Annotated in this window: 107 protein-coding genes, 4 pseudogenes and 2 riboswitches (1 of these 113 only partly in view); of the genes and pseudogenes, 58 read left to right on the top strand and 53 right to left on the bottom strand. The window is 71.6% G+C overall.

The window, feature by feature from the left end:
- Positions 1-33: 33 nt before the first annotated feature.
- Positions 34-257, top strand: a riboswitch (cobalamin riboswitch).
- A 163-nt stretch (positions 258-420) separates the two neighbouring features.
- The gene (gene metE / locus ACFZDJ_RS12765; RefSeq protein ID WP_391058347.1) at positions 421-2,739 is read left to right on the top strand and encodes a 5-methyltetrahydropteroyltriglutamate--homocysteine S-methyltransferase; all 2,319 of its coding nucleotides are present in this window, start codon (positions 421-423) and stop codon (positions 2,737-2,739) included.
- Between the two features lie 95 nt (positions 2,740-2,834).
- On the opposite strand, the gene ACFZDJ_RS12760 is transcribed toward metE, so the two are convergent.
- Entirely contained in the window at positions 2,835-3,341 is a 507-nt protein-coding gene (locus ACFZDJ_RS12760; protein WP_384907592.1) for a GNAT family N-acetyltransferase, read from the bottom strand.
- A gap of 26 nt (positions 3,342-3,367) precedes the next feature.
- Between ACFZDJ_RS12760 and ACFZDJ_RS12755 the strand changes: the two genes are divergently transcribed.
- On the top strand, positions 3,368-3,886 hold the full coding sequence (locus tag ACFZDJ_RS12755; RefSeq protein WP_391058344.1) for a CGNR zinc finger domain-containing protein: 519 nt from the start codon (positions 3,368-3,370) through the stop codon (positions 3,884-3,886).
- Between the two features lie 112 nt (positions 3,887-3,998).
- Entirely contained in the window at positions 3,999-4,724 is a 726-nt protein-coding gene (locus ACFZDJ_RS12750) for a 1-acyl-sn-glycerol-3-phosphate acyltransferase (protein ID WP_168489798.1), read from the top strand.
- A 61-nt stretch (positions 4,725-4,785) separates the two neighbouring features.
- On the opposite strand, the gene ACFZDJ_RS12745 is transcribed toward ACFZDJ_RS12750, so the two are convergent.
- From ACFZDJ_RS12745 to ACFZDJ_RS12710, 8 genes are all read right to left on the bottom strand, one after another.
- A complete protein-coding gene (locus ACFZDJ_RS12745) occupies positions 4,786-6,384 on the bottom strand; it encodes an alpha/beta fold hydrolase (RefSeq protein WP_391058341.1) in 1,599 nt (532 codons plus the stop codon).
- Positions 6,385-6,525: 141 nt separating this feature from the next.
- Positions 6,526-7,287 carry an urease accessory protein UreD gene (locus tag ACFZDJ_RS12740; protein WP_390937298.1) on the bottom strand — a complete coding sequence of 254 codons (762 nt, stop codon included), beginning with the start codon at positions 7,285-7,287 and terminating at the stop codon, positions 6,526-6,528.
- Entirely contained in the window at positions 7,284-7,967 is a 684-nt protein-coding gene (ureG, locus tag ACFZDJ_RS12735; RefSeq protein WP_168506694.1) for an urease accessory protein UreG, read from the bottom strand. The genes ACFZDJ_RS12740 and ureG overlap by 4 nt, the downstream gene beginning before the upstream one ends.
- A gap of 138 nt (positions 7,968-8,105) precedes the next feature.
- On the bottom strand, positions 8,106-8,780 hold the full coding sequence (locus ACFZDJ_RS12730; RefSeq protein ID WP_390937294.1) for an urease accessory UreF family protein: 675 nt from the start codon (positions 8,778-8,780) through the stop codon (positions 8,106-8,108).
- A complete protein-coding gene (locus tag ACFZDJ_RS12725) occupies positions 8,780-10,501 on the bottom strand; it encodes an urease subunit alpha (RefSeq protein ID WP_384907604.1) in 1,722 nt (573 codons plus the stop codon). Before ACFZDJ_RS12725 ends, ACFZDJ_RS12730 begins: the two co-directional genes overlap by 1 nt.
- A complete protein-coding gene (locus ACFZDJ_RS12720) occupies positions 10,494-10,805 on the bottom strand; it encodes an urease subunit beta (protein WP_384907606.1) in 312 nt (103 codons plus the stop codon). The genes ACFZDJ_RS12725 and ACFZDJ_RS12720 overlap by 8 nt, the downstream gene beginning before the upstream one ends.
- Positions 10,806-10,821: 16 nt before the next feature.
- Positions 10,822-11,124 carry an urease subunit gamma gene (locus ACFZDJ_RS12715; RefSeq protein ID WP_168506700.1) on the bottom strand — a complete coding sequence of 101 codons (303 nt, stop codon included), beginning with the start codon at positions 11,122-11,124 and terminating at the stop codon, positions 10,822-10,824.
- Between the two features lie 258 nt (positions 11,125-11,382).
- Positions 11,383-11,661, bottom strand: coding sequence for a type II toxin-antitoxin system Phd/YefM family antitoxin (locus ACFZDJ_RS12710; RefSeq protein WP_384907608.1), 279 nt, complete (start codon positions 11,659-11,661; stop codon positions 11,383-11,385).
- A 201-nt stretch (positions 11,662-11,862) separates the two neighbouring features.
- Between ACFZDJ_RS12710 and ACFZDJ_RS12705 the strand changes: the two genes are divergently transcribed.
- The 4 genes from ACFZDJ_RS12705 to ACFZDJ_RS12690 all read left to right on the top strand — a co-directional run bounded on the left by ACFZDJ_RS12705 (position 11,863) and on the right by ACFZDJ_RS12690 (position 14,452).
- Positions 11,863-12,519, top strand: a complete 657-nt coding sequence (locus ACFZDJ_RS12705) for an ATP-dependent Clp protease proteolytic subunit (RefSeq protein WP_384907610.1) — start codon at positions 11,863-11,865, stop codon at positions 12,517-12,519.
- A 7-nt stretch (positions 12,520-12,526) separates the two neighbouring features.
- Positions 12,527-12,832 carry a hypothetical protein gene (locus tag ACFZDJ_RS12700; protein WP_101407848.1) on the top strand — a complete coding sequence of 102 codons (306 nt, stop codon included), beginning with the start codon at positions 12,527-12,529 and terminating at the stop codon, positions 12,830-12,832.
- 346 nt (positions 12,833-13,178) lie between these two features.
- A riboswitch (cyclic di-AMP (ydaO/yuaA leader) is annotated at positions 13,179-13,364 on the top strand.
- A 3-nt stretch (positions 13,365-13,367) separates the two neighbouring features.
- Positions 13,368-13,841: a C40 family peptidase gene (locus ACFZDJ_RS12695; protein ID WP_054228982.1), complete on the top strand. Its 474-nt coding sequence runs from the start codon at positions 13,368-13,370 to the stop codon at positions 13,839-13,841.
- A gap of 89 nt (positions 13,842-13,930) precedes the next feature.
- Positions 13,931-14,452 carry a DUF6328 family protein gene (locus ACFZDJ_RS12690; protein WP_384907613.1) on the top strand — a complete coding sequence of 174 codons (522 nt, stop codon included), beginning with the start codon at positions 13,931-13,933 and terminating at the stop codon, positions 14,450-14,452.
- Between the two features lie 40 nt (positions 14,453-14,492).
- On the opposite strand, the gene ACFZDJ_RS12685 is transcribed toward ACFZDJ_RS12690, so the two are convergent.
- Both ACFZDJ_RS12685 and ACFZDJ_RS12680 read right to left on the bottom strand, forming a co-directional pair.
- Positions 14,493-14,708, bottom strand: a complete 216-nt coding sequence (locus tag ACFZDJ_RS12685) for a hypothetical protein (RefSeq protein ID WP_391058338.1) — start codon at positions 14,706-14,708, stop codon at positions 14,493-14,495.
- A 17-nt stretch (positions 14,709-14,725) separates the two neighbouring features.
- On the bottom strand, positions 14,726-15,184 hold the full coding sequence (locus ACFZDJ_RS12680; protein WP_054228985.1) for an ATP-binding protein: 459 nt from the start codon (positions 15,182-15,184) through the stop codon (positions 14,726-14,728).
- A 212-nt stretch (positions 15,185-15,396) separates the two neighbouring features.
- Here ACFZDJ_RS12680 and ACFZDJ_RS12675 point away from each other — a divergent pair, with 212 nt between their 5' ends.
- The gene (locus tag ACFZDJ_RS12675; protein ID WP_390937284.1) at positions 15,397-16,254 is read left to right on the top strand and encodes a Scr1 family TA system antitoxin-like transcriptional regulator; all 858 of its coding nucleotides are present in this window, start codon (positions 15,397-15,399) and stop codon (positions 16,252-16,254) included.
- A 12-nt stretch (positions 16,255-16,266) separates the two neighbouring features.
- On the top strand, positions 16,267-16,491 hold the full coding sequence (locus ACFZDJ_RS12670; protein WP_099940115.1) for a DUF397 domain-containing protein: 225 nt from the start codon (positions 16,267-16,269) through the stop codon (positions 16,489-16,491).
- Here the strand turns inward: ACFZDJ_RS12670 and ACFZDJ_RS12665 are convergent.
- On the bottom strand, positions 16,448-17,608 hold the full coding sequence (locus ACFZDJ_RS12665) for an aminotransferase class I/II-fold pyridoxal phosphate-dependent enzyme (protein WP_391058335.1): 1,161 nt from the start codon (positions 17,606-17,608) through the stop codon (positions 16,448-16,450). The two genes, ACFZDJ_RS12670 and ACFZDJ_RS12665, sit on opposite strands and share 44 nt — an antisense overlap.
- A gap of 186 nt (positions 17,609-17,794) precedes the next feature.
- On the opposite strand from ACFZDJ_RS12665, the gene bioB reads away from it, so the two are divergent.
- Genes bioB through bioD form a run of 3 tightly spaced genes read left to right on the top strand, consistent with a single transcriptional unit; the run spans position 17,795 to position 21,018 of the window.
- Complete coding sequence (gene bioB, locus ACFZDJ_RS12660) at positions 17,795-19,000, top strand: biotin synthase BioB (protein WP_391058333.1); 1,206 nt, start codon at positions 17,795-17,797, stop codon at positions 18,998-19,000.
- Positions 18,993-20,291 (top strand): adenosylmethionine--8-amino-7-oxononanoate transaminase, encoded by a 1,299-nt coding sequence (locus ACFZDJ_RS12655; protein WP_391058330.1) that lies wholly within the window; start codon positions 18,993-18,995, stop codon positions 20,289-20,291. Before bioB ends, ACFZDJ_RS12655 begins: the two co-directional genes overlap by 8 nt.
- Before the next feature lies 1 nt (position 20,292).
- Complete coding sequence (gene bioD, locus ACFZDJ_RS12650; protein ID WP_391058327.1) at positions 20,293-21,018, top strand: dethiobiotin synthase; 726 nt, start codon at positions 20,293-20,295, stop codon at positions 21,016-21,018.
- A 91-nt stretch (positions 21,019-21,109) separates the two neighbouring features.
- Here the strand turns inward: bioD and ACFZDJ_RS12645 are convergent, their stop codons facing one another.
- Positions 21,110-23,278 (bottom strand): LuxR C-terminal-related transcriptional regulator, encoded by a 2,169-nt coding sequence (locus tag ACFZDJ_RS12645; RefSeq protein ID WP_391058325.1) that lies wholly within the window; start codon positions 23,276-23,278, stop codon positions 21,110-21,112.
- Between the two features lie 114 nt (positions 23,279-23,392).
- Between ACFZDJ_RS12645 and ACFZDJ_RS12640 the strand changes: the two genes are divergently transcribed.
- Positions 23,393-24,079, top strand: a complete 687-nt coding sequence (locus tag ACFZDJ_RS12640) for an alpha/beta fold hydrolase (protein ID WP_391058322.1) — start codon at positions 23,393-23,395, stop codon at positions 24,077-24,079.
- A 107-nt stretch (positions 24,080-24,186) separates the two neighbouring features.
- Complete coding sequence (locus ACFZDJ_RS12635) at positions 24,187-24,873, top strand: class I SAM-dependent methyltransferase (protein WP_384907627.1); 687 nt, start codon at positions 24,187-24,189, stop codon at positions 24,871-24,873.
- Here the strand turns inward: ACFZDJ_RS12635 and ACFZDJ_RS12630 are convergent, their stop codons facing one another.
- Both ACFZDJ_RS12630 and ACFZDJ_RS12625 read right to left on the bottom strand, forming a co-directional pair.
- Positions 24,874-25,248: a hypothetical protein gene (locus tag ACFZDJ_RS12630; protein ID WP_054228993.1), complete on the bottom strand. Its 375-nt coding sequence runs from the start codon at positions 25,246-25,248 to the stop codon at positions 24,874-24,876.
- Positions 25,249-25,252: 4 nt separating this feature from the next.
- A complete protein-coding gene (locus ACFZDJ_RS12625) occupies positions 25,253-25,516 on the bottom strand; it encodes a toxin-antitoxin system HicB family antitoxin (protein WP_101407860.1) in 264 nt (87 codons plus the stop codon).
- 146 nt (positions 25,517-25,662) lie between these two features.
- Here ACFZDJ_RS12625 and ACFZDJ_RS12620 point away from each other — a divergent pair, with 146 nt between their 5' ends.
- From ACFZDJ_RS12620 to mug, 14 genes are all read left to right on the top strand, one after another.
- Positions 25,663-26,538 (top strand): ATP-binding cassette domain-containing protein, encoded by an 876-nt coding sequence (locus tag ACFZDJ_RS12620; protein WP_390937268.1) that lies wholly within the window; start codon positions 25,663-25,665, stop codon positions 26,536-26,538.
- 10 nt (positions 26,539-26,548) lie between these two features.
- Positions 26,549-29,113: an FtsX-like permease family protein gene (locus tag ACFZDJ_RS12615; RefSeq protein WP_391058320.1), complete on the top strand. Its 2,565-nt coding sequence runs from the start codon at positions 26,549-26,551 to the stop codon at positions 29,111-29,113.
- Positions 29,114-29,179: 66 nt separating this feature from the next.
- On the top strand, positions 29,180-30,124 hold the full coding sequence (locus ACFZDJ_RS12610; RefSeq protein WP_390937264.1) for a TIGR03621 family F420-dependent LLM class oxidoreductase: 945 nt from the start codon (positions 29,180-29,182) through the stop codon (positions 30,122-30,124).
- Positions 30,125-30,181: 57 nt separating this feature from the next.
- Positions 30,182-30,607 (top strand): GNAT family N-acetyltransferase, encoded by a 426-nt coding sequence (locus tag ACFZDJ_RS12605; RefSeq protein ID WP_391058317.1) that lies wholly within the window; start codon positions 30,182-30,184, stop codon positions 30,605-30,607.
- A 186-nt stretch (positions 30,608-30,793) separates the two neighbouring features.
- A complete protein-coding gene (locus tag ACFZDJ_RS12600; protein ID WP_391058314.1) occupies positions 30,794-32,137 on the top strand; it encodes a CNNM domain-containing protein in 1,344 nt (447 codons plus the stop codon).
- Positions 32,134-33,147, top strand: a complete 1,014-nt coding sequence (locus ACFZDJ_RS12595) for a hemolysin family protein (protein WP_168506724.1) — start codon at positions 32,134-32,136, stop codon at positions 33,145-33,147. Before ACFZDJ_RS12600 ends, ACFZDJ_RS12595 begins: the two co-directional genes overlap by 4 nt.
- Positions 33,148-33,229: 82 nt before the next feature.
- Positions 33,230-34,012: a GDSL-type esterase/lipase family protein gene (locus tag ACFZDJ_RS12590; RefSeq protein ID WP_391058310.1), complete on the top strand. Its 783-nt coding sequence runs from the start codon at positions 33,230-33,232 to the stop codon at positions 34,010-34,012.
- 36 nt (positions 34,013-34,048) lie between these two features.
- Positions 34,049-34,387, top strand: a complete 339-nt coding sequence (locus ACFZDJ_RS12585; RefSeq protein ID WP_054229004.1) for a DUF4326 domain-containing protein — start codon at positions 34,049-34,051, stop codon at positions 34,385-34,387.
- Positions 34,388-34,521: 134 nt separating this feature from the next.
- Positions 34,522-35,136, top strand: a complete 615-nt coding sequence (locus tag ACFZDJ_RS12580; RefSeq protein WP_391058307.1) for a hypothetical protein — start codon at positions 34,522-34,524, stop codon at positions 35,134-35,136.
- A 64-nt stretch (positions 35,137-35,200) separates the two neighbouring features.
- Positions 35,201-35,434 carry a ferredoxin gene (locus ACFZDJ_RS12575; protein WP_385371026.1) on the top strand — a complete coding sequence of 78 codons (234 nt, stop codon included), beginning with the start codon at positions 35,201-35,203 and terminating at the stop codon, positions 35,432-35,434.
- On the top strand, positions 35,431-36,825 hold the full coding sequence (locus ACFZDJ_RS12570; RefSeq protein ID WP_168506744.1) for an NAD(P)/FAD-dependent oxidoreductase: 1,395 nt from the start codon (positions 35,431-35,433) through the stop codon (positions 36,823-36,825). The genes ACFZDJ_RS12575 and ACFZDJ_RS12570 overlap by 4 nt, the downstream gene beginning before the upstream one ends.
- 24 nt (positions 36,826-36,849) lie before the next feature.
- Positions 36,850-38,088 (top strand): cytochrome P450, encoded by a 1,239-nt coding sequence (locus tag ACFZDJ_RS12565; RefSeq protein ID WP_390937236.1) that lies wholly within the window; start codon positions 36,850-36,852, stop codon positions 38,086-38,088.
- A gap of 92 nt (positions 38,089-38,180) precedes the next feature.
- A complete protein-coding gene (gene purB / locus ACFZDJ_RS12560) occupies positions 38,181-39,623 on the top strand; it encodes an adenylosuccinate lyase (protein ID WP_391058304.1) in 1,443 nt (480 codons plus the stop codon).
- A complete protein-coding gene (gene mug / locus ACFZDJ_RS12555) occupies positions 39,620-40,168 on the top strand; it encodes a G/U mismatch-specific DNA glycosylase (protein WP_391059132.1) in 549 nt (182 codons plus the stop codon). Before purB ends, mug begins: the two co-directional genes overlap by 4 nt.
- Before the next feature lie 9 nt (positions 40,169-40,177).
- Here mug and ACFZDJ_RS12550 read toward each other — a convergent pair whose 3' ends face one another.
- The 3 genes from ACFZDJ_RS12550 to ACFZDJ_RS12540 are packed head-to-tail and all read right to left on the bottom strand — an operon-like array spanning position 40,178 to position 42,326.
- The gene (locus tag ACFZDJ_RS12550) at positions 40,178-40,621 is read right to left on the bottom strand and encodes a hypothetical protein (RefSeq protein ID WP_101407877.1); all 444 of its coding nucleotides are present in this window, start codon (positions 40,619-40,621) and stop codon (positions 40,178-40,180) included.
- Positions 40,622-40,662: 41 nt separating this feature from the next.
- Entirely contained in the window at positions 40,663-41,388 is a 726-nt protein-coding gene (locus ACFZDJ_RS12545; RefSeq protein WP_391058302.1) for an ABC transporter permease, read from the bottom strand.
- The gene (locus tag ACFZDJ_RS12540; protein ID WP_391058299.1) at positions 41,385-42,326 is read right to left on the bottom strand and encodes an ATP-binding cassette domain-containing protein; all 942 of its coding nucleotides are present in this window, start codon (positions 42,324-42,326) and stop codon (positions 41,385-41,387) included. Before ACFZDJ_RS12540 ends, ACFZDJ_RS12545 begins: the two co-directional genes overlap by 4 nt.
- A 107-nt stretch (positions 42,327-42,433) precedes the next feature.
- Here ACFZDJ_RS12540 and ACFZDJ_RS12535 point away from each other — a divergent pair, with 107 nt between their 5' ends.
- The 3 genes from ACFZDJ_RS12535 (at position 42,434) to ACFZDJ_RS12525 (ending at position 45,560) form a co-directional block, all read left to right on the top strand.
- On the top strand, positions 42,434-43,603 hold the full coding sequence (locus ACFZDJ_RS12535) for a histidine kinase (protein ID WP_391058296.1): 1,170 nt from the start codon (positions 42,434-42,436) through the stop codon (positions 43,601-43,603).
- Positions 43,604-43,617: 14 nt separating this feature from the next.
- Positions 43,618-44,280, top strand: coding sequence for a response regulator transcription factor (locus tag ACFZDJ_RS12530; protein ID WP_168506757.1), 663 nt, complete (start codon positions 43,618-43,620; stop codon positions 44,278-44,280).
- Between the two features lie 122 nt (positions 44,281-44,402).
- Entirely contained in the window at positions 44,403-45,560 is a 1,158-nt protein-coding gene (locus tag ACFZDJ_RS12525) for an ROK family transcriptional regulator (RefSeq protein WP_101407882.1), read from the top strand.
- Positions 45,561-45,692: 132 nt separating this feature from the next.
- On the opposite strand, the gene ACFZDJ_RS12520 is transcribed toward ACFZDJ_RS12525, so the two are convergent.
- Both ACFZDJ_RS12520 and ACFZDJ_RS12515 read right to left on the bottom strand, forming a co-directional pair.
- Entirely contained in the window at positions 45,693-46,454 is a 762-nt protein-coding gene (locus ACFZDJ_RS12520; protein ID WP_168506759.1) for a GntR family transcriptional regulator, read from the bottom strand.
- Positions 46,455-46,709: 255 nt separating this feature from the next.
- The gene (locus tag ACFZDJ_RS12515; protein WP_390937222.1) at positions 46,710-47,594 is read right to left on the bottom strand and encodes an RNA polymerase sigma-70 factor; all 885 of its coding nucleotides are present in this window, start codon (positions 47,592-47,594) and stop codon (positions 46,710-46,712) included.
- Positions 47,595-47,824: 230 nt separating this feature from the next.
- Here ACFZDJ_RS12515 and ACFZDJ_RS12510 point away from each other — a divergent pair, with 230 nt between their 5' ends.
- A complete protein-coding gene (locus ACFZDJ_RS12510; RefSeq protein ID WP_385371003.1) occupies positions 47,825-48,655 on the top strand; it encodes an alpha/beta fold hydrolase in 831 nt (276 codons plus the stop codon).
- A gap of 45 nt (positions 48,656-48,700) precedes the next feature.
- On the opposite strand, the pseudogene ACFZDJ_RS12505 reads toward ACFZDJ_RS12510, so the two are convergent.
- Positions 48,701-49,546, bottom strand: a pseudogene (locus ACFZDJ_RS12505) (DMT family transporter); the annotation flags it as partial.
- Between the two features lie 67 nt (positions 49,547-49,613).
- On the opposite strand from ACFZDJ_RS12505, the gene ACFZDJ_RS12500 reads away from it, so the two are divergent.
- The 3 genes from ACFZDJ_RS12500 (at position 49,614) to ACFZDJ_RS12490 (ending at position 54,447) form a co-directional block, all read left to right on the top strand.
- The gene (locus ACFZDJ_RS12500) at positions 49,614-51,014 is read left to right on the top strand and encodes an aminotransferase class I/II-fold pyridoxal phosphate-dependent enzyme (RefSeq protein ID WP_390937218.1); all 1,401 of its coding nucleotides are present in this window, start codon (positions 49,614-49,616) and stop codon (positions 51,012-51,014) included.
- 191 nt (positions 51,015-51,205) lie between these two features.
- The gene (locus ACFZDJ_RS12495; RefSeq protein ID WP_391058291.1) at positions 51,206-52,798 is read left to right on the top strand and encodes an alkaline phosphatase D family protein; all 1,593 of its coding nucleotides are present in this window, start codon (positions 51,206-51,208) and stop codon (positions 52,796-52,798) included.
- Positions 52,799-53,022: 224 nt separating this feature from the next.
- On the top strand, positions 53,023-54,447 hold the full coding sequence (locus ACFZDJ_RS12490) for a GNAT family N-acetyltransferase (protein WP_391058289.1): 1,425 nt from the start codon (positions 53,023-53,025) through the stop codon (positions 54,445-54,447).
- A gap of 48 nt (positions 54,448-54,495) precedes the next feature.
- On the opposite strand, the gene ACFZDJ_RS12485 is transcribed toward ACFZDJ_RS12490, so the two are convergent.
- On the bottom strand, positions 54,496-55,827 hold the full coding sequence (locus ACFZDJ_RS12485) for a PLP-dependent transferase (RefSeq protein ID WP_391058286.1): 1,332 nt from the start codon (positions 55,825-55,827) through the stop codon (positions 54,496-54,498).
- On the opposite strand from ACFZDJ_RS12485, the gene ACFZDJ_RS12480 reads away from it, so the two are divergent.
- A complete protein-coding gene (locus ACFZDJ_RS12480; protein WP_391058284.1) occupies positions 55,789-56,343 on the top strand; it encodes an AsnC family transcriptional regulator in 555 nt (184 codons plus the stop codon). The genes ACFZDJ_RS12485 and ACFZDJ_RS12480 overlap by 39 nt on opposite strands.
- A gap of 63 nt (positions 56,344-56,406) precedes the next feature.
- Entirely contained in the window at positions 56,407-58,098 is a 1,692-nt protein-coding gene (locus tag ACFZDJ_RS12475; RefSeq protein WP_390937208.1) for a DUF885 family protein, read from the top strand.
- A gap of 167 nt (positions 58,099-58,265) precedes the next feature.
- Here the strand turns inward: ACFZDJ_RS12475 and ACFZDJ_RS12470 are convergent, their stop codons facing one another.
- A complete protein-coding gene (locus ACFZDJ_RS12470; protein ID WP_391058281.1) occupies positions 58,266-59,171 on the bottom strand; it encodes an MBL fold metallo-hydrolase in 906 nt (301 codons plus the stop codon).
- Between the two features lie 148 nt (positions 59,172-59,319).
- Between ACFZDJ_RS12470 and ACFZDJ_RS12465 the strand changes: the two genes are divergently transcribed.
- Positions 59,320-60,189 carry a LysR substrate-binding domain-containing protein gene (locus tag ACFZDJ_RS12465; RefSeq protein ID WP_391058278.1) on the top strand — a complete coding sequence of 290 codons (870 nt, stop codon included), beginning with the start codon at positions 59,320-59,322 and terminating at the stop codon, positions 60,187-60,189.
- Between the two features lie 6 nt (positions 60,190-60,195).
- Here the strand turns inward: ACFZDJ_RS12465 and ACFZDJ_RS12460 are convergent, their stop codons facing one another.
- A complete protein-coding gene (locus ACFZDJ_RS12460) occupies positions 60,196-60,702 on the bottom strand; it encodes a rhodanese-like domain-containing protein (protein ID WP_390937202.1) in 507 nt (168 codons plus the stop codon).
- Positions 60,703-60,864: 162 nt separating this feature from the next.
- On the opposite strand from ACFZDJ_RS12460, the gene ACFZDJ_RS12455 reads away from it, so the two are divergent.
- On the top strand, positions 60,865-61,311 hold the full coding sequence (locus ACFZDJ_RS12455; RefSeq protein ID WP_101408485.1) for an Lrp/AsnC family transcriptional regulator: 447 nt from the start codon (positions 60,865-60,867) through the stop codon (positions 61,309-61,311).
- Positions 61,312-61,331: 20 nt separating this feature from the next.
- On the opposite strand, the gene ACFZDJ_RS12450 is transcribed toward ACFZDJ_RS12455, so the two are convergent.
- The 3 genes from ACFZDJ_RS12450 to ACFZDJ_RS12440 form a co-directional block, all read right to left on the bottom strand.
- Positions 61,332-64,334 carry an AAA family ATPase gene (locus ACFZDJ_RS12450; protein WP_391058276.1) on the bottom strand — a complete coding sequence of 1,001 codons (3,003 nt, stop codon included), beginning with the start codon at positions 64,332-64,334 and terminating at the stop codon, positions 61,332-61,334.
- A gap of 94 nt (positions 64,335-64,428) precedes the next feature.
- The gene (locus ACFZDJ_RS12445; RefSeq protein ID WP_390937197.1) at positions 64,429-65,592 is read right to left on the bottom strand and encodes an exonuclease SbcCD subunit D C-terminal domain-containing protein; all 1,164 of its coding nucleotides are present in this window, start codon (positions 65,590-65,592) and stop codon (positions 64,429-64,431) included.
- Between the two features lie 69 nt (positions 65,593-65,661).
- Positions 65,662-66,288: a YigZ family protein gene (locus ACFZDJ_RS12440; RefSeq protein WP_168506781.1), complete on the bottom strand. Its 627-nt coding sequence runs from the start codon at positions 66,286-66,288 to the stop codon at positions 65,662-65,664.
- A gap of 673 nt (positions 66,289-66,961) precedes the next feature.
- Between ACFZDJ_RS12440 and ACFZDJ_RS12435 the strand changes: the two genes are divergently transcribed.
- Entirely contained in the window at positions 66,962-68,953 is a 1,992-nt protein-coding gene (locus ACFZDJ_RS12435; protein WP_384907705.1) for an amino acid transporter, read from the top strand.
- A 44-nt stretch (positions 68,954-68,997) separates the two neighbouring features.
- On the opposite strand, the gene ACFZDJ_RS12430 is transcribed toward ACFZDJ_RS12435, so the two are convergent.
- The gene (locus tag ACFZDJ_RS12430; protein WP_168506783.1) at positions 68,998-69,543 is read right to left on the bottom strand and encodes a histidine phosphatase family protein; all 546 of its coding nucleotides are present in this window, start codon (positions 69,541-69,543) and stop codon (positions 68,998-69,000) included.
- The gene (locus tag ACFZDJ_RS12425; protein ID WP_168506785.1) at positions 69,540-70,220 is read right to left on the bottom strand and encodes a hypothetical protein; all 681 of its coding nucleotides are present in this window, start codon (positions 70,218-70,220) and stop codon (positions 69,540-69,542) included. Before ACFZDJ_RS12425 ends, ACFZDJ_RS12430 begins: the two co-directional genes overlap by 4 nt.
- Positions 70,221-70,483: 263 nt before the next feature.
- Between ACFZDJ_RS12425 and ACFZDJ_RS12420 the strand changes: the two genes are divergently transcribed.
- The 3 genes from ACFZDJ_RS12420 (at position 70,484) to ACFZDJ_RS12410 (ending at position 73,605) form a co-directional block, all read left to right on the top strand.
- Positions 70,484-71,164: a response regulator gene (locus ACFZDJ_RS12420; protein ID WP_391058273.1), complete on the top strand. Its 681-nt coding sequence runs from the start codon at positions 70,484-70,486 to the stop codon at positions 71,162-71,164.
- Positions 71,165-71,278: 114 nt separating this feature from the next.
- Positions 71,279-72,433, top strand: a complete 1,155-nt coding sequence (locus ACFZDJ_RS12415) for an acyl-CoA dehydrogenase family protein (RefSeq protein WP_391058271.1) — start codon at positions 71,279-71,281, stop codon at positions 72,431-72,433.
- 2 nt (positions 72,434-72,435) lie between these two features.
- Positions 72,436-73,605, top strand: a complete 1,170-nt coding sequence (locus ACFZDJ_RS12410) for an acyl-CoA dehydrogenase family protein (protein WP_391058267.1) — start codon at positions 72,436-72,438, stop codon at positions 73,603-73,605.
- Positions 73,606-73,719: 114 nt separating this feature from the next.
- Here ACFZDJ_RS12410 and ACFZDJ_RS12405 read toward each other — a convergent pair whose 3' ends face one another.
- The 3 genes from ACFZDJ_RS12405 to ACFZDJ_RS12395 form a co-directional block, all read right to left on the bottom strand.
- Positions 73,720-74,238 (bottom strand): MarR family transcriptional regulator, encoded by a 519-nt coding sequence (locus tag ACFZDJ_RS12405; RefSeq protein ID WP_391058264.1) that lies wholly within the window; start codon positions 74,236-74,238, stop codon positions 73,720-73,722.
- Between the two features lie 84 nt (positions 74,239-74,322).
- Complete coding sequence (locus tag ACFZDJ_RS12400) at positions 74,323-74,988, bottom strand: SDR family NAD(P)-dependent oxidoreductase (RefSeq protein ID WP_390937185.1); 666 nt, start codon at positions 74,986-74,988, stop codon at positions 74,323-74,325.
- A 75-nt stretch (positions 74,989-75,063) separates the two neighbouring features.
- Positions 75,064-76,041: an aldo/keto reductase gene (locus ACFZDJ_RS12395; protein ID WP_391058262.1), complete on the bottom strand. Its 978-nt coding sequence runs from the start codon at positions 76,039-76,041 to the stop codon at positions 75,064-75,066.
- A 275-nt stretch (positions 76,042-76,316) separates the two neighbouring features.
- Between ACFZDJ_RS12395 and ACFZDJ_RS12390 the strand changes: the two genes are divergently transcribed.
- Complete coding sequence (locus ACFZDJ_RS12390; RefSeq protein WP_390937181.1) at positions 76,317-76,724, top strand: CoA-binding protein; 408 nt, start codon at positions 76,317-76,319, stop codon at positions 76,722-76,724.
- A 75-nt stretch (positions 76,725-76,799) separates the two neighbouring features.
- The gene (locus ACFZDJ_RS12385; RefSeq protein WP_391058259.1) at positions 76,800-77,240 is read left to right on the top strand and encodes a GNAT family N-acetyltransferase; all 441 of its coding nucleotides are present in this window, start codon (positions 76,800-76,802) and stop codon (positions 77,238-77,240) included.
- A gap of 26 nt (positions 77,241-77,266) precedes the next feature.
- Here the strand turns inward: ACFZDJ_RS12385 and ACFZDJ_RS12380 are convergent, their stop codons facing one another.
- Together ACFZDJ_RS12380 and katG are read right to left on the bottom strand one after the other, a co-directional pair.
- Positions 77,267-78,115 carry an alpha/beta fold hydrolase gene (locus tag ACFZDJ_RS12380; protein WP_391058256.1) on the bottom strand — a complete coding sequence of 283 codons (849 nt, stop codon included), beginning with the start codon at positions 78,113-78,115 and terminating at the stop codon, positions 77,267-77,269.
- A 127-nt stretch (positions 78,116-78,242) separates the two neighbouring features.
- A complete protein-coding gene (gene katG / locus ACFZDJ_RS12375; RefSeq protein WP_390937175.1) occupies positions 78,243-80,459 on the bottom strand; it encodes a catalase/peroxidase HPI in 2,217 nt (738 codons plus the stop codon).
- A 477-nt stretch (positions 80,460-80,936) separates the two neighbouring features.
- Here katG and ACFZDJ_RS12370 point away from each other — a divergent pair, with 477 nt between their 5' ends.
- From ACFZDJ_RS12370 to ppk2, 4 genes are all read left to right on the top strand, one after another.
- Positions 80,937-81,353, top strand: a complete 417-nt coding sequence (locus ACFZDJ_RS12370; protein WP_391058253.1) for a transcriptional repressor — start codon at positions 80,937-80,939, stop codon at positions 81,351-81,353.
- Between the two features lie 163 nt (positions 81,354-81,516).
- Complete coding sequence (locus tag ACFZDJ_RS12365; RefSeq protein WP_391058250.1) at positions 81,517-82,671, top strand: inorganic phosphate transporter; 1,155 nt, start codon at positions 81,517-81,519, stop codon at positions 82,669-82,671.
- Positions 82,672-82,690: 19 nt separating this feature from the next.
- A complete protein-coding gene (locus ACFZDJ_RS12360; protein ID WP_390937169.1) occupies positions 82,691-82,927 on the top strand; it encodes a hypothetical protein in 237 nt (78 codons plus the stop codon).
- A 20-nt stretch (positions 82,928-82,947) separates the two neighbouring features.
- Positions 82,948-83,832: a polyphosphate kinase 2 gene (gene ppk2, locus ACFZDJ_RS12355; RefSeq protein WP_390937167.1), complete on the top strand. Its 885-nt coding sequence runs from the start codon at positions 82,948-82,950 to the stop codon at positions 83,830-83,832.
- A gap of 16 nt (positions 83,833-83,848) precedes the next feature.
- On the opposite strand, the gene ACFZDJ_RS12350 is transcribed toward ppk2, so the two are convergent.
- Entirely contained in the window at positions 83,849-84,208 is a 360-nt protein-coding gene (locus ACFZDJ_RS12350) for a metalloregulator ArsR/SmtB family transcription factor (protein ID WP_391058247.1), read from the bottom strand.
- A 170-nt stretch (positions 84,209-84,378) separates the two neighbouring features.
- On the opposite strand from ACFZDJ_RS12350, the gene ACFZDJ_RS12345 reads away from it, so the two are divergent.
- Positions 84,379-85,419, top strand: coding sequence for a cation diffusion facilitator family transporter (locus ACFZDJ_RS12345; RefSeq protein ID WP_391059129.1), 1,041 nt, complete (start codon positions 84,379-84,381; stop codon positions 85,417-85,419).
- 4 nt (positions 85,420-85,423) lie between these two features.
- Here ACFZDJ_RS12345 and ACFZDJ_RS12340 read toward each other — a convergent pair whose 3' ends face one another.
- A complete protein-coding gene (locus ACFZDJ_RS12340; protein ID WP_391058244.1) occupies positions 85,424-85,981 on the bottom strand; it encodes a YbaK/EbsC family protein in 558 nt (185 codons plus the stop codon).
- 43 nt (positions 85,982-86,024) lie between these two features.
- A complete protein-coding gene (locus ACFZDJ_RS12335) occupies positions 86,025-86,597 on the bottom strand; it encodes a helix-turn-helix domain-containing protein (protein WP_168489857.1) in 573 nt (190 codons plus the stop codon).
- 107 nt (positions 86,598-86,704) lie between these two features.
- On the opposite strand from ACFZDJ_RS12335, the gene ACFZDJ_RS12330 reads away from it, so the two are divergent.
- The gene (locus tag ACFZDJ_RS12330; RefSeq protein WP_391058241.1) at positions 86,705-87,562 is read left to right on the top strand and encodes an EamA family transporter; all 858 of its coding nucleotides are present in this window, start codon (positions 86,705-86,707) and stop codon (positions 87,560-87,562) included.
- Between the two features lie 16 nt (positions 87,563-87,578).
- Here ACFZDJ_RS12330 and ACFZDJ_RS12325 read toward each other — a convergent pair whose 3' ends face one another.
- Complete coding sequence (locus ACFZDJ_RS12325) at positions 87,579-88,346, bottom strand: DapH/DapD/GlmU-related protein (RefSeq protein ID WP_391058239.1); 768 nt, start codon at positions 88,344-88,346, stop codon at positions 87,579-87,581.
- Positions 88,347-88,473: 127 nt separating this feature from the next.
- Between ACFZDJ_RS12325 and ACFZDJ_RS12320 the strand changes: the two genes are divergently transcribed.
- Positions 88,474-89,004, top strand: coding sequence for a DapH/DapD/GlmU-related protein (locus tag ACFZDJ_RS12320; RefSeq protein ID WP_391058236.1), 531 nt, complete (start codon positions 88,474-88,476; stop codon positions 89,002-89,004).
- A 98-nt stretch (positions 89,005-89,102) separates the two neighbouring features.
- Here ACFZDJ_RS12320 and ACFZDJ_RS12315 read toward each other — a convergent pair whose 3' ends face one another.
- From ACFZDJ_RS12315 to ACFZDJ_RS12300, 4 genes are all read right to left on the bottom strand, one after another.
- A complete protein-coding gene (locus ACFZDJ_RS12315) occupies positions 89,103-89,753 on the bottom strand; it encodes a VTT domain-containing protein (RefSeq protein ID WP_390937158.1) in 651 nt (216 codons plus the stop codon).
- Positions 89,754-89,827: 74 nt separating this feature from the next.
- A complete protein-coding gene (locus ACFZDJ_RS12310; protein ID WP_391058233.1) occupies positions 89,828-91,447 on the bottom strand; it encodes a carboxylesterase family protein in 1,620 nt (539 codons plus the stop codon).
- Positions 91,444-93,903: a glycoside hydrolase family 3 C-terminal domain-containing protein gene (locus ACFZDJ_RS12305; protein WP_391058230.1), complete on the bottom strand. Its 2,460-nt coding sequence runs from the start codon at positions 93,901-93,903 to the stop codon at positions 91,444-91,446. Before ACFZDJ_RS12305 ends, ACFZDJ_RS12310 begins: the two co-directional genes overlap by 4 nt.
- Before the next feature lie 233 nt (positions 93,904-94,136).
- Entirely contained in the window at positions 94,137-95,981 is a 1,845-nt protein-coding gene (locus tag ACFZDJ_RS12300) for a TIGR03767 family metallophosphoesterase (protein WP_391058227.1), read from the bottom strand.
- 404 nt (positions 95,982-96,385) lie between these two features.
- Here ACFZDJ_RS12300 and ACFZDJ_RS12295 point away from each other — a divergent pair, with 404 nt between their 5' ends.
- Entirely contained in the window at positions 96,386-98,764 is a 2,379-nt protein-coding gene (locus ACFZDJ_RS12295; RefSeq protein WP_391058224.1) for a beta-galactosidase, read from the top strand.
- A gap of 91 nt (positions 98,765-98,855) precedes the next feature.
- Positions 98,856-99,941, top strand: a complete 1,086-nt coding sequence (locus tag ACFZDJ_RS12290; protein ID WP_384907753.1) for a LacI family DNA-binding transcriptional regulator — start codon at positions 98,856-98,858, stop codon at positions 99,939-99,941.
- A gap of 145 nt (positions 99,942-100,086) precedes the next feature.
- Here ACFZDJ_RS12290 and ACFZDJ_RS12285 read toward each other — a convergent pair whose 3' ends face one another.
- A complete protein-coding gene (locus tag ACFZDJ_RS12285; protein WP_385374301.1) occupies positions 100,087-100,524 on the bottom strand; it encodes a DUF4442 domain-containing protein in 438 nt (145 codons plus the stop codon).
- A gap of 181 nt (positions 100,525-100,705) precedes the next feature.
- Here ACFZDJ_RS12285 and ACFZDJ_RS12280 point away from each other — a divergent pair, with 181 nt between their 5' ends.
- Complete coding sequence (locus ACFZDJ_RS12280) at positions 100,706-101,743, top strand: hypothetical protein (protein WP_391058221.1); 1,038 nt, start codon at positions 100,706-100,708, stop codon at positions 101,741-101,743.
- Between the two features lie 159 nt (positions 101,744-101,902).
- Positions 101,903-102,356, top strand: a pseudogene (locus ACFZDJ_RS12275) (MFS transporter); the annotation flags it as partial.
- 95 nt (positions 102,357-102,451) lie between these two features.
- Here ACFZDJ_RS12275 and ACFZDJ_RS12270 read toward each other — a convergent pair.
- The 6 genes and pseudogenes from ACFZDJ_RS12270 to ACFZDJ_RS12245 all read right to left on the bottom strand — a co-directional run bounded on the left by ACFZDJ_RS12270 (position 102,452) and on the right by ACFZDJ_RS12245 (position 105,786).
- Positions 102,452-103,045 (bottom strand): DUF4291 family protein, encoded by a 594-nt coding sequence (locus ACFZDJ_RS12270; protein WP_390937144.1) that lies wholly within the window; start codon positions 103,043-103,045, stop codon positions 102,452-102,454.
- Between the two features lie 424 nt (positions 103,046-103,469).
- A complete protein-coding gene (locus ACFZDJ_RS12265; RefSeq protein ID WP_391058218.1) occupies positions 103,470-104,144 on the bottom strand; it encodes a contact-dependent growth inhibition system immunity protein in 675 nt (224 codons plus the stop codon).
- Positions 104,145-104,169: 25 nt separating this feature from the next.
- Entirely contained in the window at positions 104,170-104,469 is a 300-nt protein-coding gene (locus ACFZDJ_RS12260) for an RNase A-like domain-containing protein (RefSeq protein WP_075032352.1), read from the bottom strand.
- 41 nt (positions 104,470-104,510) lie between these two features.
- A complete protein-coding gene (locus ACFZDJ_RS12255; protein WP_391058215.1) occupies positions 104,511-104,996 on the bottom strand; it encodes a hypothetical protein in 486 nt (161 codons plus the stop codon).
- 22 nt (positions 104,997-105,018) lie between these two features.
- Positions 105,019-105,387 (bottom strand): annotated as a pseudogene (locus ACFZDJ_RS12250) (RNase A-like domain-containing protein); the annotation flags it as partial.
- Positions 105,388-105,405: 18 nt separating this feature from the next.
- A complete protein-coding gene (locus tag ACFZDJ_RS12245; RefSeq protein WP_391058212.1) occupies positions 105,406-105,786 on the bottom strand; it encodes a WXG100 family type VII secretion target in 381 nt (126 codons plus the stop codon).
- Between the two features lie 405 nt (positions 105,787-106,191).
- Between ACFZDJ_RS12245 and ACFZDJ_RS12240 the strand changes: the two are divergent.
- Positions 106,192-106,488: pseudogene (locus tag ACFZDJ_RS12240) on the top strand (MFS transporter); the annotation flags it as partial.
- On the opposite strand, the gene ACFZDJ_RS12235 reads toward ACFZDJ_RS12240, so the two are convergent.
- The 3 genes from ACFZDJ_RS12235 to ACFZDJ_RS12225 all read right to left on the bottom strand — a co-directional run bounded on the left by ACFZDJ_RS12235 (position 106,450) and on the right by ACFZDJ_RS12225 (position 109,724).
- Entirely contained in the window at positions 106,450-107,295 is an 846-nt protein-coding gene (locus ACFZDJ_RS12235; protein WP_390937133.1) for a fused MFS/spermidine synthase, read from the bottom strand. The pseudogene ACFZDJ_RS12240 and the gene ACFZDJ_RS12235 overlap by 39 nt on opposite strands.
- A 206-nt stretch (positions 107,296-107,501) precedes the next feature.
- On the bottom strand, positions 107,502-108,671 hold the full coding sequence (tuf, locus tag ACFZDJ_RS12230) for an elongation factor Tu (RefSeq protein ID WP_382117203.1): 1,170 nt from the start codon (positions 108,669-108,671) through the stop codon (positions 107,502-107,504).
- Positions 108,672-108,989: 318 nt separating this feature from the next.
- Positions 108,990-109,724, bottom strand: coding sequence for a DNA alkylation repair protein (locus ACFZDJ_RS12225; RefSeq protein ID WP_390937129.1), 735 nt, complete (start codon positions 109,722-109,724; stop codon positions 108,990-108,992).
- 49 nt (positions 109,725-109,773) lie between these two features.
- On the opposite strand from ACFZDJ_RS12225, the gene ACFZDJ_RS12220 reads away from it, so the two are divergent.
- Positions 109,774-110,553, top strand: coding sequence for a VTT domain-containing protein (locus tag ACFZDJ_RS12220; protein ID WP_360268322.1), 780 nt, complete (start codon positions 109,774-109,776; stop codon positions 110,551-110,553).
- 55 nt (positions 110,554-110,608) lie between these two features.
- On the opposite strand, the gene ACFZDJ_RS12215 is transcribed toward ACFZDJ_RS12220, so the two are convergent.
- Positions 110,609-111,552, bottom strand: the 3' portion of a protein-coding gene (locus ACFZDJ_RS12215; RefSeq protein WP_384907824.1) for a thiolase family protein. 226 nt of this gene lie beyond the right edge of the window; 944 of the gene's 1,170 nt are visible here — the last part of the coding sequence; its start codon lies off the right edge, out of view; the stop codon is at positions 110,609-110,611.

Genomic DNA, 111,552 nt, shown 5'->3' with positions numbered 1-111,552 from the left:
GACCTGATCCGCCGCGCCGGGTGAGCGCCCCATAGGCTGGTCTGTGCAACTGGTTCGCCCCGTCCGCCAGGCGGGATGCGTCGCAAGAGGGAACCCGGTGGGAATCCGGGACTGCCCCGCAGCGGTGAGTGGGAACGACCGCCGTCATACGCACTGGGTCCGGTGAACAGGACCTGGGAAGCGACGGCTATTAGGTGTCCTCCGTACGGAGGACGTGCCCGCGAGTCCGAAGACCTGCCCGTTGCCCGCGCCCGACCCCTCGTGCGCGGACATCCCGGTGACCTCGTGGGCGGGTCGGCGTACATATCGGGCGGACGACCGCGCTGTGCCGCGTGAGGTCGTTTCCGTCCGGTTCGTCACCCCTTCGCGCCCTCGTCCCGTCCCGGGATCCCAGGGAGATATCTCGCGAAGGAGATTTCCGTGACAGCGAAGTCCGCAGCCGCGGCAGCACGGGCCACCGTGTACGGCTACCCCCGCCAGGGACAGAACCGGGAGCTGAAGAAGGCGATCGAGGGCTACTGGAAGGGCCGCGTCGACGCCGATGCCCTCCGGGCCACCGCCACCGAACTGCGCCGCACCAACTGGCGGCAGCTGGCCGAGACCGGCATCCACGAGGTACCCACCGGCGACTTCTCGTACTACGACCACGTCCTGGACACCAGCGTCATGGTCGGCGCGATCCCCGAACGCCATCGCGCCGCCGTCGAGGCCGACGCGCTGGACGGCTACTTCGCGATGGCGCGCGGCACCCAGGACGCGGCACCGCTGGAGATGACGAAGTGGTTCGACACCAACTACCACTACCTGGTGCCCGAGTTGGGTCCGGACACCGTCTTCACGGCCGACTCCACCAAGCAGGTCGCCGAGTTGGGCCAGGCCCTCGCCCTCGGCCTCACCGCCCGCCCCGTTCTCGTCGGCCCCGTCACCTACCTGCTGCTCGCCAAGCCCGCGCCGGGCGTCGCCGCGGACTTCGACCCGCTGACGCTCCTCGACCGGCTGCTGCCCGTGTACGCCGAAGTCCTCGCCGACCTGCGCACGGCCGGCGCCGAGTGGGTGCAGCTCGACGAACCGGCCCTGGTCCAGGACCGTACGCCCGCCGAGCTGAACGCCGCCGCACGCGCCTACCGCGACCTGGGAGGGCTCGCCGAGCGACCGAAGCTGTTGGCCGCCTCGTACTTCGACCGGCTCGGTGACGCGCTGCCCGTGCTCGCCAAGGCTCCGGTGGAGGGTCTGGCGCTCGATTTCACCGAGGCCGCTGCCGCCAACCTGGACGCGCTCGCCGCCGTGGGCGGCCTGCCCGGCAAGCGCCTGGTCGCCGGTGTCGTCAACGGGCGCAACATCTGGGTCGACGACCTGGAGAAGTCCCTCACCACCCTCGGCACCCTGCTCGGACTCGCCGACCGGGTCGACGTGGCCGCCTCCTGCTCGCTGCTGCACGTCCCGCTCGACGCCACCGCCGAACGCGCCATCGAGCCGCAGATCCTGCGCTGGCTCGCGTTCGCCCGCCAGAAGACCGCCGAGATCGTCACCCTCGCCAAGGGCCTCGGGGGCGGCACCGACACCATCGCGGCCGAACTCGCCGCCAACCGGGCCGACCTGGCCTCCCGCGCCGGCTCGGCGCTCACCCACGACCCGGCGGTACGCGCCCGCACCACCGCCGTCACGGACACCGACGCCCGCCGCGCCCAGCCCTACCCCGAACGGGCCGCCGCCCAGCGCGCCCACCTGCGTCTGCCCCTGCTGCCGACCACCACCATCGGCTCCTTCCCCCAGACCACCGAACTGCGCACCGCGCGGGCCAACGTGCGCGCGGGACGGATCGACAGCGCCGGGTACGAGGAGCGCATCAGGGTCGAGATCGGCGAAGTGATCTCCTTCCAGGAGAAGACCGGCCTCGACGTCCTCGTGCACGGCGAGGCCGAACGCAACGACATGGTCCAGTACTTCGCCGAACAGCTCACCGGCTACCTCGCCACACAGCACGGCTGGGTCCAGTCCTACGGCACCCGTTACGTACGCCCGCCGATCCTGGCCGGCGACATCTCCCGCCCGGAACCGATGACCGTGCGCTGGACGACGTACGCCCAGTCCCTCACCAGCAAGCCGGTCAAGGGCATGCTCACCGGCCCTGTCACCATGCTCGCCTGGTCCTTCGTCCGCGATGACCAGCCCCTCGCCGACACCGCCCGACAGGTCGCCCTCGCCCTGCGCGACGAGGTGAACGACCTTGAGGCGGCCGGGACTTCGGTCATCCAGGTGGACGAACCCGCGCTGCGCGAGACCCTGCCACTGCGCGCCGGCGACCGTCCGGAGTATCTGGCGTGGGCCACCGAGGCGTTCCGCCTCACCACCGCGGGCGTACGGCCGGACACCCAGATCCACACCCACATGTGCTACGCCGAGTTCGGCGACATCGTCCAGGCCATCGACGATCTCGACGCCGACGTCATCAGCCTCGAGGCCGCCCGCTCCCACATGCAGGTCGCCCGCGAACTCGCCGAACACCGCTACCCGCGCGAGGCCGGACCCGGCGTGTACGACATCCACTCCCCACGCGTACCCGGCGCGGAGGAGGCGGCGGCGCTGCTGCGCAAGGGACTTGAGGCCATCCCCGCCGAGCGGCTGTGGGTCAACCCCGACTGCGGCCTGAAGACCCGCGCCTGGCCCGAGACCCGCGCCTCGCTGGAGAACCTGGTCACCGCGGCCCGGACGGTCCGCACGGAGCTGTCCGCGTCCTGAGCCCGTACGGCGGGCCGGGAGAGCGCGCCCAGCGCTTCCCGGCCCGCCGGTGACCCACCACACCACAAGCCCCGCGTCCCCATGGAGCCGTTGGCTCACGGCCGCCAGTACAGCGCGGGGTCGGGGTGGTCGGTGAAGCCGAGTTCGCGGTACAGCGGTTCGCCCTCGGCAGAGGCGTACAGGTCCACTCGGGCGACCTCTCGTTCCCCGAACCAGTCGAGCAGGCCCCGCATGATCGAGCGGCTGTGTCCGCGCCGCCGGTACGCAGGGTCGGTGACCACGCCGATCACATGCCCGATCCGGCCGTTGCGCAGGTGCGGACCGGGCAGCCGCTGCTCGATGGTGGCGATCCCACAAGCGGCCAGGCCACGATCCTCGGCGCCGTCGTCGCCGTCCACCACGAGGATCCGCACGGCATCCGCGGTCAGCTGTTCCTTCAGCACCACGGCCAGGGCGTCCAGCCAGCCGTCGTCCGCCGCCGCGGGGCTGAAGAAGTGACCGCCGAGGTTCTCGAACAGCAGGGCCCGCAGACGTACGAGCTCCACCAGGTCGTACTCCACGGCCTGTCGTACGGCCGGCCCGTTTCCCTTGCGTTGTCCCATGCCGACCAGACTGATGTAATGGCCTTATGCACCTCAACCCTTACGGCGAGGATGCCGTGAACCTGGCCGCCGATCTGGCCAACCGGCGCCCGGCCTGCGCCGAGGAGCTCGCGGACCGCTGCCGCGCCGCCGGGCTGGTGCTGGAGAACCCGGTCACCCCCCAAGATCTCGAACGCACCCAGGACGCGCTGGCGGCGTGGGAGAAGGTCGTCGATGCCACCGACGAACACGAGCGCGCCGAGCTGCTCAACCGGATGCTGGCGGCGGCCGCCGCCCACCCGCGGATGACCAACCACGCCGGCAGCGGCTGGCACCTGCACTTCCGCGACGACCGGCAGACACTCGGCTCCGTACTGTTCTCACTCATCGCCGTGGGTACCGCACTGCACCTGACCGGACGAGGCATGCACCGCCTCAGACGCTGCGCCGTGAGCGAGTGCACCACGATCTTCGCCGACACCTCCCGCACCGGACGCCGGCGGTACTGCTCCCCACGCTGCGCCAACCGCGACGCGGTACGCCGCCACCGGGCACGCGGCGTCTGACGTGCGTCACGACCGCCCCTATCCCCCGCGTGGTCAGTAGAGCATCCTCAGGGATGACCAAGTCTGGAAGAACCCGGCCCCAGAGCCGACCCGGTGGAGTTGGAGAGATACCGTGTTCTACTACGTGCTCAAGTATGTGCTTCTGGGTCCACTGTTGAGGCTGGTGTTCCGGCCCCGGATCGAGGGCCTTGAGCACATACCGGCGTCGGGCGCCGCCATCGTGGCCGGCAACCATCTCTCGTTCTCGGACCACTTCCTGATGCCCGCGATCCTGAAGCGGCGGATCACCTTCCTGGCGAAGGCCGAGTACTTCACGGGGCCCGGTATCAAGGGGCGGCTGACGGCCGCCTTCTTCCGCAGCGCCGGACAGATCCCGGTGGACCGCTCCGGCAAGGACGCGGGCCAGGCCGCGATCCGCGAGGGACTGGGCGTGCTGCGCAGGGACGAACTGCTCGGCATCTACCCGGAGGGGACGCGTTCGCACGACGGCCGCCTCTACAAGGGAAAGGTCGGCGTCGCGGTGATGGCGCTCAAGGCCGGGGTTCCGGTCATCCCCTGCGCCATGATCGGCACCTTCGAGGCACAGCCGCCGGGTCAGAAGATCCCGAGCCTCCACCCCGTGGTGATCCGCTTCGGGAAGCCCCTCGACTTCTCCCGCTACGCCGGGATGGAGAACGAGAAGGCCATCCTGCGCGCCGTCACCGACGAGATCATGTACGCCATCCTCACCCTCTCCGAGCAGGAGTACGTCGACCGGTACGCGGCCGTCGTCAAGGCGGAGGAGGCGGCCGAGGTCGCGGCACAGGCCCGCAAGTTCCCGCGGATGCCGCTGAGTTGAGAGACGCACGGCAGGCAGAAGGGGCGGCCGGGGATCCGGCCGCCCCTCTGTGCGTGGGGTGTTACGGGGTCGGCGTGGCGTGCGGGGTGCACGTCACATCGGCCGCGTCCGTCTTGCCGGTGAGCAAGTAGGAGTCCACCCGGGTGTTGATGCACGGGTTGACCAGGCCGGTCACACCGTGCGAGCCCGCACCGTTCTCGATGATCAGGCGGGAGCCCTTGAAGCGCTTGTGCAGTTCGACGGCGCCGGGGTACGGGGTGGCGGCGTCACGCGTGGACTGCACGATCAGGACGGCGGGCAGACCCTTGCCGGTCGTGACGTTCACCGGGGTCTGCTGCTTGACCGGCCAGGTCGCGCAGGGCAGGTTCATCCACGCGTTGGCCCACGTCATGAACGGGTAGCTCTTGTGAAGCTTCGTGTTGTCCTTGTCCCACTTCGACCAACTGGTGGGCCACTTGGCGTCGGCGCACTCGACGGCCGTGTAGACGGCGTTGCCGTTCTCCGAGGCGATGTTGCCCACGGTGTCGGACATGTCGGGGGCGGCGGCGGCGACGAGCGCCTGGGTGTCACCGGCGACGTACTTGCTGAACGCCGTCGCGACCGGCACCCACGACGAGTCGTAGTACGGGGCGCTCTGGAAGAAGGAGATCAGTTCGGCGGGGCCGACGACGCCACCGAGCGGGCTCTTCTTCGCGGCGGCCCGCAGCTTCAGCCACTGGTCCTGAACCTTGGCGCGGGTGTCGCCGAGGTGGAAGGCGGCGTCGTTCTTGGCGACCCAGTCCTCCCAGTCCTTCCAGCGGCCCTCGAAGGCGATGTCCTGCTCCAGGTTGGCCTGGTACCAGATGTTCTCCTTCGCCGGGTTGACGACACTGTCGACGACCATGCGGCGGACATGGCCCGGGAACAGGGTGCCGTAGACGGCGCCGAGGTAGGTGCCGTAGGAGACGCCCAGGTAGTTGAGCTTCTTCTCACCGAGTGCGGCCCGGATGACATCCAGGTCGCGGGCGGTGTTGGGCGTGGTCATCTGCGCCAGCATCGCCTTGCCGCTGCGCTTGGCGCAGCCGTCCGCGTACGCGGCGGCGAGCTTGCGCTGGACGCGCTTGTCGGCCTCGGAGTCCGGCACCGGGTCGGCCTTGGGCGCCTTCACGAACTCCTGAGGGTCAATGCAGGAGATCGGGGCCGAGTGGCCGACACCGCGCGGGTCGAAGCCCACGAAGTCGTACGCCTTCGAAGTGTTCACCCAGAGGGGGTTCTTGGTGGTGACGCGGCGCGGGAAGCGCATGCCCGAACCACCGGGGCCACCCGGGTTGTAGACGAGCGCGCCCTGGCGCTCCGCCTTGGTCCCGGTGTTCCCGATGCGGTCGACGGCGAGCTTGATCTGCTTGCCGTAGGGGTGGGCGTAGTCGAGCGGGACGGAGACCCAGCCGCACTGGATCGGCTTCTCGAAGCCCCAGTCCGCAGGGCAGTCCTGCCAGTTGATCCCGGCCTTCGAGGCTCGGGCGGCGGCGATCGCCGCGCCGCGGGCCTCACGGTTCTGACCGTGACGCGAGTCGGCGGTGGCCGACGGTGCCGCGACGGCTCCGGCTATCAGGGTCGCCGTGACGAGTGCTCCGGCCGAAGCGAACGCGGTCAGGCGTCTCGTCGGTCTCTTAGCCCTCAAGTGGGACCTCCCCGTACATCGTTGCGATTGGTACGGGGATCCTTTCGGCTGTGAGGTCCCTGGGAACAGGGGTGACCGGCCTTCTTTACCATTCCGATAACCGGAGCACCAAGTCCCGTTGAGCGGAGAGTACTTATCGACTTATCGGTCGAGTGCGCGCAAGGCCTCGTCCAGTACCCGCCGCAGCCGCAGCGCGTCCGGCGCCAGGGCGCTCACCAGAGCCGCGGGCCCGGCGAGCGGCATGAGGGCCGCGTACTCCCCCAACAGCCGCGCCTGCGGCGGCTCCCGCTCGAACTCCGGCCGTACGACGACGAGTTGACCCAGAGCCCGATGTCCCCCGAGTACCGCGGGGCCGTCCCAGCCGCCGAGCGCGCCGGGGCCGCACGACAGCTCCTGGTCCAGCAGCGGCCGTCCGTCGAGCCGCACGACAAGACGACTGGTGAGCCGTCCGGGTTGCTCGCCGACGCGCCCGAGCACCTGCTCCTCCCGGAAGACGAGCCGAGCGCCCGACCGGAGCTCGACGCGCGAGGACACATACAGATCACTCTCCTGGGCGGAGATCAACTGCTCGGGCAGCCAGCGCAGTTCACCCCCGCCGGACACGTCGAGCCGCACATCGTAACGGGCCTCGCCCTTGGCCTGTCCCGGCAGGGCGATGGTCGCGGCGGCCGATCCGACGTGCAGCCGGGCCCCCTCCCCCACCTCCGCCTCCACGGCGAAGCGGTCACCGCCGAGCGGCCCGCTCATCGCTCCGACGAGCATGACGCGTGCCTCGTCCCCGCTCGCCCGGGTGCGCCGCAGCGCGAGCGGCCCCTCTCCCTCCAGCACGGGCAGCGCGGTACCGCCGCGCCCGTCGGCCCGTGCCCCGATCCGTGCGGTGGCCCGCACTCCCGCTGTGGTCACGCCGTCCACGCGGTCAGCCGTTCCCGCACCCAGTCCGCGACGGCCGTCACCCCGGCCTCGGTCCGCAGCGACTGGAAGACGACGGGCAGCTCATCCCGCTGCGCCTTGGCGTCGGCGGCCATGCGTCCCAGGTCGGACCCCACGTACGGCGCGAGGTCGGTCTTGTTGACGACGAGCAGGTCGGCGGTGGTGACACCGGGCCCGCCCTTGCGCGGAATGTCGTCCCCGCCCGCCACGTCGATGACGAAGACCTGCGCGTCCACCAGTCCCCTGGAGAACGTCGCGGTGAGGTTGTCACCCCCGGACTCGACGAGGATGAGGTCCAGCGGCCCCACCTCGTCCTCCAGGTCCTCCACCGCTTCGAGGTTCGCGGAGATGTCGTCCCGGATCGCGGTGTGCGGGCACGCCCCCGTCTCCACGGCGGTGATCCGCTCCGGCGGCAGCACGGCCTCCCGCAGCAGGAACTCGGCGTCCTCCCGGGTGTAGATGTCGTTCGTGACGACCGCGAGCGACAGCTCGTCCCGCAGTGCCCGGCAGAGCGCGGCGACGGTCGCCGTCTTCCCGGAACCGACGGGCCCACCGAGCCCGATGCGCAGAGCGCGCCGCGAGCCGTCGGGCCGGCTGGCGTCGGCACTGACAGCCGAGGCCCCGTCGTGGGAGTGATCGTGGTCGAGATGCATGATTTCTTTCGGCTCCAAACTGTTCTTCGGCCCGGGCCGGCACCATCCAGCCCGTCCGGCGTTTGAGGACGAGGCCGTTCAGGCCGATACGGGGGTCTGGGGGCGGAGCCCCAGGGGAGGGAACGGGGGGCGATCCGCCTACGACGCGAAGAGCCGTACAGCCCAATCGGCATGCGCCTGCGCACTGATCTCCAGCAATGGCGCCGACGCCGAGGGCAAGACGTCGACCCCGCCGTCGGCCACGTTCCGCGCCGCGTCGGCCGCCGCACGCGCCACGACGTCCAGCTCCGGCGCGAGCCGGGCCAGCACCCCGGTGGCATCGAACGGATCTAGGCTCAGCAACCGCACCGTCGCGGTCGCCGGACCGCTGACGCTCTCGTACGCGGAGCAGTACGCGGCGTCCTCGGGCCCGAGCCCGGCGGCCCGCGCCACCAGCCCCAGTACGACCGGCTGATGCGCTCCCTTGGGAAAGGCCCGCGCCAGCGCGTCGAGTTCCCCGGACGGCCAGGTCGCCCGAGCCGCCCGCATCAACTGCCGCCCGAGCCGCCGCGCGGCGACCCGCAGGGCCGGCGACGGCGTCCGCGCGTCCGCGGCCGAGTCCAGCAGCGCCGGATCGACCCCGAGGGCGGCCGCCGCGGCCAGGGCGGCCGACACCAGCCCCGCCGTGTGCAGTCGTCCCCGGCAGAAGTCCTCCAGGCTCTCCGCCCCGCTGATCCGCCCGGCCTTGACAGCCGCCTCGGCCCCGCCGGAGTGGGCGTGCCCGCCGGCGGGGAAGCGGCCGTCGGCCAGGACGAGTAGTGCCGCGCGGGACATCAGAAGAGGAAGTAACGCTGGGCCATGGGCAGTTCTGAGGCCGGTGTGGCCTCGACCAGCTCCCCGTCGATGTGCACGGCGAAGCTGTCGGGATCGACCCGCACCCGCGGCCGGGCGTCGTTCTCCCGCATGTCGGCCTTGGTCACCCCACGCGTCGACTCGATCGCCACGAACCGCTTCCCCAGCGAGAGCCGCTCCGGCAGCCCGTCCTCGATGGCGAGCGGCGCCACGAAGTTGAACGAGTTCGAGGCCGGTGCCCGTCCGATCGCCCCGAACATCGGCCGGGGCAGGATCGGCTGCGGGGTCGGGATGGACGCGTTGGCGTCGCCCATCTGCGCGTACGCGATCTGCCCGCCCTTGATGACGAGCTGCGGCTTGACCCCGAAGAACGCGGGCTCCCACAGCACGAGGTCGGCGAGCTTGCCGGTCTCGACGGAGCCGATCTCGCGGGCGAGGCCCTGCGCGAGCGCCGGGTTGATCGTGTACTTGGCGACATAGCGACGTACGCGGTGGTTGTCCGCGCGCCCGTCACCGGGGAGGGCGCCGCGCCGCCGCTTCATCACATGGGCCGTCTGCCAGGTCCGCATGATGACCTCGCCGACCCGGCCCATCGCCTGGGCGTCGGAGGAGATGATCGAGATGGCGCCCAGGTCGTGCAGGATGTCCTCGGCCCCGATGGTGGAGGGCCGGATGCGGGACTCGGCGAAGGCCAGGTCCTCCGGGACGGCCGCGTTGAGGTGGTGGCAGACCATCAGCATGTCGAGGTGTTCCTCGGCGGTGTTGACGGTGTACGGCCGGGTCGGGTTGGTGGAGCTGGGCAGTATGTGCGGCTCGGAGACCACGGTCATGATGTCCGGCGCGTGCCCTCCGCCCGCGCCCTCGGTGTGGTAGGCGTGGATGCCGCGGCCGGCGATCGCGGCGAGCGTGTCGCCGACGAACCCGGCCTCGTTCAGGGTGTCCGTGTGGATGGCGACCTGGATGCCGGTGCGGTCGGCGACGGTCAGCGCGGCGTCGATGACGGCGGGCGTGGAGCCCCAGTCCTCGTGCAGCTTGAGACCGAGCGCCCCGCCCCGGATCTGCGACAGCATCGCGTCGCGCGAGACGGTGTTGCCCTTGCCGAGCAGACCGAAGTTGAGCGGGTACTGCTCCATCGCCTCCAGCATCCGGGCGAGGTGCCAGGGGCCGGGAGTGACCGTCGTCGCCTTCGAGCCCTCGGCGGGACCGGTGCCGCCGCCGACCAGCGTCGTGATGCCGGAGGCGAGCGCCTCGTCGGCGATCTGCGGACAGATCAGGTGGACGTGCGCGTCGATGGCGCCCGCGGTGACGATCCGTCCGTTGCCCGCGATGATCTCGGTCTCGGGGCCGATGACGAGGTCGGGGTGGACCCCGTCCATGGTGTCCGGATTGCCGGCCTTGCCGATGCCGGTGATCCGGCCGTCGCGGATGCCGACGTCGGCCTTGACGATCCCCCAGTGGTCGACGATCACGACACCCGTGATGACCGTGTCCGGAGTGCCGTCTGCGCGCGTAGCGCGCGCCTGGCCCATGGATTCGCGGATGACCTTGCCACCGCCGAAGACGGCCTCGTCACCGGCGAGCCCGGGGCCGCCGGAACGATCCTCTTCGATCTCGATCAGCAGGTCGGTGTCGGCGAGCCGGATGCGGTCGCCGGTGGTGGGGCCGAACAGGTCGGCATACGCGGCACGCGAGAGCTCAGGCATCGAGGGCACCTCCGGTCTCCCCGCGCAGGCCGGGCACGACACGGGCGCCGGTGAGCGGAACGAGTTCGACGTCGACGGGGATCCCGGGCTCGAAGCGCACGGCGGTGCCGGCCGCGACGTTGAGCCGCTTGCCGCGCGCGGCGGCGCGGTCGAAGTCCAGACCGGGGTTGGCCTCGGCGAAGTGGTAGTGGGAGCCGACCTGAATGGGTCGGTCGGCGGCGTTGAGGACGGTCAGCCGGGTGACCTCGCGTCCCTCGTTGAAGGCGACGGGTCCGTCGGCGAACAGGATCTCTCCGGGAATCACGGCTCTCGCTCCCCCGTCAGACGATCGGGTCGTGGACGGTGACGAGCTTGGTGCCGTCCGGGAAGGTCGCCTCGACCTGGACGTCGTGGATCATCTCGGGGATGCCGTCCATGACGTCGTCCCGGGTGAGGATCTTGCGCCCGGAGGACATCAGCTCGGCGACCGTACGGCCGTCGCGCGCGCCTTCGAGGATGTGCGACGTGATGAGGGCGACCGCCTCGGGGTGGTTCAGTTTGAGCCCGCGGGCCCGTCGCTTCTCGGCCACGTCGGCGGCCACATGGATCAGCAGCCTCTCTTGCTCGTGCGGGGTCAGTTGCACGGCGTCCCACCTCACAGTCCTCGCTCCGGACCGTGCGGGGTCCGGTGGCCGCAGCCACCAAAACCCCTGGTGGCATGGATGGGCACGCTAGTTGGCCGTCGTTTCAAGGACGTTAACCCGGCTGTGATCCACTCATGACCGACGTGGACGCTCCTGGGCCGTCGTCGGGGCCGCCGCCCGGGACGAGGCCGTGGCTGCGACCGTATACGGCGCGATGGTCGCCTGCCCTGCGGCACGGCCGTCGCCGTCGCCGGGGCCCTACGAGGCGCCGTGCCCCCGGTGCTCGGCCGCGATGCCGAAGCGCTGGCGCTCACGCGGGGCGGACGCGACCTCGCGGACGCTGGAGAGGGAACTGACCACCTGTTCCTCGGTGGACTCCGGGAGTTCCTCGAGCCGCTCCAGGTCGGCGGCGGAGACCAGGGCGACGAGGGGCTTGCCGTGTCGCGTCACGACGACGCGCTCACCTCCGTACACCACCCGGTTGATCAGATCGGCGAGCTCAGCCCTGGCTTGCGTCACCGGAATCTCGTAGGCCATGCCCACCAGCTTAGACCGGGCCCCCGGCACCCCCACAGAGCGGACGATCTCGTCCAGCTCCACCGAAAACGTTCCGTTCGCACGATCGAGCGCCCGTCTCCACCGGCGGCGCACGGGATTTTCGCTGTCAGCCGAGCCGCCTTCCCGGACTCTGTACGTCCTGTACATTTTTTACAGAACCCCTCAGAGGAGGCGCGTGCCATGAATGAACCGTCCGCCCGTCATGTCCTGCCCGAGTTCACCGAGCGGACGAGCATGGGGCACCGGACCCTGGATCCGTACTCGAAGTTGCTCGACGAGCGGATCGTGTTCCTGGGGACGCCGATCGACGACACCTCGGCGAACGACGTGATGGCGCAGTTCATGCACCTCGAATACCTGGCGCCGGACCAGGACATCGCGCTGTACATCAACTCTCCCGGCGGCTCGTTCAGCGCGATGACGGCGATCTACGACACGATGCAGTTCGTCAGCTGCGACGTGGAGACCACCTGCCTGGGGCAGGCCGCGTCGGCCGCCGCCGTGCTGCTGGCCGGCGGCGCGCCGGGCAAGCGGTTCGCGCTGCCGGGGGCCCGGGTGCTGATCCACCAGCCGTCACTTGCCGAGCCGGTACAGGGACAGGCGAGCGATCTGGCCCTCCAGGCCGAGGAGTTGATGCGCACTCGAAGGCTGCTGGAGGACATGCTCGTACGGCACACGGGGCAGAGTCCTGAACAGGTCGCCGCCGACATCGAGCGGGACAAGATCCTGGACGCTCAGGCCGCGTTGGCGTACGGACTGGTGGACGGGATCATCCCCAGCCGCAAGACCTCGCGCACCGCGCCCGGTGCGAGGAACGCCACACCCGACGCGAGGTGATCCGCCGATGGTGCCCGAACTGCCCCCGCTGCCCGCGCTGACGCGAGCCGAGGCCGAGTTGATCGACCGTTACCTCGACGTGGTCGACCTGCTCGGCCGCATCAACCCGGCCAGGCCCGGAGACACCTACCGCGGGCTGCGCGCCGCCCAGGCGCTGGTCGCCAAGGCCGGCGAGCTGCGGGACGCCCTCGCGCTGATGCACCAGCGCGGCGAGAGCGAGGTGCACGCGCCGACGCTGGCACAGGCCCTGCGCGTCCTCGACGGTGAGCGACGGGCGGCCCGCGTCACGCTGCCGCCCGACGCCGACAACTGACACCTCCACACCCGGGCCGCCGTGCGCGCCGAGTCGGCGAGGCGTCCGGCCCGGGGTTCAAACGGACCAGATGGAGTACCCCCTGATGGAGTACTCACACACCCCTTCGGGGAACCGAAAAAGTTGCGCAACGCGCGTGGCCCGGAGGCGGAATGAGATGCTCCGGTGCTGGTGGGCGCGTCGTCGATGTCCCCAACATCGCCCGAACAGGGGGTCGTCCACCCGAACGGGTGAGTGGTGAGTAACCCCACAAATCGCCGGTTCCGCTCGGATTTTCGGACCACCATGCGTGAAGATCCCTTCCGACGACAAGCCCCCGCCACACCGGCGGGGCGGTCCGGGCGGACGCCGAGTCCTGCCGCTGCCCGGATGACCGGTCGACAGAAGTGCATCGGCAGGAGTGGAGGACCCAGCAAGACGGGTCGCCGGAGAGATCCGGGCGGCCCTTGGGGTGAAGCCGCGCAAGCGGCCGGGCTACTTCGCCAGCCCGAATCCGACAGGTCATCCTTCACAGGCGGCTGACGAAGGGTTGCGCATGACTGCGCTCAATCGTGTCCCGTCGCTGTGGACCCGGGCCGGTACGGCCTCGGCGCTCACTCTCGCCGCCGTGGGCGGCAGCCTTGTGGTTCCCGGCGTCGCATCCGACGCCGAAGCGGCCACCTTGGCGACGAAGGCACTTCAGGTCGCGGCTTCCAAGAAGGGCTCCCCGTACCAGTACGGCGCCGCCGGGCCACGCCGCTTCGACTGCTCCGGGCTGACGCTCTACTCGTACAAGAAGGCGGGCAAGACGCTGCCTCGTACGGCCGCTGCGCAGTACAACAAGACGCACCACATCTCCGCGTCCCATCGCAAGGCCGGAGACCTGGTGTTCTTCCACTCGGGCCGGAACGTGTACCACGTCGGCATCTACGCCGGGAAGGGAAAGATCTGGCACTCCCCGAAGACCGGGGAGGTCGTGAAGCTGCAGAAGATCTGGACGAAGAGCGTCTGGTACGGCCGGGTCAGCTGACCTGCCCGAGGGGGTGCCGCCGGCCGGCACCCCCTCGGGGTCCCACCCCCCGGGGCGTGAAAAGTGGACGGACCGGTTACTCGTTCACCATGGCTGAACGACCTCCCCCCGAGGAGCGGAACGAGACGCCCCTCGAGCGTGCCGATCGCAACTTCGGCGAGCTGCTCCAGGAACTGCGCGTCACGCAGACCGGTGTGCAGATCCTCTTCGCGTTCCTGCTGACACTGGCGTTCACTCCGCGCTTCCCGTCCCTCGACACGGTGCAGCGCGCCACGTACGTCACCACGCTCCTGCTGGCCGTGGTGGCCGCCGCGCTCTTCACGGCGCCGGCCGCACTGCACAGGTCGCTGTTCCGGCAGGGCGCCAAGCCGACCATCGTGCGGGTCTCCTCGGTCCTGGCCACGATCGGGATGGGCGTGCTCATGCTGGCGCTGACGGGATCGGTGCTGCTCGTCGTGGACGTGGCACTGGGACGCGCCGCCGGGATCGCCTCGGGCGCGGGCACCCTGCTCGTCTGTGTGGCGCTGTGGGGCGTCCTGCCCCGCGTGGTGCAACGTACGGTCGTCAGCGCGGCAGCGGCTCCGAAAGAAGCACCGGACCGAGAACCGTGAGCGCGTGGCGTCCGGCGTCCGCCCGCTGTGGCAGGGTCCGTCAGCAACGCGCGCTCGACCCGAAGGCGCCGATCACCTTCCTCAGCCTGCTGGCGCGGTTCGTGCCCGCGGGCAGTCGGGCGATGAGCGCGGCCGCAGCGCCCTCGCGGGCGATTCGTCCCGGCTGCCGCCGACCGGACCGGCCGGACAGTGCGGTCGCACCGGAGACGGTGGCCAGGACGGCGGCACCTTCGGACGCGCCGCGCTGATCAGACACGACAACTGAGCCGCTCCTCAGGGCTCTTGTGGGCCGCCGGCCGTCACCGGCTGGGCCGGCACCGTCCAGGGCAGCTCGATGGCGACCGTCTTGCCGCCCTCGCGGGTGGGCCGGACGACGAGTCTGCCGCCGCATTCGGCGGTCAGCCAGCGGATGATCACCATGCCGCGCCCGTTGTCCTGCTGGACGGCGGCAGGCAGGCGTTTCGGAAAGCGCGGATGGCTGTCGGTGACGCCGATCCGCAGGTGTTCGTCTCGGTCGAGCCGGACGTCCACGGTGAAGGTGGGCGACTGCCCGAACGTGTGCTGGACGGCGTTGGTGGCTAGTTCTGACACGATCAGGCGTACGGTGTCCGCGACTTCCGCGTCGCACGGCAGGCCCCATTCGGCCAGCACATCGGCGACGAAATTCCGGGCCGCGGAGACCGAGGCGGGATCGCTCGGCAGAGTGACGGATGCTTCCTGGTGGTCTGCCATGGCGACGTCGTCCCTTTCCCACGGGACCGGAGTCCGACACGGAGCGGATGGTTCGAGTACGGTCCCGGACTGGTGCTTCGCGCCAGACTGCCATCACTGGGCCGGTCACGGGTGCGATCCACCGAGATATGCATATATCTGTCGCTCGATGCGGTGAACTCTGCGACGGCGGAGCGTATTTGGGCGGCCCGGAAGGAGTAAGGAGGACGGCCATGCAGCACGGTCCCGCGGTGCGCCGCCGCAAGCTCGGTGCCGAACTGCGCGCGCTGCGCGCCGGTGTGGGCCTCACCAGTGGGGAGGCGGCCCGTCTCGTCGGCTGGCACCAGTCGAAGGTGAGCCGGATCGAGACCGGTATCAGTGGGGTGAAACCGGCCGACGTGGAACGCCTGTTGGACGCCTACGCCGTCACGGAGTCCGAGTTACGGGAGCTCCTGGTCGGCCTCGCGGGCTCCGAGGGCAATGGGCGCCACCACTGGTGGCACGCCTACCGCGGGGTCCTGCCGCCCGCGTACCGCGACTTCATCAGTCTGGAGTCCCAGGCCAGCGACATGCGCACGCTGGAGACCTCGGTGGTACCCGGACTGCTCCAAACACCCGAGTACGCGCGGGAGGTGACCCGGGTCGCCGTCGGAGGCCTGGAGGACGACAAACTCGACGCGCTCGTCGAGGTGCGCCTCGCCCGGCAGGACGTCCTGCGTTCGGACCCGCCGCTGGAACTGACCGCGGTCCTGGACGAGGCCGTGTTAAAACGCGAGGTCGGCGGCCCGGAGGTGATGGCTCGGCAACTGGAGCGTCTGCGAGAGGCGGCCGTCCTGCCTCAAGTGCGGCTTCAGGTCCTGCCGTTCGCCGCCGGAGCCCATATCGGCGTCACCGGGCCTTTCGTTATCTTCTCATTTCCGAACACAACTGATCTGGATGTGGTTGTTCTCGACCACTTGACGAGTAGCCTCTATCTCGAACGGAAAGAAGACCTTCAGGCCTACACCGAGGCCTTCAACGCCCTTCAGTTCCACGCCCTTTCGCCCGAGGACTCGTTGGACTACATCGCCGGGATAGGTGACGGCGCGTAAGGAGGCACCCCCATGACTGCACTGCCTCGGTACGTACGTTCCAGTACTTCACTCCGCGACGTGCGATGGCTGCGCAGCAGCCGCAGTACGGGAATGAACAACTGCGTCGAGACGGCCCGACCCGGCCCAGGACCCTGGGCCGGACTGGTCGCGGTGCGCGATTCCAAGAACAAGGCCGGCCCCGCCCTGCTCTTCACTCCCGCGAGCTGGGAGGGCTTTGTCGCCGGACTGAGCTGATCACGCCGACGGCGTGCTCGATCTGCGCGTCGGTGAGGTCAGCGCGGGCGGTCAGCCGCAGCCGTGAGATGCCGTCCGGCACGGACGGGGGGCGGAAGCAGCCGACGGCGAGTCCCGCTTCCCGGCAGTCGGCGGCCCACCGCACGGCCTGTTCGGGGGACGGCGCGCGCACGGAGACCACGGCGGCGTCCGGTCGTACGGCTTCCAGGCCCTCGGCGGTCAGCCGGGTGTGCAGCGCCGTCGCCACCTCACGGGCCCGGGCGGCGCGCTCCGGCTCACGGCGCAGCAGCCTGAGCGCCGCGAGGGCCGCGCCCGCCGCCGCGGGCGCGAGACCGGTGTCGAAGATGAAGGTGCGCGCCGCGTTGACCAGGTGGTCGATGACCGCGGCGGGGCCGAGGACGGCGCCGCCCTGGCTGCCGAACGACTTGGAGAGCGTGACGGTCACGACCACGTCCGGGGCACCCGCGAGCCCCGCGGCCTGCGGGGCGCCCCGGCCGCCGTCACCCAGGACGCCCAGCCCGTGCGCGTCGTCGACGAGCAGCGCCGCGCCGTGCTCGCGGCAGGCGGTGGCGAGTTCGGCCAGCGGGGCCGCGTCGCCGTCCACCGAGAAGACCGTGTCGGACACGGCGACGGCGGGACCCTCGTGCGTGCCCAGCGCCTTGCGTACGGCTTCGGGGTCGGCGTGCGCCACGACCTGGGTCGCACCCCGGGCGAGCCGGCAGCCGTCGATGAGGGAGGCGTGGTTGCCCGCGTCCGAGACGACCAGCGAGCCGTGCGGCGCGAGCGTGGTCACGGCGGCGAGGTTGGCCGCGTAGCCGGAGGAGAGGACGAGCGCGGACTCGAAGCCGCAGAAGTCGGCGAGCTCGCGTTCGAGTTCGCCGTGAAGTTCGGTCGTGCCGGAGACGAGCCGCGAGCCGGTCGCGCCGGCGCCCCAGCGGCGGGCGGCCGCCGCGGCGGCCTCCGTGATCTCGGGGTGGCGGGCCATCCCGAGGTAGTCGTTGCTCGCCAGATCGAGAAGGGGTGAGTCGGCGGCGCGGGGGCGCAGGGTACGGACGAGTCCGGCCTGCCGGCGCTGGTACGCCTGCTCGTCGATCCACGCGAACGGCGATCCGGCCATGCTGGTGCCTCCGGGCCCTGAGAGTGGTCGTGAGGGGGTCATGAGGGTGGTCGTTTTGTAGGCAGTGCACAGACCCTAGCGGGACGACGCGGCGCCCATGATGTGGCAATACCCACACGTCGAACCGTCTCTGTTGTGCAAACTCTCCTTGGCCGCAGCGGCTCGCATACGTCAGGATCGGATCTCATGGACCTGCTGAACACGCTGGTGGACAAGGGGCTTCGGCGCGAGCTGCCGACCCGTGACGAGGCGCTGGCCGTGCTGGCCACGTCCGACGACGACGTGCTCGACGTGGTGGCCGCGGCCGGAAAAGTCCGCCGGCACTGGTTCGGCCGTCGAGTGAAACTCAACTATCTGGTCAATCTGAAGTCCGGTCTGTGCCCCGAGGACTGCTCGTACTGCTCGCAGCGCCTCGGCTCCAAGGCCGACATCCTCAAGTACACCTGGCTCAAGCCCGACCAGGCCTCGCAGGCCGCGGCGGCCGGGCTCGCCGGGGGCGCCAAGCGGGTCTGCCTGGTGGCCAGCGGCCGCGGTCCGACGGACCGTGACGTGGACCGGGTCTCCGACACCATCAAGGCGATCAAGGACCGACACGAGAACGTCGAGGTGTGCGCCTGCCTCGGCCTGCTCTCCGACGGCCAGGCCGAGCGGCTGCGCGAGGCGGGCGCGGACGCCTACAACCACAACCTGAACACGTCCGAGGGGACGTACGGGGACATCACGACCACGCACACGTACGCCGACCGGGTGGAAACAGTCCAAAAGGCGCACGCGGCCGGTCTGTCGGCCTGCTCGGGTCTGATCGCGGGCATGGGCGAGTCGGACGAGGACCTCGTCGACGTCGTCTACTCGCTGCGCGAGCTCGACCCGGACTCCGTTCCGGTGAACTTCCTGATCCCCTTCGAGGGCACCCCGCTCGCCAAGGAGTGGAACCTCACCCCGCAGCGGTGCCTGCGCATCCTGGCCATGGTCCGTTTCGTCTGTCCGGACGTGGAGGTCCGCATCGCGGGCGGCCGCGAGGTCCACCTCCGCACGATGCAGCCGCTCGCCCTCAACCTGGCCAACTCGATCTTCCTCGGCGACTACCTCACCAGCGAGGGCCAGGCGGGCAAGGCCGACCTGGAGATGATCGCGGACGCCGGGTTCGAGGTGGAGGGCGCGGGCGAGGTGACCCTGCCGGAGCACCGCGTGACGGCGGGCGCCGGCTGCGGTGCCCACGCCGAGGCCGGGTGCGGCTCGCACACGGACGCCGGGTGCGGCTCGCACGAGGGCGGCGGCGTCTGCGGTTCCGTGCAGGCGCAGGCCAAGGAGGAGCAGCCCTCCGAGGCGCGTACGGATCTCGTCGCCGTACGCCGCCGAGGTGCCGGGACGGACCTCGCCCCCAATGCCTGACCGGTCCGAGCCCTCCACGCTGCCCGTGCGCGACCTGCTGGAGCTGGACCGGCGGCACGTCTGGCATCCGTACGGCCCCATGCCCGGCCGCCAGGAGCCCCTCGTCGTGGAGTCGGCGAGCGGGGTACGCCTGCGGCTGGCGGACGGCTCGGGTGAACTGGTCGACGGCATGTCGTCCTGGTGGTCGGCCATCCACGGCTACAACCACCCGGTCCTCAACGACGCGGCGCGCGACCAGCTGGAGCGCATGAGCCATGTCATGTTCGGCGGGCTCACGCACGAGCCCGCCGTACGGCTGGCGAAGCGCCTGGTCGACATCACGCCCGAGGGCCTGGAGCACGTCTTTCTCGCCGACTCCGGCTCGGTGTCGGTCGAGGTCGCGGTCAAGATGTGCCTCCAGCACTGGCGCTCGCTCGGCCAGCCGGGCAAGCAGCGGCTGCTGACCTGGCGCGGCGGCTACCACGGGGACACCTGGCAGCCGATGTCGGTGTGCGACCCCGAGGGCGGGATGCACGAGCTGTGGCAGGGCGTGCTCCAGCGCCAGGTGTTCGCCGACACCCCTCCGGTCGAGTACGAGGAGTCGTACGCCGACCATCTGCGCGAGCTGATCGGGCGGCACGCCGACGAGCTCGCCGCGGTGATCGTGGAGCCGGTGGTACAGGGCGCGGGCGGGATGCGGTTTCACTCCCCGGCGTATCTGCGGGTGCTGCGGGAGGCGTGCGACGCGCACGACGTGCTGCTCGTCCTCGACGAGATCGCGACCGGCTTCGGCCGTACGGGCGCTCTGTTCGCCGCGGAGCACGCCGGCGTCACGCCGGACGTGATGTGCGTCGGCAAGGCGCTGACCGGCGGCTATATGACGATGGCGGCGACGCTCTGCACGGCACGGGTGGCCGAGGGCATCTCACGCGGTGAGGTCCCGGTCCTGGCTCACGGCCCGACCTTCATGGGCAATCCGCTGGCCGCCGCGGTGGCCTGCGCCTCGATCGACCTGCTGCTCGGACAGGACTGGCAGACCGAGGTCAAGCGGATCGAGGCGGGTCTGCGGGACGGGCTGGCGGCGGCGTCCTCGCTGCCGGGTGTCCGGGACGTACGTGTCCTGGGCGCGATCGGCGTCGTCCAGCTCGACCACGAGGTCGACATGTTGGCGGCCACGGCGGCGGCCGTGCGCGAGGGCGTGTGGCTGCGCCCGTTCCGCGACCTCGTCTACACGATGCCGCCGTACGTCACGGGTGACGCGGACCTGGCACGGATCGCGCGCGCGGTGTGCGCGGCGGCGCGGGAGGGATGACATGGCGGTTCTGGTGATCACGGGGACGGGCACCGAGGTCGGCAAGACGGTCACGACGGCCGCCGTCGCCGCCACGGCCGTCGCGGCCGGACGCTCCGTTGCCGTCCTCAAGCCGGCGCAGACGGGTGTACGCCCGGACGAGCGCGGGGACGCCGACGAGGTGGCCCGGCTCGCGGGCGCCGTGACGACGCTCGAACTCGCCCGCTATCCGGAGCCGCTGGCTCCCGCGACGGCCGCGCGGCGGGCCTCCCTGCCCCCCGTACGCCCGGTCGCGGTGGCGGAGGCGGCGGCCAAACTGGCCACCGAGCACGACCTCGTGCTGGTCGAGGGAGCGGGCGGTCTCCTCGTCCGCTTCGACGACGAGGGCGGCACGCTGGCGGACGCGGCGAGCCTGCTGGACGCGCCGGTGCTGGTGGTGGCATCAGCGGGCCTCGGCACCCTGAACACCACCGAGCTGACGGCTCGTGAACTGCGGCGTCGGGGTCTTGACTTGGCGGGAATCGTCATCGGCAGCTGGCCCGACTCCCCCGACCTGGCATCGCGTTGCAACCTCGCGGACCTGCCCCTCGTGGCCGAAGCCCCGCTCCTGGGCGCGCTGCCCGCGGGGGCAGGTGCCTTTGACGTCACCGACTTCCGTGCGGACGCGCCGAGCTGGCTGGCGCCGCGGCTCGGGGGGGGCTGGAATACGCACACTTTCCACTCGACGCAGGCAGCAGGCGCCCCGTAAGGGGCGCGGGGCTGTGACACTATGCGGCTCTGCCGCGTGGGCGCGACCAGCCACGACCCACCCGCAGCCGACCAACGACACCAAGCCCCCCTCACCCCTCCCCCAACAACCGCACCAGCTCGATCCGCGACCGAATCCCCAACCTCGCGAACACCCCGCGCAGATGGTGATCAATCGTCCGCGGACTGAGCAGCAACCGCGCCGCGATCTCCCGGTTGGTCGCCCCGTCGGCCGCCATGCGCGCGACCATCAACTGCTGCGCGGTGAGGCGGGCGACGAGGTCGTCGGCGCCCCGCACCGGGGAGGCGGGCTCCCCCAGGACACGGAGTTCGGTCCGCGCCGCCGCCGCACACTGCGGCGAACCGAAGTGCTCGAACGCCTCGAGGGCGCTGTGCAGCCGGTCGCGGGCCTCCGTCCGGTGCCGCAGTCGCCGTAGCGCACCGCCGAACAGCAGCTCCGTGCGGGCGCGTTCGAAGTCACGGGTGCCCGAGGCGTGCAGGTCGAGGGCGGTGCGGTAGTGCTCGACGGCCTCCGCGCCGGAGGCGAGCAGGGCCCGGCAGCGGGCGCTGAGCGCCAGGTCGTCGGGGCTGCGCACGGTACGCGCCCAGTGGTCGTAGTCGGCGTGGGCGGCCCGGGCGACGCGTGTGTCGCCGGTGCGGACGGCGGCCTCGACGTAGTGCGGTGTGGCGATGTGACGGATGGCCCGGTGCCCGTGCCCGGGGCCGAATCCGGCGAGGGCGCGCAGCCGGGCCGCGGAGGCGGCGAAGCGGCCGGTGCTCAGGTCGAGGAAGGCGAGCGCGAACAGGGCCAGCGCGGCGGGCAGGCCCAGCCCGCGTGCGAGGGCGTAGGAGCGGGCGGCCTCGGCGCGCTCCCGGCAGACGTCCTCGTCGCCGGTGACCGCGGCGAACATCGCGAGGGCCGCCTGCAGATGGCAGGCCCCGTTGTCCTGGCCGGTGGTGTACGCCTGGCGCAGGGCCTCCAGGGTGGCGGCCTCGGCGGCTCGTGGCCGACCGGTCCAGAAGTCGGCGTACGCCCGGAACTCCATGGCCTGGGGAACGGTGACCCCGTCTCCCCCGGCCCGGGCGGAGGCGGCGGCCCGGACGGTGGCGGTGGCGGCCGCGGTGTGGTCGCCGAGCATGAGTGCGGCGATCCCGGAGTGGATCAGCAGGGTGGGGTCGCCCCCGGGACCGCAGCGCCCGGCCGCCGCCTTCAGCAGATCGCGCGCGTCGTCGTACCGGCCCTCGAACGCCGCGGCCAGCCCGCCCAGCGTGCCGGGCGGCACGATCCCGAGCCGGTCGGCGACGGCCGCCGCCTCCCGGCATCGGCGCAGGTCGCCGGTGTAGATCGCGGCTTCGGTGGCGCGGGCGAGGAGGTGGACGGCGGCGTGGTGGGGGTGGTCCGTACGGGCCGGCCCCGGCCCGTCGTCGGCGTAGCGCACCGCGGCTGTCAGCAGCGCGTCGAACGCGTCCGTCGCGTTGCCCGCGCGCAGCGCGAGCAGACCGCCCAGGGCGTCGTCGTCGGTGGCGGCGACGAGCCGGCGGGCACGGTCGGCGTCGCCGGACCGCCAGGCGTCGGCGGCGGCGCGGGCGAGCAGCCGGGCCCGCTCGCTCGGCTCGGGGGACAGCGCGGCGGCGCGTTCGACGAGGGCGCAGGCCAGGGCGTGGTCGCCCGCGGTGCGCGCGGTGTGGGCAGCCGCCCTGAGTTCGGCGGCGAGGCGTCGGCTGGGGCCGAGGGCGGCGGCGCCCCGGTGCCAGGACCGCCGGGGTGACTCCCCCTCGCCGCGCAGGACCCGGGCGAGCAGGAGGTGGACGGCGCGCCGGTCCGTCACGGATGCGGTCTCGTAGGCCGCTATCCGGGTCCACGGATCGCGGAAGACGATCCCGCCCGCCGTGGCGTGGGCGACTCCGGCCACCTCGGCGGTGACGAGGGGCCGGGTGTCGAGCCGGGCCGCGGTGACGGCCCGCAGGAAGGCGTGGGTGTCGACCGGGTACTGGTCGGCCGCCGCCAGGAGCAGGAGGCGCCGGGTGGTGTCGGGCAGGGCGCGGACCTCCTGGCGGTACGCGCGCAGGAGTACGGGAGGCTGTGCCGGCAGCGGGTCGAGGCCGGTCAGCTGACGCTCGGTCAGCGCGGAGGCGAGTTTCGCGGCGGCGCGGCGGTCGCCGTGCGCGGTGCGCAGGATCCGTACCCGTACGCCTTCGGGAAGCGAGGGGCCGAGCTCGGGTTGTGCGGGGCCGCGTACGGGGTTCACCGAAGTCACCACGCGAATGACGTTACTGGTGAGTTAACTGGCAAGTAAAGACCGGCGATTTCGCCGATGCGGCGCGCGTAGACCCCGGCTGACACTCCAGGCACCCCACCCTTGTCTGGAGGCACCATGCAACGCCGCTTGCGTCGCATCGCCACGTTCTTCTCCGCCGTGGTCGCAGCGCTCCTAGTGTCGCTCTCCCTGTCCGCGGTCCCCGCCCGGGCCGCGACCCACAACCCCGTCATCTTCGTGCACGGCCTGAGCAGTTCGGCGAGCAGTTGGGACGACTGGATCGCCGACTTCAAGGCCGACGGCTACAGCGGCTCCGAACTGTTCGCGTGGTCGTACGACTGGGGACAGTCGAACGTGACCACGGCCCAGCAGCTCTCCACCGAGGTAAAGAACGTCCTCACGCAGACCGGCGCGTCGAAGGTGGACCTGGTCGTCCACTCCATGGGTGCGCTCAGCGCCCGCTACTACCTCAAGAACCTCGGCGGGACCTCGTACGTCGACGACTTCGTGTCCACCGCCGGGGTGAACCACGGAACCACGGTCGCGAGCTGGTGCACGTGGCTCTACACCTCGTGCGCCGAGATGTACACCGGCAGTTCGTTCCTGACCGCGCTGAACTCCGGCGACGAGACGCCGGGCAGTGTCTCGTACGCCAGTTACTGGTCGAACTGCGACGAGCTGATCAACCCGGACACCAGCGCGATCCTGAGCGGCGCCACCAATGTGGAGGCCGGCTGCATCTCGCACACCGACATGAACAACGCCTACGGCGTCTACGAACAGGTGCGCGACTTCATCGCCTGACGTGTGCGGCCGGCCGGTGTATGACGTAGGCCGAGCGTCGTAGAGCGTGTGGCGGACGTTCTGGGGGGACAATCCCGGTAAGACCCCGTCCTCCCGGGAGGTCCGTCATGCCCTTCAGGTCAGCCGGCTCCGCCAAGGTGTCGCGGGACGCCGTGCACCATCCGCTGTTCGCCCGCTACTACGCCCGTATCAGCGTGGCGGCCGAGACCAGGATGGGCATCGGCGCGGTACGCGACCGGCTGCTCACCGGTCTCTCGGGGCGGGTCATCGAGATCGGCGCGGGCAACGGACTGAACTTCGCGCACTACCCGAGCGCCGTCTCCGAGGTGGTCGCGATCGAACCCGAGCGGTTGCTGCGGCAGTTGGCCGTGGAGGCCGCGCTGCGCTCCGAGGTACCCGTGGACGTGGTGCCGGGCGCGGCGGAGGCGCTGCCGGTCAAGAGCGAGGCGTTCGACGGGGCGGTGCTCTCGCTGGTGCTGTGCAGTGTGCGCGATGTGCCGCGGGCCCTCGGTGAGGTGCGGCGCGTGCTGCGGCCCGGTGGCACGGTGTGGTTCTTCGAGCACGGCAAGGGCGACGGACGTGTGATGGCGTCCGTCCAGCGCGGACTGGACCGGACGGTGTGGCCGCGGCTGAACGGCGGTTGCCATCTGGCCCGCGACCCGATCGCCGCGCTGCGCGAGGCCGGGTTCGAACTGGGTCCCTACCGGCGGCTGTTCATTCCCGAGAAGGGGCCGCGGCTGCCCACGTCGTACTGCGTGCTGGGCAGCGCGAGGCGCCCGCTGATCCCGGAGTAGTCACAGACTCCACTGCCGCAGCTCCTGGGCGATCTCGTGCACCGTCGCGTCACCGCCCTTGACCAGACGGGCGAGTTCGCGCACCTGCTCGGGCGAGGTGACGACCTTGAGGCCGCTGGCGACGAGATAGGCGTACGCGACGGCCGAGGCGAACATCGCGTTGGAACGTTCGAGCGCCGGGACGTGCAGCAGCAGCTGGAGCAGCGCGGCGGCGCGGGCGTGCGGGCTGTCGTAGACGGGAATGCCGAATATCTCCGCCTCGTGCCGGCTGACGGCGGCGACGAGGGCTCCCCAGTCGGTGACCTGGGGATCTCCGGGCGTCTTCTGTTCGGCGATCATGAGGAGCCAGGCGAGGTCGACTCTGAGACTGCTCAAGGGATCAACGACGACCTTCGCGTGAGCCGTCCCGGAACGTGTCCCGTGCGCCTTCCCGGTCCGTGCCGAACTCCTCGGCGAAGACGTTCGCGTACTGCTTCATGAAGTCGGAGGCCGCGTCGACGAAGGTGTGACCGACCTCCCCGGTGTCCTGTCTGACGAGCTCTTCGATGTAGCGGTTCACGCTCATACCGCGCTCCAGGGCCCGCTCCCGGGCCGCCCGGGCCGTGCCCTCGTCCACCCGCACGTTCAGCTGGGTCTTCGCCATACCTCGAAGCTAGCGCCGAAGTGCTAGCACCCGCAAGGGGCGACTCGCCGGAGCCGGTACCTCGGGGGGATACCGGCTGTGGGCGGGATCACACTACGCTCGGCCGGGACCGGGGAGTCAGGACGTCCAACACGGAGGAGGCGGCCTTGTCCACACCTGCTGCGGAGCACGTCGTCGGACGACGGGAGGCCGAAGGGGTCGCCGCTCGCGCCCGCGGCCTGACGAAGGCGTACGGATCCGGCGAGACCACCGTCCTCGCCCTCGACTCGGTCGACGTGGACATCGCGCGCGGCCGTTTCACCGCGGTCATGGGCCCCTCGGGCTCCGGGAAGTCGACGCTGATGCACTGCCTGGCGGGACTCGACACCGTCTCGGCCGGACAGGTGTGGCTCGGTGACACCGAGATCACGGGACTCAAGGACCGTGAGCTGACCCGGCTGCGCCGGGACCGGATCGGGTTCATGTTCCAGTCCTTCAATCTGATCCCCACGCTGAACGCGGCCGAGAACATCACGCTGCCGATGGACATCGCGGGCCAGAAACCCGACCAGAAGTGGCTGGACCAGGTCATCGACACGCTCGGGCTGCGGGACCGGCTGAAGCACCGGCCCGCGCAGCTGTCCGGCGGGCAGCAGCAGCGCGTCGCCTGCGCGCGGGCGCTGGCCTCCCGCCCCGAGCTGATCTTCGCGGACGAGCCGACCGGCAACCTCGACTCCCGTGCGGGGCTCGAGGTCCTCGGCTTCCTGCGCGAGGCGGTCGACGACCTCGGCCAGAGCGTCGTCATGGTCACGCACGATCCGGGCGCGGCCGCCCACTCCGACGTGGTGCTGTTCCTCGGGGACGGGCGGATCGTGGACGAGATGCGGCGGCCGACGGCGGAGGCGGTGCTGGAGCGTATGCGGCACTTCTCCGGGGGCCGCCCGGCCGCCGGGGGCCCCTCCGACGACGTGGTTCTGGCCGCCGACTCGGACGACGTAGCTCTCGACACCCTCGACAATCTCGACACCTTCGACAAGGACTGAGGCGGCGGCCGTGCTCAAGGCGACTCTGCGGAGCTTCCTCGCCCACAAGGGACGGCTGCTCCTGTCCGCGCTGGCCGTCGTGCTGTCCGTGGCGTTCGTGGCGGGCAGCCTGATCTTCTCGGACACGGTCACCCGTACGTTCGACCGGCTCTTCGCCTCCACCGCGGCCGATGTGACCGTGTCGCCGAAGAACGATCTCAAGTCGCGGGTGTCGACCGGTGCCACGCCGACGCTGCCCGCCTCGCTCGCGGACCGGCTCGCGAAGGTCGACGGCGTGGCGGCCACCCATGTGGACGTGAGCGTCGAGAACCTCACCATCGTCGACCGCGAGAACAAGTCGATCGGACCCACCTCGGGCGCGCCGACCATCGCCACCAACTGGCAGGTCACCAAGCGCAGCCCGGTGAAGCTGACCTCCGGCCACGCCCCGCACGGCGCCGACGAGGCGCTGCTCGACGCGGACACCGCCAAGCGCAAGCACGTGGCGATCGGCGACAGCCTGACGGTGCAGGCACAGCGCACCTTCCCGGTGAAGATCGTCGGCATCGCCACCTTCACCACCACCAACCCCGGTGCCGCGCTGCTGTTCCTCGACACCCCCACCGCACAGACGAACCTGCTCGGCAGCCCGGACGCCGCCACGAGCATCGCGGTGGACGCGGCGCCCGGGGTCGCCGACGCTCCGCTCAAGCAGCGGATCGCGGCGCAGGTCGGCACCAGGACCTACGAGGTGAAGACCGCCGACGAGCAGGCCAAGGACGCCGCCGCGCAGCTCGGCGGATTCCTGGACGTCATCAAGTACGTGATGCTCGGCTTCGCCGGCATCGCCGTACTGGTCGGCGTCTTCCTGATCGTCAACACCTTCTCGATGCTCATCGCCCAACGCACTCGTGAGCTGGGCCTGTTGCGCGCACTCGGCGCCGACCGACGGCAGGTGCGGCGGTCCGTGCTCACCGAGGCACTGCTGCTCGGTCTGGTCGGCTCGACGCTCGGACTCGCCGCGGGGATCGGGCTCGCCCTCGGGCTGATCCGGCTCATGAGCGCGTTCGGGATGAACCTCAAGTCCACCGAGATGGTGATCGGGTGGCCGACCCCCGTCACGTCGTACGTCGTCGGGGTCGGCGTCACCTTCGTGGCGGCGTATCTCCCCGCCCGGCGCGCGGCCGGTGTCTCCCCGATGGCGGCCCTCTCGGACGCCGAGGTCGCCGGGGTGGGACGGCCGCTGCGGACGCGCGCCCTGGTGGGCTCGGTCGTGGGCGTGGCCGGAGCCGCCGCGCTGGCCGGCTGCGCCGCGGCGTCGAAGACCGCGACGTCCGCCTCCCTGCTGGGCCTCGGTGTCGTACTCACCCTCATCGCGACGGTGATCGCGGGTCCGCTCCTCGTGCGACCGGTGATCCGGGTCCTGGGCGGTGCCTTCCCCGCCCTGTTCGGCCCGGTCGGCCGGATGAGCCAGCGCAACGCGCTGCGCAATCCGCGGCGCACGGGCGCCACGGCGGCCGCGCTCATGGTGGGCCTCGCGCTGGTCGGCGGGATGTCCGTGGCGAGCGCGTCCATGAGCAAGTCCTTCGACCATCAGATCGACAAGACGCTGGGCTCCGACTTCGTGATCCAGAACAGCAACTTCGTGCCGTTCACCACGGAGATCACGGACAAGGTGCGCGCCACCCAGGGTGCCGGGCTCGTCGTCCGCCAGCGGTTCACGCCGGTCGCGGTGCGGCTGCCGGACGGCAAGCGGGTCGAGACGACCGCGGCGGGCTACGATCCGCGGCTCGACGACGTCGCCCACGTCACGTACACCCAGGGGGACACGGCGGCGGCGCTCGGCGCCGGGCGCCTGGCGATGGACGCGGAGTTCGCGCGGGAGCACGGCGTGCGCGTCGGCAGCGCGATCCCCGTCGAGTTCCCCGCGGGGCGGAAGACCGACCTGACGGTGGGGGCGCTCACCGACCAGGGCGGCTCCGGGGGTTTCGGGATGGAGGGCGGGCTGTTCTTCGGCTTCGGCACGATCGAGAAGTACGTGCCCGGCGGGCAGGACTCGGCCCTGTACGTGAACGCGGCGCCCGGCACCAGCCCCGACCGGCTGCGCGCGCAACTGGAGCAGACGCTCAAGCCCTATCCACAGGTGCAGGTCCGCGACCAGGCCGACTACAAGAAGCTCGTGCACGACCAGATCGCCGTGCTGCTCTACCTCGTGTACGCGCTGCTCGGACTCGCGATCGTGATCGCGGTGCTCGGCGTGGTCAACACCCTCGCCCTGTCGGTGGTCGAACGCACCCGTGAGATCGGACTGCTGCGCGCCATCGGGCTCGCCCGGCGCCAACTGCGCCGGATGATCAGGCTGGAGTCGGTGGTGATCGCCGTGTTCGGCGCCGCCCTCGGCCTCGCGCTCGGGCTGGTCTGGGGCGTCTGTGTGCAGCGGGTCCTCGCGCTCCAGGGCATGAAGTCGCTCGCCATCCCCTGGACCACCATCGTCGCCGTGGTCGTGGGTTCGGCGGTCGTGGGCATAGTGGCGGCGCTGCTGCCGGCGCTGCGTGCCTCGCGCATGAACGTCCTGGCGGCCATCGCACACGAATGATGTACTCGCGTCGTGTCCGCCCCGTTCACCCCTCGGGCGCAAGTCGCCCGTGAGTGAGGAGAGTTCATGTCGCGGCCCCTACCCTCTTCCGAACCCTCCGGATCCTCCGAACCCTCCGGATCCTCCCGCCCCTTCCGCCCCTTCCGCTTCGGCATCAACCTGCTCGACCCCGCGCCCCTCGACGAGTGGCGCGCCAAGTGCCGGCGGGCCGAGGAACTCGGCTACGACGTGATCCTGGTCCCCGACCACCTGGGCATGCCCGCGCCCTTCCCCTCGCTGGTGGCCGCGGCGGAGGTCACCGAGCGGCCCCGCCTCGGCACCTTCGTGCTCAACGCGGGCTTCTGGAATCCCACGCTGCTGGCCCGCGAGGTCGCCACCACGGACACACTGACGGGCGGCCGCCTCGAACTCGGGCTCGGCACCGGCTACATCCCCGCGGAGCACGACACGGCAGGTCTCCCCTGGGGCTCGCCGCGCGAGCGGGTCGACCATCTCCAGCGCACCGTGGAGGAGTTGGAGCGCCTCCTCGGTTCGCGAGAGCACCGGCCGGGAACGGTACAGCGGCCCCGCGTGCCGCTGCTGATCGGCGCCAACGGCGACCGGATGCTGCGGCTCACCGCCGAGCACGCGGACATCGCGGCGTTCACCGGGGCGCGCACCAGCCCGGGCGGCACGCTGGAGCCGATCACGGCCGCCGAGATGGACGAACGCGTCGCCCTGTACCGGGAGGCGGCCGAGGGACGCAAGGAGCCCGCCGAGCTCAATCTGCTGATCCAGATACTCGCCGTCACCGACGACCGCGGCGCCGCGATCCGGCCCTGGCTGCCCCGTATCCCGAACCTGACCGAGGACGAGGTCTTGGAGCTGCCGATCGTGCTGGTGGGAACGCTGGAGCAGATCGTCGCGCAGGTGCGGGCGCAGCGGGAGCGGTACGGGTTCTCGTATCTGACGGTCCTGGAGCCGAACATGGAGGCGTTCGCCCCCGTCGTCGAGGCGCTGCGGGGCGAGTGACCCTCCGGATCGTGGAATTCGGTGCCGTCCCACGGAACGCGTGATGGGATCGGCGCCATGACCGACTTGCGGATACGGGCTGCGACGCCCGAGGACCTCGGCACCGTGCTGGCCTTCTGGAAGGTGGCGGCCGAGGGCACGAGTATCAGTGACGACCAGGACGGCATAGAGCTACTGGTCGCCCACGATCCGGAGGCGCTGATCCTGGCCGAGGACGACGGCGAGCTGGTGGGCACGGTGATCGCGGGCTTCGACGGCTGGCGCTGCCATCTGTACCGGCTCGCGGTGCATCCCGGGCGGCGCCGCCGCGGGATCGGCTCCGCGCTGCTCGCCGCCGCCGAGGAGCGGTTCGTACGGCTCGGGGGGCGGCGCTCGGACGCGATGGTGCTGCGGCGGAACGAGACCGGGCAGCATGCGTGGCGGGCCGCCGGGTACGAGCTCCAGGAGCAGTGGCGCCGCTGGGCGAAGCCGCTCACCGACTAGCCTCCAGCGCCCAAGAGGGTACTTTGCCGATCCTTTACCATGGGAGGATCACCCGGTCCTCCTATGAAAGAGGATCACCCGGTCCTCCCATGAAAGGTGTGAGCGTCCGCCGATGGGCGAGCCTCCCCGTACCCGACATCGCGCGATCCCCCCGCCCCTGGCCGATCATGGGACGGAGGTGACGCGATGACCGAGGTGCTCCTCCTCCTGGTGGCGGTGCTGCTCTCGCTGGCCTGTGGCGCCTTCGTCGCGGCGGAGTTCTCACTGACCACGGTCGAGCGCAGCGAGCTGGAGCGCGCCGTCGAGCGCGGTGAGCGCGGCGCGGCGGGCGCCCTCAAGGCCGCGCGGAATCTGACGTTCCAGCTGTCCGGCGCCCAGCTCGGCATCACCGTCACCAACCTGGTCGTCGGCATGCTCTCCGAGTCGTCGATCGCCAAGCTCATCGCGGGTCCGCTGGAGTCGCTCGGTGTCTCGCCCTCCGCGTCCCGCTCGGTGGCGCTGGTCATCGGTACGGCCCTGTCGACGGTCTTCCTGATGGTCGTCGGCGAGCTGGTCCCCAAGAACTGGGCGATCTCCTCACCGCTCGCCGTGGCCAAGCGGGTGGCGACGCCGCAGCGTTGGTTCAGCGCCGCGTTCCGCCCGTTCATCACGCATCTCAACAACACGGCCAACCGTGTCGTACGTGTCTTCGGCCTCGAACCGGCCGAGGAGCTGGCCTCCGCGCGCGGACCCCAGGAACTGGTCGCCCTGGCCCGGCACTCCGCCAAGGAGGGCGCCCTGGAGGCGGACACCGCCGAGCTGTTCGTGCGCACCCTGAACCTCGCCGACCTGACCGCGGAGAACGTGATGACCCCGCGTGTCCAGGTCATCGCGCTCGACGTCCAGGCGACCTGCGAGGACGTGGCGAACGCGACACGGGCGACGGGTCTGTCCCGCTTCCCCGTCTACCGCGGCAACCTCGACTCGGTCGTGGGCGTGGCACACATCAAGGACGTGGTGGCGGTACCCGCCGAGCCGCGGCCTCGCACCCCCGTCTCCCGGATCATGCGCGAACCCCTGTTCGTACCGGAGTCACTCACCGTCGACCGGCTGCTCGACCGGCTGTCCGGCGGACGCACCATGGCCGTCGTCATCGACGAGTACGGCGGCACGGCGGGCGTCGCCACCCTGGAGGACATCGTCGAGGAGGTCGTCGGCGAGGTCCGCGACGAGCACGACCCGCACGAGACGCCCGACCTGGCCCCGGCCGGCACGGACGAGGAGGGGAGGGCGCTTTACTCGGCCGACGGGTCCGCCCGCACCGACCAGCTGGCCCGCGTCGGGCTGCGGGTGCCCGAGGGGCCCTACGAGACCCTGGCCGGGTTCCTCGCGACCGGGCTCGGCCGCATACCCGCCGTCGGGGACGCCGTCGAGGTCGCCGGGTGGCGGCTCGACGTGGTGGACGCCTCCGGGCGGCGGGCCGCGCGGGTGCTGCTGCACGCGCCGCGCGACGGGGAGCAGCGCCACGACGAGGAGAGGGGGCCGCGATGACCGTCGTACAACTGCTGATCGGGCTGGCGACGCTGGTCGTGAACGCCTTCTTCGTGGGCGGCGAGTTCGCGCTGATCTCGGTGCGCCGCAGCCAGATCGAACCGCATGCCGAGGAGGGCGACCGGCGGGCACGCAGCGTCCTGTGGGGCCTGGAACACGTGTCCGCGCTGCTGGCGGCCGCGCAACTGGGCATCACCCTGTGCACGCTGGTCCTCGGCATCGTGGCCGAGCCCGCGATCGCGCACCTGCTGGAACCGGCGTTCCACGCGATGGGCGTCTCGCAGAGCGCGGGCCACGCGATCTCGTTCGTGATCGCGCTCGCCCTGGCGACCTATCTGCACATGCTGCTCGGCGAAATGGTGCCGAAGAACATCGCGCTCGCGGAGCCGGTGCGCACCGCGCTGCTGCTCGGACCGCCGCTGGTGGCGCTCTCCCGGGCGCTGCGCCCGGTGATCTTCACGGTCAACGCCTTCGCGAACGGCCTGCTGAAGCTGCTGCGGGTCGAGACGAAGGACGAGGTCGTCGCCACCTTCTCCGACGACGAGCTGGCCAGGCTGGTCAAGGACTCCGGCGAGGCGGGGCTCATCGACGACCGCGCTCTGGAGCGGCTGCACGACGCGCTGGAGCTCGGCCGCCGGCCCGTACGGGACGTGGTGCTGCCGCTGGAACGTGTCGTCTACGCGCGTGTGGGCGTCACTCCGGAGGAGCTGGAGCGGCTGTCCGCCGAGTCCGGCTTCTCGCGCTTCCCGGTCGTGGACGAGGGGCGCCGCATCGTGGGCTATCTGCACGTCAAGGACGCGCTGGACGCGATGCCGCGCGAGGTGCCGTTCCGGGTGGAGGACATGCGGCCGATCGCGCGGGTACGAGAGAGCACCCCGCTGGACGACGTGCTCACGGCGATGCGCCGCAGTCGTACGCACCTCGCGGGAGTCATGGGCAGCGACGGACGGATGACGGGGCTGGTCACGATGGAGGACGTGCTGAGGGAGCTGTTCGGGCAGACGGTGTGAGCGCGGCCGGGCCGTCCCGGCCGTCCCCGGTGGCGACCCGACCGACCGGCGAGTATGCGTGCGGGTTAGCATCTTGTCCGCCATGCAGACGAATGCCACCCACACCAGTCTTGTCGCGGTCGGCGACTCTTTCACCGAGGGCATGTCGGACCGGTTGCCCGACGGCTCCTACCGCGGCTGGGCCGATCTCCTCGCCGGCCGGATGGCCGCGCGGACGCCCGGTTTCCGGTACGCCAACCTCGCGGTGCGCGGCAAGCTGATCGGGCAGATCGTCGAGGAGCAGGTGGACGCGGCGGTCGCGATGCGGCCCGACGTGATCACCCTCGTCGGCGGACTCAACGACACACTGCGCCCCAAGGTCGACATGGGACGTGTCCGCGCCCTCCTGGAGGAGGCCGTGGAGCGGCTCGCCCCCGCCTGCGAGCGGCTCGTCCTGATGCGCAGCCCGGGCCGCAACGGTCCGGTGCTCGAACGCTTCCGGCCGCGTATGGAGGAGCTCTTCTCCGTCGTCGACGAGCTCGCGGACCGGCACGGCGCACTGGTGGTCGACCTCTACGGGGCGCCCTCGCTCGCCGACCCCCGGATGTGGGACGTGGACCGGCTGCACCTGACGGCCGAGGGGCACCGCCGGGTCGCGGAGGCCGTCTGGCAGACGCTCGGGTACGAGCCCGAGGACAAGGAGTGGCGTACGCCGATGCCGCCGACGGCGCCGCCCGGCTGGGCCGCCCGCCGCGCCGCCGACGCCAGCTTCGCCAGGCAGCACCTGCTGCCGTGGATAGGACGACGGCTGACGGGACGCTCATCGGGTGACGGACGCCCGGCCAAGCGGCCGGAGCTGCTGCCGTACGAGGGGTCCGTGCGGTAGACACCGGTGGGTAGGCGGACGGCCGAAGGGAATCCCATGCCCACCACCGTGATCAACCTCAAGGGTCATATCCACGAGTTCGGTCCCCGGCTCGAACACGCTCCCGCGGACCTCGTCTACATCGGCCGCCGCTGGACCATGGGCCACTGGGACCTCCCGCAGCACCCGCTCTACAACCCCTTCGCCTACGACACCCCCACGAAGAAGCGCGACGGAACCCGCGCCGAGATCATGGAGAAGTACCGGGCGTACCTCCTCGAACGCCCCGACCTCCTCGACCAGGTGCCCGCCCTGCGCGGCAAGACGCTGGCCTGCTGGTGCGCACCCGAGCTGTGCCACGGCGACATCCTGGCGGAGCTGGCCGACGCCTCGTAGCGCCGCCGACTCCCCCGACCGGCCCCGGCCGAGCGGGGGCATCACCCCCACGGGTTCCCCCGGTGGCGTGAGCGCACCGGTGCCTGCTTGCTGGACCGAAGGGAACGGGGGCTTCGGGAAGAGAGCGAGCGCCGATGAAGCCGAAGGAGGAACGGCTGCGGACACCGCGCGCCGCCGGGTTGGCGGGGACGGTGTTCGCCCTCCTGCTGGGGGCGGCGATCGTGCTGGTACGGATCGCGATCCCGGCGGGGAACGCCGCCGACGCGACCGTCGCGCCGAACGAGCGGTGGGCGGTGCGTACGGCTTTGGAGATCGTCCCGTTCGCGGGGATCTTCTTCCTGTGGTTCATGGGGGCCGTGCGCGCACGGGTCGGCGATGCCGAGGACAGATTCATCGCCACCGTCTTCATGGGCAGCGGACTGGTCTTCGTGGCCACCATGTTCGGGGCCGGCGCCGCGGCGGGCAGTGTGCTGAGCCAACCCTCCGGCTTCGGCCGCGACTTCGCCTACACGCTGATGACGACGTACGCGCTGCGCATGGCCGCCGTGTTCGTCTTCACGACCTCGACCATCGGTCACCGTCTGGGCGTCCTCCCCCGTCCGCTCGCCGTCCTCGGCTATCTCGCGGGGCTCGTCCTGCTCATGGCGGGATCCTCTCTGCCCTGGTCGGAGCTGGTCTTCCCGGCCTGGGCGCTGGTCGTCAGCCTCCACATCCTCCGTGTCGGCCTGCGCACCCCGGCGAGCGGCTGAGCACCCTCTCGCGCATGCTGTGGAGGAGGGGGACGAGAACGGGCCACGGAAAGGCTGATCCTCGGTGAGGCTTGTCGTCGATCTCAACCGCTGCCAGGGATACGCGCAGTGCGCGTTCCTGGCCCCCGATGTTTTCGCCATGCACGGGGACGAGTCCCTGCTCTACAACCCCGAGGCCGAGGAGGACCGGCGCGAGGACATGGCGCGAGCCGTGGCCGCGTGCCCCGTCCAGGCCATCATGGTGGAAGCGAACTCCCTGGACGGGAACCCCGGAACCGACCGGGAGGCCGTCCGGTGAGCGCCGACGGATCGCTGGACCGGCTCAGGCGTGAAGGCCGCATCGTGGTCGTCGGCGCCTCACTGGCGGGGCTTCGGGCCGCGGAGACCTTGCGTGAGGAGGGGTTCGCCGGTTCCCTCACGATGATCGGGGACGAGCCCTACGAGCCTTACGACCGACCGCCGTTGTCCAAGCAGGTCCTGCTGGGCAGGGCGACGGCGGACCGCACCGGCCTTCCCCGGCACCGCGCCATCGACGCGCAGTGGCGCCTCGGGGTTCCGGCCACCGGCCTCGACATGGCGGCCCGGCGGGTGCGGCTGGCCGACGGCGACGAGGTGGAGTACGACCGGCTGCTCATCGCCACCGGTGTACGGGCCAGACCCTGGCCCCAGGAGGACGAGGCGGAGCTCGACGGGGTGTTCGTGCTGCGGACCCGCGACGACGCCGACGCGCTGGAGCGCTCGCTCGCGCAGGGCCCCCGCCGCGTGCTCGTCATCGGGGCCGGGTTCACCGGCTCCGAGATCGCCTCCGCCTGCCGGGAACGCGGGATCGCGGTCACCGTGGCCGAGCGGGCCGACGCGCCGCTGGTCGGAGCGCTCGGCGGAGTCGTCGGCGAGGTCGCGGCCGAACTGCACCGCAAACACGGCGTCGACCTGCGCTGCGGCGTCATGGTGACCCGCCTGGAGGGCGATTCCGCGGGACACGTCCGCGCCGCGCACTTCTCCGACGGGAACACCATCCAGGCCGACGTGGTGGTCGTCTCCCTCGGCGCCCAGCGCAACACCGAATGGCTCGCCGGGTCCGGACTCGGCGCGGGTCCCCGCGGGATCGCGTGTGACGCCGGGTGCCGCGCCTTCGACATCCGGGGCATCGTCACCGACGACATCTATGTGGCCGGCGACGTCGCACGATCCCCGCACCCGCTGTTCGGATACCAGTTCCTGTCCCTGGAGCACTGGGGCAACGCCGTCGCCCAGGCCGAGACCGCCGCGCACAACATGCTGAGCGACAGCGCGGACCGCCGCCCCCACATCTGGGTGCCCGCCTTCTGGTCCTCCCAGTTCGGCGTGAACATCAAGTCCGTCGGGGTGCCGTCGATGGGGACGGAGATCCTCATCGCCCAGGGTTCCCGCAGCGAGCACCGGTTCACCGGCGTCTACGGGTACCAGGGGCGCGTCATCGGCGCCGTCACCTTCGACCAGACGAGATGGCTGCAGTTCTACCAGCAGCTCATCGAGACCACGGCGCCCTTCCCACCGGCCTTCCCCACGGTGGACCGCCGCCCCGAGGGGCAGCAGCCGATGCCCGCCGACTTCCCCGACCCGTCCGTGCCCACCCACGGCCCGACCGTCACCCTCAGCGGATACGCGCCGGACGACCGACGGCTGACGTTCACCCCCGCTCGGCACTGATCCGACGTTCCCTAGGACGCACCCATGACCGAAGCCATCCTGCGGCAGATCATCGACTACGCCCACCGCGCCGATCCGTATCCGCTGTACGCGGAGTTGCGCAAGACGCCGGTGTACCACGACGCGGACGGACCGTACGTCGTCAGCGGGTACTACGACATCCAGAGCCTGCTCCACGATCCGCGCATCAGCTCCGACGCCCGCAATCTGAAGACGCCGGCGACCGCGAACCCGCTGGCCGCCGAAGGGGACGAGGAGACGGCCCTTCCGCCGAGCTTTCTGCGGCTCGACCCGCCGGAGCACGACCGGCTGCGGCGCATGACGAACCGGCCGTTCGGGCCGCCGCACACCCCACGGCGTGTCCACGAGATGCACGGCGAGCTGAAGGACATCGTCTCCGGGCTCATCGACGGCATCGACAGCCCGGACCGGATCGATCTGGTCGACCAGTTCTCCTATCCCTTCCCCGTGACCGTGATCTGCCGGCTGCTGGGAGTGCCGCGCGAGGACGAGGCGCGCTTCCACTCCTGGGCGGACATCATCGCCGCCAGCCTGGACCCCGACCCGGGCGCCGACGCCGACGAGCGCGCCAAGGTCTCCCACAACGCCCGCACCGAGCTGGGCATGTATCTGGCCGGTCTCATCGAGGAACGCCGCAAGAAGCCCGGTGACGACATGCTGTCCCAGCTGTCCACGGCGGGAGGGCCGGACGGTGTCATGACGACGATGGAGGTCCTGAGCACCGCGGCGCTCCTGCTGATCGCCGGCCACGAGACGACGGTCAACCTCATCACCAACGGCATGCTGACCCTGCTGCGCAACCCCGACGTGCTCGAGCGGCTGCGCAAGGACCCGGACCTCGCCGTCCCCATCGTCGAGGAGCTGCTGCGGTTCGAGCCGCCGGTGCAGCTGGTGCCGCAGCGCACCACCATCGCCGACATCGAGGTCCGCGGGGTCACCATCCCCAAGGGCGCCTCGCTGTGGCTGGTGCTGGCGGCGGGGAACCGTGACCCCGACCGCTTCGAGGATCCGGACCGGTTCAACCCGGACCGCGGGGACATCCAGCACCTCGGCTTCGGCAGCGGCATCCACAGCTGCTTCGGCGCCCCGCTCGCCCGCCTGGAGGCACAGCTCGCGCTGAGCGAACTGGCCCGCAGACTGGAGAACCCCCGGCTGCTGGAGGACCCGCCGCCCTACCGGCAGAACGCGGTCCTGCGCGGCCCGCGCCATCTGCCGATCGCCTGCGACGGCATCCGCCCTTAGGCACACCTGACCAGGGCCACCGCCGCTGACCTGGGCTCCGGAGCGTACGGACGTTCCGGAGCCCCTCCGGACGGCGGGTAAACTCCGTCCACGTGACTGCCGCGCCTGCAAAGCCCCGTATCCCCAACGTCCTCGCCGGACGCTACGCCTCCGCCGAGCTCGCCACGCTCTGGTCCCCCGAGCAGAAGGTGAAGCTGGAGCGTCAGCTCTGGCTCGCCGTGCTGCGGGCGCAGAAGGACCTCGGCATCGAGGTCCCGGACGCCGCGATCGCCGACTACGAGCGCGTCCTCGACCGGGTCGACCTGGCCTCGATCGCCGAGCGCGAGAAGGTCACGCGGCACGACGTGAAGGCGCGGATCGAGGAGTTCAACGACCTCGCCGGGCATGAGCACGTGCACAAGGGCATGACGTCCCGGGACCTCACCGAGAACGTCGAGCAACTGCAGATCCGGCTCTCGCTCGAGCTGATGCGCGACCGCACGGTGGCCGTCCTGGCGCGGCTCGGCAAGCTGGCGGGCGAGTACGCCGAGCTGGTCATGGCCGGCCGCTCGCACAACGTGGCCGCCCAGGCAACCACTCTCGGCAAGCGCTTCGCGACCGCGGCGGACGAGCTGCTCGTCGCGTACGGCCGCGTCGAGGAGTTGCTCGGCCGCTACCCGCTGCGCGGCATCAAGGGCCCGGTCGGCACCGCGCAGGACATGCTCGACCTGCTGGGCGGGGACGCGGCGAAGCTCGCCGAGCTGGAGCAGCGGATCGCCGGGCACCTCGGCTTCGCGCAGGCCTTCACCTCCGTCGGCCAGGTCTACCCGCGCTCGCTGGACTACGAGGTCGTGACCGCGCTGGTGCAGCTGGCGGCCGCGCCGTCCTCGACGGCCAAGACGATCCGGCTGATGGCCGGGCACGAGCTGGTGACCGAGGGCTTCAAGCCGGGCCAGGTCGGCTCCTCGGCGATGCCGCACAAGATGAACACCCGCTCCTGCGAGCGTGTCAACGGCCTCATGGTCATCCTGCGCGGCTACGCCTCGATGACCGGCGAGCTGGCGGGCGACCAGTGGAACGAGGGCGACGTGTCCTGCTCGGTGGTCCGCCGGGTCGCGCTGCCCGACGCGTTCTTCGCGCTGGACGGTCTGCTGGAGACCTTCCTCACCGTCCTCGACGAGTTCGGCGCCTTCCCGGCCGTCGTCGCGCGCGAGCTGGACCGCTACCTGCCGTTCCTCGCGACGACCAAGGTCCTGATGGGCGCGGTGCGCGCGGGCGTCGGCCGTGAGGTCGCGCACGAGGCGATCAAGGAGAACGCCGTCGCCTCCGCGCTCGCCATGCGCGAACAGGGCACCGAGCGCAACGAGCTCCTCGACAAGCTCGCCGCCGACGAGCGCATTCCGCTCGACCGCGCGCAGCTGGATGAGCTGATGGCCGACAAGCTGTCGTTCACCGGTGCCGCGGCCGACCAGGTCGCCGCCGTCGTCGGCCGCATCGAGGAGATCGTGAAGCAGCACCCGGAGGCCGCGGGCTACACGCCGGGGGCGATCCTCTGACGCGGCTCACTCCCGCGGACCTTGAGGCCGCCCGCGACCGGCTGGTGCCGGATGTCGTCGGGGACGGCCTCAAGGTGCTTTTCTGCGGCATCAATCCAGGGTTGATGACCGCCGCCACGGGCCATCACTTCGCCCGTCCCGGCAACCGGTTCTGGCCCGTGCTGCATCTGTCGGGGTTCACGCCCCGGCTGATGAAGCCGTCGGAGCAGGGCGAGTTGCCGTCGCACGGGCTCGGCATCACGAACGTGGTGGCGCGCGCGACCGCCCGGGCCGACGAGCTGTCCGCGGAGGAGTACCGCGAGGGCGGACGGCTGCTGAGCGCCAAGGTGGAGCGACTGCGGCCGGGGTGGCTGGCGGTGGTGGGGGTGACCGCCTACAGGGCGGCCTTCGAAGACCGGAAGGCCGTGATCGGCCCGCAGGAGCGGACGATCGGGGACACCCGGGTCTGGGTGCTGCCCAACCCGAGTGGGCTCAACGCGCACTGGACGGCGGAGACGATGGCGAAGGAGTTCGGACGGTTGCGGGTGGCCGCGGCCGAGGGGTAGCGGATCAGGTCACGGCGGGTCGATCTCGGTGATCACGGCCAGGAGCTGGAACGGCCACTCCTTGTCCCACTGCGAGACACCGAGGGCGACCCAGCGGTCGTGCCCGGTCGCCTTCCAGAGGTGCACATCGGGCACATGCCCGCTCACGATGCCCCAGGGTTCGGGTATGTCCTCCCCGTCCATCGTCCGGTCGAGCACGCTCGAAAGGCTGAAGACCTGCGGAGGCCCCCAGCGGTGGGTGAGCAGCACCGAAAGACCGTCCCGGTCGGCCTCGTACTGCTCCGCCGTCTCCTCCCGTGCCGTGCCGTCGTCCTCCCAGAATTCCTCGCTCGTCGCTAACTCGGCGATGTGGTAGCCGGGTCCCGCGTCGCCGACGTCCGAACGGCCGTGCTCACGGGGGAAGTCCTCGGAGCACAGTCGCAGGATGGTGGCGAGGTGCTGCGCGCTGGTCATGAGGTCCAGTAAAGCGGCTGCCACTGACAATTGCCGTGCCGTCAGGCGTCCCTGCGCCGCAGGCACCACGCACCCGCCGCGAGGGCCGCCGCCGTCCAGGCCGCGGTCACCGTGAGCCCGGTCCAGGGGCCGAGTGCGCCGTTCCACGTCTCGTGGAGCACCACTTGGCCCGCCCGGTCCGGCAGGAAGTCGGCCACACCGCCCGACATTCCGCCGATCACGAAGGAGACGATCAGGAGGAACGGGACCAGGATGCCCAGCGTGGCGACCGCACTGCGCAGTACGGCCGTGAGCCCGGCGGCGAACAGGGCCATCAGCGCAAGGTAGAGGCCGCAGCCCACGGCCCCGCGTACCCCTTCGCCCCACGTCAGCCCGCTCGCCCTGGATCCGAGGACCGCCTTGCCCACGACCAGGCTCACGAGCCCGGTCACCAGGCCGACGGCCAGCGCGGGAACCCCGATCGCCACCGCCTTGGCCGTGAACCACCGTCCCCGCCGGGGCACCGCGGCCAGCGACACCCGCAGCGCGCCGCCCCGGAACTCAGCCGCGACGGCCTGCGCGCCGAAGGTGATCGCCGCGATCTGCCCGAAGCTCACGCCGAAGAACACCGAGAACAGCGGGTCGAAGTCCTGGCCCCGGAAGTCGTCGAGACCGGCGAGCGCGGAGAACGCCGCCGTCGCGAGGAGCACGGCGAGCAGTCCCGCGACGAGGGACCGCAGCGTACGGATTTTGATCCACTCCGCGTGGAGTACGGGTGCGAAGGTCATGACCGGGCCTCCTGGGGCCTCGTAGGCGACGGTACGGCGGTGAACTCGGCTTCGGTGGCCGTCAGATCCAGGTACGCCTGCTCCAACGTGCCCTCCTCCGCCACGAGTTCGAGGATCGGCAGTCCCGCGCCCGCGGCGAGGAGCCCGATGTCCTCCACACGTGCGTGCGGGACGGTCCACCGTCCGTCCGCACCCTCGACGGCCTCGTGACCGTGGCGCGCGAGCAGCGCGCCGAGGGCGGCGCCGTCCGTGGTGCGCACCCGTACCCGGGGCCGCACACGCGCGTGGATGAACTCCCGCAGGGGTGTGTCGGCGAGGAGTCTGCCCCGGCCGAGGACGACGAGGTGGTCGGCGAAGGACGCGGTCTCGTTCATGAGATGGCTGGAGACGAACACCGTGCGGCCTTCGCGGGCCAGTCGGCGCAGCACCTCGCGGATCCAGACGATCCCTTCGGGGTCGAGCCCGTTCGAGGGCTCGTCGAGCAGCACCACGGGCGGGTCACCGAGGAGTGCGGCCGCGATGCCCAGGCGCTGTCGCATGCCCAGGGAGTACGTGTTCACCCTGCGCCGCGCCACGGACGCGAGCCCCGCCTCCTCCAGCACGGCGTCCACCCGGCGTTCGGGGATGCGGTTGCTCACGGCGAGCGCCCGCAGATGGTCGCGCGCGGTGCGCGATCCGTGCGCGGCCCCTGCGTCGAGCAGTGCCCCGACCTGGCTCAGGGGTTCGTCGAACGTGGCGTAGGACCGCCCGCCGACGGTGGCGGTGCCGGACGTGGGCCGGTCCAGGCCCAGGACGAGCCGCATGGTGGTGGACTTTCCGGCGCCGTTGGGTCCGAGGAAGCCGGTGACGCGGCCGGGAAGCACGCTGAAGGTGAGGTCGTCCACGGCGCGCCGACTGCCGTACTCCTTGGTCAGGTTCTGGACGTCGATGCTGTTCATGGCCCCAGCCTGGCGGCCCTTGCGCGGTCGGTACTCCCCCGCCGGTGGAGTTCGTCTCCCCCGCTCGGGGGAAGCCGGTTGCCGGGGCCGGCTGGGACGATGACGCGATGGCCCGCTTTCTGCGCCCGTTGCTCCTGGGGACCACCTACACGCGCCTGCTGCATCTGTGGGTGCCGATGTTGTTCGTCAGCGTGTGGCTGTTCATCGACATGTCGAGACCGTGGGTGCCCGCGGTGCTGTTGATCCCGCTGGGGCTGGTCCCGTCCGTGCGGCGGGGCGAGGGCGTGCAGGCGCGGTACATGCTGGCGCCGGACGAGCCGCAGGAGCGGGGCGACCGGGACGCGGCGATCTCGGTCGCGCCGTCGGCGACCTGGCGGGACCGGTTGCGGACCGTGCTGTGGCTCGAAGTACGGATGGGCCTCGGGGCGGTGGCGATGGGGGTCACCGTCTGGCTGCCGGTGACCGCCGTCGAACTGGCCGGGGCCGCCTCCGGTCGCCCCGTCGACGTCACACTGCTGCCGGTGTCGCCCCCGCCGTGGGCCTGTGCCCTGCTCGTACCCGTGCCGCTGCTCGCTCTGTACGGCGCGGTCGTCGGCCTCGGCGAGCTGGTCACGGCCATCGCGCGCCGGCTGCTGGGCCCCTCTCCCGCCGAGCGCCTCGCCGCCCTGGAGGAACGCACCGAACAGCTCCTGGAACGCACGCGCATCGCCCGTGAGCTGCACGACTCGATCGGGCACGCGCTGACCGTGGCGGTGGTGCAGGCGGGCGCGGCACGGGCGGCCGGCGACCCCGCGTTCACCGACCGGGCGCTGCTCGCCATCGAGGACACCGGCCGGGCCGCCCTGGAGGACCTGGAGCGCGTGCTCGGCGTGCTGCGCGAGGCCGGGCGCCCCGCGAGCGGCCGACCCACGCTGAGCGAGGCCGACCGACTCCTGGAGTCGGCGCGCGGTTCGGGTGCGAAGGTCGACGCCGAGGTGACGGGTGCGTTGGAGACCGTGCCGGGACCGGTCTCCCGCGAGGGCTATCGCATCCTCCAGGAGTCCCTGACCAACGTGCTGCGCCACGCGGGGAGCGTGCCGGTGCGGGTCCGTATCGCGGTCGAGGACGGCACTCTGGGCCTGGAGGTCCGCAATCCGCTGACGGCCGGGACAGCGGGGCCGGGCCGCGGCAGTGGCCTGCGGGGCATACGGGAGCGGGCGGCGCTGCTCGGCGGGCGGGCACGGACCGGGCCGGACGGGGGTGACTGGCAGGTACGGGTCGAGTTGCCGTTGCGCTGATCTACGCTGGCCGGATGCCGGTCACCGTTCTCCTCGTCGACGACGAACCGCTCGTCCGCGCGGGTCTGCGGGCCGTCCTGGCGGCGCAGCCCGACATCGAGGTCGTCGGAGAGGCGGCCGACGGCGCCGCGGTGATCCCGCTCGTGCGGCAGCTGCGGCCGGACGTCGTCGCCATGGACGTGCGCATGCCGCTCATGGACGGCATCGAGGCCACGCGCGCGGTCCTGCGGACCGTGAGCGATCCCCCGAAGATCCTCGTCGTGACCACGTTCGAGAACGACGAGTACGTCTACGAGGCGCTGCGCGCGGGTGCCGACGGTTTTCTGCTGAAGCGGGCCAGGCCCGCCGAGATCGTGCACGCCGTGCGGCTCGTCGCGGAGGGCGAGTCGCTGCTGTTCCCGGCGTCCGTACGGCAGTTGGCGGCCGAGTACGGGGGCGGCAGCGGGAATCCGGCGGCGCGGACGGCCATGGAGCGGGCCGCGCTGACCGAGCGGGAGGCGGAGGTGCTGCGGCTGATGGCCCGGGGGCTGTCGAACGCGGAGATCGCCGGGCGGCTGATCGTCGGGACCGAGACGGTCAAGTCGCACGTCAGCGCCGTACTGGCGAAGCTGGGGGCCCGGGACCGTACGCAGGCGGTCATCGCGGCGTACGAGTCGGGGTTCGTGGCCCCGGGCTGAAACGGCGGTCCGCCGGTGGCCGAAGCGACCGGTCGGTAGCAAAGGAGGTCCCCGGCTCTCGCCGGGGCGCGCCGCGCCGAGTACGATCCGGCCAACACGCGCACGAGCTGGGAGGACGGACGTTGGGGCGGTTGACCGGCGGGGACCCCTCTCTGCTGCGAAGGATCAATTCCGCGGTGGTGCTGCACGCGCTGCGTGCCACGGACTGCGCGACGCTGACCGAGATCACCCGGGTGACCGGATTGTCCCGGCCCACGGTCGAGGGTGTCGTGGAAGGGCTGATCGAGGCCGGGCTCGTGGTCGAGAAGGCGGCCGAGGAGGGCGCGGCACGGCGTCAGGGCCGTCCCGCGCGGCGGTTTCGGTTCCGGGCCGAGGCGGGCCATCTGCTGGGCCTGGAGATCGGTCCCCATCGCGTCGCCGGGCTCCTCGCCGATCTGGACGGCCGGGTGCTGGGCGCCATGTCGAAGGACGTGGACGAGACCGCGTCGGCGGACGAGCGGCTGGAACGGCTGCGCACGGCGGTCGCCGATCTGCTGCGCCGCGCGGGTGTCGCGCGCAGCTCCCTGCGGGCGGTCGGCGTGGGCAGCCCGGGGATCGTCGAGGCGGACGGCACCGTACGTCTGGGCACCGCGCTGCCGGAGTGGACGGGGCTGCGCCTGGGCGACCGACTGAACCGTTCCTTCAAATGCCCGGTGCTCGTCGAGAACGACGCCAACGCGGCGGCGGTCGCCGAGCACTGGAAGGGCTCGGCGACGGAGTCGGACGACGTGGTGTTCGTGCTGGCCGGGCTGAGTCCGGGGGCCGGTTCGCTGATCGGCGGGCGGCTGCACCGGGGATACGGGGGCGCCGCCGGGGAGATCGGGGCGCTCCATCTGCTCGGCCGCGGAGCCACTCCCGAGACACTGCTGTCGACCACGGACGAGCCCCTGCACCCGCTCGACGAGCAGGCCGTCGCCGAGGTCTTCGCGCTGGCCAAGGGCGGTGACCAGCGAGCCCGCGCGGCGGTCGACCGCTTCATCCAGCGTCTCGTGCACGACGTGGCGGCCCTCGTCCTCGCCCTCGACCCGGAACTGGTCGTCGTCGGCGGCTGGGCGGCCGGTCTGGACGGCGTACTGGAACCGCTGCGGCGCGAACTGGCGCGCTACTGTCTGCGCCCGCCCAAGGTGGCGCTCTCCCTGCTGGGCGAGGCGGCCGTCGCGACGGGCGCCCTGCGGCTGGCCCTCGATCATGTGGAGGAGCAGCTGTTCGCGGTGGAGGGGACCGTGACCGCACGCCGCTGACCTGCGGTTCACGGAAGCAGGAAAGCGGTCACCGTCCTCACGGGCACGAAAAAGCCGTCACGCCCCGGAGTGTTCCGGGGCGTGACGGCTGAGACCTGGGGCCTGTCGCGCGGATCAGGCCCGGGCCGCGGCTCAGGAAGCCCGGCGCTCGGGGTCGTGGTGGATCTCCACGCCGCCGGAGTCGCCGAAGGTCAGCCGGCAGGTGTCGGCGCGGTATGTGGCCACGGAGACCGCGGCGGTGCGCCCCTCGGCGAAGTAGCGGGTCGTGACGACGAGGACGGGCGCCCCGGGCAGCCGGTCGAGCTCCTTGGCGTCGTCCGCGCGGGCCGAGCCGAGCTCCACGGCGCGGTCCTGGCCCTCCAGGTCGAGGTGCTGCAGTTCGCGCAGCACGGCACGGGCGAGGGTCGACCCCGACGGGGCGTCGATCGCGGAGAGGCCGGGCACCGAGGACGCTGGGATGTAGAGCAGCTCGGCGGCGACCGGCTGGCCGTGCGTCACACGGGAGCGGCGGATCGTGTGCACCTGGTCGTCGGGGCCCGTCTCCAGGACGTCGGCCACCGCGGCGGGCGGGAGGGCCACCTCGCAGTCCACGGGCTGCCAGGCGTCGCCGACCGCGCCCGGCCACACATGCTGCTCGGTTCCGACGGCCACGCCCACGCGCGGCGGCGCGACGGTCGTGCCCACCCCGCGGCGGCGCTGCAGTCGCCCTTCGAGCTCCAGCTGCTCCAGCGCCTGGCGCAGCGTGGCTCGGGCGACGCCGAACCTGGCCGCGAGGTCGCGTTCGTTGGGCAGGATCTCGCCCACGGAGAACTCAGAGTCCAATGCCTCGGTGAGCACCGTCTTGAGATGCCAGTACTTCGGCTCCGGCACCGTTTCCAGCTGCGTGGTCCCCACCCTGTCCTCCGCAATCGCCGTGGCCCGGCGGCGTTTTAGCGCCCTTGTTTATTAAAGGTTCTTGCACTATCCCTGCGACCATAGGGCCGCCCCCAGCCTTGGTCAAGACCAATCCTCGATCCCTTACGGATTGCGGAGGCGCCTTGCCGCACAGCGTTCACAGGGCGTTCGCGCGGGGTGATGTTCGTGACACAACGCCGAAAGCCCCCGTCCAGAAGACGGGGGCTTTCGAGGGGCGCAAGGGGACCGCAGTGGCTACTGGTTGCCCAGGGACACCAGCTTCTCGGGGTTGCGCACGATGTAGACGCACCGGATCCGGCCGTCCACGACATCGAGCTGGACGGCGCTGTCGGGCTTGTCGCCGGAGAGGACGAGGAGCGCGGCGCCGCCGTTGAGCTCCAGGAGGCGGTACGAGGGATCGGGGATGCCCTGCTGGGCGACGGCGTACAGGAAGCGGCCCACCTTGTCGGCGGTTTCGATGACCCGCAGCGGCGCCTTGGACAGTCCGCCGCTGTCGCCGATCAGGCGGACGTCCGGGGCCAGCAGGGACATGAGCGCCTCCAGGTCCCCTCCACCCGCCGCCGCGAGGAACCGCTCGGTCAGGTCGCGGCGTTCGGCCGGGTCGACCTCGTAGCGCGGCCGTCGTTCCTCGACGTGTTTACGCGCCCGTCCGGCGAGTTGGCGCACGGCGGGCTCACCCCGGTCGAGGACGGCGGCGATGTCCGCGTACGGGTAGCCGAACGCCTCTCTGAGGACGAACACCGCGCGCTCCAGGGGCGAAAGGGACTCCAGGACGACGAGGACGGCGAGCGAGACGGAGTCGGCGAGCACGGCCCGCTCGGCGGTGTCGGGGGCGGTGTCCCCGAAGTCGGTGACATACGGCTCGGGAAGCCACGGCCCCACGTACGCCTCGTTGCGCGACCGCACCTGGCGCAGCCGGTCGACGGCGAGCCGGGTGACGACGCGCACCAGGTAGGCGCGGGGTTCGCGCACTTCGGTCCGGTCGGCGCCGGACCAGCGCAGCCAGGCTTCCTGGACGACGTCCTCGGCGTCGGCCACCCGTCCCAGCATGCGGTAGGCGACGCCCATCAGGACGGGGCGGTGCTCTTCGAAGACCTCGGTCGCGGTGTCGATGGTCACGGCCCCATCCCATCCCGGCACGCCCCGCCGTGTCCAGGCGGCACCGCCGCCTTCCGGAGCGCAATGACCGGCGGTCGGCGGGCGGTTGGCCGACTGTCGCCCGTCTAGTCGGACAGCGTGGGCGAGCGGATCCAGGTGATGACTCCCGGGGGCTACCCGTCGGTAGCGGTTGCTGACAAGCTGTCTACGAAGACGGTTCGTCAGCCTGCCACCAGACGAGGAGCAGCATCATGTCCGCCACGGTCTCCTTCAGCCTTCCCTCCGCGCACGGTCCGCGGACCGTGACCATGTCCTACGCGCGCGTGGGCACCGGCGAACCGCTGCTCCTGCTGCACGGCATCGGCCACCACCGGCAGGCCTGGGACCCGGTCGTGCACATCCTGGCCGCCGAGCGCGAGGTGATAGCCGTCGACCTGCCCGGGTTCGGCGAGTCCCCGGCGCTGCCCGACGGGCTCACGCACGACCTCGGGACGGTGGTGCCCACGCTCGGCGGGTTGTGCGAGGCGCTGGAGATCGAGCGTCCGCACGTGGCCGGCAACTCCCTGGGCGGCCTGCTCGCCCTGGAGTTGGGCCGCGAGAAGCTCGTACGGTCCGTCACCGCGATCTCGCCCGCCGGGTTCTGGTCGCCGGTCGAACGGCGTTACGCCTTCGGTGTGCTGCTCGCGATGCGGCAGGGCGCGCGGCGCCTGCCGCTCCCGGTGATCGAGCGGCTCTCCCGCTCGGCGGCCGGGCGGGCCGCCCTGACCAGCACCATCTACGCCCGGCCCGGCCGTCGTTCACCCGAGGCCGTCGTCGCCGAGACCCTCGCGCTGGCCCACGCCGAGGGCTTTGCCGACACCCTCCGGGCCGGCATCAGCGTCCAGTTCACGGACGACATCCCGGGGCTGCCCGTCACCGTGGCCTGGGGCACCCGGGACCGACTGCTGGTGCGTCGCCAGGGGATCCGGGCCAAGCACATCATTCCCCGGGCCCGGCTGGTGCGGCTGCCGGGCTGCGGTCACGTCCCGATGAACGACGACCCGGCGCTCGTCGCCCGCGTGATCCTCGACGGCAGCCGCTGAGCGACGCCGGGCAAGGCGCCACGCGCCGGAGCCCAGGGCGACGCCCGCGCCGACCAGGGCGCTGCCCGCGGCCTGCGCGGCGCCGTACGCGCCGGTGCCGACCAGCGGCGCCGTGCAGGCCGCCGCGACGGGGATGAGCCCGGAGAAGAGCGTGGCGCGCTCCGCGCCGATGCGCTGCATGCCCATGTACCAGCACACGAAGCCGACGACCGTGACGACCGCCGCCTGCCACAGCAGCGCGGCGGCCTCGGTGGTGTCCGGCGTCCGCAGCCACGCGCCGCCGGTGAGGCGCGCGGTGAGGATCCCGGCCACCGCCGACTCGACCGCTGCGATCCCGCAGACGGTGGCCGACAGCAACCGGGGCCCGAGCGGGCGCAGTACCGGTACGGCGAGCACCGCGAAGCCCACCTCGCCCGCCAGCGCGCACACGGAGTACGCGATCCCCGTGCCGTCGGTGCGGCCCCAGCCCTGCACGGTGAAGGCACCCACCGCGACGAGCGACGCCCCGTACAGGACCTGCCGTTGCGGCCGACGGCCCTCAAGAAGAGGGACGACAACGGCCACGACCACCGGGGCGCAGCCCACGAAGACGCCCGGAACGGCTGGTTCCGCGGTGCGTTCGGCGGCGATCACGGCGAGGTTGAAGCCGACCATGCCGACGGCCGCGAGCAGCGCGAGGCGCCCCCACCGGCGTACCGCGAGGCGCCGCAGCGGCGCCGTGCCACCCCGTCCGACCAGCGGCAGGAGCAGCACGCAGGCGAGGCCGTAGCGCAGGAACTGACCGCCCGCGTACGGGTAGTGACCCAGGACGCTGTTGGCGGTGAAGGAGCCTCCGACGAGGACGCACGCGAGGGCGGCGAGCAGCGACCCGCGCAGGGGGGTGGTGTTCATGACGGTGACGCTACGAAGGGCCGCGGTCCGGTTTAAGGTCCACTTTCATGACGCCATCGGGGACCACATGACACCGTCGGGGGCCGCCTGGGAGCTGCTTGTGCCGGCCGCTTCGGCACCGGCACGCGCGCGTGGGCGCGCTTTGCAGGCCGCGCTGCGCGAGGCGGTCCGCACGGGGCGGCTCGCGCCCGGCACCCGGCTGCCGTCCAGCCGCGAGCTCGCCGCCGATCTCGGGGTGTCGCGGGGGCTGGTCACGGAGGCGTACGAACAGTTGACCGCCGAGGGGTATCTGCGCAGCGACCGGGGCGCGGGGACCTGGGTCGGCGGCGCCGCACGGGCGGCCCACCCGCGCGCGCGTGACCTCGCGCCGCGCCCCGCCGGGGCCCGCGCCGACTTCCTTCCCGGGACACCGGACCTGTCCCTGTTCCCGCGCGCCGCCTGGGCGGCCGCCCAGCGCGGGGTCCTCGCCGAACTGCCCCACCACGCGCTCGGCTACCCGGATCCGCGCGGTCTGCCCCGGCTGCGCACCGCCCTCGCCGAACTGCTCGCACGGCGCCGCGGCGTGGTCGCGGACCCCGAGCGCGTCATCGTGGTCTCCGGGGTCGCGCAGGCGACGACCCTGCTCGGATTCGTGCTCCACGCGCGCGGGGTGCGCGCGATCGGCGTCGAGGACCCGGGAAGCCCGGAGCACGGCACTCTCTACGCCTCGGCCGGCATCGACGCCGTACCGCTGCCGCTCGACGGCGAAGGGCTGGCCACCGGTCCGCTGAAGGAGTCGGGCGTACGGGCGGTGGTGACGACGCCCGCCCACCAGTTCCCCTCGGGGATCGCCTACTCGGCGCGGCGGCGCACGGAACTCCTGGACTGGGCGCGCTCGGTGGACGGCCTGGTGGTCGAGGACGACTACGACGGGGACTTCCGCTACGACCGCGCTCCTGTGGGGGCGCTTCAAGGGCTCGATCCCGAGCGCGTCGCCTACACGGGCTCGGTCAGCAAGTCGCTCGCGCCCGGGCTGCGGCTCGGCTGGCTGCTCGTACCGGCGGCGCTCGCCGAGGAGGTCGTCGAGCGCAAGCGCACCATGGATCTGGGGAACCCCGTCGTGGACCAGGCGCTCCTGGCCCGCTTCGTGGAACGGGGCGACTACGACCGGCAGCTGCGCCGCTGCCAGCGCGCCTACCGGGAACGGCGCGACACTCTCGTATCCGCCCTGGAGGAGCACTTTCCCGGTACCGAGGTGTCCGGGATCGCGGCGGGTCTGCACGTCATCGCCGCGCTGCCCGAGCGGTACGGGCCGCCGGAGTACTTCCTGGAGCGAACCGGGGCGGCGGGGGTGGCCGTGCGTCCGCTGGCGGACTACGGGCGGGCGGTCGAGCGTGCCGGCGTACGGCTGGTGCTGGGCTACGCACACCAGTCCCCCGCGCGGATCCGCGACGGCGTACGCCTGATGGCACAGGCGGTGCGCGCCTGACCGCTGGGGGCGGCCGTGTGCGTGGGCAGGCCGGGGCATCCGTGGGACGTGCGCGGTCCGAGGCGGACGCCGGTGCCCTTGTCGGCGGGGTCAGTTGTTCACTTGTGGTTTCCGTGTGCGCTGCGGCGCACCAGTAGTTGTGGCTGGGCACATTGCCCGACTCCGTCGACTCCGTCCCTGGAGGCGCATTCATGTCACACCGTCCGCACAGCCCTCTCCCGCTCCCCGGTCGCCGCGGCGTCCTGCGCGGCTCCCTCGCCGCTTCCGCGGCCCTGGCCCTGCCCACCGCACTCGGCTCGGCCCCGGCGTTCGCGCTGTCCGGGCGGCCCGAGGCGGGGTGGGGCGTCCAGGCCGGAGACGTGAGCGCGCACTCCGGCCTGGTGTGGGTCCGCTCGGACCGCCCCGCCCGGATGATCGTCGAGACGTCCGCGACCGAGTCGTTCCGCAACCCCCACAGATGGCACGGTCCGCTGCTCGGCGCGGACTTCACCGGTACCACGCGGCTGCGCGGACTGCCCTCCGGCGAGCAGATCCACTACCGCGTGCTGCTGGCCGACCCCGACGACCCGCGGCGTACGGGCGAGCCGGTGACCGGCACTTTCCGCACCGCGCCCGCGAAGCGGCGCCACGACGTCCGGTTCGTCTGGTCCGGTGACCTGGCCGGACAGGGCTGGGGCATCAACGAGTCCATCGGCGGCTACCGGATCTTCGACGCCATGGCGAAGGTGGACCCGGACTTCTTCCTGTGCAGCGGCGACAACATCTACGCCGACGGCCCGATCTCCGCCACGGCGCCGCTTCCGGACGGCAGCGTGTACCGGAGCATCACCACCGAGGAGAAGTCGCACGTCGCGGTCACCCTGGCCGACTACCGGGGCAACTTCCGCTACAACCTGCTGGACTCGGCGCTGCGCCGGTTCAACGCCCGGGTTCCGAACATCATCCAGTGGGACGACCACGAGGTCCGCAACAACTGGTACCCGGGCGAGGTCATCGGATCCGGCACCCCCTACCCGGCCGGCACGGAACTCGACGACCTGGCCGCCCGTGCCCGGCGGGCGTTCTCGGAGTACTTCCCGATCTCCACCCTCGGCGGACGCCCGGACGGACGGATCTACCGGACCGTCCACCACGGACCGCTCCTGGACGTGTTCGTCCTGGACATGCGGACCTACCGGAACGCCAACTCGCCCGACGACCAGACCACCGACCCGCAGGGCATCCTCGGCCGCGAGCAGCTGGAGTGGCTCAAGCGCGAGCTGGCCGCGTCGCGCGCGGTGTGGAAGGTCATCGCCGCCGACATGCCGCTCGGTCTGGTCGTGCCCGACCCGGTCGAGGGCAAGCCGAACATCGAGGCCGTCGCCCAGGGCGACCCGGGCGCGCCGCTCGGCCGCGAGCTGCAGATCGCCGAGCTGCTGCGGTTCATCAAGCACCGGCGGATCACCGGGACCGTGTGGCTGACGGCCGACGTCCACCACACCTCGGCACAGCACTACGACCCCTCGCGGGCCGCTTTCAAGGACTTCGAGCCGTTCTGGGAGTTCGTCTCCGGACCGCTCAACGCGGGCGCCTTCCAGGCGAACGCCCTGGACGGCACCTTCGGCCCCGACCGGGTCTTCGTCAAGGCTCCCGCCACCGCCAATGTCTCGCCGGCGGACGGATACCAGTTCTTCGGCGAGGTCGACATCGACGGCGACAGCGGGGAGCTGACGGTGCGGCTGCGTGACCTGGACGGCACGGTGCTGTTCACACAGGTGTTGCAGCCGGGGCGTGTGGGTCAGTAACCGCGCCCAACTCCCGTACCCTCGAAGGGCTGGGCCGCGCACCGGAGTCATCCCCCGGTGCGCGGCCACTCTCGTGACCAGGCACGTAAGCCAGGTGATCCGAGACAGGCAAAACTAGCGCAAAAAGAACCGCAAAAAGGATAGAACGACACTTTACCGATCAGTCACAGACCGTTCGTGATCACGCAACACCACTCCTTCACAGTGGTTGCATGACTCCAGACATGTCTGATGTGACCCGGGCGAGGCACGGACGCCCCGTCCACCACTGGCGACGCGACGTGGTCGAGCTCGCCGCGCTGTTCACGGCCGTCGCGGTCGCCGACGCCGTCGCCAACCTGATCGGACACGGCCCCGACGGTCCGGCCCTGCTCGTGATCTCGTCCGTGGTCCTGGTGGCCACGGCCGGATTCCACACATGGTGGGCACGCCACCACGGTCACGCGCCGCCCGCGGGCGATACCGGTGCCCGGACACTCGCCGAGGGGCGAGAGGCCGGGCAGGCCGACCAGGCCACGGCGGGGCCGGAGGCCGTCACGGGAGCGACCGTCCTGTGGCGGATGCGGACGACGGTGAAGGACGAGCCGGGTTCGCTGGCCGCGCTGTGCGTGGCGCTGGCCCACCAGCGGGTCGACATCCTGAGCCTGCAGACGCACCCGCTCGCCGAGGGCACGGTCGACGAGTTCCTGCTGCGCGCGCCCGTCGAGCTGGCCGCGTCCGAGATCACCCGCGCCGTCTCGCTGGCGGGCGGCACCGGCACCTGGATCGAGCGGGCCGACGCCCACGACCTGGTGGACGCTCCGACGCGCGTCCTGGGGCTGGCCACGCGCACGGCTTTGGACGCCGCGGAACTTCCGCTCGCCCTCCGGCAGTTGCTCGGTCGGTGCACCATTCGTTCGCTGCCGGCCCGCTCCCCCGGGTCGGGTCGGGCGCAAGAGGGTGCGCCGGTCGAAGGAGTGCTGGAAGACACGGTGATGCGGTTGCGCGCACCGGAGGGTGGGGTGATCACGGTGGAACGGCCGTATCTGCCGTTCACGCCGACCGAGTTCGCTCGGGCGCGGGCGTTGGTGGAGCTGGACGCGCGGCTGGGTCCGCGCATTCCGCTCAGCCAGGACATGCTGACACTGCCGGAGGGCCCCGCGATCACCGTGCGTCGCGCCGACGTCTCCGATGTCGCCGCGGCGAAGGCGATGCACGAGCGCTGCTCCCCGCGCACGTTGAGCATGCGCTACCACGGGCCGGTCGGTGACGCGGACCGTTATCTGAACCACCTGCTCAGCCCGCGCTTCGGACGCACCCTCGCCGTGCAGACGGCTTCGGGACGCGTCGTCGGGCTCGGCCATCTCCTGTGGGACGGCGACGAGACGGAGATCGCGCTGCTCGTCGAGGACGACTGGCAGCGGCGCGGGATCGGCGCCGAACTGCTCGGCCGTCTCGTGACCATGGCCGTCGAAGCGGGCTGTGAGAGCGTGTACGCCGTCACACAGGCCTCCAACACCGGCATGGTCGCCGCCATGCGCGGGCTGGACCTCCCCCTCGACTACCAGATCGAGGAGGGCACCCTCGTCATCACGGCCCGCCTGGACGCCACACCGGTGACCTCCCGACTGCCGTACGACCAGGAGCAGAAGCAGGCGCAGAAGAAGTAGGACGGACACCAAAAGGCCCCGGGCACCTTGCCCGGGGCCTCTCTCTGGTCACCGCCCCAACGCATGGTCCAGGTCGGCCCACAGGTCGTCCACGTCCTCCAGCCCCACCGACAGGCGCAGCAGCCGGTCACTGACCCCCGCCTCACGGCGGTCGTCGGGGGCCACGATGCGGTGGCTGATGGACGCCGGATGCTGGATCAGGCTGTCGACACTGCCGAGGCTCACCGCCGGGGTGATCAGACGGACCCCGGCGATGACCTCGTGCGGGTCTCCGTGGACCTCGAAGGCGATCATGGCACCGCCGATCCGCGGATAGTGGACGCGGTCGACGCGCGGATCGGCGGCGAGCCGGCCGGCGAGTTCGGCGGCGTTGGCGGACGCGGCCCGGACCCGTACGGGCAGGGTCGACAGGCCGCGCAGCAGCAGATATCCGGCCAGCGGATGCAGCACACCCCCGGTGGCGAACCGCACTTGGCGTAGCCCCCGGGCGAACTCCTCGTCGCAGGCCACCACTCCGGCCATGACGTCCCCGTGTCCGCCCAGGTACTTGGTGGCGCTGTGCAGGACCAGGCGGGCCCCTTGTCCGGCGGGGCGTTGCAGCACGGGTGTGGCGAAGGTGTTGTCGGCGAGCAGCGGAACGGACCCGCAGGCGTGCGCGACGGCGCGCAGGTCGAGTTCGGCGAGCGTCGGATTGGCCGGGGACTCGACCATGACAAGACCGGTGTCGGGGCGCAGGGCGTCCGCGATGCCCGCCGGGTCGACCCAGGTGACCTCGGAGCCCAGCAGCCCGGCGGTGAGCAGGTGGTCACTGCAACCGTACAGGGGCCGTACGGCGACGACATGGCGCAGGCCCAGCGCGTTGCGCACGAGCAGTACGGCGCTCAGCGCGGCCATGCCGCTCGCGAAGGCGACCGCGCTCTCGGTTCCTTCGAGGCGGGCGAGGGCGGTCTCGAAACGGGCGACGGTCGGGTTGCCGAGACGCCCGTAGACGGGCGGGCCCTCCGGTTCGGCGCCGTCGGCCGCGAACGCGTCGATGCGGGCGGCCTCGCCGCGGCTGTCGTAGGAGGGGTAGGTCGTGGACAGGTCGATCGGCGCGGCGTGCAGCCCCAGCCGGGCGAGGTCCTCCCGCCCGGCGTGCACGGCCTCGGTGGCGAGGGCACGCGGCGCGAGGGCACGGGTGCCCTGAACGTCGTAGAGGTCGTCCCGACCGTCGTAGGAGTCGCCCTGAGCGTCGCAGGAGTCGTCCTGAGCTTCGTATGCGTCGTGCACCACGGATTCCATGCACAGCAGACTGAACACCGGCCGGGGCTCCAGTCGCACACTCCGTGTTACGTTCGGGCCATGGCCGAATCTGTCGTACTCGATCCGGTGGATCTTCATCTGCTGCGACTGCTCCAGAACGACGCACGGACGACGTACCGCGATCTCGCCGCGCAGGTCGGAGTCGCGCCCTCGACCTGCCTGGACCGGGTGACGCGGCTGCGCCGTGCGGGGGTGATTCTCGGCCATCAGCTGCGCCTCGATCCGGCGAAGCTCGGGCGGGGCCTGGAAGCCCTGCTGTCCGTGCAGGTCAGACCGCACAGCCGCGAGTTGGTCGGGCCGTTCGTGGAGCGGATCAGGGCGCTGCCGGAATCCCGGACCGTCTTCCACCTCACCGGGCCCGACGACTACCTCGTCCTGGTCGCCGTCGCGGACATGGCCGACCTGCAACGGCTGGTCCTCGACGAGTTCACGTCCCGGCGCGAGGTGGCCCGGGTGGAGACCCGGTTGATCTTCCAGCAGTGGGACTGCGGCCCGCTGCTCCCGCCCGCCCCGCCCTCGACCTCGGCCTCAGTCTCGGCCCCGACCTCGGCTTCGGCTTCGATCTCGGCCTCGGCCTCGGCAAAATCAGGCTGATGCCGGCCCCGTGCCCGGTCGACCGGGCTGACGCGGCACCCGTCCTCGTATGAGGATGTCGGCATGTCAGAGACGAAGAGCCCGCTGCCCCGCGAGGTCGCCGACGCGTACGTCGACGATCTCATCGCCCTCGATCCGGTCCTCGGTACCTACCTCGGTGTGAAGGAGAGTGCCGACAAGCTCCCCGACACCTCGCCCGCGGGGCAGGAGGCCGTCGCGGAGCTGGCGCGGACGACGCTCGCCCGGCTCGACGAGGCGGAGCGGCAGCCGGGCGCGGACAGCGACATCGAGCGCCGCTGCGCCCGGCTGCTGCGCGAGCGGCTCACCGCCGAACTGGCCGTCCACGACGCCGACGAGGGCCTGCGAGCCGTCGGCAACATGCAGACGGCCGCACACTCCGTGCGCCAGGTCTTCACCATCGCGCCGACCGAGACGGACGAGGACTGGGCCGCGATCGCCGAGCGGCTGCGCGCGGTGCCGACCGCGCTGACGGGGTACCGCGAGTCCCTCGCTCTGGGCCTGGAGCGCAAGCTGTACGCGGGCCCGCGCCCCACCGCGACCTTCATCGAGCAGCTCACCGAGTGGTCGGACCCGGACGGGCAGGGCCGTGGCTGGTTCGAGGACTTCGTGTCCGCGGGTCCCGACGCCCTGCGGGACGAGCTGGACACGGCCGCCCGGACGGCCACACAGGCCCTGGTGGAGCTGCGCGACTGGATGCGTGACGTCTACGCGCCCACGATCGAGGGCGCGCCGAACACGGTGGGCCGCGAGCGGTACGCGCGCTGGGCACGCTACTTCAACGGTACGGATCTCGACCTCGGCGAGGCGTACGCGTACGGCTGGTCCGAGTACCACCGGCTCCTCGCGGAGATGAAGTCCGAGGCCGAGAAGATCCTGCCCGGCGCCAAGACCCCCTGGGTGGCGCTCGCGCACCTCGACGAGCACGGCAGGCACATCGAGGGCGTCGACGAGGTCCAGACGTGGCTCCAGGGAGTGATGGACCGGGCGATCGACGCGCTGGACGGCACCCACTTCGAACTCGCCGAGCCGGTACGGAAGGTGGAGTCGCGCATCGCGCCGCCCGGCGGCGCGGCGGCCCCGTACTACACCGCGCCGTCCGCGGACTTCTCGCGGCCCGGCCGCACCTGGCTGCCCACCATGGGGCAGACCCGCTTTCCCGTGTACGACCTCGTCTCGACCTGGTATCACGAGGGCGTCCCCGGCCATCACCTCCAGCTCGCCCAGTGGGTGTACGTGGTCGACGACCTCTCGCGCTACCAGGCCACCGTCGGTCTCGTCAGCGCCAACGCCGAGGGCTGGGCGCTGTACGCGGAGCGGCTGATGGACGAGCTGGGCTTCCTGGAGGACGCGGAGCAGCGGCTCGGCTATCTGGACGCGCAGATGATGCGCGCGGCCCGGGTCATCGTCGACATCGGCATGCACCTGGAGCTGGAGATTCCGGCGGACTCCCCCTTCCACCCGGGCGAGCACTGGACCCCGGAGCTGGCACAGGAGTTCTTCGGCGCGCACAGCAGCCGTCCGGCGGACTTCGTGGAGAGCGAGCTCACCCGCTACCTCTCCATCCCGGGACAGGCCATCGGCTACAAGCTCGGTGAGCGGGCCTGGCTGCTGGGCCGCGAGAACGCGAAGAAGCGGCACGGCGCCGCCTTCGACGCCAAGGCCTGGCACATGGCGGCCCTGTCGCAGGGTTCGCTGGGCCTGGACGACCTGGTGGACGAACTGTCCCGGCTCTGACGGACACCGACGGCGGCCGGGCTCACGGCGACGAACGGGCCCGGCCGCCGCGTATCAAGTACTCCGCGTATCAAGCACGCGGAGTACCAAGTACGGGGGTACCAAGTACGGGGGTACCAAGTACGGGGGTACCACGTACGGGGGTACCACGTACGGGAGTGCCGGAATCACCGGGCGTGCTCGGCATGTTCGGAGCACAGGCAGCCGACGCCCTTCTCAATCCACTCCTGGCCGACCCACTCCGGGTGCCGTTCGATCATGAGCGCCGAGATCTCCTCGACGATCGTCCGCTCGTCCACGGCGGAGTCGCGGCGGGCCCATGTCTCGTCCCGCAGCAGACGGAGGTAGTCGCGCACGTCGGCCAGCAGCCGCGCACCGCCGACCTCGCCGTGGCCGGGCACCACGATCCGGGGAGCCTCCGCCGCAAGCTTCTCCATCACCGCGATCCAGCGGGTTCCGGACACGTCGGTGTCGTGCGGCGGGAACCAGGGGAAGATGGCGAACTGCCCGGCTTCCACGAGGTCCCCCGTGAACAGGACGTCCGCGTCCGGCACCCTGACCACCTGGTCGCCCCTGCTGTGGGCCCGGCCGGTGGCCCGCAACTGCACCACCCGCCCGCCCAGGTCCAGGTCGTACGCCCGGTCGTAGACGACATCGGGCCGCGCCAGTTCGACGCCCTGGAGCCGGCGCTCGACCGGCTTGCCGAGCCCCTTGAACATCTCCAGGTAACCTGGCCCCTTCACCTTCAGTTCCTCGGCCTGGTCCCGGTTGAGCAGGAACGTCGCCTCCCCGGCGAAGACCTGCGCCCCGAAGGCGTGCTCGGGGTGAAAATGCGTCGTCGTCAGGTAGATCCGACGTCCCTCGGCGTAGTCGGCCGCGAACTCCAGCACCCTTTCGGCGTTGCGCGGGCCCATGCCTGTCTCGACGACGAGCACGGAACTGTGGCCGCCGATGACGCCGATGTTGGGCACGAGCTGCACGCGCCGGTCGGGGATGACCACCAGGTCACGGGCCAGCTCCTGAACACCCTCGACGTGAACGACGGGATCCGTCGTCACCGCTTCCTCAGACACTGCGACTCCTCGGTGTTGCGCTGAGCCACCAGTCCAGCGCGGGACGTCCGGGGGCGTCCAACACCGATCTCGCAGCCCCGATACCGCACGGGTATCGTCGCAGTTGAGAGAGTTCGCAAGAGCGTCTCGGGAGAGCGATGGAGCGGTGATGGAGCTGCGGACCCTGCGCTACTTCGTGGCGGTCGCCGAAGAACTCCACTTCGGCCGCGCCGCCGCCCGACTGCACATGACCCAGCCCCCGCTGAGCCGGGCCGTCAAGCAGCTGGAGACCGACCTCGGCTGCGAACTGCTGCGCCGCTCACCCACGGGCGTCACCCTCACCCCCGCCGGGGCCCTGCTCCACGACGAGGCGCGCACCCTGCTGGCGCGGGCCGACCAGGCCCGGGCCCGGGTGGCCGCCGCGGCCGGCACGGCCACCCTGACCATCGGCACCCTCGCCGACAGCGCCGAGCAGGTCGGCACCCGACTGGCCGTTGCCTACCGGCACCAACACCCCGCCGTGCGCATCCGCATCCGCGAGGCCGACCTGACCGACCCGACCATCGGACTGCGGGCCGGCCTCGTCGACGTGGCCCTGACGCGGGCGCCGTTCGACGACACCGGCATCACCACCCGCGTGCTGCGGTCGGACCCGGTCGGTGTGGTCCTGCGCGCCGACGACCCGCTGGCCGACCGCGACCGGCTGCGCCTGGACGAACTCGCCGACCGCCGCTGGTTCCGGTTTCCGGAGGGCACGGACCCGGTGTGGCAGGCCTTCTGGACGGGGCCGCCCGGCGCCGACGGGCGCCGTGACGGTCCCGTCATCCGCACCGCCCACGAATGCCTCCAGTCCGTCCTGTGGAACGACACCGTCGGACTGATGCCCCTCGCCCACTCCCAGACGCTGCCCGAGGGGCTCACGGTGATCCCCTTGGCGGATGCGCCGCCCAGCGACCTGGTCATCGCATGGAACAGCGCCCACACCACCCCGCTCATCCGCTCGTTCGTGAGCCTCGCGACGGCCCTCACACGCTCCTAGGAGCGGTCAGCAGCCACAGTCCGCCGCGTCCACCGGAGCCGTCAGCGGGTCCGCCGCGCGCCGCTCGTCTCCCTCCCAGGTCTCGTACGCGAAGCCTTCGCGCACCCAGTACTCGAAGCCGCCGAGCATCTCCTTGACCTGGAAGCCGAGTTCGGCGAGAGCGAGAGCGGCACGGGTCGCGCCGTTGCAGCCGGGTCCCCAGCAATAGGTGACGACGGGCACCGACCTGTCGAGGAGCTGCTCGGCCTGCTCGGGGATCAGCGCGGTGGGCAGGTGGATCGCACCGGGCACGTGCCCCTGGTCCCAGGACGCGGTGGAGCGGGAGTCGAGGACCACGAAGCCGGGGTCGCCGCCTGCCGCCAGCACGGAGGCGACATCGGAGACATCGGCGTGGAAGGCGAGGCTCGCGCCGAAGTGGGCGACGGCCGCGGCCGGGGACGCCGGGGCGACGCGCAGTACGGGGTTCGTCCTGGTCGCGGTGCTGCTCACAGTGGTGTCGACGGTCACAGTCATGGTCTGGCCTTCCCTCCCTGCCCCGCCGGACCGGCACCTTCGCCGCACCGGCCCCACGGGGACTTCCTGACCAGAAATCTACGGCCGGTGATCCTCTTCCTGAAGTGGCGATCCACGGCATCGCTCTTGATCGGCCGGGGTTTTCCCTGCTATCCATCGCTCATGACCGCCTATTCCCCGGACGCCACCGACTGGCACATCCTCGATGTCCTCCAGCGCGAGGGCAGGGCCAGCTTCGCGGAGCTGGCCCGTGCCGTCTCGATGTCCGCGAGCGCGGTCACCGAGCGGGTGCGCCGCCTGGAGGAGGCGGGCGTCATCCAGGGGTACGCGGCTGTCGTCGACCCGGAGAGCCTCGGTCTGCCGATCCTGGCCTTCGTCCGGCTGCGCTATCCGAACGGCAACTACAAGCCGTTCCACGACCTCGTCGAGGCGACGCCCGAGATCCTGGAGGCGCACCACGTCACGGGCGACGACTGCTTCGTCATCAAGGTCGCGGCGCGCTCGATGAACCACCTGGAGAAGATCTCCGGCCGGATCGGCACCCTGGGTTCGGTGACCACGAGTGTCGTGTACTCCTCACCGCTCCCCCGGCGCCCCCTGGGTCACTGATCCCCCGGCGATCCTTCGGCTCAGTCCTGGACGCCCCGCTGCCGTACGACCGATCCCGTTCTGCCCTTCACGACCTCCAACTGGGCGTGAATACGGCGCCGCAGGTCGGCGACATGGCTGACGATGCCCACGCTGCGGTCGCGCTCCCGCAGGGAGTCGAGCACGTCGAGGACCTCGTCCAGGGTCTGGTCGTCGAGGCTGCCGAAGCCCTCGTCGATGAAGAGCGTGTCCAGCCGCACCCCGCCGGCCTCGTCCGTGACGACGTCCGCGAGACCGAGGGCCAGCGCGAGCGAGGCGAAGAACGTCTCGCCCCCGGAGAGCGTCGCCGTGTCACGCTCCCGGCCGGTCCAGGCGTCCACGACGTGCAGTCCGAGCCCGCTGCGGCCACGGCCCGCGCGGTCGTCGGAGTGGACGAGGGTGTAGCGCCCGGAGGACATGCGCTGCAGTCGTACGGTCGCGGCGGCGGCCACCTGTTCCAGGCGGGCGGCGAGGACGTACGACTCCAGGCGCATCTTGCGCTCGTTCTCCGCCGAGGTGCCCGCGGCCAGCCCGGCCAGGCGTGCCACCCGGTCGAACTCCTCACGCAGTGGCGCGAGCCGGCGCACGGACGTGCTCGCGCGCGTGGACAGCCGGTCCAGTTCCGTGCAGCGTCGGGCGGCCTCGTCCCGGGCGGAGGCGGTCTCCCGCAGCCGCCGGGCGGCGGACTCGGCGGCCCGTTCGGCGACGGCCAGGTCGGCGGCCGGTCGCTCGGCGGCGGCGGCCGTGTCGGCCTCGGCGAGCACGGCACGCACCGCGCTGTCCTCCAACTGCCAGGCGTCTAGGCGTCGTTGGAGGTCCCGGTGGGCCGCGTCGTCGAGGAGCGCGGCGGCCGCGGCCTGGGGGGTGTCGAACCCGGCGCGGAAGGCCGCGTCGGACAGGCGCGCGTCGGCGTCCTTGAGACGCTGCGCGGTGTCCTCGGCCGCACGCACGGCCTCCGCGGCCTCCGTGAGCAGAGCGGCCTGCCGCTCCAGCTGCGCGGCGCGCGCGGCAACACTGTCGGCGGCGCCCCGGGCCTGCGCCAACTCCTCCTCCAGAAAGGCCCTTTCGCGGTCGTTCCGGTCGCGGTGGGAGACCCGGGCGGCGGCGCGCAGTGCGGCCTGCTGCTGGGCCGCGACCCGCCGCTCGTGCTCGAGTCCGGCCTGCGCGAGCCGCTCCCGCGCGGCGTGCAGCCCGGATCCCGCAGCCCGCGTCTCGGCGTACTGCAGCTCCAACTCTTCGGCCTGCCCGGCGAGTTGGGCGGTCGGTACGTCGCCCGCCTCGGCGGTGGCGGCCGCCAGCGCCTCGCGTACGACGCCGAGCCGGCGTTCGTCCTCGGTGGCCTGTTCGTCGGCGCGCTGGTACACGGCGAGGGCCCGCTCCTCGGCCTCCCGGTCGACGTGTCCGGCGTCCTTGCGCGCGGGTGCGGGGTGTGCGGAGCTGCCGCACACGGCGCAGGGCTCGCCGTCGACAAGGCCGGCGGCGAGTTCCGCGGCGATGCCCTGAAGACGCTGTTCCTTCAGATCGAGCCAGTGGACCCGGGCGTCCGTCGCGCGTTCACGGGCGGCGAGGGCCCTGGCGTGGGCGGCGTCCGTGTCCCGGGCGAACTGGTCGCGCTGCCGGGCCGCCCTGAGCCGCGCCTGGGCGGGATCACGCCGCTCGGCGAGCTGCTCCGCGCGCGTGGTGGCCTCCTGCGCGGACTCGATGCGCGCCTGGAGCTCCGCGCGGGTCGCCTCCCAGGTGGCGAGCCAGCTCTCGGCGTCCTGCCGGACGTCCTCGTCCTCGCGCTCCTGGCGGTCCAGGGAGACGCGCTCCTCGGTGAGCTCGCCGAGCCGGCGCTCCGCCCTGCGGGCCGACTCCAGTCCGCCGAGCTCCTCGGCCGCCTTGCGCGCCGCCGCCGCGAGCCCGGGCGCACCGGCTCCGGCGTAGGTGTCCGGCAGGGCGAGACGCGCGCGTGCCTCGTCCGTGGACGCGCTGCGGTGCTCGGCCTCGGCGTCGTCGCGCAGATGGAGCGCGGGGGCCACCGTCTCCGCCTTGCGCGCCCGCTCCATCCGCGCCTGTGCCTCCTGATGGGCGTCGGCACGCTCCGCCAGCCGCGCGGCGCGCTCCCGCGCCTCGGTGAACCTGCGCTGCAGCCGGGCCACTTCGCGTACGTCGTCGAGTACGCGGCCGGCGGCGGCCTGCGCGGACTCGGCGGCCGCACCCGCGGTGTCCGCCAGGGTGAGCCGCTCGCGGGCCGTGCTGCGGGCCACGGCGGCCCAGGTGAGGACGGCCTCGGCGAGTCCGGGCTCACCGGGCGCGAGATCGGGCGGCGGCACCTCGACGATGTCGCCGGCGGCCTGCTGCATGCGGTGCGCGTCGGCGAGCAACGCGGTGTCGCCCTCCCGCACTTCGGCCTCCGCGGCCCGGCGCCGCTCGGCGAGCCGCTTCTCGACCTCGGCGAAGCGGTGGGTGTCGAAGAGCCGGCCGAGCAGCTTGCCGCGGGCCTCGGCGTCGGCCCGCAGGAAGCGGGCGAAGTCGCCCTGGGGCAGCAGCACGACCTGGCAGAACTGCTCGCGGCTCATGCCGAGCAGTTGGGTGATCTCCTCGCCGATCTCCTGGTGGGAGCGGCTGAGGTCCTTCCAGGTGTCCGCCGACGCCTCGTACTCGCGCAGCCAGCTCTGCGCCTTCTCGGTGGTCGTGCCCGTGCCGCGCTTCTTGGGGCGGGCCCAGGGCGGCTGCCGGGTGACCTCCAACCGGCGTCCGGCGACGGTGAGTTCGAGGGTGATCTCGGTGCGCGTCGCGGGTGCCGCGTGGTCGCTGCGCAGGGTCAGGCCCTGGCCGCTCTGGCGGGCGCCCGGGACCGCCCCGTACAGCGCGTAGCAGACGGCGTCGAGGACGGACGTCTTGCCCGCGCCCGTCGGCCCGTGCAGCAGGAAGAGCCCGGCGGCCGACAGCTCGTCGAAGTCGACGCTCTGGGTGCCGCCGAACGGCCCGAAGGCCGTGATGTCCAGGCGGTGCAGCCTCATCGGGCCTCCTTCGGGTCCTGCGCGTCGTGCATGTCGTGCCTGTCGTGCCTGTCGTGCGTGTCGTGCCTGTCGTGCGTGTCGCGCGTACGTGGGGTCATCGGGCGACCTCCCGGACGGCCTCGTCGGCGCGGACGGCGTCGAACGCGTCCCTCAATACGGCCTGTTCGTCGGCGTCAGGGCCCGCGCCGCGCACATGGGCCACGAAGTCCTCCGCGATCTCCTGCTCGCTGCGGCCCGCGAGCCGCCGGGCGTAGGAGACGTCCGGGTCCTCGGGGGCCCGCTCCGGTTCGAAGACGAGGCTGAGCGTGTGCGGGAAGCGCTCGGTCAGCCGGGCCATGGGCTCGGCGGGGCGCACCGGGTCGGTGAGGGTCGCCTCGACCCACGCCTCCTCGTGGCGCGCCAGCCGCGGATCGGCGAGCAGGTCTTCCAGGTGCCCCCGGACACGGGCGAGCTTCCGGGGAACGGGACAGTCGACCCGCTGCGCACCCACGAAACCCTCCGGCCCCAGGTCCACCAGCCACATGCTCTTGCGGTGGTCGACCTCCGAGAAGGAGTACGGCAGCGGGGAGCCGGAGTAGCGCACGCGCTCGGTGATGGTCTGGCTGCCGTGCAGATGGCCCAGTGCGGTGTAGTCGACGCCGTCGAAGACCCCGGCGGGTACGGCGGCCACCCCGCCGACGGTGATGTCCCGCTCGCTGTCGCTGGCCGCCCCGCCGGTGACGAAGGCGTGGGCGAGGACGACGGAACGGGTGCCCTCCAAGCGCGTGGCGAGGTCGGCGCGGACCCGGTCCATGGCGGCGGCGAGGACGGCCTCGTGCCCCGCCTTCTCGACCCCGAACTCGGCCTTGACCAGGGCCGGTTCGAGATACGGCAGTCCGTAGAAGGCCACGTCGCCGTGGGCGTCGGGGAGGAGGACGGGCGTGCCGCACGCGGAGGGCTCGGTCCGCAGATGGATCCCCGCGCGGCCGATGAGCCCGGCGCCGACACCGAGCCGACGCGCCGAGTCGTGGTTCCCGGAGATCATCACCGTGGGCACCCCGAGGTCGGCGAGCCGGTGCAGCGCGTCGTCGAAGAGCTCGACGGCGGCCAGCGGCGGCACCGCCCGGTCGTACACGTCCCCCGACACGACCACCGCGTCCACGTCGCGCTCACGCACGGTCGCGACCAGGTGACCGATGAACCCGGACTGGGCATCGAGCATGTTCACCCGGTGGAAGGCCCGGCCGAGATGCCAGTCGGACGTGTGCAGAATCCTCATGATCCCCGAGACTAACGGGCGGGTCGGACATCACGGGCGGCTACTCCCGTATCGGTCCGCGCTGCCCGCCTATGCGTCCCCGTACGCCTCTCCACCCAGTTCGAACCCGGCCGTCCCGGCCGTCGCGTCGGCGAGCCACGCCCGGAAGGGCTCGACGTCGGTGTCCGGCAGCCCGATCTCGATCGTGACGGCCTCGCCGTACCGGACGTCACGGACCTCGCGCCCGGTGGACCGCAGGTCGTTCTGTATCTTGCCGGCGCGCTGGTGGTCGACCGTGACCGTGGCCAGCCGGAAGCGTTTGCGCGTGAGTGTGCCGAGGGTGTCCAGTGCCTCGCCCACCGAGCCGCCGTACGCCCTGATCAGTCCGCCCGCGCCGAGCTTGACCCCGCCGTAGTAGCGGGTGACGACGGCGACGACGTACCGCATGTCGCGGCGCAGCAGCATCTGGAGCATGGGCACGCCCGCGGTGCCGCCGGGTTCGCCGTCGTCGCTCGCCTTCTGGACGGCGGCGTCGGCTCCGATGACGTACGCGTAGCAGTTGTGCGTGGCGTCGGCGTGCTCCTTGCGGACGCCCGCGATGAACGCCTGGGCCTCCTGCTCGGTGGCCGCCGGGGCGAGGGCGCACAGGAAGCGGGAGCGGTTGACCTCGGTCTCGTGCACGCCCGCGCGGGCCACTGTGCGGTACTCGTCCTGCATCACGCCAGCGTATGCGCTTCCCGCGCGGGTCCGGCACGGCGGACCCGGGTCGCGCCGCACACGCGCGTGCGGCGCGACCCAGGGGTCTCGTGCGCGCGGCGAGAGGGGCGCGGATCGTCCGCGCGGCGGTCGCGGCGCGTTCGACCGCGCGCGGCGCGGCCGCGGCGCGGGCCGTGCCGGCGCGGCCCATCCCGGCAAGTGCGGCCTCGGCGGCCGCGCGCCCGGCGGACCTGAGATCGCCCGATGGGCGCCCCCCGGCAAGGACGGGCCGACCTCACGGCCACCGACTCCGCCGCGCACCGCGCCCGACCGCGGCGGCGGGTCCGCCGATGATCGCCTCCGGCGGGGGCACCACGTCCCGGGAGCCCAAGGACCCCCGTCGAGGCGCCCCCGAGCCCCACGTCATCGCCCCGGCGACAGCACGACAGGCCCGGGTCGCCTCGCGGCCAACCCATGCCCCCTCGGCCAACCCGTGTCGCCCCTCGGCCAACCCGTGTCGCCCCCCGGCCAACCCATGTCGCCCCCCGGCCGCCCCCTGTCACCGCCCCGGTCCCGGCGGGGCCCCTCCGGACGTCCGGACCCGGCGCAGGTGCGCGGGGCGAGGTGGTGGATACTCGCTCCTCGTTGCCCGAAGCCGGATCGCCGGCCCGACCGATCGCAGGGAGATCGCAGCATGACCGGCACCCAGGTGGACAGTTCGGACTCCGCGGAGCCCCTCGAACGGGAGCCCTCCGCAGCCGCGCCGCGCTGGCGGGCGTGGCTTTTGGAGGGACTCAGCGAGCAGTCGGCCAAGCACCCCGGCCCGCACGCCACCCCGGACGCCGAGCACCGGGGCCACAAATGGTGGCGGGTGATGTGCCTCACCGGCGTCGACTACTTCTCCACGCTCGGCTACCAGCCGGGCATCGCGGCCCTCGCCGCCGGACTGCTCTCCCCTCTCGCGACCCTCGTCCTGATCGCGCTCACCCTGCTCGGCGCACTGCCGGTCTACCGTCGCGTCGCCAAGGAGAGCCCGCACGGCGAGGGTTCGATCGCGATGCTGGAGCGGCTGCTGCCCTGGTGGGCCGGGAAGATCTTCGTCCTGGTGCTGCTCGGCTTCGCGGCCACCGACTTCCTGATCACGATCACCCTGTCCGGAGCGGACGCCTCCGCACACGTCGTGGAGAATCCTTTTGCTCCGCACTGGATGCACGGCGGGAACACCTGGATCACCCTCCTTCTCATAGCCGCGCTGGGCGCGGTCTTCCTGAAGGGCTTCAAGGAGGCCATCGGGATCGCGGTGGCGCTCGTGGCCACCTACCTCACCCTCAATGTCGTCGTTCTGGCCGTCTCCGCCTGGCAGGTGCTCAGCCACCCGGTCAAGATCGGCGACTGGACCGACGCGATGACGGCCGAACACTCCTCGCCGCTCGCCATGATCGGCGTGGCGCTCCTCGTCTTCCCGAAGCTGGCGCTCGGCATGTCCGGCTTCGAGACGGGCGTGGCGGTGATGCCTCAGGTCGAGGGCGACCCGACGGACACGTACGAGAAGCCGACGGGCCGGATCCGCGAGACCCGCAGGCTGCTCACCACGGCCGCCGTGATCATGAGCGGCTTCCTGCTGCTGTCCAGCCTGGCGACGACGATCCTGATCCCGCAGGACGAGTTCAAGAGCGGCGGCTCGGCGAACGGCCGTGCCCTCGCCTACCTGGCCCACCAGCACCTGGGCGAGGCGTTCGGCACGGTCTACGACCTCTCGACCATCGCGATCCTCTGGTTCGCGGGTGCCTCCGCGCTCGCCGGTCTCCTCAACCTCGTGCCGCGCTATCTGCCGCGCTACGGCATGGCCCCCGAGTGGACGCGCGCCGTCCGCCCCCTCGTGCTCGTCTTCATGGCGGCCGCGGTCCTCATCACGCTGTGGTTCAACGCGAACGTCGACGACCAGAGCGGCGCGTACGCGACCGGTGTGCTGGTCCTGATGCTCTCCGCCTCCTTCGCCTCGGCGGTCGCCGTGCACCAGCGGGGCCACCGCGCCGCCGCGATCGGCTTCGGCGCGATCACCGCGGTCTTCGGCTACACCCTGGTCACCAACGTCATCGAACGCCCCGACGGCATCAAGATCGCGCTGATCTTCATCCTGGCGATCCTGATCACCTCGTTCGCCTCCCGGGTGCGCCGCGCCTTCGAACTGCGCGCCGCCGAGGTCACGTTCGACGAGGCCGCGGCCCGTTTCATCGACGAGGCCGCGGCGAGCGGACCGCTGCGGCTGATCGCGAACGAGCCGCACGAACACAGCACCCGGGAGTACCGCGCCAAGGAGTACAGCCAGCGCGAGCAGACGCACATCCCGGACGGCCGTCCCGTGCTGTTCCTGGAGGTGTTCGTGACCGACTCCTCGGACTTCACCGCCGACCTGACCGTGCACGGCGACGAGAAGCACGGGGTGCGCAGGCTGCGCGTCGAGGGCGCGACCGTGCCCAACACCATCGCGGCCGTCATGATGCGACTGCGCGACCGCACCGGCCAGGTCCCGCACGCCTACTTCAACTGGACCGAGGGCAACCCCCTCAGCCACCTGGTCCGCTTCCTCGTCTTCGGTGACGGCGAGGTCGCCCCGGTCACCCGCGAAGTGCTGCGGCGCGCCGAACCGGACCCCGAACGCAGGCCCCGGATCCACGTGGGCTAGCCCTCCTCCGGCCCGCCGGTCCCGCTGCCTTCCCTCCCGCCCCGTCAGTCCTTCTTCTTGCCCCGCGGCACGGTCATGCCCGTCAACAGCGCCGTGCCCGGGGCGAGCGCGTCCCAGGAGTCTCCGTGCCAGGCGAGGACCGCTGTCGCGGAGGTCGGGAACTTCGTCCGTACGTCGTCCAGCGCGTCGTCGAGGCTGTCCCCGGCCAGTTCGAGCACGAGTTCCTCCAGGCCGGGGTTGTGTCCGATCAGCAGCAACGTCCCGATCCGGTCGGGGACTTCGTGCAGGACCGCCAGCAACTCCGGTACCTCGGCGCCGTACAGCCGCCGGTCGAACCGTACGGGCGGCGGGGTGCCCCACTGCCGCGCCGCCAACTCCCAGGTCTGGCGGGCGCGTACGGCGGTGGAGCACAGGGCGAGGTCCGGCAGACAGTCCGACTCGGCGAGGGCGCGTCCGGCGGCCGGGGCGTCGCGGCGGCCGCGCGGGGCGAGGGGCCGCTCGTGGTCGGCGACGCCCGTCGGCCATGCCGACTTGGCGTGCCGCAGGACGACGAGTCGGCGCAGCGGGCCCGCTCCGGCGCGTGCGATCACCGCTGCGCCCCGATGTCACGGGTGAGTTCGAGCCCCAGGAGACGGTCCGCGTAGGCGTACGTCTCGAAGCGGGCGCCGTCCGGCACGTCGTCCGCGTGCTCGACACGCCGCAGCACCTCCAGTACGGCGGGTACGTCGAGGTCGTCCTCCCACGCGGCGCGCAGTTCCTGGCGTACGCGCTCGGGGACGGGCTTGGACGGCCGGGTGGCCCAGGTGGCGACGGACTTGCGCCAGCGCGCGAGCGTCTCCCGGGCGCCGTCCAGGTCGGCGGTGGCGAAGTCGACGGGCTGTCGGCGCGGGGCCGCGAGCAGGACCATCCTCAGCAGCGCCGGGTCGGCCGTGCCGTGCACCGGGGCGACCTCGATGCGGATGCCCTCCACGGCGGTGGCGCCGGGCGCGAGCACATGCAGGGCCGGGCCCGCACCGCTCCGGTCGCCCTCGGCCCGGCGGATGCCGAGCGCGTCGGCGCGCGCCCGGAGCTCCGCGGGCGGGTCGGCCACGGTGACGACGGGAGTCCCACCGAGTTCCAGGGTCCTGGCGAGCACGTCGGCGACCAGCAGCACGCGCAGTGCGGACAGATCGTCCCGCTCCACGTGCGCCTCGACGCGGGTCAGGCTCCGGCGGGCAGGGACGGCGTCGATGGGCTCGCCCGTTCGGGCGTCGGTGATACGCAGCACGGAGCGAGCGTAGGCGGGCGCGAGCCCGGGCGCAGGGAGGTCGGACCGATTCCGGACACGCGGGCTTCCCCGGCTGTCCCTCCGTATGAGGTGTGAGTGGTTCCACCCCGGTGGTGTAGCCCACTGCACCAGAGGTTCGGGAGATCACTCTCTCGTGGGCGCGGCCGGGGGACGGGAGGGTTGATCCCGACGGAGAACGGCCCGTCGACCTCGGAGATCTCCCCTCCTCACGCTCCTTTGGCCCGGAAGAGGACCTCACCCCCATGACCATCCGTGTCCTGCTCGCCGACGACCAAGCCCTGCTGCGGGCGACGTTCCGCATCCTGATCGACTCCTGCTCCGACATGGAAGTGGTCGACGAGGCCGCCGACGGCCGGGCAGCGGTCTCGCTCGCGCGTACCCACCGCCCCGACGTCGTCCTCATGGACATCCGTATGCCGGGCGCCGACGGCCTCACCGCCACCGCCGCCATCTGCGCCGACCCCGACCTCTCCACCACCCGCGTCCTCATCCTCACGACGTTCGAGACCGACGAGGACGTGGCCCGGTCCCTGCGCGCCGGAGCCAGTGGCTTCCTCGGCAAGGACGTCACCGCGGACGAACTCCTGAGCGGCATCCGCACGGTGGCAGCGGGCGACGCGCTCCTCTCCCCCCGGGCCACGCACACCCTGGTCACCCGCTTCCTCGCCTCCCCCGCACCCAGCGCCCAGCCGGCGTTTCCCGGACAACTGGCGGCTCTCACCGCCCGCGAGCGAGAGGTGACCGCGCTGGCGGCCGAGGGAAAGTCCAACGACGAGATCGCCCAGGAACTCGTCGTCAGCCCGCTGACCATCCGCACCCATGTGCACCGCGCCATGACCAAACTCCACGCCCGGGACCGCGCCCAACTGGTCGTCATCGCCTACCAGTGCGGCCTCGTACAGGTCTCGCGGCCCCCGAAGTGAGCGAGCCCCCGCCCGCGCGTCGACCCCCTGGCCACAGCGCCCCGTCGTGGGTGAGAATGCCATATGCCAGAATCGGAGAATGTGACTTATGCCACTCACTAGGGGGCACGACTCGTGGACCTGGACTTCACGGACGACCAGACGGCGCTTCGCGACACATTGCGCACGTTCTTCGAGAAGGAGTCGTCCACCGCGGCCGTACGGGCGGCGGAGCCACTCGGGTTCGACGCGGCGCTGTGGCGGAAGGTCGTCGACCTGGGGTTCGCCGCGATCGCCGTACCCGAGCACCTCGGTGGCGGCGGTGCCGGTTTCGTGGAACTGGCCATCGCGGCGGAGTGCCTCGGGCAGTCCCTCGCCCCGGTGCCCCTGATCGAGGCGGCGGTGGCGAACGACCTCATCGCGTCGCTGTCCGACAGAGGTTCGTCGCTGCCCGGCGGGGGCTCGTCTTCGGCCGACGCGGGCTCGCCGTCGTCCGGCGAGCCGGACGCCCGCCTGCAGTCCCTCACCGCACGCGCCGTCGCGGGCGAGCTCCTGGCGACCCTGGCCCTGCGCCCGGCGACGGGCGACCTCGCGCGGCTGGTTCCGGCGGGCGCGGTGGCCGATCTCGTGGCCGTCCTGCGGGGTGACGAACTCCTCCTGCTCCGGCAGCCGGACCGCGGCCCCGCCACACCGGGCGGGGCCGTCCGCAATCTCGGGGCACTTCCGCTCGCCGACTGCCCCATCGACACGGAAGACGCCCTGGTGCTGGCGCGCGGGCCGGCCGCCGTGCGCGCTTATCGCCGCGCCCTGAGCCGGTGGGAACTGCTGACCGGCGCGGCGCTCTTCGGCCTCGGCTCGAAGGCCCTCGACATCGGCGTCGACTACGTGATGCAACGCAAGGCGTTCGGTGTGCTCATCGGCACGTTCCAGACCATCCAGCACCGCCTGGCCGACAACGCGATCGCCCTCGACGGCGCCCGCCTGCTGGCCTACGAGGCGGCCTGGGCACAGGACGAGAACCTGCCCACGGCCGACACCTCGGCGACCATGGCCTTCCTGTTCGCCGCGGAGACCGCCTTCAAGACGACGTCGGAGGTCCTGCACTTCCACGGCGGATACGGCTACACGCTGGAGTACGACATCCAGCTCTACTTCCGACGGGCGAAGGCCTGGTCACTCGTCGCGGGCGACTCCCGCGCGGCGTACGCGCGGCTCGCGCACCGCGTCTTCGGCGCGGCACCGACACCGACACCGGCACCGGCACCGGCACCGGCAGAGAGGGCGGGCTGACGATGGACTTCCGCGAATTCGACGAACTGGCCTCGCACCGCGAGGCGGCCTGCGCCTGGGTCGAGGCTCATGCGCGACCGGAGTGGGTGGAGGAACAGCGCCGCTCCGGCACGCATCAGACGGCCGAGCTGCATGCCCTGCTCGCGCGCGACGGGATCCTCGCGGCCGACTGGGCGCCCGAGTACGGCGGGAGCGAGGTCGATCCCGGCTTCGCCCGGGCCGTGTTCGACGAACTCGGCCGCATGGGGCTCGCCTCCGACGGCTGGTCCACGACCTCCATGGTGCTGCGCACCATCGAGCACGTGGGAACCGAGGAGCAGAAACGCGAGTACATCCCGGCCGCGCTCCGCGGAGAGCGGCTGATCGCCCTGGGGTACAGCGAGCCGGACTCCGGCTCGGACGTCGCCGCGGCGAAGACCACCGCGGTCCGGGACGGCGACGAGTGGGTCATCAACGGCCAGAAGATGTTCACCAGCACCGCCCAGCTGTGCAGCCATGTGTTCGTGCTGGCCCGCACCGATCCGGACGTTCCGAAGCACAAGGGGCTGTCGATGTTCCTCGTGCCGACCGACAGCGCCGGGTACGACATCCAGCCGATCCACACGCTCGGCGGGCAGCGCACCAACGCCACGTTCTACGCCGGCGTGCGGGTCCCGGATTCCGCGCGCCTCGGCGGGGTCGACGGTGGGTGGGGCGTCATGCACGTGGCGCTGGTCCACGAACGCTCCGCGTCCAGCCCCGGTTCGGACGGCGGTTCTCTGGTCGAGGATCTGGCCGCCTGGGCACGCACCGCGCGACGCCCCGACGGGACGACGGTCCTCGACGACCCCCTGGCCGCCGAGCGGATCGGCAGGATGGCGGTCGACGAGGAGGTCACACGCCTGCTCGCCCTCCGCAACCGATGGCGCGCCCAGAAGGGCGACCTCCCCGGTGTCGAGGGGTCGATGTGGAAGCTGTTCGCCACGGAGGCCGCCCAGCGCCACTCCAGCGACATCCTCGACATCCTGGGCGCCGAGGGCGTACTGGCCCCCGAGGCGGCCGGCGCGCCCGCGGGCGGCAGGTTCGAGGGGGGCTTCCGGGCGGCGGTGGTCGGCACCATCTACGGCGGGACCAGCGAGATCCTCCGGGAGATCATCGCGGAGCGCCACCTCAGGCTGCCCAGGAACCGTTGACGGTACGGGGTCCTGCGGGGCGGGAACGTCGTACGGCCGGCATTCCCGACCGGCGGCGCCGAGGCTCAACCGGGCCTCGGCGCCGCCAAGTCGGACGCAGGAGCCCGCAACCGGTCAGGCCTTGTCACGGACCTGGGGCGCCAGGTCGATCTCGTCCTCGGCGTGATCGAAGAAGTCGTCGGCCAGCCGATGGCACAGCGTGGCGAGCTGCTCAAGGTCTCCCGGCGACCACTCCGCCAGCGCGACCGACATCCCTCGGCAGCTCGCCTCCCGCACGCGGTCGACCGCGTCCCGGCCGGCCGGCGTGAGCTCGATGCGCTGGGCCCGGCGGTCGTTCGGGTCCGGGACACGCGTCAGACAGCCGGTCTTCTCCAGCTGCTGAACCTGCCGGGTCACGTGGGACGCCTCTACGGACAGCAGGTTCGCCAGCTCACTGGGCCGCAGCGAGCCCGAGTCGGCGACCTGCCGCAACAGCGCGACGGCGGCCCGGTCCAGGGCCAGCCCGGCCAGCGCCATGAGGCGCTCATGCTGACGAACCCTGCTGGTCAGATACGAGATACGGGTGAGCGCACGCTCGATCTCGGCCACGTCCGTCAACGCGGGATCGGCTGCTGTGGGCGGCGGTGTCGACATGGGACGACCTTAACGTCTACTTGCATAAGTTAAGCAATATCGAGTGAGGCCGAGGGGTCCAGAGGGCTGCTCGGGCACCGCCCGTCAGGAGTCGAGGTCGTCGGCGAAGTGCCGGTAGCCGTGCTGGTCCCGGTGGATGTTCCAGATGGTCTCCGCGAGCGCGGCGGGGTCCTTCCTGGGGTGTCCGGGGCTGATCGCGCCAGGGATGACGAGTTGTGCGACGTGGATGCCCTCGTCGGCGAGGGCGCCGTGCAACAGGTGTCCGTAGGCGCTCTCGGCGGCGAAGGCGATGGAGGTGCCGGCCCGGTCGGGGTGGGGTACCGCGGCGGTGCCGCCGTTGACGAAGACGATGGTGCCGCGGCCGAGGGCGCGCATGCCGGGCAGCACCTGGCGCACGGCGGCGACGGGGCCGTACACCGAGAACTCGATCGGTCCCACGAGGTCGGCGGGGGTGGTTTCCAGGACGGGCCGCATGAACTCCCGCTGCGGGACCGGGCTGTACTGCATGACCTCGATGGGCCCCAGGGTCGCGGTCGCCGCGTCCAGCGCCGCTTCGAGCGCCTTCGGGTCGCGTACGTCGGCCGCGAAACCGCGCGCCGTCAGGCCCTCGCCCGCCAGATCGGCGGAGAGCGCCTGTGCCCGGTCCGTGGTGCGGGTGATGAGAGCGACGTCGAACCCCTCGCGGCCGAACCGCCGTGCGACGGCGACTCCGAGGCCGGGTCCGGCTCCGATGATGGCGATGGTGGTCATGGTCTTCCTTGGGGCCTCGGGGGCAGGGCAGCCTACGAGGGGCAGCATGCCCCCCGTGGGCCCCCGCCGCTCGTTTCAGTAGCGGCCGCCTTCCGGTGCGGGAAGGGCGTCCAGGTCGGCCAGGGCCGCCGCGCTCAGCTCCACCTCACCCGCGCCGGTGTTGTCCGCCAGGTACTTCGGAGTCTTGGTGCCGGGGATGGGGACGACGTACCGTCCCTGGGCGACCAGCCACGCCAGTGCCACCTGCGCCGGGGTGATCCCGGCCCGCTCGGCGATCTCACGGACCCGGCCGACGATGGCGAGGTTGGCGCGCAACGCGTCCTGCTGGAAGCGCGGCAGCCGTCGCCGGAAGTCGTCCTCGGGCAGGTCGTCGAAGGAGGCGAACCGTCCGGCCAGGAAGCCGCGGCCCAGCGGCGAGAACGGCAGGAAGGCGATGCCCTGCTCCTCGCAGTACGGCAGGACCTCGGCCAGCGGGTCGCGGTTCCACAGCGACAGCTCGGACTGCACCGAGGCCACCGGGTGCACCGACTGCGCCCGCTCGATCTGCTCGACGTTCACCTCGGACAGGCCGATCTGCCGGGCCTTGCCCGCGGCCACGACCTCGGCCATGGCTCCCCAGGTCTCCTCGACGGGCACCCGGGGGTCGACGCGGTGCAGCTGGTAGAGGTCCACGTGGTCGGTGCCGAGGCGGCGCAGGCTCTCGTCGATCGACTTCCGTACGTGCTCGGGGCGGCCGTTGTTGACGATGACCGGGGAGTTGCCGGGACCGCCGGTCGGATCGCTCACCACCAGGCCGACCTTCGTGGCCAGCACAGCCCGCTCCCGGTGGCCGCCCGCCAGCGCCCGTCCGACCAGTTCCTCGTTGGTGTGGGGGCCGTACACGTCGGCGGTGTCGATGAGGGTGGCGCCCAGGTCGAGCGCCTGGTGGACGACCGCGACGGAGGTGGCTTCGTCGCGCGGGGTCTTCATGTCGTACGAGAAGGTCATGCCCATGCACCCCAGGCCGATCACACCGACCTCGGGTCCCTTGCTGCCCAGTGTCGTGGTGCGCATGGCGTACGTCCTCTCGGTCGGCCGTGGTGAGTCCACGGCGGGCTTGCTGGTCGGCGCCCTCGGACGGACGAACGGTCGAGGGGCATTCCCACCCTGCCCCTCACGCGCGCCGCGTGGCAGACCGCGCTGTACCGGGGAGCGGCGTTCCCGGGTGCGACAGAGCCCCCCACGCCACGGGGAATCACCGCGTGTCTCATGCTGTTGTCCGGCTGCGTACGTACGACAGGCCACGCGGGCCCATGACAGTCCTTCACACCAGACCCAGGAGGCCGACCGTGTACGGCGACCCGGCAACGATCCGCAAGATCCTCACCGAACTCGGCGACACCTGGGCGATCGTGGGCCTCTCGTCCAACGAGCGGCGTGCGGCGTACGGAGTCGCCGACGTCCTCCAGCGCTACGGCAAGCGGATCGTCCCCGTGCACCCGAAGGCCGAGACCGTCCACGGCGAGAAGGGCTACCCGTCGCTGAACGCGATCCCGTTCGACGTCGATGTCGTCGACGTCTTCGTCAACAGCGACCTCGCGGGGCCCGTCGCCGACGAAGCCGCCGCCGCCGGCGCGAAGGCCGTCTGGTTCCAGCTCGGCGTCGTCGACGAGGGCGCGTACGACCGTACCCGCGCCGCCGGACTCGACATGGTCATGGACCGCTGCCCCGCCATCGAGATCCCCCGCCTCGGCTGAGCCACGTCCGCACGCCAGGCCGGTGCGCGGCGAACCCGGTTGACGGCCGGTGGTGGGGATGGGTTTGCTGCTCCGGTGTCCACACTCAGCTTTCAGCAGTCGGACGACGAGACCGGTCTCAAGGACTGGCAGTACGTCCACAATGCCATCGTGCCACCGGCCGCCCTGTCGCTCGACGAGGTCCGTGAGCGGGCCGGGCGCAACCACCTGGAGGTCGCGTACCTCGGCGACGTCCTGGTGGGCTGCTCGACCGTGCGTCCGCCGAAGGACGGCGGCTCGACGGCGACGGTGATCGCCCGGGTCCTGCCCGGACACCGTCGGCAGGGGTTCGGTGAGGAGCTCTACGAGCGCGGGCTGAAGCGGGCGCGAGCGCTGGGCGCGGACGTGGTCGAGACGGTCGTACTGGCGTCCAACGAGGACGGGCTGCGGTTCGCCGTGCAGCACGGCTTCGTCGAGATCGAAAGGTACGTGCTGCCGGGCGAAACGGCCGAGTGGGTCGACCTGCGGCTGGCCTGAGTCAGGTCGGGCCCGGCCGGGCCCGGTCACCGCGCCCGGCCGAGGAAGGCCGTCACCGTCTCCGTGAAGCGCCGGGGGTCGTCGAGCCACGGGTGGTGGCCGGCCTCCGGCTGGACGTTCAGCTCCCCCTCGGGGAACAGCTCCGCCACGGCGGCGGCCACGCGCGGCAGTGGGCCACTGTCGAGTTCGCCCGCGAGCAGCAGGACCCGTGCGTCCAGCGTGGCGACGGCGGCGCGGGCCACGGCGGGTTCGAAGGCGCCGGCGGAGGCGTACAGGCCCGCGGCCTCCTCGTTGGTCTGTTCGACCTCGGTCTCGGCGTGCGCCTGCGCGGTCGTGTCCCAGCGGCCGTAGAAGAACGGGGCGACGGCGTCCCAGTCGGCATCGGCCGCCGAGCCCGCCCAGATCCGTTCGTAGGCGTCGTACCCTGCCGCGAACCACGGCTCGGCCTTGCGCCGCGCGGCCGCCTCCCGGCGGTGCTCCTCGGTGAAGTCGATACCGAGGGCCCGGGCGCGCCCGGTGACCGATGTGAGGGTGCGGATGCGGTCCGGATACCGGGCCGCGTAGAGGAGCGCGAGGTCACCGGCCGCCGAGTGGGCGAGGAGATCCACCCGCTCCAACCCGAGATGCGCCCTGAAGGCCTCGACGTCGTCGACCTGCCGGTCGCAGCGGTACGTCGCCGGGTCGGCCGGGACGGCGGAGTCGCCGGTCCCCCGCAGATCCAGCAGGAACAGCCGACGGTGCCGCGACAGTCCGCCGAGATCGCCGAGGTAGGCGGAGGCACGCATGGGCCCACCGGGCAGACAGAGCAACGGCTCGCCCTCGCCCGCGACGTGGTAGGCCAGTTCGGTCCCGTCGGGGGCAGAAAAGATCGGCATTCCGTCATCCTCATGACGACGAGATGCTCGGGGCAAGCGTTTTTACGCGGCGCCGAGAGAGGCCCCCCGACCAAAAAACGTCCAGGTCGGCCGGTACGGGCCGACCTGGACGTCCTGGCCCGGATGATCAGACGAGGTCGAACCGGTCGAGGTTCATGACCTTGTCCCACGCCGCGACGAAGTCCTTCACGAACTTCGCCTTGGCGTCATCGCCCGCGTAGACCTCGGCGAGCGCGCGCAGTTCGGAGTTCGAGCCGAAGACGAGGTCGGCACGGGTGCCGGTCCACTTGACCTCGCCGGTGGCGTCGTCGCGGGCCTCGAAGGTGGTCGCGTCCTCGGACGTCGGCGTCCACGTCGTGCCCAGGTCGAGCAGGTTGACGAAGAAGTCGTTGGTCAGCGTTCCGGGGGTCGCGGTGAGGACACCGTGCGCCGACTGCTGGTGGTTCGCGCCCAGGACGCGCAGGCCACCGACGAGGACCGTCAGCTCGGGGGCGCTCAGGGTCAGCAGGTTCGCGCGGTCCAGCAGCAGGTACTCGGCCGGGAGGCGGTTGCCCTTGCCGAGGTAGTTGCGGAACCCGTCGGCGGTCGGCTCCAGCGCGGCGAAGGACTCCGCGTCGGTGTGCTCGTCCGTCGCGTCGACGCGGCCCGGGGTGAAGGGCACCTCGACCTCGTGACCGGCGTCCTTGGCGGCCTTCTCGACCGCGGCACTGCCGCCGAGGACGATCAGGTCGGCCAGGGAGACCTTCTTGGCGCCGGTGTTGAACTCCCGCTGGATGCCCTCCAGCGTGCGCAGCACCGCCGCGAGCTGGTCGGGGTCGTTGGCCTCCCAGCCGCGCTGCGGCTCCAGGCGGATGCGCGCGCCGTTGGCGCCGCCGCGCTTGTCGCTGCCGCGGAACGTCGAGGCGGATGCCCACGCGGTGGAGACCAGTTGCGGGACGGTCAGGCCGGAGTCGAGGATCTTCGCCTTGAGGGCGGTGACGTCATCGGCGCCGATGGCCTCGCCCTCCGCCTCCGGCAGCGGGTCCTGCCACAGCAGGGTCTCCGCCGGGACCTCCGGGCCGAGGTAGAGCGACTTCGGGCCCATGTCACGGTGGGTCAGCTTGTACCAGGCGCGGGCGAAGGCGTCCGCGAACTCCGCGGGGTTCTCGTGGAAGCGGCGGGAGATCGGCTCGTAGATCGGGTCGACGCGCAGCGAGAGGTCGGTGGTGAGCATCGTGGGCAGACGCTTCTTCGACGGGTCATGCGCGTCGGGGACGGTCGCCTCGGCGTCCTTGGCCACCCACTGGTTGGCGCCGGCGGGGCTCTGGGTCAGCTCCCACTCGTAGCCGAAGAGGTTGTCGAAGAAGCCGTTGCTCCACTGGGTGGGCGTGGTGGTCCAGGTGACCTCCAGGCCGGAGGTGATGGCGTCCGCGCCCTTGCCGGTGCCGTACGTGCTCTTCCAGCCCAGGCCCTGCGCCTCGATCGGGGCGGCCTCCGGGTCGGCACCGACGCTCTCCGCGGGACCCGCGCCGTGGGTCTTGCCGAAGGTGTGACCGCCCGCGATGAGGGCGACCGTCTCCTCGTCGTTCATCGCCATGCGGCGGAACGTCTCACGGATGTCACGGGCCGCGGCGATCGGGTCCGGGTTGCCGTTGGGGCCCTCGGGGTTGACGTAGATGAGGCCCATCTGGACGGCGCCGAGCGGGTTCTCCAGCTCGCGGTCGCCGGTGTAGCGCTGGTCGTCGAGCCAGGTGGTCTCGGGACCCCAGTACACGTCCTCCTCGGACTCCCAGACGTCCGCGCGGCCGCCGGCGAAGCCGAAGGTCTCGAAGCCCATCTGCTCCAGGGCGACGTTACCGGTGAGGATCATGAGGTCGGCCCAGGAGAGGCTCTGACCGTACTTCTTCTTGACCGGCCACAGAAGGCGGCGGGCCTTGTCGAGGTTGCCGTTGTCCGGCCAGCTGTTGAGGGGGGCGAAGCGCTGCTGACCGGCGCCGGCGCCGCCGCGGCCGTCGCTGATGCGGTAGGTGCCCGCGCTGTGCCAGGCCATCCGGATCATGAACGGGCCGTAGTTGCCGAAGTCGGCCGGCCACCAGTCCTGCGAGGTGGTCAGCACCTCGGCGATGTCCTGCTTCACGGCCGCGAGGTCGAGGGTCTTGAACGCCTCGGCGTAGTCGAACTCCTCACCGAGGGGGTTCGCCACGGCGGGGTTCTTGGCGAGGATCTTCAGGTTGAGCCGCTCCGGCCACCACTGGCGGTTTCCACCGCCCTGGGTCGGGTGCGCGGCGCGCCCGTGCGCGACGGGGCAGCCACCTGCGCCCTCCGACTTCGCATCGGTGACGATTGCATCATGGTTCTCGGACATGGGAATCCTTCCGGACGGGGCGGATCACTGTGCTCAGGAACTGCGGGCGGTGGAACAGTCGGTCGAAACCGTCGAAACAGCCGGGGCACAGGCCCCTGGGGACGTCGTCGACGACACCGTACGACCGGCACATGACGTAGGGGTGGCAGTCGCCGACGCGTCGCTCGAACCGGGTCGGGCTGCCGGGTTGGGCACGGCGTACGCGGCGCACCGCGATGGGTGCGCGGAGGGCCCCGAGCGCCGGCGCCACTCGCGTGGGCGATGCGCCTCGCGCGGACCTTGCGCTCGGGGATGCGCTCGCGGCTGAAGTGGGCGAGCTCCACCCGTCTCCTGAACCGTCACGTGCTTTCCCCTGCTGTTGTCCTGTCCCTTGGCTGTCGCCAGAACCGATCCTACGATGGACACAGTCCAAGTCAATACGAGAACCAGACCCGTACGGATTCATTCGTCAGACGATGCATGGTTAGGCTGGTGAGCATGAGTGACCTGCTCGAACGACTTCGCGGACGCGGCTGGCGGATGACCGCCCAGCGCCGGGTGGTCGCCGAGGTACTCGACGGCGAGCACGTACATCTCACCGCGGACGAGGTGCTCGCACGCGCCACCGCCCGGTTGCCGGAGATCTCCCGCGCGACCGTCTACAACACCCTCGGCGAGCTCGTTTCGCTCGGCGAGGTGATCGAGGTGGCCACCGACGGCCGCGCCAAGCGCTACGACCCGAACGCCCACCACCCCCACCAGCACCTGGTGTGCTCGGTCTGCGGCGCCATCCGGGACGTCCACCCCAGCGGCGACCCCCTGTCCGATCTGCCCGCATCCGAGCGGTTCGGCTTCACCGTCTCCGATGTCGAGGTGACCTACCGGGGCCTGTGCCCCGACTGCGGCCGCGCATAGGACGAGTACCGCGCATCGGACGAGTTTCAGCCAACGCACGCCGACCGACCTCTGAGCGAACCGCATCGAGGCCCGATCCCCCGCACCCTCACCTCCGCTCCGGCTCACACCACCTTCGTCTCCGGTTCGCCCGGCGTACGCCTGTGGTCGCTTCCATGAGGGGATGGACCACATCACGTTCCTCGTGACGGTCGTCATCGTCACGGCGCTGGCCTTCGACTTCACCAACGGATTCCACGACACGGCGAACGCGATGGCCACGTCCATCGCCACCGGGGCGCTCAAGCCGAGAACAGCGGTCCTCATCAGCGGCGTCCTGAACATCGGCGGGGCGTTCCTGTCCACCGAGGTCGCGAAGACCATCTCGGGCGGCATCGTGGACGACACCCTGGTCACACCGGGGATGATCTTCGCGGGCCTGGTCGGGGCGATTCTCTGGAATCTGCTGACCTGGCTGCTCGGGCTGCCCTCCAGTTCCTCGCACGCCCTGTTCGGCGGACTGATCGGGGCGGTGTGGGTCGGCGCGGGCGAGCACGGCGTGCACTTCGACAAGGTGGTCGAGAAGGTGCTGATCCCGGCCGTGGCCTCGCCGGTCGTGGCGGGCGTGGCCGCGCTGCTGGCCACCTACCTCGCGTACAGGATCACCGCACCGGCCCGCCGGGACTCGGTGACCAAGGGCTTCCGGCTCGGCCAGATCGCCTCGGCCTCGCTCGTCTCCCTCGCGCACGGCACGAACGACGCCCAGAAGACGATGGGCGTCATCACGCTGACGCTGATCTCGGCGGGGGCGCTGGGCCACGACGCAGGTCCCCCGGTGTGGGTGATCGCGTCCGCCGGTCTCGCCATCGGACTGGGCACCTACCTCGGCGGCTGGCGGATCATCCGCACGATGGGCAAGGGGCTCACCGACATCCAGTCGCCGCAGGGCTTCGCGGCCGAGGCCGCCGCCACCACCGTGATCCTCACCTCCGCCCACCTGGGTTTCGCGCTCTCCACCACACAGGTCTGCTCCGGCGGCATCCTCGGGGCAGGTCTGGGCAGGCGACTGGCCGAGGTCCGCTGGGGCACGGCGGGGCGCATGGTCATCGCCTGGCTGGTCACGCTGCCCGCCGCCGCGCTGGTCGGCGGGGTCGCGGCGAGCGTGGTGAAGCACGGCGGCACCTTCGGCACCGTGGTGATCGCCCTGTGCGCCGCCGCCGTCGCCGCGTTCATCGTGCTCGCCTCGCGCCGCAATCCGGTGCGCGCCGACCATGTGAACGACGCCCATGAGGTCACCGTCCGTGCCGCTGTGCCGACGGCCGTCGGCACCGTCGCCTGAGCCAAGGAGAAGTCGTACGATGCATGTGGACTGGACCGCACTGGGCGAGGTCACCGCGGTGAGCATCGCCGTCACTGTCGCAGTGGTGGTCGTCTTCGCGCTCGGCGTGCTGGGTGTCTCCCAGGTCGAGGCCGCACGCGAGAAGGACGCCGGCGGCACCCACGCCCTCGGCTTCGCGCAGGCGGGACTGTGTTTCCTGGCCTGCGCGGCCGTCGTCGCGTACGGAATTTACCTGATCGTGCCGCAGTTGCACTGAGTGAAGCCGGGGAGGCCGCGATGACGCCACTGCTGACGGGACTGACCGTCGATTACAGCGACCACGACGACCCGGTACTGATCCGGTCGGACGGCAGTCCGGTGGAGACCTGGCGTGAGAACTACCCGTACCACGAGCGCATGGAGCGCAAGGAGTACGAGTGGCACAAACGCCTCCAACAGATAGAACTGCTGAAGCTGCAGAGCTGGATCAAGGCGACCGGCCGCCGCCTGGTCATCGTCTTCGAGGGGCGTGACGCGGCCGGCAAGGGCGGCACGATCAAGCGGTTCACCGAGCACCTCAATCCGCGCGGTGCCCGGGTGGTGGCGCTGGAGAAGCCGACCGAGCGCGAGCGCGGCCAGTGGTACTTCCAGCGGTACGCGGAGCATCTGCCGACCGCGGGCGAGATCGTGATGTTCGACCGGTCCTGGTACAACCGGGCCGGCGTCGAGCGGGTGATGGGCTTCTGCACGGACGACGAGTACCGGCGCTTCATGCGGCAGGCGCCCGCCTTCGAACGGATGCTCGTCGACGACGGGGTGGACCTGATCAAGTTCTGGTTCTCCGTGTCGCAGGGCGAGCAGCGCACCCGTTTCACGATCCGCCAGGTCGATCCCGTACGACAGTGGAAGCTCAGCCCCATGGACCTGGCCTCCTTGGACCGCTGGGACGACTACACCGCCGCCAAGGTCACCATGTTCCGCGAGACGGACACCGAGCAGGCCCCCTGGACCGTGGTGAAGAGCAACGACAAGAAGCGGGCGCGTGTCGAGGCGATGCGCAGCGTCCTGGCCCGCTTCGCCTACGCGGACAAGGATGAGGAGGTCGTCGGCAGCCCGGACCCGAGCATCGTGGGCGCGGCGGCGAACCTGCTGGAGGCGGGCGAGGACGACTCCGGCCACTGAGCGCCGGGGGGATCCGTCAGCCGTGCGGCGGATGGTCGGTGAGGCGGTGGTCGGCCAGGTTCAGCGCCTCGTCGACCACCCGGCGCAGATGGCCGTCACCGAGTGAGTAGATCACCCGGCGGCCCTCCTTGCGGGTGTTCACCAGACCGGCGAGACGCAGCCGGGCCAGATGCTGGCTGACGGCCGGGCGCGCGGCCCCGCACGCCTCGGTGAGCGTCGTGACATCGGCCTCTTGGCCGGTCAGCGCGTGCAGCAGGGTGAGCCGGGTGCGGTCGCCCAGGAGGGCGAGGAGTTCGGCGGCGAGCGCGAACTGTTCCTCGCCGGGGGTACGCGGATGCGCATCATGCGCAGGTGATAGGTGCATGCGTGCGCTCATACGCACATAATGGCCCTGTGGACGCCGACACGTCCACTCCCGCGCACCGGAAGGGGACCCTCGTGAGCGACCGGCACGACGAGCAAGGCCACGACCACGGCCACTCCCACGATCACGGCTCGCCCCACGGCCATGACCACAGCCACAGCCACGGCCACGGCCACAGCCGCATGGGGCACGATCAGCCGCATCCCCACCCGCGCCCCCACTCCCACGGCACCCCTTCCGGTCTCCTCCCCCGTCTCCGTCACCTCCTCACCCCCCACTCCCACGAGACCGGCGACAAGCTCGACTCCGCGCTGGAGTCCTCGGCGCGCGGTATGCGCGCCCTGTGGGTGTCCCTCGTCGTCCTCGGCACGACAGCCGTGGCGCAGGCGGTCGTGGTCGTGGTCTCCGGATCGGTCGCGCTGCTCGGCGACACGGTGCACAACGCCGCCGACGCGCTCACGGCCGTCCCTCTCGGCATCGCGTTCGTCCTGGGCCGACGCGCGGCGACGCGCCGCTTCACCTACGGCTACGGCCGGGCGGAGGACCTCGCGGGCATCGTGATCGTGCTGACGATCGCCGCGTCCGGTGCGTTCGCGGCCTGGACGGCCCTCGAGCGGCTGATCGACCCGCGCCCCCTGCACCACATCCCGGTCGTCGCGGCGGCCGCGCTGATCGGCTTCCTCGGCAACGAGTGGGTCGCCCGGCACCGCATCCGGGTCGGGCGTGAGATCGGCTCGGCCGCCCTCGTCGCGGACGGCCTCCATGCCCGTACGGACGGCTTCACGTCACTGGCGGTGCTGGTGGGAGCGGGCGGCGCGGCACTGGGGTGGCAACTGGCCGACCCGCTGGTGGGCTTGGCGATCACGGCCGCGATCCTGCTGGTGCTGCGCGACGCCGCTCGCGAGGTGTTCCGGCGCGTGATGGATGCCGTGGACCCTGAGTTGGTCGACTCGGCCGAACGGGCACTGCGGGAGGTCCCCGGCGTGCGCGGGGTGGGTGAGCTGCGGCTGCGCTGGATCGGGCACCGGCTGCGCGCCGAGGTGGCGGTCGTGGTGGACGGCGAGGCGAGCGTGCGACAGGCACACCGGATCGCCGTCGAGGCCGAACACGCCCTGCTGCACGCCGTACCGAAGCTCACCGCGGCCCTCGTACACGCCGATCCGGCCCCCGTGCCGGGCGAGACGGACCCGCACCTGGCGCTGGCGCATCACATGGTCGCCTGACCGGTCAGGCGATGCCCAGCCCCTCCAGTACCACCGCGTTCGGCAGTTCGGCGAACGCCTTGCCCGGTACCAGCAGTTTCCCGCGCCGCCGGCCACTGCCCACCAGGACGTACGGCAGCTCGACGACCGCCGGGTCCACCAGCACCGGCCAGTCGCCCGGCAGTCCGATCGGGGTGATTCCGCCGTACTCCATGCCGCTCTCGCCGGTGGCGGTTTCCATCGGGGCGAACGAGGCCTTGCGGGCGCCGAGTTGGCGGCGGACGGCACCGTTGACGTCGACCCGGGTGGCGGAGAGGACCACGCAGGCGGCGAGCGTGGTCTCGCCGCCGCGTTTGCCCGCGACGACCACGCAGTTGGCGGACTGGTCCAGCAGTTCCTTGCCGTAGTGCTCGACGAAGGTCGCGGTGTCGGCCCACTCGGGGTCCGTGTCGACGTACACGATCTGGTCGGCGGGGACGGTCCCGCGCCAGTGGCGTACGCCGTCCGCGACCGGGCGGGTGAGCTCGTCGAGGCAGTCGGGGGCGGCCGTGGCGTGGTCGAAGTGTCCGATGGGAGCGCGCATGACGGCACGCTAACAGCCGCTCCGGTCCGCCCGGCCGGGTGTCTCAGTGCACGAACGGCACCGACACCGCCATGACCATCTCCACCGGCACGTCGCCCTTGTTGGCGTACGTATGGGGGGTGTTGGCCTCGAACGACACGCTCGCGCCCTCGGGGACGCGGTAGTCGGTCCCGTCGACGCTGAGGGTGAGTTCGCCCGCCATGACATGGACGAGTTCGACCGTCCCCGTGGGGTGCGGGTCCGAGGGACTGCCGTCGCCCGGCATCAGCCGCCAGTCCCACATCTCCAGCGGTCCGGGCGCCTCGGTGCCCGCGAGAAGGCGGTTGTAGCTGCCCGCGTCCGTGTGCCACAGCCGTACGGCCTGCTCGGCCGGGACGATCCGGACCTTGGGGCCCTGCTCGTAGTCGAGGAGGGTCGTGATGCTGACGCCGAGCGCGTCACCGATCTTCACGACGGTACCGATGCTGGGGTTGGTCCTGGCCTGCTCGATCTGGATGAGCATGCCACGGCTGACTCCGGCGCGGCCGGCGAGCACGTCCAGGGTGAAGCCGCGCTCGGTGCGCCAGCGCTTGACGTTGCGCGCCAGCGACTGGGTCAGCAGGTCGAGATCCGACACATTCCGTCCAATAGTCTGCGTACAGTATTCTAGATTACAGAGTTCAATGAAATGAACTATGCTGTGGTGCACCTGATCGTTCACTGAACTGTACTGCGAGGCGACCCATGACAGCGATCTTCGCTCTGGCCACCAGCCTCCTGTGGGGCCTGGCCGACTTCGGCGGAGGGCTGCTGACCCGGCGCATGCCCGCGCTCACCGTGGTCGTCGTCTCGCAGTCGATCGCGGCGGCGGTACTGGGCGCGATCGTGGTCGTGACCGGCGGCTGGAGCGCGGCGGGACCGCAGCTGTGGTTCGCGTTCGCCGCGGGACTCGTGGGACCCGTCGCGCTGCTCTCCTTCTACAAGGCGCTCGCCCTGGGCCCGATGGGCGTCGTCTCCCCACTCGGCTCCCTGGCCGTCGCCGTCCCCATCACCGTGGGCCTCTTCCTCGGGGAGCGCCCCGGGCTGACGCAGGTGGCGGGCATCGCGGTCGCCGTCGTGGGCGTCGCGCTCGCCGGCGGGCCCCAGTTGAGAGGCGCCCCCGTGCAGCGGCAGGCGGTCCTCCTCACGCTGATCGCCGCGCTCGGCTTCGGCACGGTGTTCGTGCTGATCGCGGAGGCGTCCTCGTCGGTGACCGGGCTGTTCCTCGCGCTGTTCGTGCAGCGCCTGACCAACGTCGCCACCGGTGGCGCGGCGCTCCTCGTCTCCGTGCGACGCGGCGCCTCCGCCCTCCCCGAGGACGGCTTCCCCTGGCACTGCCTGCCCGCACTCGCCTTCGTCGGCCTCGCGGACGTCGCGGCGAACGGCACGTACTCCGTCGCCGCCCAGCACGGCCCGGTCACGGTGGCCGCCGTCCTCGCCTCGCTCTATCCGGTGGTCACGGCCCTCGCCGCACGGGGCTTCCTCAGCGAACGGCTGCGCGGAATCCAGGCGGCGGGCGCGGGCCTGGCACTGGTCGGCACGGTACTGCTGGCCACCGGCTGATCAGTCCCGATCGGCTTCAGGACGACTCGGCGTCCAGCTCCGCCAGCCGCTCCACGGTCTCCTCGTCCAACTCCGACAGCGCGAGCAGTTGCTCCGGTGTCACCCCGTCGGGAATCGGGACCGGCGCGGGCGTCCGCAGCGGCGGCTGCCAGCCGTCGACCGCGTCCCAGCGCCGTACGACCCGGGCGGGAGCCCCCGCCACGACCGAGTGGTCCGGCACCGCGCCGCGCACCACCGCACCGGCCGCCACCACGACGTTCCGCCCGATCCGCGCCCCCGGCAGGATCACCGCCCCGGTGCCGATCCAGCAGCCGGATCCGATCTCCACCGGCTCCATCCGGGGCCACTGCTTGCCGATGGGCACGTGCGGATCGTCGTACGAGTGGTTCGTGGACGTCACATACACATACGGCCCGAAGTAGCAGTCGCTGCCGATCGTGACCGTCGTGTCGGCGATGACGTGGCTGCCGCGGCCGAGCACGACACCGTCACCGACGCGCAGGATCGGGTCGGCGCCGAGGTCGAGGTCGGGCATCAGACCGGCGGTAAGGGTGACCTGTTCGCCGACGATGCAGTGGGCGCCGAGATGGATCCAGGGCTCACCGAAGACGGTGCCGAGCGGGAAGGCGAGTCTGGTACCCGTTCCCATCGCGCCGAAGCGCAGCCGCCCCGGGTGCTCGGCCGTCACCGAACCCGTGCGCTGCGCCCAGGCCCAGCCCGCGTGGACGGCGCGCTGCGCGAGGCGGCGCCGCCATGATGAGAACACGTTCCTGTTGCTGGGCACCCGCTCACCGTACTCAGGGCGACCTGGGCCAAGCAGAGATCACCGCTGTGATCTTCGCCCCACCGGGGCCGGGAGCGATGGCATACGGTGCCGCTGTACCGCCGCCGACGACAACGAGGAGACGCTGATGACGCAGCAGGCGCTGATCATGGGGATCGGCGGCAAGGACCCGCGGGTGGACCCGGAGGCGTTCACGGCACCGATGTCCGTGGTGATCGGGGACGTCACCCTGCACGCGGGCGCGAGCGTCTGGTACGGCGCGGTACTGCGCGCCGACTTCGGTCCGATCGTCGTCGGCGCCGACAGCAACATCCAGGACAACTGCACCCTCCACGTCGACCCGGGCTTCCCGATCACGGTCGGCGAGCGTGTCTCGGTCGGCCACAACGCCGTGCTGCACGGCGCGACGGTCGAGGACGACTGCCTGATCGGCATGGGCGCCACGGTCCTCAACGGCGCGGTGATCGGCGCCGGTTCCCTGGTGGCGGCCCAGGCCCTGGTCCCCCAGGGGATGCGGGTCCCGCCCGGCTCCCTGGTGGCCGGAGTCCCCGCCAAGGTCAAGCGCCCCCTGACGGAGGAGGAACGCCAGGGCCTCACCCTGAACGGCACCTTCTACGTGGACCTGGCAAAGACGCACAAGGAAGCACACGCGAGCTGAAGCGCCCCTTCAGGGGCGCGGGGCCGTGTTCACTATGCGGCTCCGCCGCGTGGGCGCCCCCAGCCATGTACAAACTGCACACACACGGCGGCGGAAACCTACTCGGCAGCCGGCACCGGCTGCCGTTCCCCCGCCTCGATCTCGGCCGCCGCCTTCTTCGCCTTGCGCTTCACGATCAGCATCGAGGCAAGCCCGATGAGCACGGCCACCACGAGCCCGACCCACGAGAACCGCTTCAGCCAGGACTCGGCGACGACACCCACGTAGTAGATGACCGCGGTGGTACCCCCGGCCCAGATGACCCCGCCCAGCACATTGGCGATCAGGAACTTCCAGTACGGCATCTTCAGCACACCCGCGAGCGGCCCCGCGAAGATCCGCAGCAGCGCGATGAACCGGCCGAAGAAGACGGCCCACATGCCCCACTTCTGGAAGGACCGTTCGGCGGTCGCGACGTGCCCCTCGCTGAAGTGCCTGGGGAACTTCGCGCCCAGCCAGGCCAGCAGGGGGCGCCCGCCCTTGCGGCCGATGGCATAGCCGATGGAGTCGCCGACGATCGCGCCGATGCTGGCGCACGCCCCGAGGATGACGGGGTTGATGCCCGAGTGCTGCGAGGACAACAGCGCCGCCGAAACCAGGATGATCTCGCCGGGCAACGGGATGCCCAGGCTCTCCAGGCCGATGACCAGGGCCACCAGCGCATAGATGCTGACCGCGGGCACCGTCTCGAGCCAATGCTGGACGTCCAACGCCGGTTCCTCCCGAATCGCACACTTCCCGGCGTGCGCCCGCGACGACGGACACACGCCGGGAAGCCTACCGCTCAGCCTCGCGCGGCGGCGTCCCACAGCTCGCACCGATGCTCCCGGTGGACGGTCGTGCTCACCACGTTTCCGCCCCGGGAGGCGGTCCGCAGCGAGAGCACCGGACCGACGCCGCCGGGCATCGCGGGCTGTCCGTCGGCACGCGGCACCCCGCCCCTGATGAAGGACCCCCAGTACTGGATCATCTGCCGCGACAGCGCCCGCTGCTCCGCGTTCAGCGGGGTGGGGAGCCCGAAGTGCTTGAAGAGGTACTGCACCTCGTTCACATGGGTCGCCCCGAAGTCGAAGCTCGTGTGGAGATCGCGCAGCGAGACGAACGGCGGCGAGGTGCGGTCGGCGAACTCGTACGCGTACACGGGCCCGCGTCCGGCGAGCACCGCGTCGAGCCGCAGCGCCGGACACGCCATGAGGTAGTCACCGAAGGCGGTGGCGTAGGCGAGGGTCGGCGACGGGTAACCGGCGAGCGGGTAGCGCTCGAGCACCCGCTCGCCCGGATCGGCGCCCCAGGCCTCCTTCACGGCCGCCGGGTACCGCTCGGCGGTGAGCGGGGTGCCGGCATGGTCGAACCGGGCGAAGGCGAACAGCCGCCCCTCGTCCTCGTTCGCCCCGTTCAGTACGGGGACCCGGGCCGCGGCCCCCTTCGCGTACGCCTCGAAGGGCTGTACCGGCAGGAAGGCGCCGCCCACGACGGGCCCCCAGTCGAATCCGCCCTGGGCGGCGAGGATCTCCGCGGACGACTTGCCGCGCAGACACGCCGCCGACAGATCGGCGCAGCCCACCTTCCGCGCGAAGGCCGCGCCGGCGGCCACGGCCGCCTCGTGGGTGCGCGCCGCGCAGTTCCCGTACGCGCCGCTCTCGACGATCCCCGCCCGGTACAGGCCCTTCGAGGTCGGCGAGGCCAGCTGGGTGCAGACCGAGCGGCCGCCCGCCGACTCGCCCGCGACGGTGACGCGGCCCGGATCGCCACCGAAGCGGCCTATGTCGGCGCGCACCCAGCGCAGTGCGGCCTGTTGGTCGAGCATGCCGAAGTTGCCCGAAACCCCGTCGCGCGCCTCCCCGTCGAGTCCGGCCGTGGCGAGGAATCCCATCGCGCCGAGGCGGTAGTTGACGGTCACAACGACCGTGCCGGTCCGGCGGGCGAAGGTGTCGGGCACGATGTCCTCGCCCGCACCCGCGGTGAGCCCGCCGCCGTGCAGCCAGACCATCACCGGCCGGCTTCCGGCGCCTTCGGGGACGTACACATTGAGGTCGAGGCAGTCCTCGGTGTGGCTGGGCAGCTCGTAGCCCGGGTCCCAACTGGCCGTCTGGACACACCGGTTGCCGAAGTCCCGTGCGGTGCGCACACCGCGCCAGGGTGCGACCGGCTCCGGGTTCCTCCAGCGGAGCGCGCCGACGGGCGGCTGTGCGTACGGGATGCCGAGGAACTGGCTTCCCTCGGCGGTGACTTCGCCCCGGACCAGGCCGGCGGCGGTGCGCACGACGGCCGGGTCCTGCGCGGCGTGCGCCGGGGCCGAGGCGGCAAGGGCCGGGGCCGGTGCGACGAGCGCGGCGGCGAAGACCGTCGCCCCCACCAGCAGCGCGCGCAGGCGGCCGGATCGGACGATCCGTCCCCCGTTCACGCGCCCACCTCCACACTGCCGCGCAGCCGCAGGTCCCGCGACGACGACCCCACCCACACCGCGCGCCGCCCGGTGCCGAGGACCCAGTCGTGCCGCCCCGCGTCCCAGGACGACAGCGTGCGCCGGTCGAGGCGCACCGTCACCCGTCGCCGCTCCCCCGCCCGCAGCGCGAGCCGCCGGTACCCGGCCAGCACCCGTACGGCCTGGTCGAGCCGGAGATCGGGCGACGGCCCCAGGTAGACCTGCGCCACCTCGACGCCGTCGCGCCGCCCGGTGTTGCGCACGGTGAAGCCGACCTCGCTCCCCCGGACCCGCAGGTCCTCGTAGGCGAACGTGGTGTACGAGAGTCCGTGCCCGAAGGGGAACAGCGGGCGCACGCCCTGCGCGTCGTACCAGCGGTAGCCGACATGGATCCCCTCCGAGTACTCCTCGGTGCCGTTCACGCCGGGGTAGCGGTGCGGGTCCCCGGCGACCGGGTGGTGGGCGTCGTCGACCGCGAAGGACTGGGTGAGCCGGCCGCCGGGATCGCAGTCGCCGAACAGGACGGCGGCGGTGGCGGCCGCGCCCTCCTGGCCCGGGTAGTACATCTGGAGCACGGCGGCCGTGCCGTCCAGCCAGGGCATCGAGGTCGAGGAGGAGGTGTTGAGGACGACCGCCGTCCGGGGGTTGGCCGCCGCGACGGCCTTGATCAACTGCTCCTGGTTGCCGGGCAGCGCGAGGGTGCCGCGGTCCAGGCCCTCGGTGGCGTCCTCGTAGGCGAAGAGGACGACGCTGTGGGCGGCGCGCGCGGCGTCCACCGCCTCGGCGACGTCCTGGGCGCGGGTCGACCCGGTGACTCGCCGCAGCCGGAACAGTTGTCCCGTGTTGGCGCCCTGGGCGGTGATGGAGACCTGGTGCTTGCCCTTCGCGAGGTCGAGGGCCTTGCGGCGGACGGCGAGTCCATCGGGCGCGGCGGAGACCAGACCGCCGCTGAAGTACTCGCCGTAGCCGGGCAGCGGCGGGAAGAGTTCGACGCCGTCGACGAGCACCGTGGGCCGGATGCCGGAGTAGTGGATGACGAAGGTCCACTCGTCGGCGTCCGCGACGGTGAGCGTCCCCGTGTAGGTCCAGGCACCTCCGGCGGGGACGTTCTGGCCCTCGGTGTCGACGCCCGAGGTCAGCGCCGCGCTCGGGATGGCCTTGCCGAAGAGGTCCTCGCCGAGCGCGTACGACACCCGGGCGCCGCCTCCCGCGCGGGAGCGGATGGCGTCGAGCGGGCTGTCGGCGTGGTCCGGGACGACGTGCGCGCTGCCGCCGCCGCTGACGAACGGCAGGGAGCCGGTGGGGCCGACGACGGCGATGCTGCGGGCGGCGGCGCCGGTCAGGGGCAGTGCGTGGCGCTTGTTGCGCAGGAGCGTCGCGCCCGCCTTGGCGACCTCCAGGGCGACGGCCGCGCCCGCCTTCGGGTCGCGGGCGGGACGGGGCGGAACGCTGCCGTCCAGCAGCCCGAAGCGGTCCATCACGGCGAGGACGCGGCGTACGGCCCGGTCGACGTAGGACTCGGCCACGGCGCCACTCTGCACGGCCGTCCTCAGGGCGGCCCCGAAGTACTTACCGTCCGGCATCTCCATGTCGAGGCCCGCGGTGAGGGCGGTGACGGTGCTGTGGGCCGCGAACCAGTCGGTCATCACCCAGCCGCCGAAGCCCCACCGCTCGCGCAGGATGTCGGTGAGGAGCGTCTTGTTCTCGCAGGCGAAGGTGCCGTTGACCTTGTTGTACGCGCCCATGACCGCGCCGGTGCGGGCGGCGACGGCCGCCTCGAAGCCGCGCAGTTCGACCTCGTGCATGGTCTGCTCGTCGACCCGCACGTCGATGGACATGCGGTCCTGCTCCTGGTTGTTCAGCGCGAAGTGCTTGACGGTCGCGATGAGGCCCTCGCCCTGGATGCCGCGGATCTCGGCCGCGACCAGATCGCCGGCGAGCAACGGGTCCTCGCTGAAGGTCTCGAAGTTGCGGCCCGCATACGGGGTGCGGATGAGGTTGACCATCGGGGAGAGCAGCACGTCCTGGCCGAGGGCGCGGCCCTCGCGCCCGATGACCTGCCCGTAGCGGCGGGCCAGGCCGGGGTCGAAGGCGGAGGCGAGAAGCACCGGGGCGGGCAGGGCCGTGGCGTGCCGGGTGACGCGGACTCCGGCGGGGCCGTCGGCGAGGCGAAGCGGGGGGATGCCGAGGCGGGGTACTCCGGGTGTGTACCCGGCCTGGCCGAGCGAGGCGGGGTCGGTGGCGCCGTGCAGCAGGGAGATCTTCTCGTCGAGAGTGAGTTTGGCTATCAAACCCTCTACGCGAGGGCCGGCGCCGGATCTGGACTCCGCCCGGGCGAGCGGAACGGAGCCGGTGGCGGTGGTGGCCGCCGCGGCGACCGCGATGGCGCCGCCCAGCAGACGCAGGGTCGAACGCCGGGAAAAGGTGTGGGACATGAGCCGTCACTCCTTCGGTGCGCGGGCACGTCGTCGTGAACCGCAGGTACACGCACCGACGACAACGCCCGTGTTCGGCCCTTGAACACACCAGACCCCAGCCCGAACATGACACGCCGTCACACAGCACGGGTACGGCGCGAAAACTATGACCGCAGGTGACTCGTGTCAATGAAATGAACAGGAACCGCCGACACCCCGACAACAACCGAAGGAACCGGGGTAAGGACGGTTTACGCCGCCGCCGGCCCGCCCGCCACCACCAGTTCCGCGTTGCGGTCCCCGGCACCGCCCGCCCAGCCCTCCTGGACGCCGCCCTTCATGCTCTCGGCGAGGCCGGGAGCGTTATAGGCCACTTCCCGGTACAGGGAGGCGAGTCCCACCGCCGACAGGTCGTCGAAGTCCGGGGCGGTGCGGTGCGGCGCGGCGGACTCGACGAGGGTGGTGAACAGGGACACCGTCCCGTCCCCGTTGTCGGTCAGTTCGATCAGCCGGGCGTGGTGCGGATAGTCCACGTGGGAGGCGGTGTTGACCTCCCAGAAGGAGCGGGCCGCCGTCGGGTGCGGGTGCGGGGTGATCCGGTTGACGTGACTGTGGCCGTTGATCCAGGCCACCACGTTCGGGAACCGGCTGAGCAGGGCGATGACCTCCGCTCCGTCGTGACGCGGCTCGTCCGTGCGGGCGGCGTCGGGACGGCGGGTCATGCTGGGGCTGTGGTGGTGGCTGAAGACCAGGATGTGGGCGTCGTCGGCCCCGGTGTTGCGGACGAGCCGGCCGTCCGCGTCGTAGGACCGGGAGCTGTGCGCGGCCAGGGTCCTTTCCAGCCAGCGGAGTTGGTCGCTGCCGAGTGAACCCTCGTAGTGGCCGCTGCGGTACGTCGTGTCGATGCTGATGCCGAGGACGTTCTCGGCCACCTTGAAGGAGTAGTACATCCGCTCGCCGTCCAGGTTGTCCTGGGTGTAGCCGTGGCCGACCGGACCGGCACCGGCGTGGGCGGGGTCGAGGTGGGCGGCCAGATAGTCGTGCGGGGTGCACAGCCGGCGCCGCTCGTCGGCGGTCACGGTCCGCGCCGATGCCGCGTTCCTGGTCAGGATCGCCTTGAGCACCTCGCTCTTCGGATCGTCGCCCGACCCGAGCGCCTTGGCGTAGGCGGCCGCGTCCGCGGCGGGTACCGACAGCAGTTTGCGGGAGCCGACGGCGAAGTCGTTCAGCGCGGGCGACAGGCAACCGCCGGGCAGATCGTCGTGGTTGCCGACCGTGGAGTACCAGGGGATGCGCAGCCCCGGGCTGGTGATCGGGCGGGTGGCCGCTGCGAGGAAGCCGGGGATCAGGGGCAGCCCGCGCCGCTTGTCCAGGTCACGCAGGTGGGGGTCCCCGGGATGCCAGTACAGGGGGAGACCGGAGTTCTGGGCGCCTTCGTACGCCCGCGGATCGCCGGTGTTCGGCGTGATCCGGCCGCCGCTCATCACGGTCAGGAACCACTCCAGCTCGATCGCGGAGTTGTTGTCGACGTTGTCGCCCGTGGTCATCACGAAGGCGGGGCGCAGCCTCGTGTTCGGCCCTCCGCCCAGCGCGTTCACCTGCTCGACGAGCGCGACCGCCCCGGCCACCGTCAGCGCCTCCTGCGCCCGCCACGACGAGGCTCCGCGCGAGCGCAGGAACTCGGTGCGCAGCGGGTTCTGTACGTCGGCGAGATGGAGGTCGGTGAACTGCACGAAGCACGCGAGCGGGGTACGCCGGTCCTGGCGCCCGGCGCCGGGCGTGGCGAGCTCCTTACGGACGACCAGGGGCCAGCCGGGGCCCGAGACCAGCCGCCGGTAGGTGCCGGTGTGGGGGCTGCCGCCGAGGCGGGCCGTCGCCTCCAGGGTGGTCACGGCGTGCGGTGCCGCCCGCGGGGCACTGCGGGGCGGCCGCTGGACGACGCTCCGTGCGGCGGGCTCGACGGCGGGGTGCCGGCGCTGGCGCGGCAGGAGCACCCCCGCGCTGGTTCCGGCGACGCCGGCCGCTGCCGTGGCGCCTGAGGCGAGCAGAAATCGACGACGGTTGACGGGGGCGGATACGGGTTCGGTTCCGGCCATGGGGCGACCCTCCGGTGCCTCCGAGCGATTCACTTGCTGGAACCACTCAGCCAGGCCGCGGGGACACGGGCGTGGCCTCGCCATGAACGCCTCCGGAACAGGCGGAACGCCACTTGGCCCCGGTGTTTCCGAGGGCGTCGCCCGGCCCGCGGGAGGTCCGGCGGCGACGCGGACCACGGCGTTCCGGGGCCGTTCCGCGATCGCCCCAAAGTCCCTTGACGCGCGGCATGTTACCGATAACATCACTGAGTCTGGGAACGCTCCCACGCCCCAGGTCGGGAACGGGAACAAGCGAACGCACCCCACCGCGCCCGCACCGCACTGCACCCGCACCCGCACCCGCACCCGCACCCGCACCCGCACGAAGCCGACGCCCTCCCCCAACCCGGACCGGAGAAGTCCCGATGCCGCATCTCCTGCGCGTCCCCGCGCCTCCCGCACCGCCCCTGACCGGCCATCTCCCCTTCGCCGACGCCCCGGGGGCGCCCGACCCCATCGAGGTGACCAGCCGCTACCTCACGCGCGGCGGCCGCCCCTGGTTCCCGGTGTCCGGCGAGTTCCACTACGCGCGCTACCCGGCACGGGACTGGGAGGAGGAGCTGCTGAAGATGAAGGCGGGCGGGGTCACCGTCGTCGCCAGTTACGTCATCTGGATCCACCACGAGGAGATCGAGGGCCGCGTCCGCTTCGACGGCGACCGTGATCTGCGGCGCTTCGCCGAGTTGTGCGCCCGGCACGGCCTGGACTTCATCCCGCGCATCGGCCCCTGGTGCCACGCGGAGGTCCGCAACGGCGGCTTCCCGGACTGGCTGCTCACCCGCACCCGCGCGCCCCGCACGGACGACCCCGCCTATCTGGAACCCGTACGCGGCTGGTTCACGGCGATCGCGGAACAGCTGCACGGACTCGACCGGGCACACGGCGGTCCGATCGTCGCGATCCAGATCGAGAACGAGCTCTACGACCAGCCCGGCCACCTCCTCACCCTGAAGCGGATGGCCCAGGAGGCGGGTCTGCGCGCGCCGCTGTGGACGTCCACGGCGTGGGGCGGGGTCCACCTGCCGCCCGACGAACTGCTTCCGCTGTACGGCGGCTACACCGAGACGTTCTGGACGGAGGCGGACGGCGGCTGGCCGGACACCTGCCGCAAGCACTTCTTCTTCACCCATCAGCGCGACGACGAGGGCATCGGCGCCGACCTGCGCCCGACGACCGTACGCGGCGGCGACCCCGCGCCCACGGACCGCTTTCCCTGGGCCACCTGCGAGCTCGGCGGCGGCATGGCCGTCGCCTACCACCGCAGGCCGCGCGTCGAGCCCGACGACATCGGCGCGCTCGGCCTCACCAAGATCGGCTGCGGTTCGGTCTGGCAGGGCTACTACATGTTCCACGGCGGCACGAACCCGGCCGGTGAACTCACCGCTCTCCAGGAGTCCCACGCCACCGGCTACCCCAACGACCTGCCCGTCCTCACCTACGACTTCCAGGCGCCGCTGGGCGAGTACGGCCAGGTCCGGCCCTCGTACCACGCACTGCGCCTCCAGCACCTGCTGCTGGCCGACTTCGGCGACCTGATCGCCCCCATGGAGTCCGTCCTGCCCGAGCGGCAGCCCGCCTCCCAGTCCGACCGGGACACCCTGCGCTGGGCCGTGCGCGGCGACGGCACCTCCGGCTTCCTGTTCGTCAACAACCACCAGCCGCACGAACCGCTGCCGGCCCACTCCGGCACGACCTTCACGGTCGACTTCCCCGACGCTCCCGCCCTGACCTTGCCCAGCGCCCCGGTCACCGTCCCGACCGGCGCGTACTTCTGCTGGCCGCTGCGTCTGGACGTCGCCGGTCTACGGCTCGACTGGGCCACCGCCCAGCCGGTGTGCCGGGTCCAGGACGACGGGCGTACGGTCCTGGTGCTGGCCGCCACCGACGGCGTTCCGGTCGAACTCGCCCTGGACGCGAGCACGGTCGCCTCCGTCGACACACCCTCCGGAGCTGTCGACAAGGCCGACGGCCGTGTTCTGATCACCGGTCTGCGTCCCGGCACCGACGCCCTCGTCCAGGTGAGGACCGCGGACGGGAACGACATGGGCCTGCTCGTCCTCGACGCCACCACCGCGCGCACCGCCTACCGGGGGACGGCGTGGGGCGCCGAGCGGCTGGTCCTCTCCCCGGACAGTGTCGTTTTCGACCAGGACGAACTGCGCGTGCACAGCTGCGCGTCGCGCCCCTCCTTCGCCGTACTGCCCACGCCCGCACGGCCGTTGACGGCGGCCGGGGCACCCCTGTCGGCGACGGCCGACGGCGTGTTCACCCGCTGGACGACCGAGGAATGGGCCGACGGGGACATCGCGCCCGCCGCCACCCTCGTGCGCCCCGCGGGCCCGCCGCCCACGACCGCGACCGGTCCCCTGGGCCGGGCGAGCGCCCCGGCGGACGAACACTTCGCCGCCTCCGCGGCCGAGTACCACGTCAAGCTGCCGGACGACCTCCCGCACCGGCCGTCCGGCACCGTCCTGCGCGTCCACTGGACCGGCGACGTGGCCCGCGCGTACGTCGGAGACACCCTCGTCGCCGACCAGTTCTTCTCCGGACGCGTCTGGGACATCGGCCTGGACCGGCTCCCCGCGGCGGCCCCGCGCAACCATGGGCTGCGGCTGCTGTTGCTGCCCCTGGCAGCCGACGCTCCGGTGTATCTGCCCGAGCGGGCGGGCGACGTCACGGGACGGGCCGCGGTGTGGCGCGTCGAGTGGGGGACCAGCCGCGCCTGGGCGGTCCGGGCGGGCTGACGAAGGGGAGGCGAGCCCGGCGGGCCTATCCTGTGGGCCTGCCGGGCGGATCGGGACAGACCGCCGCCGAGACGTCGGAGGATGCGCCCCCATGACCCGAGGTGCCACGGACGGCGCCGTCCCCCAGGGAACCGAGGGCCCCAAGGGACGCAGCCGGCGCAGCTTCGCGGGGGCGCGCCCGGTGATGGACGACGTGGCCCGGCTGGCCGGTGTCTCGAAGCAGACGGTCTCCCGGGTGCTCAACGACAGTCCCGCGGTGCGGCCCGAGACCCGGGAGGCGGTCGTGACCGCCATGCGCACGCTCGGCTACCGGCCGAGCCGCAGCGCGCGTTCCCTGGCCAGTGGCAGGACGCGGATGCTCGGGGTGATCTCGTTCGACGCGGCGCGCTACGGGCCCGCCTCCATCCTCACCGCGATCAATTCCGCCGCCCAGGAGGCCGGTTACCTGGTCAGTTCCATCGCGCTCGACACGGCCGACCGGGACACCCTGGTACGCGCCGTGCACACGCTGTCGGCCGAGGGGGCGGACGGCCTGCTCGCCATCGCACCGCAGCGCTGGGTGGGCAGGGCCCTGGCGGAGGCGGCGCTCGACGTCCCCCTGATGGTCCTGGAGAACGACCTCGGGGACGACGCCTCCTACGTCACCGCGGACTCCCGCGACGGGGCGCGCCAGGCCACCGAGCACCTGCTGAAGCTCGGCCACGGCACGGTTCACCACATCGCGGGCCCCACGGGCTGGCTGTCCGCCGAGCGCCGCCTGGAGGCGTGGCGGGACACCCTTCGGGCGGCGGGGGCCGAGGTCCCCGAGCCGCTCATCGGCGACTGGAGCGCGGACTCCGGGTACGCGCTGGGCCGCCGGCTGGCCGGGCTTGCCGAGGTCACGGCGGTGTTCGCCTCCAACGACCAGATGGCGCTCGGCGTGCTGCGCGCCCTGCACGAGGCCGGGCGGCACGTTCCGCACGACGTCAGCGTCGTCGGCTACGACGACATCCCCGAGGCCGCCCACATGCTGCCCCCGCTGACGACCGTGCGTACCGACTTCGCCGCGACAGGCCGACGTTCGCTCCAGCTGCTGCTGTCTCGCATCGACGGTTCGGCGAGGCCCCGGATCGATCACATCGAGCCGGTCCGGCTCGTCGTACGCCGCAGCACGGGCCCCGCGCCGCGGATGCCGTGACGCGCGGGAGCGACGACGCAAAAGCCGTGACGCGCCGGAGCGATGACGCGATGGGAAGCGCGACCCGGCTGTAGACGCCGGGCGGGCCCGCCCGGCGCCAGGAGGTGTCGGCCGAGGGGACCCGCCGCCGTTCCGATCGCTCGGCTCAGCCGTTCGGCCGCAGGGTCCAGACCACCGTCATCTCGCCCGTGACCGCGCCGTCCGCGCGCTGGATGGCGATGGTGACGGGGAACTCGGGGCGCTGACCCGCGTCGAGCTCGGCGACGACCTCCGCGGCCGGGCGCCCGAGGGTCGCGGTGGCCGTCACGGGGCCCATCGCGAGCTTCTTGTACGCGATCTCGGCGCTGACCGCGAGCGGCACGGCGCGCGACAGCTGCTCCCCGAACGCGGCGAGGACGATCGCCCCGCTCGCCGACTCACCGAGGGTGAACATCGCTCCGGCGTGCGGCCCGCCGACGTGGTTGTGAAAGTCGCTCTGGTCCGGCAGGGCCACCACGGCCTTGTCCGGCGTGGTCTCCACGAACTCGAGGTTCAGCGTCCGGGCCATCGGCACCGTGGCGGCGAGCATCTCGCCGATCGTCATCTGGTCTGCGCTCATACCTGCATGTTACCCACCAGTAGATAATCTTGACAGGCACCCACCGGTCGAACTCCGTCGCCGCGTGTGAAGAAATCGAAAAAGTGCGCCCCGATTCCTGACCGGTACATGGCTGACGAGCTCCGGTGACCGAAACGTGTCACAGGCGCCACTAGGGTTGTGGCCCATGTGGCCAGGACAGCAGCCGCCCGGGGGCGAGCAGAACCCGCAGGACCAGAACCCGTACCAGCAGCCGGGTTACCAGCAGCCGAATCCGTATCAGCAGCCCGGATACCAGCAGACCGGGTACCCGCAGCCGGGGCAGCAGCCTGCCCCCTACGGACCCCAGCCGGGGCAGCCCCAGTGGGGAACGCCGGCCCCCGCGGGCGCGCCCCAGCCACCGAGCGGTGGCGGAAACAGGACCAAGGTCATCGCCATCACGGCGGCCACCGCCGTGGTCGTGGCCGCCGGTGTGACGGGCTTCCTCGTCCTGGGCGGCGACAAGAAGGACGACAACGCGGGCAAGGACGCGTCCACATCGCCCAGCGTGTCCGCCACCACATCCCCCAGCGCGAGCGGAAGCGGTGACAACCCGCGCGGCACCGACGAGGAGAAGCCGACGATCGCGGGCTGGAAGGTCGTCATCAACCCCAAATGGGGCACCGCCTTCGACGTCCCCCCGGACTGGAACGTCCGCACGCCCGGCACGTTCATCGGCTTCGACGACGAGCAGAAGAATGACGGCTCCGCATACATCGGCATGTCCGCGCCCGCTTTCCTCAAGGAGAAGTGGTGCACGTCCGACGACGACAAGGACGGCCGCACGGACGACACGGCACTGGCCGCAGCCGGCACCAAGGGGGAGAGCGGCGCCAAGAACACCGACACCATCGCCCGCGGCGACTCGGCCGCCTGGGCCTTCGGCGGCTACACGGACCAGGCGAAGGCCTCGGAGAAGCTGCTGAAGATCGGCAAGCCCCAGCCGTACACGACGGCTTCCGGCATCAAGGGCAGCGTCGCGACGTCGTACACGGTCGGTGTCCCCAAGAAGGGCAAGTGCGACTCCGACGGCACTGCGACCTCGTTCGGCTTCAAGAACTCGGCGGGCGACTTCGTTTCCTGGTCGTTCTACGGCGCGAAGGGTGTCAGTGACGAGGTCCCGGACGCGACCGTGCGGAAGATCCTCAGCACGGTACGGCTGCACGGTACCCCGACGGGTTCCTGAGCCCACGCCATACGGGGACGGGCTGCCGGACGGTGCCCGGTCCTCGCGCAAACGGTTTGGCAAGCGGGGACCGCGGCGGCAATAGTCGGCCGGTGACCTCCGCCGCCGCCTCCCGCCGCCGCCTCCCGCCGCCCCTCCTGGGCGGGCCGCAACCACACCCTGCTGACCGCCGCCGCGGTCGTCACCAACCTGGGCAGCCAGGGCGCGCTGATCGCCTCGGCGTTCGCGGTGCTCGGGGCGGGCGGCAACGGGGGGTGACGTGGGACTGGTGGCGGCGGCTCGGACGCTGCCACTGGTGCTCTTCCTGCTGATCGGCGGAGCGGTCGCGGACCGGCTGCCGCGCCATCGGGTGATGGTCGCGGCCCGGGACAGCCTCGGCGGCCCGGGTCCATGGGGGCTCGCGCTCGGCGCGTTCGGTGCCGGAACCGTCGGCGGCGCACTGCTGATGACCCGCTGGAAGCCGCGCCGGCTCCTGCTCGCGGGCACTCTCTGCGTCTTCCCACTGGCCGCCGCGCTCGCGGTGCCGGTCCCGGTGGGTCCGCTGTGTGCCGTGATGTTCGTCAGCGGCGCCTTTGGGGTGTCGTGGATGACCTCCCGGCCCCAGAACATCCCGAGCGTTTTAGAAACGGTCTGTGAACACGGCTTGACATGGATCAAGCCGTCGTTCCTCTCACGGACGGCCGTCGGCCGTTCGGTCGGCTTGTCCGGTCATGGACGGAGATGGGCCAGCAGTTCGTCCCCGGCGGGGTAGGGGTGTTCCTGGGGCAGCAGCACGGTCGCAGCGTCCAGCTCGTTGCGGCCTACGAGGTCGTGGATCTCGCGGGCGAGCGGAGTCACGTCGCTGATGGCCACCGTCCACTCGTCCGCGTAGCGCCCTACGGCCTCGCCGGAGAGCCCGAGTTGGAGTGAGCGGTACGTCAGGGGGCGCAGGTGCAGGTCACGCTCCGGGTCCCACTGGACGCGGGCCGGTGCGCGCTTGAGCTGATGTTGCCAGGTGCCGCGGTCGAGGTGCAGCCCGCGCACATAGCTCGACAGGCACGCGTGGCGCAGTGCCCACTCGAAGCCGTCGCGGGTGATCTCGACGGCCAGAACAGTCTCCTGCCCGGCCTTCGTCGCCCAGCCGCAGCGGTACATCATCCACAGAAAAGACGGCTTGATCCACGTCATACGGTCCCGCTTCCACGCAGCGGTAAATCGGCCCTGGCGAACTGCGGGCATACCGATCTCCGGGGAGTACGCCTGGTAGACGGTGATCGTGGATGCCGTGTGGAGCGCACGGATGCCGCGCAGCGGTTCTTCCATGGCGTACAGGGTGGGGTCGACCGGTTCCCGTCGGCCATTGATTTTCGCGTATGCCGTGGTGGCGTCCCCTGCCTCAGCTAGCGCGAGGGCAGGCAAGGACCTCGCCTGCAGTACGGCCAGCGCTCTTATGGCCGCATCGATGGTTCGGCCCCTTCAGCAAGACAGCTCGGCCATGGCGGCGCGCGAACGGCGATCGACACCACGGCCGGTGGGGCTCGACTCAGGCCGGTCCGGTTTCTTCTCCGGCGCTTCTGGCGCGGGGGCGATGCCGGTCGGGCACGACGCTCCCCAGTTCGTTTCGAACGGGTCACCTAGCTTGACCCCCGTCCCGGCGAGCCTGTTGTGCCATGTGACCCGTCGCTCACCTCATGGGGTGGGCGAGCAGGCGGGCGACACCATGTCACGTCGACTCATCGGTTCCTGCTCAGGACCCGTACTTGGCCTGCGGGCCGGTGAGCCGGTCGACGACGAGTGCGAGCCAGCCGCTGGGTGAATACGGTGCCGGAGAGTCGACCTCCATGCCCAGCTCGGCGACGGCGAGGGCGTAGTCGGACTCGTCGAGGTCGAGCGTCAGGAGTTCGTGCAGCTCGCCGACGAGCCGGGCGACGAGATGGGGGTCGGTGGAGGTTCGGTAGTCGTCGACGGCCGCGTCGTGGTCGTTGAACTCGTCCGGCATGTCCTGCGAGAACCAACCGCCGAGGAACTGGCCCAGCTCGGGGAAACGGGCGCGCCATTCCCAGTGGGTGGCGGGGATGTCCGGGGGCGGGACCTCGCCCTCCTCGATGCTGTGCTTCAGGTGATCGGCGAGGCAGTGCAGCCACTGCCGGATCTCGTCTTCGGGCAGGCCGACGTCGGGGATCGCGTAGAACTCCCCGAGGCGCAGCCGCAGGCGCCCCGGAGGATTCTCGGCGTAGTCCCGCAGCTGTCGCTCGGCGATGGCGAGAGCCCACGGTCGCCTGTGCCAGGTCTGCCGGAGATAAGCAGTCAGGGCTTGACTGGCCTCGTCCGGGGTGTCGTCGGCCGGCTGCCCGGTGTAGGCGCGGATCACCTGGTCGAGTTCGCCGTAGCGGCGGTCGTGTTCGAGGGGGCTCAGGGGCACGGTGGTCAGCCTCTACGGGTCGTCTCTACAGGTAGATGGGGAAGGTGGCGTGGACGGTGAAGCCGTGGGGGCGGGAAGTGTCCCGCTTGAGGACCACGCGGGCCGCCCGGACATCGACAGGCTCCCGCCCGGCCAGCATCATCGCCTGCAGAAGGACGCGTCCGGCCGGCTCGGGCCGGGACGGCCAGGACGCCTCGATGGTCAGGCGCGGGCGCGTGGACTGGGCCAGCCAGCGATGGATGGCCTGTTCGTTGACGGTGACCACCTGCTGGGTGGCCCACTGGGCGGTCTCGCGGTCGGGGTAGGTGGCGGAACGGGTGCGCACCTTCGGTGTCCTCTCCTGGAAGCTGTGGGGGCAGCGATTGGCTAGTCGTCCTCGAAGCGCCAGAGCACCAGCACGTTCTCGTCCGACACCCCGATGAGACAGATGTCGATGGTGGTGCCGGCAAGGGCATTGGCGTGAAAGGACGAGGCCAGAAAGTCGGCCTCTTCACCGTCTTCCGCGTGCCCATGATTGGTGAAGAAACGGGCGTCATTCCCCACGGCGTTCAGGACGTCCCGCAGACATGCGTCGCGTTCCACATCCGGTGTGCGAAGGGATTTCAGAGGGCCGTAGAGAAGAGATCCGACCGAAATCAGCCCGGCCAGATCCAGGGCCTTGGGGGGTGCGACCTGCAGGATGCCGTCTCGCAACTCCGTGCGGTCGACCTGCCGGAGCACGGGATGCTCCTGGATCGTGTCCATGACGGTGTCATGCCAGTCCGCGCCTTTGCGTGCTACGAGCGCGGCGAAAGACTGACCTTCGCCGAAACGCCCCTGCACGCAGGCGGGCAGGCCCGTCTTCCTCTCCATCACAGATCCTCCCACGGTGTGCTCACGGCAGCGTCGGCATGGACGTATAGACCACATAGGGCGGGTGAAGGCCATTCTTATATTTAAGTACGACCTTCACTGTGTGCGTGTCCTGCGCCGCACTTACCTGAGGGTTCCCCGCCTCAACGGTACGCCCGGTCACAGAATTGAACCCAACCGGATCTAGAGTCAGAATCGAACTGTCGCTACGCGGCCTGGAGAGCCACCTCTTAATCTTTTCCTGATTGTCAACGCCTGCGTTCTGCTGACCTGAATTAGCGGGCGGTCCCACATATTCCAGCGCGTCTTGTGTGTATTTCTGCGCGGAGGTCAGATCGGTGAAAGTGGAAGCGGCGTCGATCGTCGGCTGATCCCTGAGTCGCTGCGCGAGCTGCTCATCGGTCTCAGGTCAGAAGGAGTCGAGGCTGCTGCGCGGTGGTGACGGAGCACCGCCCGTCCCGATCTCCGGGTTCGGCGTGGAGAGCCTGTCGACTTCGCTGTTGATGTCCACCTGGATGCGCTGCATCTGTTCGAGCACCTCCAGGTCGTGTTCGCTGAACCCGTCCCGGCTCAGCCGTACGGCCCCCTCCAGCAGCTTCATCACTTCACGGATGCGTACGGCGTCCTCGGTGGCCGCCCGGTGGAACTCCCGGTACGCCGTGGCCGCTGGGCCGCGCCAGCCGACCTCGATGCGGTCGACGATCGCGTCCATGCGCTTGACCTGCTTGTCGAGATGGTCCTGCATGTCGCCGAGGTCACCGGCGAGCTTCGTCAGGCCCTTCGACGACACACGCAGATCGGGGCCGCCTCCCTCGTCCGCGCCTGCGTCGGTTACTCCCCTGTCGCATCCCCCGACTGGTCGGCATTCTGTGTCCCAACAGACTTAAGGATCTTACGGAAGGGGCACCAGTAACGGATGTACGGGGGGAATAGAGCGAGACGACAGACAGCGGAGCGCTAAGTCTTGGCAGACGCGACGCCGGTCAGGTACGTCGCAACCCACGCGGCCGTGGTGTCATGCGATCGGTGATCGACGCCACGGCCGGTTGGACGGAAGCTCAGACCGGTCCAGTTACTCCTCCGGCATTTCCCGGCGCCGAAGCGATACCCGTCGGGCAGGATGCCCCCAGTTCGTCTCGAAAGGGGGTACAGCAACTCCCGGTAGAGGTTGCTTTCGTTCAGGCGTTGCTCGCCGCACCAGGAGATCCCCGAGGACGAACTCTCCCGCGTCTCGGCGTACGACTGGTTCGGCTCGATCGCGATGGTCCCGCTGGCGACCGCCCTGGCGGGCCCGGCGGAAGCGGCCCTCGGGCGTACGACCGCCCTGTGGGGCTGTTCGGCGCTGGTCGTCGTGGTCACGGCGGCGGTGTTGTGCGTGCCGGACGTACGGAATCTGACCCGGCGGACCAAGCCGGTGACCCAGGGGTCGCCGGTGGCGGAGGTCGAGCTCCGGTCAGCCGATGCTGAAGGCACCGCCGGGCGGCTCGGGTGAGGCAACCGCGTCCTCGTCGCGCACGGGTGCGGCGGAGCCGATGAACTCCCGTAGCGCCGCGCCGCTTTCGACGCGCGCCGGGAAGGCGTCAGCGGCCGTGCGGCGGGCGAGGACGGCCGTGTCGAGCGGGCGGTGGGAGGCCACGAGCACCGCGTTGCCGAAGCGCCGGCCGCGCAGCACACCGGGTTCGGCGATCAGGGACAGCTCCTCGAACACGGTCGCGAACGTGGCGAGTTGGGAGCGCAGGAAGACGAAGGGCGCGGCGTCGGCGAGGTTGGCCAGATAGACGCCGTCCTCGCGCAGCACGCGCGCGGCGGTGCGCGCGTACGCCGTGGACGTCAGGTGCGCCGGGACGCGCGCGCCGCCGAAGACGTCCGCGATCACGATGTCGGCGGAGGCGGGCGCGGCGGATTCGAGCCAGCCTCTCGCGTCCGCGCCGTGCAGCGTGATGCCCGCGTCCTCGGGCACGGGCAGGTGCTCGCGGACCAGCTCCAGCAGGCCCAGGTCGGCCTCCACCACGTCCTGCCGTGAGCCGGGGCGGGTCGCGGCCACATAGCGGGGCAGCGTCAGGGCTCCGCCGCCGAGGTGGAGCACGTCCAGGGGCCGTCCCGACTCCACGACCGTGTCCAGGACGTGCCCGAGCCGTCGGGCGTACTCGAACTCCAGATGGGTCGGCTCGTCCAGATCGACGTACGACTGCGGCGCGCCATCGACCGTGAGCAGCCAGGCCCTCCTCCGGTCCACGTCCGGCATCAGTTTGGCGGTTCCATGATCCACGGTCCGTGTCACGGGTATCGGCTCGTCCACGGGTCCATTGTGCCGCCCCTTCCAGGAGGCCTGTCAGCGCTGCCTGACCGCCGCGCGGGCCGCGGCCTCTGCGACGGCGATCGGTACGAGTCGGTGCCCGCTCCCCTCGTAGCGGGAGCGGGCACCCTCGTAGCAGGACGGGCACCCTCGTAGCAGGACGGGCACCCTCGTAGCGGGACGGGCACCCTCGTCCTGCCCCTCGGCCGTCAGCCCACCGAGGTCACCGTCCCCGCGCCGACCGTCCGGCCGCCCTCGCGGATCGCGAAGCCGAGCCCCGGCTCCAGCGGCACCTCGCGCCCGAGCTCGACCGTCATCGTGACGGTGTCGCCGGGCCGGGCGACCGCCCGCTCGCCGAGGTCCACGTCACCGACCACGTCCGCGGTGCGGATGTAGAACTGCGGCCGGTACCCGGTGGAGACGGGCGTCGTACGACCGCCCTCGCCCGTCGACAGGACGTACACCTGGGCCGAGAAACGGCGCCTGGGGACGACACTGCCGGGCGCGGCGACGATGTGCCCGCGTCGTACGGCGTCGCGGGGCACGCCGCGCAGCAGCAGCGCCACGTTGTCCCCGGCCTGCGCCTCGTCCATGGGCTTGCCGAAGGTCTCCAGGCCGGTGACCACCGTGTCGACGGCCGCGCCGAGCACTTCGACGCGGTCGCCGACCCGGATCGTGCCGCGCTCGACCGCGCCGGTGACGACCGTCCCGCGCCCGGTGATCGTGAGCACGTTCTCGACCGGCAGCAGGAACGGCGCGTCGAGGTACCGCTCGGGCATGGGCACATACGTGTCCACCGCGTCGAGCAGCGCGTCGATCGCCGCCGTCCAACGGGGGTCGCCCTCAAGCGCCTTGAGACCGGACACCCGTACGACGGGTACGGACTCGCCCCCGTAGCCGTGCGCGGAGAGCAGCTCGCGGACCTCCAGCTCCACGAGGTCGGTCAGCTCCTCGTCGCCCGCGTCGGCCTTGTTCAGCGCGACGACGATGTGGTCGACGCCCACCTGCCGGGCGAGCAGCACGTGCTCGGCGGTCTGCGGCATGATCCCGTCGAGCGCGGAGACGACGAGGATCGCCCCGTCGAGCTGCGCCGCGCCGGTGACCATGTTCTTGACGTAGTCGGCGTGACCCGGCATGTCCACGTGCGCGTAGTGGCGGGTGTCGGTCTCGTACTCGACGTGCGCGATGTTGATGGTGATGCCGCGCGCGGCCTCCTCCGGCGCCCGGTCGATCCGGTCGAACGGTACGAAGGTTCCGGAGCCGCGCTCGGCGAGGACCTTGGTGATGGCGGCGGTCAGGGTGGTCTTGCCGTGGTCGACGTGACCCATCGTGCCGATGTTCAGGTGCGGTTTGGTGCGGACGTATGCCGTCTTGGGCATGGCGATACCTCGAAGCCTCTTCAGTGTCAGCGGAGCTGAGTGATGGCCCCGGCGCTCAGCGGCCGGGACGGGGACCCCAAGGACTTGCCGACCCTCCCCCTGCGGGGTCCGCCGGACGATCCGGGAAGGGTCAGCTTCGGGCGCCGTCGACGGCGGCCACGATGATCGGGACGGCAGCCTTCGGCGCATCCGCGACTGCGGATGCTGCGAGGAGGAAGGCGTGCCGGAACATGAGGCGATCATCGCCGACGTATCCGGCCACGTCGAATGGTTTTTCCCGCCACGAGGGCGGGTGTGGCGGGTGTTTCTGCCGGTGTGTCAGGGGCCGATGTTCTTGAGCGCCTCGCGTACGGACAGGGGCGCGAGCCGCCCCTGTTCCCGGGCGACGAAGGCCCGTACCGCCTCCGGGTCCGTCTTCGCGTACTCGCGCAGACACCAGCCGATCGCCTTGCGGACGAAGAAGTCGGGATGTCCGGACTGCCGTACGCAGTAGGCGAAGAGCCGCTCGGTGTCGGTCGTGTCCTTGTAACGCAACTGGTGGAGCAGGGCCGTACGGGCGACCCACAGGTCGTCGTCCTCGATCCACGCGTCCATGTCGCTCTTCAGCTTCGGATCGGCGGCCACGAGGCCTCCCACCACGTGGGCGGCGAGTGCGTCGACGGTGTCCCACCAGGAGACCGTGCCGACGAGATGGCGCGTCACCGGGAGGAAACCGGAAGAGAGTTGCCTCACATGGCGGCGCAGGTAGTCGACGGCGAAATAGTGATACTCGCGCTCCGGCAACGCCCAGCAGCGCAGGGCCACGGCGGTGCAATCGGCCTCTTCAGGGGCCGCTGTCCCGAGGAGGACCGTGCGGGACAGCGTGCGGCGATCGGGCGTGGTCAGACCGAGGAAGGGGGCGACGTCCTTCATGTACGCGCGCATGGACACGGCCCGTTCCGGATCGGCCGCCGCGCCGTAGGTGGCGGTGAGTCGTTCCAGCACGGTGTCCGCGAGGGAACTGTTCGGCACCTCGAACCGCGCACCCGACGTTCCGGAAGCTGTGACGCCCATGAGACGAACCATACGGCGATCACACACACGGGTCGGTTAGTGTCGCCGAATGCTCGATGCCACCACCCGCTCTGGGGGCACCGCCACAGCCGTTCCCCCGGCTCCCGTCGCTGAGCTCTCCCTTGCCGCGGAGTTCGCCGTCTCCACACCCACGGGCCTCGCCGCCCGTTGCACGAGAGTCCTGCTCTCGCCCTGGTCCCGGCTCTCCCTGCTGCTGGTGCTGCTCGCGGCGGCCGCGTCGAGCGTGCTGCTCTTCGAACCGCAGCGGCTGCTCTCCGACGGCTGGCCGCCACAGCTCAGCGGCGCCGCGGCGGCCGTGGTGTTCGCGGTGGCGTACGGACTGTGCACGGTGGCGTTCGTGCCCAGGCCGCTGCTCAACCTCGCGGCGGGCGCGCTCTTCGGCTCGCAGCTGGGCCTCGGCACCGCGCTCGCGGGCACGGTGCTCGGCGCCGGCGTGGCGTTCGGGCTCGGCCGGATCCTCGGGCAGGACGCGCTGCGCCCGCTGTTGCGCGCCCGCTGGCTGAAGGCGGCCGACGGACAGCTCAGCCGGCACGGCTTCCGCACGATGATGATGGCGCGGCTGTTCCCCGGCGTGCCCTTCTGGGCGGCGAACTACTGCGCGGCCGTCTCCCGCATGGGCTGGCTGCCGTTCCTCCTCGCCACCGCCCTGGGATCGATCCCGAACACCGCCGCGTACGCCGTCGCGGGGGCCCGTGCCTCGGCGCCGACCTCCCCCGCCTTCCTGATCGCCATGGGCTTCATCGCGCTGCCGGCCCTGGTCGGCGCGGTGGTGGCCTGGCGCAAGCGCCACCACCTGCGCGGACACTGATCAGCCTTCCGCACGGCGGCTCTCGGGAACCCCGGACGCCGCGGGCCGTCCGCGATTACACGGCCTCGATGACCATCGCGTTGGCGAGTCCGCCCGCCTCGCACATCGTCTGCAGCCCGTAGCGGGCTCCGCGCTCGCGCATCGCGTGCACGAGGGTGGTCGTCAGCCGGGTGCCGCTCGCGCCGAGCGGGTGGCCGAGCGCGATCGCCCCGCCGTGCACGTTGACCCGGGACAGATCCGCGCCCGTCTCCTGCTGCCAGCTCAGGACGACGCTCGCGAAGGCCTCGTTCACCTCGAAGAGGTCGATGTCGCCGAGGGTGAGCCCCGCCTTTCGGAGCACCTTCTCGGTGGCCGGGACGACGCCCGTGAGCATCAGCAGCGGGTCGGAGCCGGTGACGGCGAAGCTGTGCAGGCGGGCGAGCGGGCGCAGGCCGAGCCTGGCCGCGGTCTCGCTCGACGTGATCAGCACGGCCGACGCGCCGTCGTTGATCGGGCTCGCGTTGCCCGCCGTGACGGACCAGTCGATCTGCGGGAAGCGCTCGGCGTAGGCCGGGGCGTAGTAGGCGGGCTTGAGTCCGGCGAGTATCTCCGTGGTGGTGGCGGGCCGGACGCTCTCGTCGCGGGTCACGGACTCCAGGGGCGCGACCTCGGCGTCGAAGAGGCCCTTGTCCCAGGCCGTGGCCGCCTTCTGGTGGGAGCCGACCGCGAAGGCGTCCAGCTGCGCGCGCGACAGGCCCCACTTGGCGGCGATGAGTTCGGCGCTGATGCCCTGCGGTACCAGGCCCTCCGGGAAGCGCGCCGCGATCCCGGGTCCGAAGGGATCCTCGGTACCTCGGACGTTCGAGCCCATGGGCACACGGCTCATCGACTCCACACCGCAGGCGACGACCATGTCGTACGCCCCCGACAGGACACCCTGGGCCGCGAAGTGCACGGCCTGCTGGGACGAGCCGCACTGGCGGTCCACGGTGGTGGCGGGCACCGTCTCGGGAAAGCCCG

It is taken from the genome of Streptomyces sp. NPDC007896 (assembly GCF_042959425.1).
Lineage (GTDB): Bacteria > Actinomycetota > Actinomycetes > Streptomycetales > Streptomycetaceae > Streptomyces.
This window is presented reverse-complemented; position numbering and strand designations above follow the sequence as displayed.

Coding starts and splice junctions, on each gene's coding strand:
- ACFZDJ_RS12465 (WP_391058278.1), top strand. CDS start 59,320: ATGGAGCTGCGGACCCTGCGCTACTTCGTGGCGGTCGCCGAAGAACTC.
- ACFZDJ_RS12300 (WP_391058227.1), bottom strand. CDS start 95,981: ATGGCCGGAACCGAACCCGTATCCGCCCCCGTCAACCGTCGTCGATTT.
- ACFZDJ_RS12450 (WP_391058276.1), bottom strand. CDS start 64,334: ATGAGGCTGCACCGCCTGGACATCACGGCCTTCGGGCCGTTCGGCGGC.
- ACFZDJ_RS12455 (WP_101408485.1), top strand. CDS start 60,865: ATGACCGCCTATTCCCCGGACGCCACCGACTGGCACATCCTCGATGTC.
- ACFZDJ_RS12485 (WP_391058286.1), bottom strand. CDS start 55,827: ATGAAGATCCACCGGATCGAGTACGACAGATTCGGCCATGGCCCGAAC.
- ACFZDJ_RS12340 (WP_391058244.1), bottom strand. CDS start 85,981: ATGCGCGCTCCCATCGGACACTTCGACCACGCCACGGCCGCCCCCGAC.
- ACFZDJ_RS12380 (WP_391058256.1), bottom strand. CDS start 78,115: ATGCCGATCTTTTCTGCCCCCGACGGGACCGAACTGGCCTACCACGTC.
- ACFZDJ_RS12600 (WP_391058314.1), top strand. CDS start 30,794: ATGACCGAGGTGCTCCTCCTCCTGGTGGCGGTGCTGCTCTCGCTGGCC.
- ACFZDJ_RS12330 (WP_391058241.1), top strand. CDS start 86,705: ATGACAGCGATCTTCGCTCTGGCCACCAGCCTCCTGTGGGGCCTGGCC.
- bioD (WP_391058327.1), top strand. CDS start 20,293: ATGGCGGTTCTGGTGATCACGGGGACGGGCACCGAGGTCGGCAAGACG.
- ACFZDJ_RS12460 (WP_390937202.1), bottom strand. CDS start 60,702: ATGACTGTGACCGTCGACACCACTGTGAGCAGCACCGCGACCAGGACG.
- ACFZDJ_RS12710 (WP_384907608.1), bottom strand. CDS start 11,661: ATGGCCTACGAGATTCCGGTGACGCAAGCCAGGGCTGAGCTCGCCGAT.
- ACFZDJ_RS12365 (WP_391058250.1), top strand. CDS start 81,517: ATGGACCACATCACGTTCCTCGTGACGGTCGTCATCGTCACGGCGCTG.
- ACFZDJ_RS12405 (WP_391058264.1), bottom strand. CDS start 74,238: ATGTCGACACCGCCGCCCACAGCAGCCGATCCCGCGTTGACGGACGTG.
- ACFZDJ_RS12725 (WP_384907604.1), bottom strand. CDS start 10,501: ATGCCTGAGCTCTCGCGTGCCGCGTATGCCGACCTGTTCGGCCCCACC.
- ACFZDJ_RS12580 (WP_391058307.1), top strand. CDS start 34,522: ATGAAGCCGAAGGAGGAACGGCTGCGGACACCGCGCGCCGCCGGGTTG.
- ACFZDJ_RS12320 (WP_391058236.1), top strand. CDS start 88,474: ATGACGCAGCAGGCGCTGATCATGGGGATCGGCGGCAAGGACCCGCGG.
- ACFZDJ_RS12445 (WP_390937197.1), bottom strand. CDS start 65,592: ATGAGGATTCTGCACACGTCCGACTGGCATCTCGGCCGGGCCTTCCAC.
- ACFZDJ_RS12225 (WP_390937129.1), bottom strand. CDS start 109,724: ATGGGCGTCACAGCTTCCGGAACGTCGGGTGCGCGGTTCGAGGTGCCG.
- ACFZDJ_RS12640 (WP_391058322.1), top strand. CDS start 23,393: ATGCAACGCCGCTTGCGTCGCATCGCCACGTTCTTCTCCGCCGTGGTC.
- ACFZDJ_RS12285 (WP_385374301.1), bottom strand. CDS start 100,524: ATGACGATCGGCGAGATGCTCGCCGCCACGGTGCCGATGGCCCGGACG.
- ACFZDJ_RS12295 (WP_391058224.1), top strand. CDS start 96,386: ATGCCGCATCTCCTGCGCGTCCCCGCGCCTCCCGCACCGCCCCTGACC.
- ACFZDJ_RS12700 (WP_101407848.1), top strand. CDS start 12,527: ATGGTGCCCGAACTGCCCCCGCTGCCCGCGCTGACGCGAGCCGAGGCC.
- tuf (WP_382117203.1), bottom strand. CDS start 108,671: ATGCCCAAGACGGCATACGTCCGCACCAAACCGCACCTGAACATCGGC.
- ACFZDJ_RS12655 (WP_391058330.1), top strand. CDS start 18,993: ATGCCTGACCGGTCCGAGCCCTCCACGCTGCCCGTGCGCGACCTGCTG.
- ACFZDJ_RS12500 (WP_390937218.1), top strand. CDS start 49,614: ATGACACCGTCGGGGGCCGCCTGGGAGCTGCTTGTGCCGGCCGCTTCG.
- ACFZDJ_RS12755 (WP_391058344.1), top strand. CDS start 3,368: ATGCACCTCAACCCTTACGGCGAGGATGCCGTGAACCTGGCCGCCGAT.
- ACFZDJ_RS12760 (WP_384907592.1), bottom strand. CDS start 3,341: ATGGGACAACGCAAGGGAAACGGGCCGGCCGTACGACAGGCCGTGGAG.
- ACFZDJ_RS12680 (WP_054228985.1), bottom strand. CDS start 15,184: ATGGCAGACCACCAGGAAGCATCCGTCACTCTGCCGAGCGATCCCGCC.
- ACFZDJ_RS12635 (WP_384907627.1), top strand. CDS start 24,187: ATGCCCTTCAGGTCAGCCGGCTCCGCCAAGGTGTCGCGGGACGCCGTG.
- ACFZDJ_RS12420 (WP_391058273.1), top strand. CDS start 70,484: ATGACCATCCGTGTCCTGCTCGCCGACGACCAAGCCCTGCTGCGGGCG.
- ACFZDJ_RS12400 (WP_390937185.1), bottom strand. CDS start 74,988: ATGACCACCATCGCCATCATCGGAGCCGGACCCGGCCTCGGAGTCGCC.
- ACFZDJ_RS12280 (WP_391058221.1), top strand. CDS start 100,706: ATGTGGCCAGGACAGCAGCCGCCCGGGGGCGAGCAGAACCCGCAGGAC.
- ACFZDJ_RS12675 (WP_390937284.1), top strand. CDS start 15,397: ATGCAGCACGGTCCCGCGGTGCGCCGCCGCAAGCTCGGTGCCGAACTG.
- ACFZDJ_RS12595 (WP_168506724.1), top strand. CDS start 32,134: ATGACCGTCGTACAACTGCTGATCGGGCTGGCGACGCTGGTCGTGAAC.
- ACFZDJ_RS12540 (WP_391058299.1), bottom strand. CDS start 42,326: ATGAACAGCATCGACGTCCAGAACCTGACCAAGGAGTACGGCAGTCGG.
- ACFZDJ_RS12705 (WP_384907610.1), top strand. CDS start 11,863: ATGAATGAACCGTCCGCCCGTCATGTCCTGCCCGAGTTCACCGAGCGG.
- ACFZDJ_RS12605 (WP_391058317.1), top strand. CDS start 30,182: ATGACCGACTTGCGGATACGGGCTGCGACGCCCGAGGACCTCGGCACC.
- ACFZDJ_RS12625 (WP_101407860.1), bottom strand. CDS start 25,516: ATGGCGAAGACCCAGCTGAACGTGCGGGTGGACGAGGGCACGGCCCGG.
- ACFZDJ_RS12585 (WP_054229004.1), top strand. CDS start 34,049: ATGCCCACCACCGTGATCAACCTCAAGGGTCATATCCACGAGTTCGGT.
- ACFZDJ_RS12495 (WP_391058291.1), top strand. CDS start 51,206: ATGTCACACCGTCCGCACAGCCCTCTCCCGCTCCCCGGTCGCCGCGGC.
- ACFZDJ_RS12395 (WP_391058262.1), bottom strand. CDS start 76,041: ATGCGCACCACGACACTGGGCAGCAAGGGACCCGAGGTCGGTGTGATC.
- ACFZDJ_RS12690 (WP_384907613.1), top strand. CDS start 13,931: ATGGCTGAACGACCTCCCCCCGAGGAGCGGAACGAGACGCCCCTCGAG.
- ACFZDJ_RS12360 (WP_390937169.1), top strand. CDS start 82,691: ATGCATGTGGACTGGACCGCACTGGGCGAGGTCACCGCGGTGAGCATC.
- ACFZDJ_RS12440 (WP_168506781.1), bottom strand. CDS start 66,288: ATGCAGGACGAGTACCGCACAGTGGCCCGCGCGGGCGTGCACGAGACC.
- ACFZDJ_RS12545 (WP_391058302.1), bottom strand. CDS start 41,388: ATGACCTTCGCACCCGTACTCCACGCGGAGTGGATCAAAATCCGTACG.
- ACFZDJ_RS12730 (WP_390937294.1), bottom strand. CDS start 8,780: ATGTCCCGCGCGGCACTACTCGTCCTGGCCGACGGCCGCTTCCCCGCC.
- ACFZDJ_RS12565 (WP_390937236.1), top strand. CDS start 36,850: ATGACCGAAGCCATCCTGCGGCAGATCATCGACTACGCCCACCGCGCC.
- ACFZDJ_RS12510 (WP_385371003.1), top strand. CDS start 47,825: ATGTCCGCCACGGTCTCCTTCAGCCTTCCCTCCGCGCACGGTCCGCGG.
- ACFZDJ_RS12220 (WP_360268322.1), top strand. CDS start 109,774: ATGCTCGATGCCACCACCCGCTCTGGGGGCACCGCCACAGCCGTTCCC.
- ACFZDJ_RS12475 (WP_390937208.1), top strand. CDS start 56,407: ATGTCAGAGACGAAGAGCCCGCTGCCCCGCGAGGTCGCCGACGCGTAC.
- ACFZDJ_RS12305 (WP_391058230.1), bottom strand. CDS start 93,903: ATGTCCCACACCTTTTCCCGGCGTTCGACCCTGCGTCTGCTGGGCGGC.
- ACFZDJ_RS12665 (WP_391058335.1), bottom strand. CDS start 17,608: ATGGCCGGATCGCCGTTCGCGTGGATCGACGAGCAGGCGTACCAGCGC.
- ACFZDJ_RS12535 (WP_391058296.1), top strand. CDS start 42,434: ATGGCCCGCTTTCTGCGCCCGTTGCTCCTGGGGACCACCTACACGCGC.
- ACFZDJ_RS12480 (WP_391058284.1), top strand. CDS start 55,789: ATGGCCGAATCTGTCGTACTCGATCCGGTGGATCTTCATCTGCTGCGA.
- ACFZDJ_RS12345 (WP_391059129.1), top strand. CDS start 84,379: ATGGGGCACGATCAGCCGCATCCCCACCCGCGCCCCCACTCCCACGGC.
- bioB (WP_391058333.1), top strand. CDS start 17,795: ATGGACCTGCTGAACACGCTGGTGGACAAGGGGCTTCGGCGCGAGCTG.
- ACFZDJ_RS12350 (WP_391058247.1), bottom strand. CDS start 84,208: ATGAGCGCACGCATGCACCTATCACCTGCGCATGATGCGCATCCGCGT.
- ACFZDJ_RS12530 (WP_168506757.1), top strand. CDS start 43,618: ATGCCGGTCACCGTTCTCCTCGTCGACGACGAACCGCTCGTCCGCGCG.
- ACFZDJ_RS12695 (WP_054228982.1), top strand. CDS start 13,368: ATGACTGCGCTCAATCGTGTCCCGTCGCTGTGGACCCGGGCCGGTACG.
- ppk2 (WP_390937167.1), top strand. CDS start 82,948: ATGACGCCACTGCTGACGGGACTGACCGTCGATTACAGCGACCACGAC.
- ACFZDJ_RS12590 (WP_391058310.1), top strand. CDS start 33,230: ATGCAGACGAATGCCACCCACACCAGTCTTGTCGCGGTCGGCGACTCT.
- ACFZDJ_RS12290 (WP_384907753.1), top strand. CDS start 98,856: ATGACCCGAGGTGCCACGGACGGCGCCGTCCCCCAGGGAACCGAGGGC.
- ACFZDJ_RS12550 (WP_101407877.1), bottom strand. CDS start 40,621: ATGACCAGCGCGCAGCACCTCGCCACCATCCTGCGACTGTGCTCCGAG.
- ACFZDJ_RS12490 (WP_391058289.1), top strand. CDS start 53,023: ATGTCTGATGTGACCCGGGCGAGGCACGGACGCCCCGTCCACCACTGG.
- ACFZDJ_RS12370 (WP_391058253.1), top strand. CDS start 80,937: ATGAGTGACCTGCTCGAACGACTTCGCGGACGCGGCTGGCGGATGACC.
- ACFZDJ_RS12255 (WP_391058215.1), bottom strand. CDS start 104,996: ATGGAGAGGAAGACGGGCCTGCCCGCCTGCGTGCAGGGGCGTTTCGGC.
- ACFZDJ_RS12410 (WP_391058267.1), top strand. CDS start 72,436: ATGGACTTCCGCGAATTCGACGAACTGGCCTCGCACCGCGAGGCGGCC.
- ACFZDJ_RS12610 (WP_390937264.1), top strand. CDS start 29,180: ATGTCGCGGCCCCTACCCTCTTCCGAACCCTCCGGATCCTCCGAACCC.
- katG (WP_390937175.1), bottom strand. CDS start 80,459: ATGTCCGAGAACCATGATGCAATCGTCACCGATGCGAAGTCGGAGGGC.
- ACFZDJ_RS12270 (WP_390937144.1), bottom strand. CDS start 103,045: ATGGAAGAACCGCTGCGCGGCATCCGTGCGCTCCACACGGCATCCACG.
- ACFZDJ_RS12670 (WP_099940115.1), top strand. CDS start 16,267: ATGACTGCACTGCCTCGGTACGTACGTTCCAGTACTTCACTCCGCGAC.
- ureG (WP_168506694.1), bottom strand. CDS start 7,967: ATGCATCTCGACCACGATCACTCCCACGACGGGGCCTCGGCTGTCAGT.
- ACFZDJ_RS12435 (WP_384907705.1), top strand. CDS start 66,962: ATGACCGGCACCCAGGTGGACAGTTCGGACTCCGCGGAGCCCCTCGAA.